This is a genomic window from Vreelandella janggokensis, assembly GCF_031451615.1.
Taxonomy (GTDB): domain Bacteria; phylum Pseudomonadota; class Gammaproteobacteria; order Pseudomonadales; family Halomonadaceae; genus Vreelandella; species Vreelandella janggokensis.
Genome location: NZ_JARWAJ010000004.1, coordinates 115,343 through 230,685, shown reverse-complemented (window position 1 = coordinate 230,685; position 115,343 = coordinate 115,343). Strand labels below are relative to the sequence as shown.

Annotated in this window: 103 protein-coding genes, 2 tRNA genes and 1 pseudogene (1 of these 106 cut by a window edge); 40 read left to right on the top strand and 66 right to left on the bottom strand. The window is 57.5% G+C overall.

The features are described 5' to 3' along the window. Window positions 1–2: a 2-nt sliver of a GlsB/YeaQ/YmgE family stress response membrane protein gene (locus tag QC816_RS12900; RefSeq protein WP_085917384.1), read on the bottom strand. The gene continues 241 nt to the left of window position 1, outside the view; a 2-nt sliver of its 243-nt coding sequence is all that appears in the window; its start codon straddles the left edge of the window (only 2 of its three bases are visible, at window positions 1–2); its stop codon lies beyond the left edge, outside the window. A 116-nt stretch (window positions 3–118) separates the two neighbouring features. Here QC816_RS12900 and QC816_RS12895 point away from each other — a divergent pair, with 116 nt between their 5' ends. The 4 genes from QC816_RS12895 (at window position 119) to QC816_RS12880 (ending at window position 5,200) form a co-directional block, all read left to right on the top strand. Next, complete coding sequence (locus QC816_RS12895) at window positions 119–988, top strand: D-hexose-6-phosphate mutarotase (protein WP_199285034.1); 870 nt, start codon at window positions 119–121, stop codon at window positions 986–988. Between the two features lie 32 nt (window positions 989–1,020). Next, window positions 1,021–2,409, top strand: a complete 1,389-nt coding sequence (locus QC816_RS12890; RefSeq protein ID WP_085917382.1) for a YcjX family GTP-binding protein — start codon at window positions 1,021–1,023, stop codon at window positions 2,407–2,409. Further along, on the top strand, window positions 2,406–3,455 hold the full coding sequence (locus QC816_RS12885) for a YcjF family protein (protein ID WP_199285033.1): 1,050 nt from the start codon (window positions 2,406–2,408) through the stop codon (window positions 3,453–3,455). The genes QC816_RS12890 and QC816_RS12885 overlap by 4 nt, the downstream gene beginning before the upstream one ends. A 104-nt stretch (window positions 3,456–3,559) precedes the next feature. Next, the gene (locus tag QC816_RS12880) at window positions 3,560–5,200 is read left to right on the top strand and encodes a BCCT family transporter (protein ID WP_268900831.1); all 1,641 of its coding nucleotides are present in this window, start codon (window positions 3,560–3,562) and stop codon (window positions 5,198–5,200) included. Between the two features lie 67 nt (window positions 5,201–5,267). Here the strand turns inward: QC816_RS12880 and QC816_RS12875 are convergent, their stop codons facing one another. From QC816_RS12875 to QC816_RS12845, 7 genes are all read right to left on the bottom strand, one after another. Next, on the bottom strand, window positions 5,268–6,389 hold the full coding sequence (locus QC816_RS12875) for an ABC transporter ATP-binding protein (protein WP_085917379.1): 1,122 nt from the start codon (window positions 6,387–6,389) through the stop codon (window positions 5,268–5,270). Between the two features lie 20 nt (window positions 6,390–6,409). Next, window positions 6,410–7,288 (bottom strand): carbohydrate ABC transporter permease, encoded by an 879-nt coding sequence (locus tag QC816_RS12870; RefSeq protein ID WP_066322350.1) that lies wholly within the window; start codon window positions 7,286–7,288, stop codon window positions 6,410–6,412. Further along, a complete protein-coding gene (locus tag QC816_RS12865) occupies window positions 7,281–8,207 on the bottom strand; it encodes a carbohydrate ABC transporter permease (RefSeq protein ID WP_199285030.1) in 927 nt (308 codons plus the stop codon). Before QC816_RS12865 ends, QC816_RS12870 begins: the two co-directional genes overlap by 8 nt. An 81-nt stretch (window positions 8,208–8,288) precedes the next feature. Next, window positions 8,289–9,569, bottom strand: a complete 1,281-nt coding sequence (locus QC816_RS12860) for an ABC transporter substrate-binding protein (protein WP_199285029.1) — start codon at window positions 9,567–9,569, stop codon at window positions 8,289–8,291. Window positions 9,570–9,675: 106 nt separating this feature from the next. After that, window positions 9,676–11,079, bottom strand: a complete 1,404-nt coding sequence (locus tag QC816_RS12855; protein WP_309782834.1) for an ATP-binding protein — start codon at window positions 11,077–11,079, stop codon at window positions 9,676–9,678. Window positions 11,080–11,159: 80 nt separating this feature from the next. Further along, window positions 11,160–11,897, bottom strand: coding sequence for a response regulator (locus QC816_RS12850; RefSeq protein WP_085917517.1), 738 nt, complete (start codon window positions 11,895–11,897; stop codon window positions 11,160–11,162). 112 nt (window positions 11,898–12,009) lie between these two features. Continuing rightward, entirely contained in the window at window positions 12,010–12,807 is a 798-nt protein-coding gene (locus QC816_RS12845; protein ID WP_309782689.1) for a Cof-type HAD-IIB family hydrolase, read from the bottom strand. Window positions 12,808–12,968: 161 nt separating this feature from the next. On the opposite strand from QC816_RS12845, the gene QC816_RS12840 reads away from it, so the two are divergent. Then, entirely contained in the window at window positions 12,969–14,909 is a 1,941-nt protein-coding gene (locus QC816_RS12840) for an exoribonuclease II (protein WP_264827649.1), read from the top strand. 75 nt (window positions 14,910–14,984) lie between these two features. On the opposite strand, the gene QC816_RS12835 is transcribed toward QC816_RS12840, so the two are convergent. Together QC816_RS12835 and QC816_RS12830 are read right to left on the bottom strand one after the other, a co-directional pair. Beyond that, complete coding sequence (locus QC816_RS12835; protein ID WP_309782687.1) at window positions 14,985–16,133, bottom strand: extracellular catalytic domain type 1 short-chain-length polyhydroxyalkanoate depolymerase; 1,149 nt, start codon at window positions 16,131–16,133, stop codon at window positions 14,985–14,987. 8 nt (window positions 16,134–16,141) lie between these two features. Beyond that, window positions 16,142–16,558, bottom strand: coding sequence for a CopG family transcriptional regulator (locus QC816_RS12830; protein WP_199285027.1), 417 nt, complete (start codon window positions 16,556–16,558; stop codon window positions 16,142–16,144). Between the two features lie 220 nt (window positions 16,559–16,778). On the opposite strand from QC816_RS12830, the gene QC816_RS12825 reads away from it, so the two are divergent. Both QC816_RS12825 and QC816_RS12820 read left to right on the top strand, forming a co-directional pair. Next, window positions 16,779–17,897 (top strand): N-acetylglucosaminyl phosphatidylglycerol synthase, encoded by a 1,119-nt coding sequence (locus QC816_RS12825; protein WP_309782683.1) that lies wholly within the window; start codon window positions 16,779–16,781, stop codon window positions 17,895–17,897. Next, on the top strand, window positions 17,845–18,936 hold the full coding sequence (locus tag QC816_RS12820; RefSeq protein WP_309782681.1) for a glucosaminyl phosphatidylglycerol flippase: 1,092 nt from the start codon (window positions 17,845–17,847) through the stop codon (window positions 18,934–18,936). The genes QC816_RS12825 and QC816_RS12820 overlap by 53 nt, the downstream gene beginning before the upstream one ends. 53 nt (window positions 18,937–18,989) lie before the next feature. Here QC816_RS12820 and sucD read toward each other — a convergent pair whose 3' ends face one another. The 9 genes from sucD to sdhC form a co-directional block, all read right to left on the bottom strand. Beyond that, window positions 18,990–19,862, bottom strand: coding sequence for a succinate--CoA ligase subunit alpha (gene sucD, locus QC816_RS12815; RefSeq protein WP_066317215.1), 873 nt, complete (start codon window positions 19,860–19,862; stop codon window positions 18,990–18,992). After that, window positions 19,862–21,028, bottom strand: coding sequence for an ADP-forming succinate--CoA ligase subunit beta (gene sucC, locus QC816_RS12810; RefSeq protein ID WP_066317210.1), 1,167 nt, complete (start codon window positions 21,026–21,028; stop codon window positions 19,862–19,864). The genes sucD and sucC overlap by 1 nt, the downstream gene beginning before the upstream one ends. A 161-nt stretch (window positions 21,029–21,189) precedes the next feature. After that, on the bottom strand, window positions 21,190–22,629 hold the full coding sequence (gene lpdA / locus QC816_RS12805) for a dihydrolipoyl dehydrogenase (RefSeq protein WP_309782677.1): 1,440 nt from the start codon (window positions 22,627–22,629) through the stop codon (window positions 21,190–21,192). Between the two features lie 90 nt (window positions 22,630–22,719). After that, window positions 22,720–24,315 carry a 2-oxoglutarate dehydrogenase complex dihydrolipoyllysine-residue succinyltransferase gene (gene odhB / locus QC816_RS12800; RefSeq protein ID WP_085917371.1) on the bottom strand — a complete coding sequence of 532 codons (1,596 nt, stop codon included), beginning with the start codon at window positions 24,313–24,315 and terminating at the stop codon, window positions 22,720–22,722. A 38-nt stretch (window positions 24,316–24,353) separates the two neighbouring features. Further along, on the bottom strand, window positions 24,354–27,185 hold the full coding sequence (locus QC816_RS12795; RefSeq protein WP_085917370.1) for a 2-oxoglutarate dehydrogenase E1 component: 2,832 nt from the start codon (window positions 27,183–27,185) through the stop codon (window positions 24,354–24,356). Window positions 27,186–27,509: 324 nt separating this feature from the next. Continuing rightward, on the bottom strand, window positions 27,510–28,220 hold the full coding sequence (locus QC816_RS12790; protein ID WP_066317198.1) for a succinate dehydrogenase iron-sulfur subunit: 711 nt from the start codon (window positions 28,218–28,220) through the stop codon (window positions 27,510–27,512). A gap of 24 nt (window positions 28,221–28,244) precedes the next feature. Beyond that, on the bottom strand, window positions 28,245–30,017 hold the full coding sequence (gene sdhA / locus QC816_RS12785) for a succinate dehydrogenase flavoprotein subunit (protein ID WP_085917369.1): 1,773 nt from the start codon (window positions 30,015–30,017) through the stop codon (window positions 28,245–28,247). Window positions 30,018–30,020: 3 nt separating this feature from the next. Next, window positions 30,021–30,368, bottom strand: coding sequence for a succinate dehydrogenase, hydrophobic membrane anchor protein (gene sdhD / locus QC816_RS12780; RefSeq protein ID WP_085917368.1), 348 nt, complete (start codon window positions 30,366–30,368; stop codon window positions 30,021–30,023). Further along, window positions 30,362–30,739 carry a succinate dehydrogenase, cytochrome b556 subunit gene (sdhC, locus tag QC816_RS12775; RefSeq protein WP_085917367.1) on the bottom strand — a complete coding sequence of 126 codons (378 nt, stop codon included), beginning with the start codon at window positions 30,737–30,739 and terminating at the stop codon, window positions 30,362–30,364. Before sdhC ends, sdhD begins: the two co-directional genes overlap by 7 nt. 487 nt (window positions 30,740–31,226) lie before the next feature. On the opposite strand from sdhC, the gene gltA reads away from it, so the two are divergent. Both gltA and QC816_RS12765 read left to right on the top strand, forming a co-directional pair. Then, window positions 31,227–32,513 (top strand): citrate synthase, encoded by a 1,287-nt coding sequence (gene gltA, locus QC816_RS12770; RefSeq protein WP_085917366.1) that lies wholly within the window; start codon window positions 31,227–31,229, stop codon window positions 32,511–32,513. Window positions 32,514–32,616: 103 nt separating this feature from the next. Next, entirely contained in the window at window positions 32,617–33,498 is an 882-nt protein-coding gene (locus tag QC816_RS12765) for an NAD(P)-dependent oxidoreductase (RefSeq protein WP_264827655.1), read from the top strand. 385 nt (window positions 33,499–33,883) lie between these two features. Here the strand turns inward: QC816_RS12765 and QC816_RS12760 are convergent. The 3 genes from QC816_RS12760 to gltX all read right to left on the bottom strand — a co-directional run bounded on the left by QC816_RS12760 (window position 33,884) and on the right by gltX (window position 35,644). After that, a tRNA-Glu gene (locus QC816_RS12760) sits at window positions 33,884–33,959 on the bottom strand. Window positions 33,960–33,995: 36 nt separating this feature from the next. Continuing rightward, a tRNA-Ala gene (locus QC816_RS12755) sits at window positions 33,996–34,071 on the bottom strand. A 94-nt stretch (window positions 34,072–34,165) separates the two neighbouring features. After that, window positions 34,166–35,644 carry a glutamate--tRNA ligase gene (gene gltX / locus QC816_RS12750; protein WP_309782670.1) on the bottom strand — a complete coding sequence of 493 codons (1,479 nt, stop codon included), beginning with the start codon at window positions 35,642–35,644 and terminating at the stop codon, window positions 34,166–34,168. Window positions 35,645–35,921: 277 nt separating this feature from the next. Between gltX and QC816_RS12745 the strand changes: the two genes are divergently transcribed. Next, complete coding sequence (locus QC816_RS12745; protein WP_085917363.1) at window positions 35,922–36,446, top strand: helix-turn-helix domain-containing protein; 525 nt, start codon at window positions 35,922–35,924, stop codon at window positions 36,444–36,446. An 8-nt stretch (window positions 36,447–36,454) separates the two neighbouring features. On the opposite strand, the gene QC816_RS12740 is transcribed toward QC816_RS12745, so the two are convergent. The 11 genes from QC816_RS12740 to ltnD form a co-directional block, all read right to left on the bottom strand. Continuing rightward, complete coding sequence (locus tag QC816_RS12740) at window positions 36,455–37,075, bottom strand: hypothetical protein (RefSeq protein WP_085917362.1); 621 nt, start codon at window positions 37,073–37,075, stop codon at window positions 36,455–36,457. 198 nt (window positions 37,076–37,273) lie between these two features. Continuing rightward, window positions 37,274–38,149: an NAD(P)-dependent oxidoreductase gene (locus tag QC816_RS12735; protein ID WP_309782665.1), complete on the bottom strand. Its 876-nt coding sequence runs from the start codon at window positions 38,147–38,149 to the stop codon at window positions 37,274–37,276. Between the two features lie 30 nt (window positions 38,150–38,179). Then, a complete protein-coding gene (locus tag QC816_RS12730; RefSeq protein WP_309782663.1) occupies window positions 38,180–39,640 on the bottom strand; it encodes an aldehyde dehydrogenase family protein in 1,461 nt (486 codons plus the stop codon). A gap of 49 nt (window positions 39,641–39,689) precedes the next feature. After that, on the bottom strand, window positions 39,690–40,967 hold the full coding sequence (locus QC816_RS12725) for a TRAP transporter large permease (RefSeq protein ID WP_085917359.1): 1,278 nt from the start codon (window positions 40,965–40,967) through the stop codon (window positions 39,690–39,692). Next, window positions 40,964–41,527, bottom strand: a complete 564-nt coding sequence (locus QC816_RS12720) for a TRAP transporter small permease (RefSeq protein WP_085917358.1) — start codon at window positions 41,525–41,527, stop codon at window positions 40,964–40,966. The genes QC816_RS12725 and QC816_RS12720 overlap by 4 nt, the downstream gene beginning before the upstream one ends. A gap of 59 nt (window positions 41,528–41,586) precedes the next feature. Then, complete coding sequence (locus tag QC816_RS12715; protein WP_085917357.1) at window positions 41,587–42,585, bottom strand: TRAP transporter substrate-binding protein; 999 nt, start codon at window positions 42,583–42,585, stop codon at window positions 41,587–41,589. 105 nt (window positions 42,586–42,690) lie between these two features. Next, entirely contained in the window at window positions 42,691–43,653 is a 963-nt protein-coding gene (gene denD / locus QC816_RS12710) for a D-erythronate dehydrogenase (RefSeq protein ID WP_199285021.1), read from the bottom strand. A gap of 50 nt (window positions 43,654–43,703) precedes the next feature. After that, window positions 43,704–44,501: a 2-oxo-tetronate isomerase gene (gene otnI, locus QC816_RS12705; protein WP_085917355.1), complete on the bottom strand. Its 798-nt coding sequence runs from the start codon at window positions 44,499–44,501 to the stop codon at window positions 43,704–43,706. Window positions 44,502–44,555: 54 nt separating this feature from the next. Next, complete coding sequence (gene otnC, locus QC816_RS12700) at window positions 44,556–45,203, bottom strand: 3-oxo-tetronate 4-phosphate decarboxylase (RefSeq protein ID WP_085917354.1); 648 nt, start codon at window positions 45,201–45,203, stop codon at window positions 44,556–44,558. Continuing rightward, the gene (gene otnK / locus QC816_RS12695) at window positions 45,200–46,495 is read right to left on the bottom strand and encodes a 3-oxo-tetronate kinase (RefSeq protein WP_309782657.1); all 1,296 of its coding nucleotides are present in this window, start codon (window positions 46,493–46,495) and stop codon (window positions 45,200–45,202) included. Before otnK ends, otnC begins: the two co-directional genes overlap by 4 nt. 3 nt (window positions 46,496–46,498) lie before the next feature. After that, on the bottom strand, window positions 46,499–47,446 hold the full coding sequence (ltnD, locus tag QC816_RS12690) for an L-threonate dehydrogenase (RefSeq protein ID WP_176243615.1): 948 nt from the start codon (window positions 47,444–47,446) through the stop codon (window positions 46,499–46,501). 151 nt (window positions 47,447–47,597) lie between these two features. Between ltnD and QC816_RS12685 the strand changes: the two genes are divergently transcribed. The 3 genes from QC816_RS12685 to QC816_RS12675 all read left to right on the top strand — a co-directional run bounded on the left by QC816_RS12685 (window position 47,598) and on the right by QC816_RS12675 (window position 51,604). After that, on the top strand, window positions 47,598–48,632 hold the full coding sequence (locus tag QC816_RS12685) for a LacI family DNA-binding transcriptional regulator (protein ID WP_233337381.1): 1,035 nt from the start codon (window positions 47,598–47,600) through the stop codon (window positions 48,630–48,632). 116 nt (window positions 48,633–48,748) lie between these two features. Continuing rightward, window positions 48,749–49,873, top strand: coding sequence for an RNA-guided endonuclease InsQ/TnpB family protein (locus QC816_RS12680; RefSeq protein ID WP_309782655.1), 1,125 nt, complete (start codon window positions 48,749–48,751; stop codon window positions 49,871–49,873). Between the two features lie 366 nt (window positions 49,874–50,239). Further along, window positions 50,240–51,604 (top strand): sensor domain-containing diguanylate cyclase, encoded by a 1,365-nt coding sequence (locus QC816_RS12675; protein WP_309782653.1) that lies wholly within the window; start codon window positions 50,240–50,242, stop codon window positions 51,602–51,604. A 20-nt stretch (window positions 51,605–51,624) separates the two neighbouring features. Here QC816_RS12675 and QC816_RS12670 read toward each other — a convergent pair whose 3' ends face one another. The 13 genes from QC816_RS12670 to QC816_RS12610 are packed head-to-tail and all read right to left on the bottom strand — an operon-like array spanning window position 51,625 to window position 64,296. Continuing rightward, window positions 51,625–52,113, bottom strand: a complete 489-nt coding sequence (locus QC816_RS12670) for a YgjV family protein (RefSeq protein WP_199285016.1) — start codon at window positions 52,111–52,113, stop codon at window positions 51,625–51,627. Beyond that, the gene (locus QC816_RS12665; RefSeq protein ID WP_309782649.1) at window positions 52,110–53,618 is read right to left on the bottom strand and encodes an amidohydrolase family protein; all 1,509 of its coding nucleotides are present in this window, start codon (window positions 53,616–53,618) and stop codon (window positions 52,110–52,112) included. The genes QC816_RS12670 and QC816_RS12665 overlap by 4 nt, the downstream gene beginning before the upstream one ends. 58 nt (window positions 53,619–53,676) lie before the next feature. Beyond that, on the bottom strand, window positions 53,677–54,645 hold the full coding sequence (locus tag QC816_RS12660; protein ID WP_085917346.1) for a tripartite tricarboxylate transporter substrate binding protein: 969 nt from the start codon (window positions 54,643–54,645) through the stop codon (window positions 53,677–53,679). Next, the gene (locus QC816_RS12655; RefSeq protein WP_199285014.1) at window positions 54,642–56,192 is read right to left on the bottom strand and encodes a tripartite tricarboxylate transporter permease; all 1,551 of its coding nucleotides are present in this window, start codon (window positions 56,190–56,192) and stop codon (window positions 54,642–54,644) included. Before QC816_RS12655 ends, QC816_RS12660 begins: the two co-directional genes overlap by 4 nt. After that, window positions 56,189–56,677 carry a tripartite tricarboxylate transporter TctB family protein gene (locus QC816_RS12650; RefSeq protein ID WP_264826584.1) on the bottom strand — a complete coding sequence of 163 codons (489 nt, stop codon included), beginning with the start codon at window positions 56,675–56,677 and terminating at the stop codon, window positions 56,189–56,191. The genes QC816_RS12655 and QC816_RS12650 overlap by 4 nt, the downstream gene beginning before the upstream one ends. Then, on the bottom strand, window positions 56,665–58,116 hold the full coding sequence (hydA, locus tag QC816_RS12645; RefSeq protein WP_264826582.1) for a dihydropyrimidinase: 1,452 nt from the start codon (window positions 58,114–58,116) through the stop codon (window positions 56,665–56,667). The genes QC816_RS12650 and hydA overlap by 13 nt, the downstream gene beginning before the upstream one ends. Next, window positions 58,113–58,844, bottom strand: coding sequence for a maleate cis-trans isomerase family protein (locus QC816_RS12640; RefSeq protein ID WP_268900856.1), 732 nt, complete (start codon window positions 58,842–58,844; stop codon window positions 58,113–58,115). The genes hydA and QC816_RS12640 overlap by 4 nt, the downstream gene beginning before the upstream one ends. After that, window positions 58,841–59,293 (bottom strand): DUF3830 family protein, encoded by a 453-nt coding sequence (locus QC816_RS12635; protein ID WP_199285011.1) that lies wholly within the window; start codon window positions 59,291–59,293, stop codon window positions 58,841–58,843. The genes QC816_RS12640 and QC816_RS12635 overlap by 4 nt, the downstream gene beginning before the upstream one ends. Beyond that, window positions 59,290–60,042: an aspartate/glutamate racemase family protein gene (locus tag QC816_RS12630; RefSeq protein WP_085917341.1), complete on the bottom strand. Its 753-nt coding sequence runs from the start codon at window positions 60,040–60,042 to the stop codon at window positions 59,290–59,292. The genes QC816_RS12635 and QC816_RS12630 overlap by 4 nt, the downstream gene beginning before the upstream one ends. Window positions 60,043–60,053: 11 nt before the next feature. Further along, a complete protein-coding gene (locus QC816_RS12625; RefSeq protein ID WP_199285009.1) occupies window positions 60,054–61,427 on the bottom strand; it encodes an amidohydrolase family protein in 1,374 nt (457 codons plus the stop codon). 18 nt (window positions 61,428–61,445) lie between these two features. Further along, window positions 61,446–62,726, bottom strand: coding sequence for a TRAP transporter large permease (locus QC816_RS12620; RefSeq protein WP_085917339.1), 1,281 nt, complete (start codon window positions 62,724–62,726; stop codon window positions 61,446–61,448). After that, window positions 62,723–63,289 (bottom strand): TRAP transporter small permease, encoded by a 567-nt coding sequence (locus QC816_RS12615; RefSeq protein ID WP_264826578.1) that lies wholly within the window; start codon window positions 63,287–63,289, stop codon window positions 62,723–62,725. The genes QC816_RS12620 and QC816_RS12615 overlap by 4 nt, the downstream gene beginning before the upstream one ends. Before the next feature lie 8 nt (window positions 63,290–63,297). Further along, window positions 63,298–64,296 carry a TRAP transporter substrate-binding protein gene (locus tag QC816_RS12610; RefSeq protein ID WP_085917337.1) on the bottom strand — a complete coding sequence of 333 codons (999 nt, stop codon included), beginning with the start codon at window positions 64,294–64,296 and terminating at the stop codon, window positions 63,298–63,300. Window positions 64,297–64,639: 343 nt separating this feature from the next. Here QC816_RS12610 and QC816_RS12605 point away from each other — a divergent pair, with 343 nt between their 5' ends. Beyond that, window positions 64,640–65,320, top strand: a complete 681-nt coding sequence (locus tag QC816_RS12605) for a GntR family transcriptional regulator (RefSeq protein WP_264826577.1) — start codon at window positions 64,640–64,642, stop codon at window positions 65,318–65,320. Window positions 65,321–65,468: 148 nt separating this feature from the next. Here QC816_RS12605 and QC816_RS12600 read toward each other — a convergent pair whose 3' ends face one another. Both QC816_RS12600 and QC816_RS12595 read right to left on the bottom strand, forming a co-directional pair. Then, window positions 65,469–66,800: a four-carbon acid sugar kinase family protein gene (locus QC816_RS12600; protein ID WP_309782642.1), complete on the bottom strand. Its 1,332-nt coding sequence runs from the start codon at window positions 66,798–66,800 to the stop codon at window positions 65,469–65,471. 24 nt (window positions 66,801–66,824) lie between these two features. Beyond that, the gene (locus tag QC816_RS12595; RefSeq protein WP_199285006.1) at window positions 66,825–67,871 is read right to left on the bottom strand and encodes a LacI family DNA-binding transcriptional regulator; all 1,047 of its coding nucleotides are present in this window, start codon (window positions 67,869–67,871) and stop codon (window positions 66,825–66,827) included. A gap of 131 nt (window positions 67,872–68,002) precedes the next feature. On the opposite strand from QC816_RS12595, the gene QC816_RS12590 reads away from it, so the two are divergent. From QC816_RS12590 to QC816_RS12560, 7 genes are all read left to right on the top strand, one after another. Then, on the top strand, window positions 68,003–69,292 hold the full coding sequence (locus tag QC816_RS12590; RefSeq protein WP_309782639.1) for a ribulose-bisphosphate carboxylase large subunit family protein: 1,290 nt from the start codon (window positions 68,003–68,005) through the stop codon (window positions 69,290–69,292). A gap of 62 nt (window positions 69,293–69,354) precedes the next feature. Continuing rightward, on the top strand, window positions 69,355–70,329 hold the full coding sequence (locus QC816_RS12585) for a TRAP transporter substrate-binding protein (RefSeq protein ID WP_085917333.1): 975 nt from the start codon (window positions 69,355–69,357) through the stop codon (window positions 70,327–70,329). A gap of 74 nt (window positions 70,330–70,403) precedes the next feature. Continuing rightward, window positions 70,404–70,919 carry a TRAP transporter small permease gene (locus QC816_RS12580; protein ID WP_066318125.1) on the top strand — a complete coding sequence of 172 codons (516 nt, stop codon included), beginning with the start codon at window positions 70,404–70,406 and terminating at the stop codon, window positions 70,917–70,919. 2 nt (window positions 70,920–70,921) lie between these two features. Further along, window positions 70,922–72,214 (top strand): TRAP transporter large permease, encoded by a 1,293-nt coding sequence (locus QC816_RS12575; RefSeq protein ID WP_085917332.1) that lies wholly within the window; start codon window positions 70,922–70,924, stop codon window positions 72,212–72,214. A 40-nt stretch (window positions 72,215–72,254) separates the two neighbouring features. Beyond that, window positions 72,255–73,208, top strand: coding sequence for an NAD-dependent epimerase/dehydratase family protein (locus QC816_RS12570; protein WP_085917331.1), 954 nt, complete (start codon window positions 72,255–72,257; stop codon window positions 73,206–73,208). A gap of 260 nt (window positions 73,209–73,468) precedes the next feature. Further along, window positions 73,469–74,365 (top strand): glycine betaine ABC transporter substrate-binding protein, encoded by an 897-nt coding sequence (locus QC816_RS12565; RefSeq protein ID WP_422823744.1) that lies wholly within the window; start codon window positions 73,469–73,471, stop codon window positions 74,363–74,365. A 36-nt stretch (window positions 74,366–74,401) separates the two neighbouring features. Beyond that, the gene (locus tag QC816_RS12560) at window positions 74,402–76,471 is read left to right on the top strand and encodes a CocE/NonD family hydrolase (RefSeq protein ID WP_309782635.1); all 2,070 of its coding nucleotides are present in this window, start codon (window positions 74,402–74,404) and stop codon (window positions 76,469–76,471) included. A 9-nt stretch (window positions 76,472–76,480) separates the two neighbouring features. Here the strand turns inward: QC816_RS12560 and QC816_RS12555 are convergent, their stop codons facing one another. Beyond that, the gene (locus QC816_RS12555; RefSeq protein ID WP_309782634.1) at window positions 76,481–77,341 is read right to left on the bottom strand and encodes a nitrilase-related carbon-nitrogen hydrolase; all 861 of its coding nucleotides are present in this window, start codon (window positions 77,339–77,341) and stop codon (window positions 76,481–76,483) included. Between the two features lie 424 nt (window positions 77,342–77,765). Between QC816_RS12555 and QC816_RS12550 the strand changes: the two genes are divergently transcribed. Then, window positions 77,766–79,070, top strand: coding sequence for an MmgE/PrpD family protein (locus QC816_RS12550; RefSeq protein WP_085917323.1), 1,305 nt, complete (start codon window positions 77,766–77,768; stop codon window positions 79,068–79,070). A gap of 168 nt (window positions 79,071–79,238) precedes the next feature. Here the strand turns inward: QC816_RS12550 and QC816_RS12545 are convergent, their stop codons facing one another. Beyond that, a complete protein-coding gene (locus QC816_RS12545; RefSeq protein ID WP_309782629.1) occupies window positions 79,239–80,780 on the bottom strand; it encodes a hypothetical protein in 1,542 nt (513 codons plus the stop codon). A 15-nt stretch (window positions 80,781–80,795) separates the two neighbouring features. Then, on the bottom strand, window positions 80,796–82,631 hold the full coding sequence (locus tag QC816_RS12540; protein ID WP_309782627.1) for a hypothetical protein: 1,836 nt from the start codon (window positions 82,629–82,631) through the stop codon (window positions 80,796–80,798). A gap of 237 nt (window positions 82,632–82,868) precedes the next feature. On the opposite strand from QC816_RS12540, the gene QC816_RS12535 reads away from it, so the two are divergent. From QC816_RS12535 to QC816_RS12500, 8 genes are all read left to right on the top strand, one after another. Beyond that, the gene (locus tag QC816_RS12535; protein WP_176243611.1) at window positions 82,869–83,564 is read left to right on the top strand and encodes a GntR family transcriptional regulator; all 696 of its coding nucleotides are present in this window, start codon (window positions 82,869–82,871) and stop codon (window positions 83,562–83,564) included. A gap of 42 nt (window positions 83,565–83,606) precedes the next feature. Further along, on the top strand, window positions 83,607–84,824 hold the full coding sequence (locus tag QC816_RS12530) for a CaiB/BaiF CoA transferase family protein (protein ID WP_085917320.1): 1,218 nt from the start codon (window positions 83,607–83,609) through the stop codon (window positions 84,822–84,824). 12 nt (window positions 84,825–84,836) lie between these two features. Beyond that, window positions 84,837–86,126: a TRAP transporter large permease gene (locus QC816_RS12525; protein ID WP_264826562.1), complete on the top strand. Its 1,290-nt coding sequence runs from the start codon at window positions 84,837–84,839 to the stop codon at window positions 86,124–86,126. Window positions 86,127–86,209: 83 nt separating this feature from the next. Continuing rightward, window positions 86,210–87,256, top strand: coding sequence for a TRAP transporter substrate-binding protein (locus QC816_RS12520; RefSeq protein ID WP_085917318.1), 1,047 nt, complete (start codon window positions 86,210–86,212; stop codon window positions 87,254–87,256). Window positions 87,257–87,267: 11 nt separating this feature from the next. Beyond that, complete coding sequence (locus QC816_RS12515) at window positions 87,268–87,789, top strand: TRAP transporter small permease (RefSeq protein ID WP_309782624.1); 522 nt, start codon at window positions 87,268–87,270, stop codon at window positions 87,787–87,789. Beyond that, window positions 87,782–87,988 (top strand): 3-isopropylmalate dehydratase small subunit, encoded by a 207-nt coding sequence (locus tag QC816_RS12510; protein WP_309782622.1) that lies wholly within the window; start codon window positions 87,782–87,784, stop codon window positions 87,986–87,988. Before QC816_RS12515 ends, QC816_RS12510 begins: the two co-directional genes overlap by 8 nt. Further along, on the top strand, window positions 87,985–88,917 hold the full coding sequence (locus QC816_RS12505; protein WP_268900875.1) for a hydroxymethylglutaryl-CoA lyase: 933 nt from the start codon (window positions 87,985–87,987) through the stop codon (window positions 88,915–88,917). Before QC816_RS12510 ends, QC816_RS12505 begins: the two co-directional genes overlap by 4 nt. Window positions 88,918–88,920: 3 nt before the next feature. Further along, window positions 88,921–90,135, top strand: a complete 1,215-nt coding sequence (locus QC816_RS12500) for an MFS transporter (RefSeq protein WP_309782620.1) — start codon at window positions 88,921–88,923, stop codon at window positions 90,133–90,135. Between the two features lie 171 nt (window positions 90,136–90,306). Here QC816_RS12500 and aldA read toward each other — a convergent pair whose 3' ends face one another. From aldA to rhmD, 6 genes are all read right to left on the bottom strand, one after another. After that, window positions 90,307–91,743 carry an aldehyde dehydrogenase gene (gene aldA, locus QC816_RS12495; RefSeq protein WP_309782619.1) on the bottom strand — a complete coding sequence of 479 codons (1,437 nt, stop codon included), beginning with the start codon at window positions 91,741–91,743 and terminating at the stop codon, window positions 90,307–90,309. A gap of 35 nt (window positions 91,744–91,778) precedes the next feature. Then, window positions 91,779–92,579 carry an HpcH/HpaI aldolase family protein gene (locus QC816_RS12490; protein WP_309782617.1) on the bottom strand — a complete coding sequence of 267 codons (801 nt, stop codon included), beginning with the start codon at window positions 92,577–92,579 and terminating at the stop codon, window positions 91,779–91,781. A 38-nt stretch (window positions 92,580–92,617) separates the two neighbouring features. Continuing rightward, the gene (locus QC816_RS12485; RefSeq protein WP_230447492.1) at window positions 92,618–93,901 is read right to left on the bottom strand and encodes a TRAP transporter large permease; all 1,284 of its coding nucleotides are present in this window, start codon (window positions 93,899–93,901) and stop codon (window positions 92,618–92,620) included. After that, window positions 93,898–94,377 (bottom strand): TRAP transporter small permease, encoded by a 480-nt coding sequence (locus QC816_RS12480; protein WP_268900884.1) that lies wholly within the window; start codon window positions 94,375–94,377, stop codon window positions 93,898–93,900. The genes QC816_RS12485 and QC816_RS12480 overlap by 4 nt, the downstream gene beginning before the upstream one ends. A 19-nt stretch (window positions 94,378–94,396) precedes the next feature. Continuing rightward, complete coding sequence (locus tag QC816_RS12475) at window positions 94,397–95,401, bottom strand: TRAP transporter substrate-binding protein (RefSeq protein ID WP_268900885.1); 1,005 nt, start codon at window positions 95,399–95,401, stop codon at window positions 94,397–94,399. 67 nt (window positions 95,402–95,468) lie between these two features. Then, window positions 95,469–96,653, bottom strand: a complete 1,185-nt coding sequence (gene rhmD, locus QC816_RS12470) for an L-rhamnonate dehydratase (protein ID WP_268900886.1) — start codon at window positions 96,651–96,653, stop codon at window positions 95,469–95,471. A 245-nt stretch (window positions 96,654–96,898) separates the two neighbouring features. On the opposite strand from rhmD, the gene QC816_RS12465 reads away from it, so the two are divergent. Beyond that, the gene (locus QC816_RS12465) at window positions 96,899–97,834 is read left to right on the top strand and encodes a LysR family transcriptional regulator (protein ID WP_309782612.1); all 936 of its coding nucleotides are present in this window, start codon (window positions 96,899–96,901) and stop codon (window positions 97,832–97,834) included. Window positions 97,835–97,918: 84 nt separating this feature from the next. On the opposite strand, the gene QC816_RS12460 is transcribed toward QC816_RS12465, so the two are convergent. The 7 genes from QC816_RS12460 to QC816_RS12430 are packed head-to-tail and all read right to left on the bottom strand — an operon-like array spanning window position 97,919 to window position 105,633. Next, window positions 97,919–99,493 (bottom strand): aldehyde dehydrogenase (NADP(+)), encoded by a 1,575-nt coding sequence (locus tag QC816_RS12460; RefSeq protein WP_309782610.1) that lies wholly within the window; start codon window positions 99,491–99,493, stop codon window positions 97,919–97,921. A 27-nt stretch (window positions 99,494–99,520) separates the two neighbouring features. After that, complete coding sequence (araD1, locus tag QC816_RS12455; protein ID WP_309782608.1) at window positions 99,521–100,507, bottom strand: AraD1 family protein; 987 nt, start codon at window positions 100,505–100,507, stop codon at window positions 99,521–99,523. An 8-nt stretch (window positions 100,508–100,515) separates the two neighbouring features. After that, the gene (locus tag QC816_RS12450) at window positions 100,516–101,688 is read right to left on the bottom strand and encodes an L-rhamnonate dehydratase (protein WP_085917303.1); all 1,173 of its coding nucleotides are present in this window, start codon (window positions 101,686–101,688) and stop codon (window positions 100,516–100,518) included. A gap of 27 nt (window positions 101,689–101,715) precedes the next feature. Next, window positions 101,716–102,744: a 4-hydroxythreonine-4-phosphate dehydrogenase PdxA gene (locus QC816_RS12445; RefSeq protein ID WP_085917302.1), complete on the bottom strand. Its 1,029-nt coding sequence runs from the start codon at window positions 102,742–102,744 to the stop codon at window positions 101,716–101,718. 13 nt (window positions 102,745–102,757) lie between these two features. Beyond that, window positions 102,758–104,038, bottom strand: a complete 1,281-nt coding sequence (locus QC816_RS12440; protein WP_085917301.1) for a TRAP transporter large permease — start codon at window positions 104,036–104,038, stop codon at window positions 102,758–102,760. After that, window positions 104,035–104,652, bottom strand: a complete 618-nt coding sequence (locus QC816_RS12435) for a TRAP transporter small permease (RefSeq protein ID WP_085917300.1) — start codon at window positions 104,650–104,652, stop codon at window positions 104,035–104,037. Before QC816_RS12435 ends, QC816_RS12440 begins: the two co-directional genes overlap by 4 nt. A 6-nt stretch (window positions 104,653–104,658) precedes the next feature. Further along, window positions 104,659–105,633 carry a TRAP transporter substrate-binding protein gene (locus tag QC816_RS12430; protein ID WP_268900890.1) on the bottom strand — a complete coding sequence of 325 codons (975 nt, stop codon included), beginning with the start codon at window positions 105,631–105,633 and terminating at the stop codon, window positions 104,659–104,661. A gap of 206 nt (window positions 105,634–105,839) precedes the next feature. Here QC816_RS12430 and QC816_RS12425 point away from each other — a divergent pair, with 206 nt between their 5' ends. After that, complete coding sequence (locus QC816_RS12425) at window positions 105,840–106,577, top strand: FadR/GntR family transcriptional regulator (protein ID WP_268900891.1); 738 nt, start codon at window positions 105,840–105,842, stop codon at window positions 106,575–106,577. Between the two features lie 291 nt (window positions 106,578–106,868). On the opposite strand, the gene QC816_RS12420 is transcribed toward QC816_RS12425, so the two are convergent. Next, on the bottom strand, window positions 106,869–107,003 hold the full coding sequence (locus QC816_RS12420; RefSeq protein WP_309782598.1) for a hypothetical protein: 135 nt from the start codon (window positions 107,001–107,003) through the stop codon (window positions 106,869–106,871). A gap of 20 nt (window positions 107,004–107,023) precedes the next feature. On the opposite strand from QC816_RS12420, the gene QC816_RS12415 reads away from it, so the two are divergent. Further along, window positions 107,024–107,605 (top strand): enolase C-terminal domain-like protein, encoded by a 582-nt coding sequence (locus QC816_RS12415; RefSeq protein ID WP_309782596.1) that lies wholly within the window; start codon window positions 107,024–107,026, stop codon window positions 107,603–107,605. A 69-nt stretch (window positions 107,606–107,674) separates the two neighbouring features. Beyond that, window positions 107,675–107,845 (top strand): annotated as a pseudogene (locus tag QC816_RS12410) (IS30 family transposase); the annotation flags it as partial. A 103-nt stretch (window positions 107,846–107,948) separates the two neighbouring features. Here the strand turns inward: QC816_RS12410 and nanR are convergent. Next, complete coding sequence (nanR, locus tag QC816_RS12405; protein ID WP_309782593.1) at window positions 107,949–108,659, bottom strand: transcriptional regulator NanR; 711 nt, start codon at window positions 108,657–108,659, stop codon at window positions 107,949–107,951. Window positions 108,660–108,900: 241 nt separating this feature from the next. On the opposite strand from nanR, the gene QC816_RS12400 reads away from it, so the two are divergent. The 6 genes from QC816_RS12400 to QC816_RS12375 all read left to right on the top strand — a co-directional run bounded on the left by QC816_RS12400 (window position 108,901) and on the right by QC816_RS12375 (window position 115,285). Continuing rightward, window positions 108,901–109,728 carry a phosphogluconate dehydrogenase C-terminal domain-containing protein gene (locus QC816_RS12400; RefSeq protein WP_309782592.1) on the top strand — a complete coding sequence of 276 codons (828 nt, stop codon included), beginning with the start codon at window positions 108,901–108,903 and terminating at the stop codon, window positions 109,726–109,728. An 83-nt stretch (window positions 109,729–109,811) separates the two neighbouring features. After that, a complete protein-coding gene (locus QC816_RS12395; protein WP_309782590.1) occupies window positions 109,812–110,798 on the top strand; it encodes a TRAP transporter substrate-binding protein in 987 nt (328 codons plus the stop codon). 64 nt (window positions 110,799–110,862) lie between these two features. After that, window positions 110,863–111,393 carry a TRAP transporter small permease gene (locus QC816_RS12390; protein WP_309782588.1) on the top strand — a complete coding sequence of 177 codons (531 nt, stop codon included), beginning with the start codon at window positions 110,863–110,865 and terminating at the stop codon, window positions 111,391–111,393. Continuing rightward, entirely contained in the window at window positions 111,390–112,664 is a 1,275-nt protein-coding gene (locus QC816_RS12385; protein ID WP_309782586.1) for a TRAP transporter large permease, read from the top strand. Before QC816_RS12390 ends, QC816_RS12385 begins: the two co-directional genes overlap by 4 nt. An 18-nt stretch (window positions 112,665–112,682) precedes the next feature. Then, complete coding sequence (locus QC816_RS12380) at window positions 112,683–113,951, top strand: ribulose-bisphosphate carboxylase large subunit family protein (RefSeq protein WP_309782584.1); 1,269 nt, start codon at window positions 112,683–112,685, stop codon at window positions 113,949–113,951. Next, window positions 113,948–115,285 carry a four-carbon acid sugar kinase family protein gene (locus QC816_RS12375; protein WP_309782583.1) on the top strand — a complete coding sequence of 446 codons (1,338 nt, stop codon included), beginning with the start codon at window positions 113,948–113,950 and terminating at the stop codon, window positions 115,283–115,285. Before QC816_RS12380 ends, QC816_RS12375 begins: the two co-directional genes overlap by 4 nt. Window positions 115,286–115,343 lie beyond the last annotated feature (58 nt).

The window sequence follows — 115,343 nt, the reverse complement described above, 5'->3', positions numbered from 1 at the left end:
ATATCGCCTCCTTTCCGTACCTGTGGTTAATGTTATCCTGTTTCCTTGCGTGTTTTAACATAGCACACGGCGTTAATAATATTCATTGACAGTGGCTACGCTGAAAAAAGGATTGCCTATGATTCCCGACTCCCTCCAGCAGTTGCTTGATGGTGTAGACGGCCAGCAAACGTCTCACTGGCAAGGCCGCGACCTTGTACTGTTCAACGCCCCCTGGGGGGAACTGATTGTCTCGCTGCAAGGTGCCCAGGTGCTGCACTTTCGACCACCCAATGACCTTGGCTGGTTATGGGTAACCCCCACCCCACAGCCCATGCCTGGAGCCATCCGTGGCGGCATTCCGCTTTGCTGGCCCTGGTTTGCCGATGAACGCTACGCTGACGAAACGCCCGACCGGAGCGGCACCTTCCACGGCTTGGCGCGGCATGCCGACTGGCGGTTGGAAGCGGCCGATGAACATGCCGAGGGAATCGAACTTCACCTCTCCCCGACGCAGCCGTTGCACTCCCAACTGACGGTGCGCGCGGTCGTCCAGGCCAATGCCCAGCGGCTCGCAGTGGAATTGATCACTGAAAACGTGGGCGAAAGCCCGGTAAAGGTCAGTGGCGCACTGCATTCCTATCTCGCGGTCGACGATGCTCATCAGTGCCGGCTGGAAGGGTTGACCGGTGCACGCTATCTCGACAAGCTGCGCGACTTTGCGGAAAGCGAGCAGCAAGGCATCCTGGCCATTCGCGGTGCGGTAGACCGTATCTATCACTCCAACGAAGCCGTGATGCTTCATGACGGCCCCCGCACGCTGCGCATCGGCAAACAGTCCAGCGATTCCACCGTGGTGTGGCACCCGGACCAACAGCCCCCTGCTGATACCTCTATCGAGGCCGCCAAACGCTTTGTGTGTGTCGAGGCCGCCAATACCCGTCTGGATCCCGTATGGCTGGTCCCCGGTGCCCAACATCTACTGGGTACCACGTTAAGCAGAAGCTGAGCTTTGCAAACCTTGATAGAGGACAACGCGCCATGCGCCAGCCGTTTCATCGCGAGCTGAGTAACCTGATAGAACGCGGCCGCGACCGCCAGCTTCGGCTGGCGGTCACCGGCCTCTCCCAGGCGGGCAAAACGGCCTTTTTGACCTCCCTGGTCAATCAACTCCGCCACGCTGGCGTTGAAGCACAGCTAGACCTGCTGCCGGCAGCCCGCGAGGGGCGCTTGCTCGGCGCCCAACGCCTTAACCAGCCTGACCTGGGCGTGCCGCGATTTCCCTACGACCCGGGAATGGCCGCGCTGCGCGATACCCCACCCCGTTGGCCTGAGCCCACCCGGGGGATCAGCGAACTGCGTCTGCAGTTACGCTACCGCCCCGCTCATCAGGGCTGGTTAGCGCCCGACATCGCCCACCTCACGCTGGATTTATTCGATTACCCCGGCGAGTGGCTGCTCGATTTACCGCTGCTGCAGCACGATTTTTACAGTTGGTGCCAGGCACAGCCGCTGCACTCAGGCGACCAGCGCCGCGCCATGTTCCAAGAATGGCTGACCGAGGTGGAAACCCTCGACCCCGCTGCCGACGCCGACGAAGCGCAACTGGCAAGCCTAGCTGAAGCTTATGCTCAGGGGCTTCGACGCGCCAAACAGGCCGGGTTCTCCAACCTCCAGCCGGGGCGGTTTTTATTGCCAGGCGAGCTGGACGGGGCGCCGGTATTGCAGTTTTTCCCGCTTCCCAAGCTCAATATGCCCAAAGAACAACTGGAGGCACTTCCTCCCGACAGCCTGTATGCCACCCTGGCGGCGCGCTTTCGCTACTACCAGCAGCAGGTCGTGCGCCCCTTTTACCGTGACCATTTCCGCCGCTTCGACCGCCAGATCGTCCTGGTGGATGTATTGGGTGCGCTCAATGCCGGGCCTGAGCGGTTCGAGGACCTGTCCCAGGCGCTCAGCCAGCTGATGCACAGCTTTGATTATGGCCAGCGAAGCCTTTTGACGCGGCTGTTTGCCCCCAAGATCGATAAGCTGGCTATCGCCGCCACCAAAGCGGACCATGTCACCCCCGACCAGCACCGCCATGTCGTACAACTGCTGGAAGCTCTGCTGGCCGAGCCGCTCAAGGATCTGCGCTTTGCCAACATTCCTGTCAAGGCACTTTCGCTGGCCGCGATTCGTGCCACCGAAGCCCGCGAAGTGGTGCATAACGGTCAGCGTTCGCCCGCCCTGCGGGGCACCACGCTTGAGGGCGAAGATGTCCTGGTGTATCCCGGCGATGTGCCGCCCCGCTTGCCGACGCACGACTTCTGGCAACAGCAAGGCTTCGACTTCCCCAGCTTTCGCCCAATGGATACGCGATCTGAAGCCCTTGGTCACATTCGCATGGACGCCGCTATCGATTGGCTGATTGGAGATAAACTCACATGACCACCCCTCAGCCACGTCGGCACTTCAGCCTTGATGACCCCCAGGAAACCCGCGACGGTCCTGATGCCGAGCTGCGCCAGCGTAAAACCTTTACGCCTACCGATCACCACCAGCCCCTGCCCCCTTCCGCCGAGGAAAAAGCCCTCCCCGAGGCTCGTCTAGGCGCGCCGCGCAAACGCCGCTGGGGGCTGATGCTGGCGCTGGGCGGGGGCGCCGTATTGGGCACCCTGGAACTGGCCACGGGTATTCCCGAGGCGATGGCCCAGTCCCAATGGTTGACGATGGCCTGGCAGGCATTCGGCATTGGTTTGATCGGACTGGGCGGATTATCGTTGCTCAAGGAACTGGGCCGCTTAAGACGCTTAAAACGCCACGACCGGCTGCGCAGCGACCTGGCCGAGTTGCCTGAACGCTCTGCCAAGCAAGCCCAGCAGATGGCCGAACAGCTCAAACGCCAGCTCAAGCTGGCCGACGATGATCCGCACTGGCAAGCGTTCAGAGGCGCCTGTCAGCCACACCATAGCGGCGAAGAGATCCAGACATTATTGCGCTACCACCTCCTCGCCCCCCGGGACCGGGAAGCACAGCGCTTGATTACACGCATGTCCGGCGAAACCGCCATCATGGTGGCAGTCAGCCCCCTGACACTGGTCGACATGGCGCTGGTGGCCTGGCGCAGCCTGGCGATGGTGGATCGGCTATGCCGTCTTTATGGCCTTGAACTGGGCTACGCCAGCCGTCTGCGGCTGTTTCGCCACGTGTTGCATAACATGGCGTTTGCCGGGGCAAGCGAGCTCGCCACCGATGCCAGCATGGATATGCTATCGCTGGATCTGGCCAGTCGCCTGTCCGCAAGGGCCGGCCAGGGCCTCGCCACCGGACTGCTCAGCGCCCGCCTTGGGCTACGCGCGCAACAACTGTGCCGCCCGGTGGCTTTTACCGCCGAAGAGCAACCCAAACTCAGCGACTTGCGCCAGGATCTGTGGCGACAAATCAAGCGCCTCGACAAGGAAACCACGCCCCAAGACCGCTCATCCCGGCAGTAAACATCCTGATAGGCGGCTTCCGTTGAAAGCCCGTTAGGTTTCAACGCTGATTGTCGCCATGATAGTCGCTTGTCTCACCATTCTCGAATGAGGAGAAATCTTGCATGAATGATTCAAGCGATTCTGAATCCCCACCCATGGCAGACGACATGCAGACTGACTATGTCGTTGGCCAAGACAATATCTCAGGAAATCTCGGCCCCTTTGGTTTTGATATTCACAACCGGGTCTTTGCTGTATCAGCAGTTGCGTCAATTATTTTCATTCTCCTCACCCTGTTGTTCCCCGATCGGGCAAGCAACACCTTCCAGGCCATCGTCGCCTTCTCCACGGGGACACTGGACTGGTACTTCATGATCATCGTGGACTTCTTTATTCTGTTTTCCCTGGCGCTGGTCGTCCTGCCCCACGGATCGGTCAGGCTGGGCGGCCCTGATGCCCGTCCAGAGCACAGCTACCTCTCCTGGTTTGCGATGCTGTTCACCGCCGGGATCGGCATCGGCCTGCTGTTCTTCGGGGTGCTGGAGCCGGTTTATCATGCCAACGTCTCCCTGCCTTTGGGGGTTACCTCGCCGTTCGGGAGCGACGGGGAGTTGAACCCTGACGCAATTGCCGACGCCAGCGCCCTGGGCCTTGCTGGCACCTACCTGCATTGGGGCATCCACGGCTGGGCAGTGTATGTGGTGATGGCACTGGCACTGGGCATCTTTACCTACAACAAGGGCCTACCCTTCTCTATCCGCTCGGCGTTCTTTCCGATTCTCGGCGAGCGCGTCTGGGGCTGGTGGGGGCATGTCATCGATATTCTGGCAGTGTTTTCCACCCTCTTTGGGCTGGCGACCTCGCTCGGGCTTGGGGCTCAGCAGGCCAATGCGGGGATGAACTTCGTCTTCGGCCTGGAGGTGAGTACCTTCACCCAGGTCATCGTCATCATTCTGGTCACCGCAGTGGCGCTGGTATCGGTCTGGCGCGGGCTAGAGGGCGGCTTGAAGAAGCTCTCCGAGATCAACATGATCCTGGCCGTCCTGTTCTTCTTTTTCGTGCTGTTCGCCGGTCCCACCCTGGTCGCGCTCAGCGGGTTCTGGTCAGGACTTGCCACCTATGTCACTGACTTTCTGCCATTATCAGCGCCTTTCGGCCGTGACGACGATGCCTATCGCCAGTCCTGGACCATCTTCTACTGGGCGTGGTGGATCAGTTGGGCACCGTTCGTCGGTATGTTCATCGCGCGGGTATCGCGGGGCCGTACGGTGCGTGAGTTCGTGCTTTGTGTGCTGCTGGTACCCAGCCTGTTCATCTTTATCTGGATGGGTGTCTTCGGCTCGACCGCGCTCGATCAGCTCTACGCCAACCCTGCCGCCAGCCTGGTCAAGGAGTATGTGATCGACAGCTACAGACCCGAGCTCTCACTGTTCGGCATGCTCAACGAACTGCCGTTGACGGGCCTGATGTCGACCCTGGGCATCGTTCTGGCGCTGATCTTCTTTGTCACCTCCTCGGACTCCGGTTCTCTGGTGATCGATACCATCACCGCTGGCGGCAAGATCGATGCGCCACGGCCGCAGCGAATGTTCTGGGCAATCGTGGAAGGGCTCATCGCGATCGTGCTGCTCATCGGCGGTGGGCTGTCAGCGCTTCAGGCGGGCGTCACCGCCACCGCGATTCCGTTCTCCATTGTACTCCTGTTGATGTGCTACTCGATCATCAAGGCGCTCAATGGCGAATTGCGGCACTTACGCAGTTGAAAGGAAAACGGTGACAAAAAAGCCCTGCTGATCTGGCAGGGCTTTTTTTGTCCGCAGGTTTGAGCGCTTACGCGAGTCGCTTCTCGGTCTCGGCGTTGAACAGGATCGCCCGGGCCATATCAACCCGCAGCGCCAGGCGTTCGCCGGGGGCAACGGCACATTTGGGCCCTACCCGCGCGGTGACCTCCTGCTCACCCAGTGGCAGGCGCAGCAGCATATCGGCGCCGGTCGGCTCAACGACGGTGACGCTGGCATGCATCAGCGTCCCTTCCGCCTGGGCGCTCAAGCGCTCATCCTCCTCGCTGAAATGCTCGGGGCGCAGGCCCAGAGTCACCGGCTTGCCCAGCTGCTCGGTCATGGCGTCGGTAACCCGTGCCGCTGGCCAGGGCAGGCACAGGTCCTCCTCATCCGGCGTGGCGATACGTACCGCATAGCCGTCACCATCACGCTCAAGCATCGCGCTGATAAAGTTCATCGATGGCGACCCCATAAAACCGGCCACGAACATATCCACCGGATTGTTATACACCTCGTCTGGGCTGCCTAGCTGCAAAATATGTCCGTCACGCATGACCGCAATGCAGTCTGCGAGCGTCATTGCCTCAACCTGATCGTGGGTCACGTAAACAATCGTTGTGCCCAGACGCTGGTGGAGCTTTTTGATCTCGGTGCGCATATCCACCCGCAGCTTGGCGTCCAGATTGGATAGCGGCTCATCAAACAGATAGACCTTGGGCTCCCGCGCCAGCGCACGCCCCATGGCCACCCGCTGGCGTTGCCCGCCTGACAGTTGCGAAGGCTTGCGCTCAAGCAACGGAGTGATCTGCAGCAGGTCGGCGACGCGCTCGACCGCAGCCTCACGCTCTGGCTTTGGCACCTTGCGCATTTCAAGCCCGAAGCTGATGTTCTGACGCACCGTCATGCTCGGGTAGAGGGCATAGGACTGGAACACCATGGCAATATCCCGATCAGACGGGGGACGCCAGGTGACGTCTTCGCCATCGATATAAATATTGCCGCTGGTGACCGGTTCGAGCCCGGCAATGGTGTTCATTAACGTCGACTTGCCGCAGCCAGACGGGCCCACCAATATCAGAAACTCGCCGGAATCAATCGAGATGCTGACATCTTTAAGGACCCGCTCGGCGCCAAACTCTTTGCGCACATTGTGGATTTCTAACGCTGCCATAATGAAAATCCTATTTGTTATTAGCCTTTAACCGAGCCCGCCGTCAGCCCACGCACGAAGTATTTTCCTGCCAGCACGTAGACCACCAAGGTGGGCAGCGCAGCGATCATCGCGGCTGCCATATCCACGTTGTATTCGCGCACGCCGGTGGAGGTATTGACCAGGTTATTGAGCGCCACGGTGACGGGCTGGGTGTTGTGGGCCGAGAACGCCACCCCGAACAGAAAGTCGTTCCATATCTGGGTAAACTGCCAGATCACCGATACCACGATGATCGGTGTCGAGACGGGCAGAAGGATACGCCAGAAAATACGGAAGAACCCCGCGCCATCCAGTTTTGCCGCTGATACCAGTTCATTGGGAATGCCGACATAAAAGTTGCGGAAAAACAGCGTCGTAAAGGCAATCCCGAACACCACGTGCACCAGAACCAACCCCGCACGGGAGCTTGAAATACCCAGCCACCCCAGGGTTTGCGCCATGGGCAGCAACACCACCTGAAACGGAATGAAACAGCCAAACAGCATCAGCGCAAAAACCAGCTCCGAGCCTTTGAAGCGCCATTTGGTCAGCGCGTAGCCGTTCAGCGCACCAATCGTTGTGGAGATCAGCACGGCGGGAATCACAATCGCGAAGGAATTCCAGAAGTAGCCGCCAACCCCATCACAGCGCATGCCGGTACAGGCCTCGCCCCAGGCTTTGGTCCATGGCGCCAGCGTCGGGTTTTGCGGCAGTGTCAGCAGCGTGCCGGCGCTGATTTCACTGAGCGGTTTCACCGAGGTCATCAACATCACCGCCAGCGGCAGGAGATAGAACAGGGCCGCGAGGATCAGCACGCTGTATACCGCCAGTCGACTGACGCGCGCGGCTAGCGTTTGACGACGAATCACATTAGCCATGCCGACGGCTCCTCAATTCGGAATACAGATACGGAATCAGAATGGCCAGCACACCGCCCAGCATTAGCATGGCGCTCGCCGAGCCCAGGCCAATCTGCGCGCGGTTAAACGCATGGGCGTACATGAAGGTGGCGGGCAGGTCGGATGCATAACCGGGTCCACCGCCTGTCAAGGCAACCACCAGGTCGAAACTCTTGATGGCAATGTGCGCCAGGATCATCACCGCGCTGAACACCACGGGGCGCAGGCAGGGCATTACCACCCGCCAATAAACACGCGGCAGGCTGGCACCATCCAACTGGGCGGCCTTGATGATGCTGTCGTCAATGCCCCTCAATCCGGCCAGAAACAGCGCCATGACAAACCCTGACGCCTGCCATACAGCGGCAATCACCAGGGTGTAAATCACCATGTCCGAATCGACCAGCCAGTCAAAGCGAAACGACTCGAAGCCCCAACTGCGGACCATGGCCTGAATCCCCAGACTGGGGTTCAGCAACCACTTCCAGACGACCCCGGTGACGATAAAAGATAGCGCCATGGGGTAGAGGTAAATCGTGCGCAATGCGCCTTCCTGGCGGATTTTCTGGTCGAGCAGCATCGCCAGCAGTACGCCAATCACCAGGCAAATCACCACGAACAGCGAGCCGAAAATCATCAGGTTGGTGGATGCCACCCACCAGCGATCGTTTTGCATCAAGCGCGCATACTGACCAAAGCCGACAAAGTCGTAGCTGGGCAGCATGCGTGAGCTGGTCAGCGACAGAATAAAGGTCCACAGCATGAAGCCGTAAACAAAGAACAGCGAAATGGCCACCGAGGGAGCAAGCACCAGGCGTGGTAACCACGCCTGCAACCCACTCGAGGTCGAGGCACGCGGAGCAGGATGCCCGACACGCGCCGTAGAAGTGTTTTTCATGGGGAAACGTCCTCGCCAGGAAGCGATGGCGCCGCCAGCACGGCGGTGCCGGTCAGCGCCTATACAGGTTGCGAATGAACGTTAGAACGAGGCTGCTTCAGCCGCGTTGACCAGCCGCTCCGCGGCTTCTTCGGCTTGCATGTCGTCGTCGTTGAAGTAGTTGGTCACCACGTCGAAGATAGCCCCCTGGATATCAGCACGTACGGCCATACCGTGCGCCATGCTCGGCACCAGCCCGCCCTCTTCAGCGGTGCGCTGGAAATCGCTGAGCGACTGCTGTGCACAGCTGTCAAACTCGCTCATGTCCAGATCGGGCCGTGCGGGAATCGAGCCCTTGGCCAGATTGAAGGCTTCCTGGAAGGTGGGCTCGAGTACCAGACGGGCCAGCGCCTGCTGGGCTTCCCGCTCGTCGTCATCGCTGACCCGGAACATGGCCAGGCTGTCGATATTGAAAGCAAAGACATCCTCGGTTCCCGGTGCCGGGGCGCACAGGTAGTCCTCCCCTGCTGTCAGACCTCGGGCAGTAAACTCGCCTTTGGCCCAGTCGCCCATCATCTGCATGGCGGCCTCACCGTCGATCACCATCCCGGTGGCGATATTCCAGTCGCGCCCGGACATGCCGTCATCCATCAGTGTGCGCAACCGCTTGAAGTCCTCCAGTGCATCAACCATCTGATCGCCGCCCAGGGCCTCGGGGTCAAGATCGACTAACGCGCGCTGATAAAATTCGCCCCCCTGACTGCCGATCACAACGCTTTCAAAGATGGTGGCGTCCTGCCACGCCTGACCACCATGCGCTAGCGGAATATAGCCCGCATCGCGAATGGCCTCGCCTGCGTCAAACAGCTCATCAAGGGTAGTGGGCATTTCAACGCCAGCGTCATCCAGTACCTCCGGGTTGGCCCATAGCCAGTTGACCCGGTGAACGTTGGCCGGCACTGCCACGTACTCGCCGTCGTACTGCATAATGTCGGCAACAACATCGGGCAATAACGCATCCCAATCTTCCGCCTCAGCGACATCATTCAGGCTGCCGAGCAAGCCAAGCTCGCCCCACTCTTGAATCTCGGGTCCCTTGATCTGTGCCGCCGAGGGCGGGTTGCCCGACATGGCACGCGACTTGAGCACCGTCATGGCCGTTTCACCCCCACCACCGGCAACGGCAAAATCTTTCCATCCGTAACCTTCAGCCTCCATCAGATCTTTGAGCACGTTAGCCGCCCGCGCTTCACCACCGGAGGTCCACCAGTGCAGTACTTCTACCTCATTGGCCTGAGCCTGGCCGGTCATGGAGAGGCCAGCGAGCGTCGTGGCAAGGACAAGGGAAGTTTTGTTCAACGCGGTTTTCTTCAACATGGGCATGGGTAACTCCTGCTGTTGTTGTTGTGTATCGTCAATGACATCCAACAGCGTACTGTATATACGCTCCCATGGGCGTTACCGAGTCCTGCATAGTGTTTAAGGTTTATTACAAATCCGTAATAGTTTCATGGTGCGGCACGGTCAGGATGACGCACAGACCGCCCTCTGGATGATTCGCCAGTTGGATATCGCTGCCGTGGGCACGGGCGATGTGGCGGGCAATACCCAGGCCGAGCCCACTGCCCCCGGTATGGCGGCTGCGCGACGGCTCCAGGCGAACAAACGGCGAAAACACGCGGGGAAACTGGTCGTCCGGAATGCCAGGGCCGTGGTCGCGAATCTGGATCGTCACGACGCCCGCCTGGTCCGCCAGCGATACATCCGCGTGGTGACCATAGAAGACGGCATTTTCCAGCAGATTCGCCAGACAGCGCTTGAAGGCCATCGGCTTGACCATGAGTGGTGCGGCCTTGCCCTGGACCGTCACGTAGCCGCCCTGAAGTCGAAGTTCCCCGGCGATGTCGTCTATGAGTGACGCAAGGTCCACCGGCTCTGGCGTTTCATGCAGATCCAGCCCTTTTACCGACGCCAGTGCGCCCTTGACCAGGCTATCGAGTTCGTCCAGGGCCGCACAGAAACGCTCCCGCTGAACCTCATCCTCCAGCATTTCGGCGCGCAGACGCAGGCGCGTCAGCGGCGTTTTCAGATCATGAGAGATCGCCGAAAACAACCGTTCGCGTTCCTCGATCTGCTCCCGAATACGCTGTTGCATCCGGTTGAATGCCACCGCGGTGGCGGCGACCTCTTTGGGCCCACTCTCCTTGAGCGGCGGCATATCCAGGTCGTCGCCAAGCTGCAGTGCCGCTCTGGAGAGCCGAGCCAGGGGGCGGGTCGCACTACGAATCCCCAGCAATGACAGGGCTATCACGCTGAGCAGCACCAGTAGCCCGACCAGTACGCGCTCTTCGGAAAGCCAGCGATAGCCGGTGAAAATATCCGGCACCCCAAGCAGCGTGGCCACGTAAAGCCAGGTGTCCGGAGCCAGCTCCAGTTGGACAACCAGAATCGGGGGCGAAAGTGGCTCCATCAGCAGGCTGTGCTGGCCCCATCGCGGCGGCAAGTCCTTGAGTAACACTTCGTTATTCAAGACGCGAAGCGTCTCGGGCCGGGAGAACTCCACCACCACATCGTCGATATTGAGCTGCTCGGTGAGAATATTGCGCACGTTATCCACCACCACCCGCTTCTCCGGGCCCGAGCCAATATCCTCGATGGTCAAGCGCCGCTCGTTGATGCTGACAAAAAATCGCGTGCCGCCCATGTTGCGCAACTGGTCGAGCACGATGTGTCGATACTCATAGGGCAATGAACGAAAATACTGCATCGTGGATGCGATACTGAACGCCATATTGGTCGACAGCTCATCCAGCTGTCGCAACTGACTGGAACGCACTTGAGACGTCCAGATCGCATAGCTTGCCACCTGAGCGACCAGCACCCCGGCCAGCATGATAATCACGAAGCGACCGCGTAACGTGGTCGGCAACCAGCGCGCGACACGCCGCTTGAGGGCTAGCCAGCGCAAAGGGGTCACGTCAGCGCGTCAACACGGGCGGTTAATATGTAACCCGCTCCCCGGACGGTGCGGATCAGTTGCGAATGCTGGGCGTCTTCGCCCAGTCGCTGGCGAAGTCGGCAGACGTGTACATCGATCGAGCGGTCCAGCGGCGGGGCGTCGCGGCCACGGGTGAGCGCATAGAGATCGTCGCGGGACAGTACCGTGGCGGGGCGCTCCAGGAAGACCTGAAGCAGTTGAAAATCGGCCCCGGACAACGCTGTACGTTCGCCCTGCTGGTCGATCAGTTCCCGGGTCATCCGATCCAGCTGCCAGCCGCCGAAGCTCACGCAGCGCGCCTGATCAGCGCTGGATGCGAGTTGAGCGGGTCGGGTTCTACGCATGACCGCCTTGATGCGCGCCAGCAGTTCGCGCGGGTTGAACGGCTTGCCAAGATAGTCATCGGCGCCCAACTCCAGGCCCAGAATGCGGTCGGTTTCATCGGCACTGGCGGTGAGCATGATAATCGGCACGTCGCTTTGGCGTCGCACTTCACGGCAGATCGAAAAGCCATCGTCCCCCGGCAGCATCAGATCGACGATCAGTAGATCTGCCGACGTCTGTTGCATAAGGGTTCTCAACGCATCGGCATCCTGGGCGGTAAGCACATGATAGCCATGACGGCCCAGATAATCTGCCAGCAGTTCACATATTTCCGGGTCGTCGTCGACCACGAACAGCGTGGCGGGCTTGGTCGGGGTGGACGATGTCATGGTAGCGGTTGTCATCGAGGCAGGCTGATCCCACGCTATTATTATAAGGGAAGATGATCATGGGCGAGCCAAGCGCAGGTGACAAGGCTGCCTCGACTAAGGTGGTAGCCTGTTACAGCGCAAAGCGCTCGCGTAACCACTGGGCAACCGCCGCCTCACCATGATGACCAATACGTTTAGCGCCGGTGACGCGATCAAACAACGCCGGATGGGCGTTGGCCATCACCTGGGCTTCACCCGCCAGATCCAGCATTTCGGTATCGTTGAGGTTATCGCCAAAGGCGAGGCAGTCGGCGACCGTTAACCCCAACCGTTCCAGCAGTGATGATAGCGCGACCCCTTTGTTGACGCCGCGGGCCATGATTTCCAGCGAATCGACTGTCGAGTAGGTAATATGCAGCGCGTCACCATGAGCTTCCTGGGCCTGGGCCTCCAGCCGTTTCAACGCGGCTGGGTCGCCCAGATAAAGCACTTTGCCGACACCGTTAGTGTCCATCTGCGCGGGCGGTACGACGTCATAGCGAAAGCCGGTAGACGCATGAAGTGACAGTAAGTGCGGGGCCTCAGCATCGATATGCCAGCCGCTTTCACGGTAAAGATTAAGCCGTACCTGGGGCGGGCGCGGAAGATCGATCAGTGTCTGTGCGTGTTCCGGGGCAACATGGTTGGCGGCGAGCAAGGTATCCTGCGGGTCGTGCACATAAGCGCCGTTGGTACTGATCAAGTGCGCCGGAATCGCCAGTTGATCACGGAACACCCGCATATCGTGATAATGACGGCCCGACGCCAGCGCGACGTGATGCCCCTGACCATGCAACTGGCGAAGTACGTCAACCGTCTCATCGTGCAGCCGATGATCACTCCCCAGCAGGGTTCCATCCAGATCCGAAACAATTAGCCGTGGTGTCATAGCGCGCTCCCGAGTGATGAACCAATAGCTTACCCGATTCGGCAAACTGCATGTAAGTAGTTGACTTGTCGTCTTCCAAATCGACCAACGGCAACGACAATTGGCGCGGCCCGCGGTAATCCGTATAGTGGCACCCTATCCTTCGCCAACTGATTGACCTCATGCTGCAAAACAATTCCGTGCTTGCCTCGCTCAAGCAACAGATTCGCGATACCACCCCACGTGCCGAAGGGGTGATCAAAGCTACCGAGAAAGGCTTCGGGTTTCTTGAAACCGACGACGGTGAATCCTATTTCGTGCCGCCCCCCGCCATGAAACAGGTGCTGCACGGCGACCGTGTCGAGGGCGTCATCCATGAAAACGGCGATAAAAAATCCCTTGAGCCCGAGAAGCTGATTGAAGCGGGGCTCGACCGTTTTGTTGCTCGTGTGCAAAAGCGCGAAGACCGCCTTGCCGTCGTGCCGGATCATCCCTCGATCCGTAACGTGCTTAAAGCGCGCATCAAGAACAGCCTGGATGAGTCGACCATTGCGGATGGTGATTGGGTCGTCGCCCGCCTGGTGCGTCACCCGCTGAAAGAAAATGATCGCGGTTTTTTCAGCCAGATTGACGAGCTGGTAGCCAAATCCGACGACCCCGCCGTGCCATGGCGTGTCACGCTTGCCCGTCATGCCCTTGAACAGGCATCTCCCAATGCGGGCGACGACTGGCCACTGCACGATGAAGGCCTCGTCCGTGAAGACCTGACGGCACAGCCCTTCTTTACCATCGACGGTGAAAAAACCCGCGATATGGATGACGCGCTGCACGTCACGCCGCGCGCCGAAGGCGGCTGGCAGATGAGCGTCGCCATCGCCGACCCTACCGCCTATGTGGAAGAAGGCCACGCCGCCGATCTCGAAGCGCGCACCCGCGCCTTTACGGTGTATTTGCCCGGCCAGAACGTCACCATGCTGCCAGAGAAGTTGTCGGATGAGCTGTGCTCGCTGTGGGAGGACCAAGAACGCCCGGCACTGGCCTGCACGCTGGATATCAATGCCGACGGTAGCCTGGGCAATTACCGCTTTTTTGCCGCCACTGTTAAATCCCACGCCAAACTGGCTTACGACCACGTGTCTGACTGGATCGACGGCCAGGGTGACTGGGCACCAGCGGATAACATTGCCGAACAGCTGACCGCGCTGCGCGATTTAACCGAAGCGCGTACCGCCTGGCGTAACGAGCATGCCCTGGTCTTCAAGGATCGTCCCGACTATGTCTTTGACCTGGACGATGCGGGGAATGTTCTGGGGATTCGCACCGAGGATCGGCGGATTGCCAACCGCATGATCGAAGAGTCGATGATTGCCGCCAACGCCTGTTGCGCCGATTTCCTCGCCCAGCACATCGGCCACGGCATCTTCAACGTGCACCGCGCCTTTGAGCCCGAGAAAGCCGAAGCCGCGCAGGAGTTCCTGGCGGGTCAGGAAATTGAGGTGGATCAGCAGGCGTTAACCGAGCTTGCCCACTACAAAGACCTCAAGCGCGCGCTGGAAAGCCGCGACGACGCCTGGCTGGATGCCCGCCTGCGCCGCTTCCAGGGCTTTACCAGCATGTCGGCCCAACCCGGCCCACACTTTGGCTTGGGCCTTGCCGCCTACGCCACCTGGACCTCGCCGATTCGTAAGTACGGCGATATGGTCAACCATCGCTTGATCAAGCGCGTGCTGAAGGGTGAACAGGCTCCGGCCGAAGCCAGTCAGCAGCTCACCGAGCAGTTGACCGAGCGCCGCCGTCTGAATCGCATGGCCGAGCGCGACGTCAAAGACTGGCTCTATGTGCGCTACCTGACACCGGCCGCGCAAAACCAGGACACCTTTGACGCCGAGATCATGGCAATCAACCGTGGCGGCATGCGCGTTCGCCTGGTCGAAAACGGCGCCACCGCCTTTATCCCCGCCCCCTTGATGCACAGCGACCGCAGCAAGGTGGTCATCGACGATAAAGAGGGCCGCATCCAGATCGAAGGTGAAGAGCGCTACAAGCTCGGCGACAGCCTTCGCGTCGTGCTCACCGAAGCCCGTGAAGAAACCCGCTCGCTGGTGGCAAAACCCGCCGCTTAAGCCAGCCAGTCAACCTACGCGATACACAACAACGGCGCCCTAGGGCGCCGTTGTTGTGTCTGTCGTAACGATTGTCTATTGACCTTCTATCAAGTGGCTAAGTCTGGGCCAACTGGTGCTGAAAGAAAAAACGCAGCATTTCGCTTGTCGCATTAGGGCCTTTGGGGTCTGTGTAGCTGCCCTTAACGCTGCCGCCTGACCAGGCGTGGCCCGCTCCGTGTACCTGCCACTGCTCCATGCTCGGCTTGCCGCTGGCATCGCGATGAACCGTACGCGTGTAGGCATGCCCGTTGGCCACGCGGCCCTGTTCGACGGTAGTTTGGCCGCCAGCTCCGTGAGGCCCGCCCTTCCCCCCCCAGGATGGGAGGCGTACTGGGCGGCAACGCGGTCGGCATTGCTCGGGTGAACGGTGGTGTCGCGGTCACCATGGAAGATGATCGCCGGCACCTTTGATGCCCACGTGGCGCTTTGCGCAGCACCGCCCAGAGGCCCGGTGCCGCCCTGCATTGCACCCAACGCATCGGGTAGGCTCTTCGCCACGCCGTGGGGCAGGCCGGAGTGCACGCCCACCGCCGCAAATAGGTCCGGGTAGGTCATCGCCAGAGTCGTGGCCATGGCAGCACCGGCGGAAAGCCCGGCGACGTAGACGCGCCCGGCATCGAGCCCGTGCTGGTGGATAACCTGGCGGGTCATGCCTGCGAGGATGGCGGGCTCGCCGCCCTCGCGCTGCTGGTCTTCGGCCTTGAACCAGTTCCAGCACTTTGACGTATTAGCGGTCGTCGGCTGGGCTGGATAAAGCACGCAACATAGCTGCGCTTCGGCCAGCCGGTTCATGTCGGTTCCCGCCGCAAAGTCATCGGGATTCTGGGTGCAGCCGTGCAGCATCACCACCAGCGGAAGCGCCTGCCCGTGATAGCCGCTGGGGATAAAAAGCTTGTAATCACGCGCGCCCGCTCGGCAGCTAAAGCTGCCGGTGGTGAACGCGCCAGCATGCGCTCGCCGTGCATTGCCAGACGGTGACGTCGGCGCTGCCGGGTCATCGACGACCTCCCAGGTGCCCTCGAAGGTGTGTCCTCCCCGGGATGTTGGTGTCGGCGTTTGCTCGGCTGGTGTTTCTGGCATGATGCCCTTCAGGAGGGCCATGGCGTCGTGGAGCTTGCCCGCGCGCGTGAGTCGGGTTGCTTCTTCCATTCGCTGGGTGATGCTGGCGCTGATCATGGTCATGTCCCTCATTAGTGGATTCGATCCGCCAGAGCGGCCTTGACGGCCGGACTGGCATGCAAGGCACCAAGCACCACCACCGACTGGATAGTGGCGAGGGCAAGCTCCGGGGTGACGTCATCGGCGATGCTGGCCATTCCCAGCACCTGAATCTGCAACATCTCCCCCGCAGCCTGCCTCGCTTCAAGGTCCCCGCGACTGTAATGTTCCAGCCCCAGCACGAATGCCTTGCGGGTAACGGTCTCTTTCACGACCTCGGCGTGGGTCGCCAGCTGATTGCGAATGGCCGTACGAATCAGATCGGTTCGGTTGGAATAGAAACCTTCCTGGACCAGCAGGTCGATCTGCCCCAGGTCGACAACGCCCAGGTTGATGGTGATTTTCTCGCTGGAGTCGCCGGATCGACGGCGTAGTTCATGCACGCTCATAGGGTATGCCTCGCTGCCCTGGAAGAGATTACCCAACCGACCTAACATCCAATTGGGCTCCATATACCATCCATATAGATGGTATCTTGGACCTATCCCGGCATTAGTCAAGTGTTAGCTACGCAATAAGGCCCATAAACAGGGAGCCGGCCGCTGTCGTCGAACTGACTTATTTGTTGGTTAAGATAATTGACATCATCCAAGCGGCACGGAGGTTCCCTTGCACATCGCCGATGTCACCATGTTTCACGCCCCCGCCAGCGGCGGCGTTCGTACCTACCTTCAGGCCAAACATCGCGTCTTTTCCCGTTACCCTGAACTGCGCACCAGCCTGCTGGTCCCGGGCGCGGAACGGGACAGTCTCGGCGACCAGCACACCCTGCCGGCGTTTCGCCTGCCCCTTGGCCAGGGCTATCGCTTTCCCCTGCGGTCTGCTCCCTGGCGCAATGCATTGGTAGACCTGCGCCCCGACATCATCGAGGCAGGCGACCCCTACGTGACCGCCTGGGCAGCGCTCGAGGCAGGCCAGCAGTTGGGCGTGCCCGTAGTCGGGTTTTATCACTCGGACCTGCCACGCTTGATGGGTGACCGCTTTGGACGGCACGTACGCCAGCGCTTGATTCGCTACGTGAGCCGCCTCTATGGCCAGTTTGACAGTGTGCTGGCGCCCTGCCAGGCCATGGCGGACCGTCTGCGGGATTGGGGCGTCGAGCAGGTGCGTGTTCAGCCGCTGGGCGTCGACCTCAACCACTTTCATCCCACTCATTACGATGCTGAGTTTCGCGCCAACATGGGCATCCCCCCGCATAAAAAGCTGCTGGTTTTCGTCGGCCGTTATTCCCGGGAAAAGAATATCGATGTACTGCTGGCCACCATGCGCAAGCTGGGCGGCGGCTATCACCTGCTGCTGATGGGCCCGGGGATGCCCCACCAGGTCCCCAGCAACGTCACCGTGGTGGACCGCTGTTGCGGCGCGCACGAGGTCGCCAAGGCACTGGCCAGCAGCGACGCCCTGGTGCATGCCGGTACGCGGGAAACCTTTGGCCTGATCGCCCAGGAAGCCATGGCCAGCGGCATTCCGGTAGTGGCCGCCAGGGCCGGGGCACTGGCCGAGAACGTTCCCCTCGGCGCGGGCATTCTTTGCCGCCCGCTGGACCCGGCCGCCATGGCCGATGCCTGCGAAGCGCTGTTCAGTAACGACATTGCCGCCAGCGGCCGTTATGCGCGCCGCCATGTGGAACGTCATTTCAACTGGGATAGCGTGATGGATGCCCTGCTGGCGCACTATGAAAGCCTTACCGACATCGCCCTGCCCCATGCGCTCCCCCAACCTCGCTAAACCCGGCAGCGGACGTCGCTGGCGGTCGCTGCCTATCGCAATGATCGTTCTGGCCCTGGGGTTACCGCTGTTGCTGACCACCTGGATCGGCGGCAGCGACGCCTGGCAGCGAGTCGGACAGTTCCCGCTCGGCATCCTGCTGCTGATGCTGACGCTCGCCGCGCTATGCTGGAACCTGAACGCCGCGCGGCTGCGTTTGATGTTGGGCGGCCGGGCAGGCGCGCTCGGCCAGCGTGGTGCCCTGGGTATTGAGCTGGCCTCCAAATTCGCCCTGTGCGCCACGCCAGGCGGCAGCGGCGGTGCCGCCACGCTGCTGGTGCTATTGGCCCAGCGCGGGCTGCCGCCTTCCAAAGGCAGTGCCGTGTTTCTGATCGACCAGGGCTGCGACATGCTGTTTTTTCTCAGCATGCTCGGCGGGCTGGTGCTGTGGTCGTTGATTGGTGATGTGCACTGGCCGCACCAGGTGCTGGTCCAATCAGCTTTGGCGGGGCTGGTGATCGTCGCCACGCTGGTCTGCCTGCTGATCTACCATCTGCCACGCTTATTGCGCGCGCAGCGCTTCAGGCTCACCTGGCTCAGCCGTTACCGGCGGCGACGGCTTGCGCGAGGCTTTTTGGGGTTTCGTCAGGCACTGAAGGTAACCCTGGCGTTGCCGCGGACTACCCTGCTTGCGATGATGGCGCTGACCACCGCGCACTGGCTGATGCGCTACAGCCTGCTTTACCTGGCTGTGCTGGGCGTCGGCGGCAACATCGATTGGGTATGGACCTTTCTGACCCAAATGCTGGCCATGGCGGCCAGCCAGCTGAGCTTTTTGCCCGGCGGTGCCGGCGCCGCGGAAGTCGGCGTGGGCTCGCTGCTGCTGCCATTGATGGCCGCTGAACAGGCCGCCGCTGCGGTACTGATCTGGCGACTGGTCAGCTACCATCTTTATCTAGCCGCTGGCGCGCCGTTTTTTCTCAGCTACGGATTTCGCTTGTTCAGGCGTAACGCCTCAATCGATGGCTACCTCCCAGAGACAAAAAAAGAGCACCCGTAGGTGCTCTTTTTTCATATCAGGCGCGTATTGTACACACCAGACGACGTAACCGTTTACCAGCCAGTCACTGCTTTCAGCGCGTCACCGATTTCCGCCAGGGAGCGGACGGTTTTAACACCGGCGTCTTCAAGGGCAGAGAACTTCTCGTCAGCGGTGCCTTTACCGCCAGAGATAATCGCGCCCGCATGGCCCATACGCTTGCCGGGAGGTGCTGTCACACCGGCAATGTAGGCCACGACAGGCTTGGAAACGTTGGCTTTGATGTAAGCCGCTGCTTCTTCTTCCGCCGTGCCGCCGATTTCGCCGATCATGACGATGGCTTCGGTTTTCGGGTCTTTCTCAAACATCTCAAGGATGTCGATGAAGTTGGAGCCCGGGATCGGGTCACCACCGATGCCGACACAGCTGGACTGACCAAAGCCATGATCAGTGGTCTGCTTGACCGCTTCGTAGGTCAAGGTACCCGAGCGCGATACGATGCCAACACGGCCAGGCTGGTGAATGTGACCCGGCATGATACCGATCTTGCACTCGCCCGGCGTAATAACGCCCGGGCAGTTCGGTCCGATCAGGCGAACGCCCAGCTCGTCACACTTCACCTTGGCTTCGAGCATGTCAAGCGTGGCAATGCCTTCCGTGATGCACACAATCAGCTTGATACCGGCATTGGCCGCTTCAAGGATTGAATCTTTGCAGAACGGTGCCGGTACATAGATCACGCTGGCTTCGGCGCCGGTTTTCGCTACCGCTTCTTTCACGGTGTTGAAAACAGGCAGACCCAGGTGCTCCTGGCCGCCTTTACCCGGCGTTACGCCGCCGACCATCTGGGTACCGTAGGCAATCGCCTGCTCGGAGTGGAACGTACCCTGGCCACCGGTAAAGCCCTGGCAGATGACCTTGGTGTTCTTGTCGATCAGGATGCTCATTACTTGCCCTCCGCCGCTTTAACGACCTGCTGAGCCGCGTCGGTCAGACTGGTAGCCGCGATAATGTTGAGACCGCTAGACGCGAGTTTCTCGGTGCCTAGCTCGGCGTTGTTACCTTCCAGACGCACCACGACCGGGACGTTGACACCCACCTGCTCAACGGCACCGATGATGCCTTCAGCGATCATGTCGCAACGGACGATGCCGCCGAAGATGTTCACCAGTACGGCCTTGACGGAGTCATCAGACAGAATCAGTTTGAAGGCTTCTGCAACGCGCTCTTTGGTGGCACCGCCGCCAACATCGAGGAAGTTGGCCGGCTTGCCGCCGTTCAGGTTGACGATATCCATGGTGCCCATGGCCAGACCAGCGCCGTTGACCATGCAGCCGATGTTGCCATCCAGCGCCACATAGTTGAGCTCCCATGCAGCCGCTTCAGCCTCACGCTCGTCTTCCTGAGACGGATCGCGCATTGCCTGCAGATCCGGGTGACGGTAAAGCGCGTTGCTGTCGAGGCCAAGCTTGGCGTCGAGGCAGTGCAAGTTGCCCTGGTCGGTGATGACCAACGGGTTAATTTCAAGCAGCGCCAGGTCTTTCTCATGGAACAGCTTGGACAGCCCCAGGAAAATCTTGGTGAACTGCTTGATCTGGTCGCCGGAAAGGCCCAGTGCAAAGGCCAGTTCACGCGCCTGGTAAGGCTGTGCGCCGACCAGCGGGTCGATCTCGGCTCTGAGAATCTTTTCGGGCGTTTCTTCGGCGACTTTCTCGATCTCTACGCCGCCTTCGGTAGAGGCCATGAAGACCACGCGGCGGGTCGTACGATCGACAACGGCACCCAGATACAGCTCGTCGGCGATATCAGTGCAGGTTTCGATCAGAATCTTGGAAACTGGCTGGCCGTGCTCGTCGGTCTGGAAGGTCACCAGGTTTTTGCCCAGCCACTGCTCGGCAAACGCCTTGGCATCAGCCGGGTCTTTAATCAGCTTTACGCCGCCCGCTTTACCACGACCACCTGCGTGCACCTGGGCTTTGACCACCCACATGTCGCCGCCGATCTTTTTACATGCGTCTTCAGCTTCTTCGGGAGTGTCCACAGCAAAGCTCTTGGACACGGGTAGACCATAATCGGCAAACAGCTGTTTGCCTTGATACTCGTGAAGGTTCATCGATTCATGCCATTGGTTGCATGTGACTCGAACGATGATCAGTTTCCTTGAAAGAACTGTCATCCCCGTGCTTTCGATCTCTGTTTTTCAAACCGCGTCGAAAAGACATGGCCGAAAGCTTTGCGCCACCCTGGGGTGGCGCTTTTTTGTTACGGCGTAATTTACTTACGCTTTTTGCGGTTGGCCATATGGATCGCGTGGCCTTCAACCGCGAGCGCCGCTTCATGCACCGCTTCCGACATGGTCGGGTGAGCGTAGCACGTCAGCGCCAGGTCTTCGGCACTGGAACCGAATTCCATGGCAATCACGCCTTGAGCAATCATCTCACCGGCGTGCTGGCCAACGATGTGCATGCCCAGAATACGGTCGGTTTCCGCATCCGCGATGATCTTGGCATTGCCTTCGGTGGCGTTGTTGGCCATCGCACGGCCACTGGCCGCGAAGGGGAAGCTACCGGTTTTGACCTCGATACCTTTCGCCTTGGCTTCTTCCTCGGTAATCCCGACCCAGGCGACTTCCGGGAAGGTGTAGATCACGTTGGGGATGGCGTCATAGTTCATCTCGGCCTTATGACCGGCGATGATATCCGCCACCATGATGCCTTCTTCAGAAGCCTTGTGCGCCAGCATCGGGCCGCGAACGCAGTCACCGATGGCGTAAACGCCCGGAACATTGGTGCGGCACTGATCGTCAACGAAGATGAAACCACGCTCGTCAAGCTCGATGCTCACCCCATCGGCAATCACGCCTTTGGTGTAAGGACGACGACCCACGCTGACAATCAGCTTGTCGAAGGTCATTTCCTGTTCGCCGTCGGCGTCGGTGTACTTGACGGTAACTTCGTCGCCATTGGTTTCCGACCCGGTCACGCGAGCACCCAGCTTGATGTCCAGGCCCTGCTTCTTGAGCAGCTTCTGGGTCTCTTTGCTGATGGCACCGTCGACCATGGGCAGGAAGGAATCCATGGCTTCCAGTACGGTGACTTCGGAGCCCAGGCGATTCCACACGCTGCCCAGCTCCAGGCCGATAATGCCGGCACCAATCACGCCCAGACGCTTCGGCGTTTCAGTGAACTCAAGCGCGCCGGTGGAATCGACAATCAGCCCTTCAGTCAGCGGCGTCGGGGGAATTTCCACCGGCACCGAGCCCGCCGCCACGACGATATTATCGGCGTCGTAGGTGGTGGCCTTGCCGTCCTTATCGGTCACTTCCACTTGTTTGCCGGAAATGACTTTACCAGTGCCGTCGATAGCGGTGACGCCGTTGGCCTTGAACAGACCCGAGATGCCGCCGGTCAAGTTCTTAACAATCTTGTCCTTGCGGGCCATCATCTTTTTGACGTCCATGCTGACGTCACCGGCCTGGATACCCAGGTCGTCGAAATCGTCTTTCGCTTCAACGAACTTGTGCGATGCTTCGAGCAGCGCCTTGGACGGGATACAGCCGACGTTCAGGCAGGTACCGCCATGTACGACGTTACCTTCCTTGCCGATCCATTTTTCGACACAGGCGGTTTTCAGCCCGAGTTGCGCCGCACGGATGGCCGCTACATAACCACCGGGGCCGGCACCAATAACGATCACATCAAACTTGTCAGCCATGTTGGCTCCTTTAGCTTGGGTGCCTCCTCCCTTTTGGGGCAGAAGGCAGGGTGCAATTGAACGTGAGTATGTGACAGGTCGTTATGACCCTTACACGTCCAGCAACAGGCGTGCGGGATCTTCCAGCAGCTCTTTCATGGTCACCAGGAATTGCACGGCATCTTTGCCGTCAATCATGCGGTGATCATAGGAAACCGCCAGGTACATCATCGGGCGAATCTCGACCTTGCCATTGACCGCCATGGGGCGTTCCTGAATCTTGTGCATCCCCAGGATGGCGGTTTGCGGCGGATTGATAATCGGGGTCGACATCAGCGAGCCGAAGATACCGCCGTTGGTGATCGTAAAGGTACCGCCCTGCATTTCATCGATGCCGAGCTTACCGTCACGGGCACGCTTACCGAAGTCGACGATTGTCTTCTCGACATCAGCGATTTTCATGCTGTCGGTATCGCGCAACACCGGAACGACCAGGCCGCGAGGAGTCGAAACGGCAACGCCGATATCCTGGTAGCCATGATAGACGATGTCGGTGCCATCGATGGAGGCGTTGACGTCCGGGAAGCGCTTGAGCGCTTCGGAAGCCGCCTTGACGAAGAAGCCCATGAAGCCAAGCTTGGTATCGTGTGCTTTGAGGAAGGTGTCCTTGTACTGAGCACGTAATTCCATCACGGCTGTCATGTCCACTTCGTTGTAAGTGGTCAGCATGGCAGCCGTTTGCTGAGCCTCAACCAGGCGCTTGGCGATGGTTTGACGCAGACGGCTCATCGGCACACGTTTTTCTGGGCGCTCACCTTCTACCGCGGGGGCAGTGGCGGCTGCCGCAGCACCTTTAGGCGCTGCAGCGCCGCCGGACGTTTTCTTGGCCGAGCCTGATTTAACGGCTTTCTGCACATCCTCTTTCAGAATGCGGCCGCCCTTCCCGGTGCCTTCGATCTTGGCAACGTCCAGGTCGTGCTCCGCGACCATCTTGCGTGCGGCAGGTGCGAGGATCTTGTCGCCGACTTTTTCATCGGCGCCATCGTCACCGCTACTTTCGGCCTTCGCTGGCTTGGCATCATCGCCGCCGCTGCCTTCGCCACCGGCCCCTTCGGTGAAGGTTGCCAGTACCGCTTCTGATTCAACCTGGCTGCCTTCTTCGGCCTTGATCTCGGACAGGGCACCATCGGCCGGGGCAACAACTTCAAGCACGACCTTGTCGGTTTCGATATCCGCCAGCACTTCATCGCGCTTGACCGCTTCGCCGACTTTCTTGTGCCAGGTCGCAACCGTACCTTCCTGTACCGACTCCGGGAAGCTAGGCGCTTTCACCTCATGCTGCTTGCCACCACCGCTATTGCCGTCGGCTTTCTTGGCTTCTTGCTCGTCGTCAGATTTTTCTGCCGACTTTTCAGCGCTTTCATCGCCAGACGATTTCGCTTCTTTCTGGCCACTGTCGCCAGAGGCTTCGCCTTCACCGATTTTGCCCAGCACCTGCTCGGACTCGACGGTATCGCCTTCGTCAGCCATCACGTCGGTCAGGGTACCCGCTTCCGGTGCGACGACTTCAAGCACCACTTTGTCGGTTTCAATCTCAACAATCAGCTCGTCACGCTCAACGCTGTCACCCGGCTTCTTATGCCAAGCGGCAACAGTGCCTTCGGCAACAGATTCCGGAAAGGTTGGCGCTTTGATCTCGGTAGCCATGTCGTTTCCCTTATGTGTTCTCTAAATCCGGTGGGCGCTTAAAGATTAAACGCGTCTTCCACCAGCTGGCGCTGCTGTTCAGTATGGACGGACATATAACCCGCTGCCGGAGCAGCAGAGGCCGGGCGTCCTGCGAATTTCAGATCACGTCCCAGGCCATCTTTCAGCATGTCGGCCACGGAACGCATATGGTGCTGACTGGAATACCAGGCACCCTGGTTCAACGGCTCTTCCTGGCACCAGACAATATCTTCCAACTGGGTATATGCCTGAAGGGCTTCAAGAAGCTCTTCTTTAGGGAAGGGGTAGAGCTGCTCAAGGCGCAGGATCGCCGTATCGTGACGCTCGTTCTCTGCACGCCAATTCACAAGATCATAGTAAACCTTGCCCGCACACAGGATCACACGCTTCACCTTCTCAGCCGTCAGCTCGGCCTGGTCGGCCAGTACCATATGGAACTTGCCATGGGCCAGGTCTTCGAGGCTGGAAACCGCCTGCTTGTGACGCAGAAGTGATTTGGGTGACATCACCACCAGCGGCTTGCGCAACGGGCGAATCACCTGGCGACGCAGCAAGTGATAAATCTGCGCGGGAGTGGTCGGCACACACACCTGCATATTGTGCTCGGCACACATCTGCAGGAAACGCTCCAGACGTGCGGAGGAGTGCTCGGGCCCCTGACCTTCATAACCATGGGGCAGGAGCATGGTTAAACCGCATAAGCGGCCCCACTTGGTCTCACCCGAGGAAATGAACTGATCTACCACGACTTGCGCGCCGTTGAAGAAGTCACCGAACTGGGCTTCCCAAATCACCAGATCATTGGGGGCCGTGGTCGAATAACCGTACTCAAAGGCCAACACGGCTTCTTCCGATAGGATGGAGTCGTGGATGGTAAAGCGCGGCTGACCGTCTGACAGATTCTGCAACGGCACAAAGGTGGTGCCATCTTTCTGGTTGTGCACGACCGCATGACGGTGGGAGAAAGTGCCGCGACCAACATCCTGGCCGGTAATACGCACCGGGTGACCCTGGTCGATCAAGGTGGCATAGGCCAACGTTTCGCCAAACCCCCAGTTAATCCCCATGCCGCCGGCCTGCATCTTGCGGCGATCTTCGTAAATCTTGGCGACCTGACGCTGCACATCAACCCCATCCGGGATCTCGCACATTTTCGCCGCCAGTTGCTGCAGCCGCTTCATATCGAAGGTGGTATCGGCATTGCCGGTCCACTCATGGCCCAGGTAAGGCGTCCAGTCGACGAACAACGATTTGTTAGGCTCCTGAACCAGCGCATTGGCCACGTGGTTACCGGCCACCAGGTCATCGCGGTAGGTCTCGATCATCGCCTTGGCATCTTCTTCAGACAATACGCCCTGCTCGACCAGACGTTTGGCATACAAGGTGCGCGAAGAAGGATGATCCTTGATCTTCGAGTACATCATCGGCTGGGTACCCGACGGCTCGTCGGCTTCGTTGTGGCCGCGCCGACGGTAGCAGACAAGATCGATGACCACGTCTTTCTTGAACTCCTGCCGGTAGTCCAAAGCGACCTGGGTAGCGTGGAGTACCGCGTCCGCATCGTCGCCGTTAACGTGAAAAATCGGCGCCTGAACCATCTTGGCGATATCAGTACAGTATTCCGTGGAACGCGAATCCAGCGGGTGCGACGTGGTAAAGCCCACCTGGTTGTTGATCACGATGTGAACCGTGCCGCCGGTCTTGTAGGCACGGGTCTGGGACATCTGGAACGTCTCCATGACCACGCCCTGACCCGCAAAGGCCGCATCACCATGGACATTGATGGGCAGTACTTTGCTGCCCTCTTCATCATTACGACGATCCTGGCGGGCACGTACCGAGCCTTCGACAACGGGTGCGACGATTTCCAGATGCGAGGGGTTGAACGACATGGCCAGATGGACTTCGCCGCCTGGTGACATGACGTTCGAGCTAAAGCCCTGGTGATATTTCACGTCGCCTGAACCGCGCTCGATGACTTTTTTGCCGTCGAACTCGTCGATCAAGTCAGCCGGGTTTTTACCCAGAATGTTGACCAGCAGGTTGAGGCGACCGCGGTGAGCCATCCCAATGACGACTTCTTTAGTGCCGTAACCGCCTGCCCGCTGGATAAGTTCGTCCATCATCGGTACAAAGGCTTCGCCGCCTTCCAGACCGAAGCGCTTGGTACCCGGATACTTGGACGCCAGGTAGTTTTCCAGGCCTTCGGCCGCCGTCAGGCGCTCCAGCACGTGCTTGCGCACGTCATCACTGAATTTGGGCGCACTGCGAACCGATTCGAAACGCCGCTGCAGCCAGCGTTTTTCTTCGGTATCGACAATGTGCATGATCTCGCAGCCAATCGAGCGACAGTAGGTACGATCAAGGGCATCGACAATGTCGCGCAACGGCGCCTTGTCGATACCTAGAAAGAAAGAACCAGTCTGAAACTCGGTGTCCAGATCAGCTTTTGAAAGCTGGTGGAAAGAGAGGTCGAGATCGGGAACGGGGGTGGGATTGCGCAGCCCAAGCGGGTCGATATTGGCCTTTTGATGACCTCGAAAGCGATAAGCGTTGATCAGCTGCAGGACTTTCACCTGCTTCTTGTTTTCGCCACTTTCAGCGGCAGCTACCCGGGCAGGACGATTTTCACGCCCCAACTGATAGAACTGATCACGAATAGGGCTTAGCGGGACATCGTGGGTGGCACTGCCCTCCGGGCGAGGCAACTGGTCAAAATAGTTGCGCCACTCGTCAGGGACAGATTCAGAATCGGCGAGGTACTGCTCGTAAAGCGCTTCCACGTAGTGAGCGTTGCCACCACTAACGTGAGAGGAACGCCACATCAACTCCATTATGCCTTGTTGCATTTCTCGGTCACCCTGCACTGATGGGGTGGTATCGGTATCGTCGCGTCACCGCGGCGACATCGGTATTGCCCTGCCGGCGGGGCGGGACATTTGCCGGCGGTACCGACCAGCGGCCGGAAACCCTTTTCAACTCAATTTCTTATCAGTTCATGCTCAAAAGCCGGTACTCACGGCACCGGCTTTTAAACTTGACTGGTCATATGGTGCGGCGCGTCGCCGCACCATATGACAGGCACTATGATAACAAGCGAAGCGCCACGATTTAAGTGCCATTTGTGCGCAACTTAAGTGGCATCCGCTTTTTATGCATAAAAGCCCCTTATTTTACGTGGCATCTGCCAGCAACATCTCACGAATCTTGCCAATCGCCCGTGTGGGGTTCAGCCCTTTCGGGCACACCGCCACACAGTTCATGATGCCGCGGCAGCGGAACACGGAAAACGGATCTTCCAGATCGGTCAAGCGCTCGCTGGTCGCCGTATCGCGCGAATCCGCAAGGAAGCGATACGACTGCAGCAGGCCTGCCGGGCCGACAAATTTATCCGGGTTCCACCAGAAAGATGGGCACGAGGTTGAACAGCAAGCGCACAGAATGCACTCATAAAGGCCGTCCAGCTTGTCGCGCTCTTCCGGGGACTGCAGGCGCTCAATCGCCGGTGCGGGGGTATCGTTCTGCAGGTACGGCTGAATACGCTCGTACTGCTTATAGAACAGCCCCATATCAACGACCATATCGCGGATGACCGGCAAGCCAGGCAGTGGACGCAAGGTCAGCTTGTTGCCTTTCACGACCTCGGACAACGGCGTAATGCAGGCCAGACCATTCTTGCCGTTCATGTTCATGCCGTCTGAGCCGCACACCCCTTCGCGGCAGCTACGGCGAAATGCCAGACCGCTGTCCTGTTCTTTCATCATGTGAAGAACATCCAGCACCATTACATCGCGACCCTTGGTATCGACCTGAAACTCCTGCATATAGGGTGCGGAGTCGGTTTCCGGATTATAGCGGTATATGGATACCTGAAGATTGGACATAGTGACTCCCTCTCGTTGCAGAGATTAGTAGGTACGAACCTTGGGTTCGAACGTATCAACGGTTTTCGGCTTGAAGTTGACGTCGCGCTTCTTGAGTTCTTTGGACATCGGGAAGTAGAGCGAGTGCTTCAGCCAGTTGACATCATCACGGTCAGGGTAGTCGTAGCGCGAGTGCGCACCACGGCTTTCTTTACGCTCAAGGGCCGCGATCGCCGTCGCTTCGGCCACTTCCATCAGGTTATCGAGTTCCAGGGCTTCAACACGCGCAGTGTTAAACGCATTGGATTTGTCAGGCAGATGGGCGTTCGCAATCCGACTGCGTAGCTCCTCGAGTTTCTTGACACCTTCCTGCATGTTTTTCTCTTCGCGGAAAACACCGAAAGAGGTCTGCATGATGTCTTGAAGCTCCGCCTTCAGCGCGGGGATGCTCTCGCCACCTTCTGATTCGTTCCAGCGGGTAATACGCTTCATGGCCGAGGCAATATCAGACTCAGAGGCATCCAGGTAATCAATACCTTCGTTCAGCGCACCCTCGATGAACATGCCTGCAGCACGGCCGAAGACCACCAGGTCGAGCAGTGAGTTGCCGCCCAGACGGTTGGCCCCGTGGACCGATACACACGCCGCTTCGCCGCAGGCGTATAAGCCGTTAACGATGTGGTCTTTGCCGCTTTCGTCTTGAGTGATCGCCTGGCCATGAATGTTGGTCGGGATACCGCCCATCATGTAGTGGCAGGTCGGCACGACCGGAATCGGATCTTTCGCCGGATCGACGTGGGCAAACGTTTTGGACAGCTCAACGATACCCGGCAGGCGCTTACCAAGGACCTCTTCACCCAGGTGATCAAGCTTCAGGAAGACGTGATCGCCGTTCTCGCCACAGCCACGACCTTCGAGGATTTCCATGACCATGGAACGCGCGACGACGTCGCGGCCCGCCAGGTCTTTGGCGTTTGGCGCGTAACGCTCCATGAAGCGCTCGCCGTCCTTGTTGATCAGGTAACCACCTTCACCACGACAGCCTTCGGTAACCAGCGTGCCCGCACCGTAAATACCGGTCGGGTGGAATTGCCACATTTCCATGTCCTGCATCGGGAAGCCGGCGCGCAGCGCCATACCGATACCGTCGCCGGTGTTGATCAGGGCGTTGGTGGTCGAAGCGTAGATACGCCCTGCACCGCCGGTGGCCAGTACGGTGGCTTTCGACTTCACGTGGACCACTTCGCCGGTTTCGATGCACATGGCAATACAACCGACTACGTCGCCCTCGGAATTTTTCACCAGATCCACCGCGTACCATTCGTTCAAGAACGTTGTGTTGTTCTTGAGGTTGTTCTGGTACAGCGTATGCAACAGCGCATGGCCGGTACGGTCGGCCGCGGCGCAGGTACGTGCCGCCTGGCCACCTTCGCCGAAATTTTTCGACTGACCACCGAACGGGCGCTGATAGATGCGGCCATTATCGAAGCGCGAGAACGGCAGGCCCATGTGCTCAAGCTCAAAGACCGCTTTCGGACCCTCAGAACACATGTACTCCGACGCATCCTGGTCAGCGATATAGTCGCCGCCCTTGACGGTGTCATACATGTGCCAACGCCAGTCGTCATCGGGGTCGGAAGATGCGATAGCACAGGTAATTCCACCCTGGGCAGAAACAGTGTGGGAACGCGTCGGGAATACTTTCGACAATACGGCTGTCTTCTTACCGGATTTCGCAAGCTCTAGAGCAGCGCGCAGGCCAGAGCCACCGCCACCGATGATAATGGCGTCAAAGGTCAGGCTACGTAGGTTAGACATGTATCAAGCTCCCCACAGAATTTGAATGCCCCACACCAGGTACACAAAGATGGCCAGAATGATGAGAGACTGGGCACCTACGCGAACGAAGGTGGATTTAAGATAGTCGGTCGTCACGGTCCACAGACCTATCCAGGCGTGCGCGGCTACTGAGATAAAGGCCAGCAGGGAAAAAATCCGCATCCAGGTCTGATCGAACAGCGCCGTCCAGGCGTAGTAATCCAGGTCAGGGTTGAACAGCAGATAGGCCACCATGAAAACGGTGTAAATGGCCAGCACCACCGCTGAAAAACGCTGCATCAGCCAGTCGGACAGGCCGCTACGGCCAAAGCTTGTGATGTTGGTTACCATACCCAGACTCCTGCCAGAATAATCAGAATCGCGCTTACCACCACCGTGATTTGCGCTTTTTTCACACCGCCCTCGAGCGTTACGCCTATGTTTACATCCATCAGCAGGTGTTTAATGCCCGCGACGAAATGAAACGCCAGCGCCGATAACAGGCCCCAAGCCACGAACTTGGCGAAAAAGTTATTGGCCAGGGCACTACTAACGGCATCAAAGCCTGCCGGTGAAGACAGCGATTTACCGAGTGCCCAGAAAGCGAAAATGAGGCCAACAAAGAGGATGACACCGGTGATGCGGTGTGCAATCGACGTCAATGCCGGGAGTGGAAAGTGTATCGTCGTCAGGTCTAAATTTACGGGTCGTTTGCTATTCACGGCTTATACACACTCTTATTGGCCCGCTCTGCGACAGGTCGGGCATAGCCCGAGCGGGCAGTGATTACTGGAAGGGGCTCGGCCGTTGCCAAGTCTGGCACGACCACCAACCTACCGGTCGTGCGCCAGAGATTATAAGAAGCTTAGCCCCCGCTGACAAACCGAACTAAGGCTTTACTCGACCATTGTGCAAGAAAAAACTCCGTATTGTGAGTCGATTTTGCATCGCAGCATCGCTATAGTGTCGGTAAGCAAGCTCGTTAGTAAGCAGGTTAACGTATTATCCCTGAGATAACATTTTCCGCTCAAAGCGACACGTCAACCATGGACAATTATTAACCAAGACAATACACACTGTACAAGCATACCTAGCGATAGGGCTAATTGACAAAATGACGCACGCTTCTATAGTGGGCAGGCCTTTTCGCCGGCGCGGTATGCGCAGCACCGACTTTACGTCCCAACCCGAACTCGAAAGGAGGCCAGCATGGCTGACAGGAAAGCAACATTAACGGTAGACGGTCTAGATAAAACGATCGAACTACCGATGTACTCCGGCTCACTTGGCCCAGACGTTATCGACGTTCGCGCCCTGGGTGCCGAGGGCCTGTTTACCTACGACCCAGGCTTCATGGCCACCTCTTCCTGCCAGTCTGCCATTACCTACATCGATGGTGGCAAGGGCGTGTTGCTACACCGCGGCTATCCCATTGACCAACTGGCGAAAGAGTCCAATTTCGTTGAAATGTGCTACACCCTGCTGTTCGGTGACCTACCTGACGACAAGCAGTATGCAGATTTCGAGTCGCGCATCCGTAATCACACCATGGTCCACGACCAGATCAACAACTTCTTTAAAGGGTTTCGTCGCGACGCGCACCCGATGTCGATCCTGTGTGGTGTTGTCGGCGGTCTAGCGGCTTTCTACCACGACCACATGGACATCACCAAAGAAGAAGACCGCGAGATTAGCGCTATTCGCTTGATCGCCAAGATGCCGACGATCGCCGCGATGTCGTACAAGTACAACATCGGTCAGCCGTTCAACTATCCACGCAATGAGCTGAGCTATGCAGAGAACTTCCTCTACATGATGTTCAGCAACCCCTGCGAAGAGTACAAAATCAACCCGGTGTACGCTAAAGCCATGGACCGCATCTTCATGCTGCATGCGGATCACGAGCAAAACGCGTCTACCTCCACTGTTCGCCTGGCAGGCTCAACCGGCGCCAACCCCTTTGCTTGCATCAGTGCCGGCATTGCGGCTCTATGGGGACCAGCGCACGGCGGCGCCAACGAAGCGGTACTGGCGATGCTCGACGAAATCGGCGACGAGTCCGAAGAAAATATCCAGCGCTTTGTTGATAAAGCCAAGGATAAAGACGACCCGTTCAAGCTGATGGGCTTTGGTCACCGCGTTTATCGCAACTTCGACCCGCGTGCGAAGGTCATGAAAGAGACCTGCGACGAAGTACTGGCCGAGCTGGGCATGGCAGATGACCCGCAGCTCAAGATCGCCAAGCGCCTGGAGCAGATCGCCCTTGAAGATGACTACTTCATCGAGCGCAAGCTGTACCCGAACGTCGATTTCTATTCAGGCATCATCCTGAAGGCCATGGGTGTGCCGAGAAACATGTTCACGGTGATCTTTGCGGTATCACGCACCATCGGCTGGATCTCGCACTGGAACGAGATGCTCAGCGAAAGCTACAAGATCGGTCGTCCTCGCCAGCTTTACGTTGGCCACGAGCAACGCGACTACCCTAAAAAGTAAGCCGCGTTACGCAGAGTGAAATGAGCATACAAAGGCCGCCCCAGGGTGGCCTTTTGTATTTCTGCCATCATTAATTCATAACACATCAACAATCAGGTGATTTATGGCTACGATCAAGACAGTCGCATTTATCGGTCTAGGCGTTATGGGCTATCCCATGGCGGGGCACCTTGCCAAACAAGGGCTCACCACACGTGTTTACAACCGCACCAGCAGCAAAGCTGACGCCTGGGTAAGCGAATACGGAGGCAGCGCCCACGCCACGCCTCGCGAAGCCGCCGAAGGCGCAGATCTCGTCCTGGTCTGCGTCGGCAACGATGACGATGTGAGACAGGTGACAACCGGGGAAAACGGCGTGCTCCACGGCATGGCGGACGGCAGCTTTCTGGTTGATCACACCACCGCATCGGCGGACCTGGCCCTGGAGCTTGATACCGCCTGCCGCCAACAGGGTATCGCCTTTCTCGACGCCCCCGTATCAGGCGGCCAGCAGGGTGCAGAAAAGGGGGCGCTGACCATCATGTGCGGCGGCCAACAAGCCCACTTCGATATCGTAGAGCCCGTTCTTGATCACTACGCCCGCGCCGTGACACTGGTAGGCGATGCCAGCAGCGGGCAGTTGACCAAAATGGTCAACCAGATCTGCATCGCGGGGCTGGTCCAGGGCCTGGCCGAGGGCTTGCATTTTGCAGAGCAGGCCGGCCTTGATCAGCAACAGGTCATCGATGTGGTATCCAAAGGTGCCGCGGGCTCATGGCAAATGGAGAATCGCCACAAAACGATGATTGCCGACGAATACGAACATGGCTTCGCAGTGGACTGGATGCGCAAGGACCTTGCTATCTGTTTATCCCAAGCGCGCCACTTTGACGCCACCTTGCCAGTGACTGCCCTGGTGGATCAATTTTATGCCGATGTGCAACGACTCGGCGGCGGCCGCTGGGATACCTCATCGCTGCTAAAACGGCTGCGCAAAGTGCAATAGATGCTTGACTTTTCACCCCTCTGCTAACCTCGCCAGGGTTTTCCACACTATCTGTGGATAACCCTGTTCACAACCACTAGAAAACGTCCCACAATCGCCATGATTAGCGGGGACGTCTTAAATTGGTCATTTTTTAACCTTGCGCAAGTTACTGTTTTTAAACAAATAATAATAAAACAATGATTTAGCGCACTCGCATCGCGGGGTTGTGCACAACCTGTTTCACAAAAACGCAAAAGTGGACAAGTCAAGTACAAAATACCCTGAATCAGCGTATTTTCAGCACATAATGAGGGTTATAAAACAGCGAGGCATAGACATGGGTAAGCACATCAAATGGGCTTTATAGCGCTACCAGTAAGGAAGGGATAATGCAGAAACATGGTGGCGTCCCATAGGGGGTTCGAACCCCTGTTACCGCCGTGAAAGGGCGGTGTCCTGGACCACTAGACGAATGGGACGTATCAAGCGCACTTCGCGTATGACGAAGTCAATATTGGTGGAGCCTAGCGGGATCGAACCGCTGACCTCAACACTGCCAGTGTTGCGCTCTCCCAGCTGAGCTAAGGCCCCACGTGTCGCGAAGACGGGCGTATATTACTGATTACGCTCGCCTTCGTCAACCAAGAAAATACCAAAATGTTTGGGCTATTATAATGGGCGGTTCTTATAGATCGCGAAACTCTTTCTCAAGACGCTTGGCCTGCTTCTTGGAAACGCCGCCAAGCACCTCGATCGCATGGCGGAGCCTTGCCCGCGTCACGTCTGAACCTAGAATCGCCATCGCATCCATCACCGATGTACTTGTACTACTACCGGTAATGGCGATGAACACAGGTGCCAGGAAAGCCTTCATTTTCAGATCAAAGTGCCCGGCCAATGTCTTGACTTCTTCAAGCAGGGCCTCTTTATGCCACGCTGGCACCACTTCAAAACGCCAGACCAGGAATTGCAGCAGCTTGACCAAATCGTCTTTTTCCAGCTTGACGCTGTCGAAGTCCTGCTCTTTCAGATCGGGCAAGCCGGAGAAGAAGTGCCCTGCCAATGGCGTCGCCTGGGCAAGGGTTTCGATACGCGGGCGAATCTGCGGCAGGATCTGCTTTACGTAGTCTTCATTAAAGGCCCACTCACGCAGTGCCATCAGTAACCCGTCGTCATCAAGGTCTTCGCGGATGTAAACCCCGTTCAGCCAGGTCAGCTTTTCCAGATCGAACACCGGCCCGCCCAAGGAGACACGCTGAACATCGAAGGCTTCCATCATTTCCACAAGGCTGAACTTTTCGCGCTCGTCGGGCATCGACCAACCCATTCGACCCAGGTAGTTGGTCACAGCCTGGGGTAGAAACCCCATGCGGCGGTAGTAATTAATCGAGGTCGGATTCTTGCGCTTTGAAAGCTTCGACTTATCCGGGTTACGCAACAGCGGCATGTGGCAAAGCTGCGGCATCTCCCAACCGAAGTACTCGTAAAGCAGCTGGTGTTTGGGGGCAGAATTGATCCACTCCTCACCCCGCAGCACATGGGTAATGCCCATCAAATGGTCGTCCACCACATTGGCCAGATGGTAAGTGGGCATGCCATCCGATTTGAGCAGAATCTGCGCGTCTACCTGTGCCCAGTCCACTTCAATGTTGCCACGCAGCATGTCACCCACCACGCACACGCCGTCGTTTGGCACCTGCATACGCACCACAAAGGGCCAGCCTTCTGCCGCCCGACGCGCCGCTTCAGCTTCATCCAAAGCCAGATCGGCAGGCTTTAATGCTAACTGCATGCCGGCAGCCTTACGTGCCTCGCGCAGCTCATCCAGTTCTTCGCTGGTGCGATAGCACTTGAACGCGTGCCCGTCATCCAGCAGTTGCTGGGCATATTGTGCGTAAATATCGCCACGCTCGCTTTGCCGATACGGACCATGCGGCCCTCCCACATCCGGACCTTCATCCCACTCAAGACCCAACCAGCGCAGCGAATCCAGAATCATCTGTTCCGATTCTGGTGTGGAGCGCACCCGGTCGGTGTCTTCGATGCGCAGGATAAACTGGCCGCCGTGCTGACGTGCGAAACATAGGTTAAACAGCGCAATATACGCCGTACCAACATGGGGATCTCCCGTCGGCGATGGCGCAATTCGGGTACGTACGGTCATTGGAGCGTCCTTTTGGCAATAAAGCGTGGCGATATTATACGCACCCAGTGCTTAACCAACACCATCGCGTAGGGAACGACTCCCGTCAGAAAGCGTCACATGTGGGTTAAATAAACGTTGTCTGGAAAAAAATGCGCGTTATTGCACAATCGCTTAGTATGTCGTGGTGCGGACCACCTGAATTCAGGCCCTGTTTTCAGCAGAGAATCTATTTTAACGCCATCGGTTTGATGGACATTTTTAAACGAGCGACGCTGCTCATCGACGGGAAAACGAAATGGAATCGCTAGGCTCACGTATCAAGCAACTGCGGCTTAGGGCCAAGCTCAACAAAGCTGCCCTTGCACGTAAAGTTGGCGTATCGGATGTCACCATTTCTTATTGGGAGTCCGGAGCCATCAAGCAAATCGGCCATGAGCGCCTGGTGGCACTCGCCGAATCTCTGGATTGCTCGCTCGCCACATTGCTTGAGGGTGACAGCGCTCCACTCTTGTTGACGTTAAGTCACGAAGGACCGCTACCGTGGGAGCAGGTGCAGTCAACGGCCATGACCGTGCCCGATCACTTACCGCTCAAGGCCAACTGGAAAGCCCCTTGCATCATGGTGACACCAGAGCCGGGTAGCGACTTTACACCTGCCAAACCGGGCGATTTACTCCTGCTGGGCCCAACCCATGTCTTCCACAAGACCGGCCTATACCTGGTGGAGCAGGACGGCAAGCTTCACTTTAAACAGTTAAGCAAAGCGACCAGCGACGCCTCTATTCAAGCTGTACTGTTAGCGCACTGGCGCTCCGCCTGACGAGTATTTCAAGGCGTCTGGAGTAACTCTGCGTCACCCCGTGACTGTCTGGGCTGGTTGCCGACCATAAAGCGTGTGGTGTAAGTGGCAATCTGGCCTAGGCCATGGCGGGATTGAGTAATCAATTCACCCGTCAGGTACTCGCCTTTTTCACCGATGCGTTGCTGCACAGATTCGGGTTGAACGGTGGCTTCGGACAGCTCCACGCTGACGCTATAGCCACCGTCCGGCAGACCACTACCAGGGCCGAACGGCCCAGCGACAAACTGCCCTTGCTCAACATCGACTCGCTCGCGCCACCGCACGCGGCTCAGTTCGCGCTCGACAATCACTTGCAACTGAGCGCCATCGGGCAGGTTGGTTTCACCTTCTACCTGCAAGCGACGATCTGAGCCGATCGACGCCGAGACGAGGATTCGAACGTCCAACGGCTCAACTTCCTCAGTCTTCTCGCTCTGCGCCTGGGCTTCACGACTCGCGGCTTCTTCTTGGGCAATCGTTTCTGCCGTCTCGCGCGCCTGTTCGTCCGCAGCCTGCTCATCCCCGCCACCACAGCCAACAAGCAGTGTCATGGTGGATAACATGATGCCAACCAACGTTAGCCTGAAACCTGTTTTCATCTGATGCATATCCGCTCCTCGACCACCATAACCGCCAGCTTATCACTCCCCTGCCACATACACAGAGAAATAAGCCACTGATTGAGGAAAGGATTGCTCTAACCCTGCAGGCCACCCTTTTCAACGCATGCATTCAAACCATATGGACAGCATCTGCTATTTTTGGATGCCTCCGCCCGACGGGGCGGAGCTTTCCGCATAATCAGGCTAAGTTCGCTTCTCCAGAACACCGATCACCTCCGGCACAGCCGCTGTCGTGTCGTCGATAGACGTATAAAGGGCATGAACTGCCTCGGCAACGCCACGCTCCACCCCCAGTTCGTTGGTCATGGTGTGATAGTAACCCAGGTCTTTAGTGGCATTGGCAACGGTGAACTTGAAACCCGAGGGGTCATTGCCAACGATATAAGGGCGCAGTCGCTCCAGTACAACGCCTCCTCCGCCACCCGTTCCCAGCACTTCCAACAGCGCGCTGTCGCTAATACCCGCCTTGCGAGAAGCAGCCGTGGCCTCGGCCAGCACCGCCGAAAAGCCCAACGACACAAAGTTATGCAGTAGCTTTAGCGTATGCCCGGCGCCTACGTCCCCAGCATGGGCAATGTTTTCGGCAAACCCCTGCAGTAGTGGCAGGGTTTCATCGAATAACGCCGTCGGGGCGCCGACAATCAGATTAAGCCGCCCCTCTTCCGCTTCTTTAGGGGTGCGCGTCATCGCCGCATCCATAAACCGGCCACCTGCCGCCACCACCCTGGCTGCCACTGTTTCTGTCGAACTGGGTAGTGCGGTAGAACAGTCGACGACGACACTACCGGGCTTTAAGCCTTCCAGAACGCCGTTGGGTTCAAAGAGCACCGCTTCTACTTGCGGCGATCCGGTGACGCATAAAATCACCACCTCTGCATTTTGTGCTACTTCCCGGCCCGAACTCAGTGGGGTGGCGCCGGCTGCCATGAGATCATCCACAGGCTGATTGCCTGGATGTTCAAGAAAGCTGACCTCATGGCCTGCACGCAGCAGGCTATTGGCAATACCATGGCCCATCAGGCCCACACCGACAATGCCTACCTGTCGAGATGTTGTCATTGTTATCGCTCCATTTATATTGCTGACATCCTAGTTGTGCTTGATCGCGACGATCTTGATCCGTGTATAGCTGCGCAAGCCCTCAAAGCCTTTCTCCCTGCCATGGCCAGAGCGGCCAACGCCACCGAAAGGAAGCTCCACGCCCCCGGCAGCTCCGTAGTTATTGACGAATACCTGGCCGCTGCGAATGCCTTTGGCCAGGCGTAGCTGGCGACCACCATCGCGGGTCCATATACCGGCGCACAGGCCAAAATCCGTGGCGTTGGCCAATGCGAGAGCTTCTGCTTCATCTTCAAACACCTGCACCACCAGCACAGGGCCAAACAACTCCTCGTGAAGCACTTCATGCCCTTTGGGGATATCCGTAAGCAGTTGAGGAAGTACGAAATGACCGCCAGTGGGTGCATTGGGTGCCAACTGCCCCATTGCCGCCACGCGGATGCCATCCGCTTTGGCGGCGGCCAGACGTTCTTCCAGCTTGGCTTTCTGACGCGCATTGATCAGCGGGCCACAGTCAGCATCCGCTTCACCTGCATCACAGCGCAGGACAGCGAAGCGCTCACAAAGATTCGCGACGACGCTATCGGCGATCTCGCGCTGAACCAGGAGGCGGCTGCCCGCTGAACACGTCTGCCCAGCGTTTTGAATAATCCCTTTGATGACGGCGGGAAGCGCCGCATCGAGATCCGCATCCGCAAACACCAATTGAGGCGATTTGCCCCCCAACTCCAATGTCACAGGAACATGATGCTGCGCGGCCGCTTGGGCGACGTGCGTACCCGTTTCAGGCGACCCCGTAAAAGAGAGATGATCAATATCAGGGTGTGACGCCAACGCAGCCCCCGCCTCAGAGCCAAGCCCTGGCACCACGTTAAGCGCACCGGCGGGTAAACCATGATCCACGGCCAGTTCCGCCAAGCGTAGAACGCTTAAACAGGCGTCTTCCGCCGGTTTGAGCACAATCGTATTTCCAGCCGCCAACGCTGCCGCCACACAGCGTCCAAAAATCTGTGACGGGTAGTTCCAGGGGATAATCTGGGCGCAAACACCGTAAGGCTCGCGCAGCGTCATCACGGCGAAATCGGTTTCAAAAGGAATGGTTTCACCATGCAGCTTGTCAGCCGCACCACCGTAGAAGCGAAAATAGCGGGCGCAGGCAGCAATATCGCCCTTGGCCTGTGCCATGGGCTTACCGGTGTCGGCACACTCAAGCTGCGCCAGCTGTTCCTGATGCCCTTCGATAGTATCGGCGAAACGAAGTAACCATTCACTGCGTTGGCGGGCGGACCAACTGGCCCATTCACCTGACTGGCCGGAAAAAGACTGCTGCGCTGCCTTTACCGCGGCATCTACATGGTCTGGCTGACAGCGCGCAATGCGTGTCAATGGCTCCCCCGTGGCAGGTGCCTCTACCTCCAGCGTGGTGGCTGAATTCACCCAATCACCACCAATGAGGGCCTGTTGTGGCGGAAAGTCCGTCGTCTTCAACATGAAATACTCCTGTTATTGTCCTTGTTTGATTCACTTCAAAGCCACTCACCTAACCATAAAGAAAATCCACCAACCCAAGCGAAATCCACGGCATATAGGTAATCGCCATCAAACACGCCAAGATCACCAGTACAAAACGAACCAACCAGGGCAGCATCTGATCGATCGATATCTTGGCCACCGCACAAGCTGCAAAGAGATTCACGCCCAACGGCGGTGTAATCATGCCAAGGGCCAGATTAACCACCATCACAAGGCCAAAATGAACGGGATGAATGCCGAACTGCATCGCGATCGGGGTCAAGATGGGGGCCAGCACCAGAATGGCAGCGGACGTTTCAATAAACATACCGACGACTAACAGCAACCCATTGACCACCAGCAGGAACATCATGGGGTCATTGATCGTGTTGGTCACCAGGGTGGCGATTTGCGCGGGGAGTCCCGTGCGGCTGAGAAGAAAACTAAATAGCGAGGCCGCCGCAATGATCAGCATGACGGCGGCGGTAGAGATCACGCTTTGGCGAAAAATCGGCAAAATATCGTCTATTTTTAATTCACGGTAGTAGAAGCCACCGACGATGAGGGCAAAAAATACCGCCACAGCTGATGCTTCGGTAGGCGTGAACACACCACCGTAAATCCCCCCGATGACGACCACTGGCATGAGCATTGCCACCCACGCACGCTTGACCGAGACCATAAAGCCGGTGCTGTCTTTATAATCTTCTTTACCAAAGCCCCGCACCTTACAGAAAAGATAAAGAAAGATGATCAGCGCGCTGCCAATCAATATGCCTGGCCCCACGCCTGCAAGAAATAGCTGCCCAATGGACGTATCGGTACTCACACCATACAAAATCAACGGAATCGACGGCGGAATAAGCACCCCTAGCTCCGCAGACGTGGCCTGAATGGAGGCCGCCAACGGCCTGGGATAGCCATGTTTCACCATGGCGGGAATCAAAATGGCACCGATCGCAAAGGTCGTGGCCACACTTGACCCTGAGACCGCTGCAAACATCATGCATGTCAGTACACAGGACATCGCCAGACCGCCCTGCACCCTCCCTACGATGGACTTGGCCAGATCCACCAGGCGTTGAGATATCCCGCCTGCCGCCATCAGGTTACCGGCGAGAATAAAGAAAGGAATGGCCATTAATGGGAACTTATCAATGCCGATAAACATCTGCTGAGGCACCAGCAGTAATGGCAACCGAGTGAAGAACTCAATGCCGATAATCGATGCCAGAATGATGGAAATAGCAATCGGCACACCGACCGTAAATAGAATGATCAAGGACAGACCAATCACCATGTTCATGGCTGAGATCCTCCTTTTGGCAAGTCGCCCTCTTGAGGCAGCTCTGCCTCTGGTAACGTCTCGCTATTTTCCGGACCCACCTGCTCTCGATCATTTAACTGCGCCAACAACCTTGCAACGGCGGCAACGATCGCAAAACATGACCCCATGGGAATCGCCGCATACGCCCATGACATCGATATATTCATGCCCGACATGGTCTGGCTACTTACCCGCATGGTCATCTGTATCCCGTAATGAATCAGCACGCCAAGCACCAATAGGCAACACACCACAATGACGATTTCCAGTAGCTTCATAAAACGCGTTGGAACGAGTTTATAAATGACCTCTACCGCCATCATGTAACCACCCCGAAAGGTAGCCGCCGCGGCCATGAACACACACCAGATCATCGCCGTGCGCGAGGCGACTTCAGACCAGGTAGAAGGCGCATTAAAAACAAAGCGAGTGAGGACTTGGTAAAAACTTAGCGTCACTGATATGGCTAGCATCACTACTGCAATGAGCAGGGCTAAGCGTGTTAAGTGGCTTTCCAGACGAAGAAATACCGCTAGCATAAAGGGTCACCGTGCAGAAACGGCCTCCAGAAGACTGGAGGCCGAAGTGGAGGAAGTGCTCAGCAATCGCTGGCTTTTTCCTGAACGCGCTCAAGCATTTCGTTGCCGTACTCAGAGGTAAATATCTCGTAAGCTGGCTTCACCGCTTCCTGGAAAGGCGCAACATCAATATCCGTTTTGACCGTCATGCCTTTCTCTTCGAGCAGTGCTACGCCTTCACGCTCCAGGCGTGAAACTTCTTCACGGGTTGCTTCAGCAGAGGCTTGTGCTGCCTGCTCAAACCAGCCACGCTCCTCCTCGCTCAAACCATCCATGAAAATCGGCGACCCCAGCACAACAGCCGGTGAATAGACATGTCCGGTTAACGAAAGGTAGTCCTGCACTTCCCAGAAGTTAGTGGCGACAATCACAGTGATCGGGTTTTCCTGACCATCCACGGTCCCTTGTTGTAGCGCCGTGAAAAGTTCAGGGAATGCCATGGGGGTCGGACGTGCGCCCATTTGCCGAAACGCTTCCTGGTGCACCGAATTTTCCATTGTGCGAACGCGTAAACCTTCTGCATCTTCAGGCGTGGCGATCTCACGCTGGCTGTTGGTCATGTGTCGGAAGCCATTTTCCGACCAGGCCAGGCCCACTAGATTGTGATCACTCATTTTGGCGAGAAGCTCATCACCAAGATCACTGTCCAGTACGCAGCGCGCTTCTTCGTAGTCTTCAAATAGGAATGGCAAGTCGAGCACGTAGGTTTCCGGCACGAAGTTACCCAACGGACCCGTTGAAGTAATCACAAAGTCGACCGTGCCGATCTGCAAGCCTTCAATCATTTCCCGCTCACCGCCCAGGGAACCCGACGGATGTTCGTTCACGGTATAGGCCCCATCGGATAGCTCTTCCAGCGTCTCCTTGAAGGCATCTGCGCCCACCGAGTAATGCGACGAGGAAGACAGGGTATGGCCCAGGTTGACTTCCGTCGCCGCGTGGGCCTGAAGTGCAACGCCAGTAGTAGTGATGGCAGCGATAGCGGCCACGAGCGAGTGACGAGCAAAGTTCTTAGTCATCTTGATTCCCTCTTTTGTTATTTTGAGGGTGGGTTTTTTGGGCCCATCGCCACATGTGCGAACTTGGCCCAGGCAATTACCTACGGCGGTTAGCCGCGTAGGAACTCAAGCGCGTTCAGTCACGAACGCATCAATAATCTGTTTGAAATTTTCATCACCTACAAAGCCAAGCTGTTTGGCTTTTGCCGTGTCAAAGCGCGCCGGCCAGCTTGCCACAATGGCTTCAATGCGCGGGTCGGGCTCATGGCGTACTAATGAAAAGGCTTTCTCTCCTGCTGCGTCGCGCAGCGCTTCCAGCATTTCTGCCACCGTGATGGTAATGCCCGGCAACATGAACGCCCGAAAAGTGCCCAGCGCCTCACCCGGAACCTCTGCACCGTGGACAAGCGCATCGACGACCTTACCCGGCGACATCACGAACATGGGCAGTTCCACCGGCACCGGGCAGATCGCCTCTTCGCCATTCAGTGGTTCGCGTAAGATACTGGAAGCAAAGCTGGACGCAGCCGCATTCGGCCGCCCAGGCCGAATGACAATCGTCGGCAGGCGCAGCACAAGACCGTCGACCAATCCTCGGCGGCTATAATCATTGACCAACAACTCCGACATGGCTTTCTGAGCGCCGTAAGAGTTTTGCGGGTGAAGCGCCGTCATATCATCCAGCACCTCGGGCAAGTCTCCGCCGTAAGCCGCTACCGAGCTGGCCATGATCAAGCGGGTATCACTCAGTTCCCGCTGGCGGCAAGCTTCCAACAGCGCACGGGTCGCATCGAAATTGACCCTTAGCCCCAGGTCAAAATCCGCTTCGGCCGCCGAACTCACAACGGCTGCCAGGTGGTAGATAACATCCGGGCGTTGCTCAAAAACGCGATCCAGTGCGCCCGGCTCGGTAATATCCAGCGCCATGGGCGTCACCGCGACATTGCCGGCTTCGGGCTGCGGCGCTTCCACCTGGTCAATCAGCGTTAACCGTGTGATGGGCTGCTGGCGAAGCTCACCACGCGCGAGCAGTTGATGTACCAAACGCTGGCCGAGAAAACCTGCCGCACCCGTAATGGCTATATGCATCTTTTTGCTCCTGATAGACGGCGATTGTTGTTCATTTACGTTAAACCCTGTCAGTGACCCGTCAGCCCCCACGGTTCGCCCCAGCCTAGACCCGCGCGGGTATCGGCGCGTGGTCGATACTCACAACCAATCCAGCCGCGATAGCCCAATGCACTCAAACGGTCAAAAATAGCGGGATAGTGGACTTCACCCACATCCGGCTCGTGGCGCTCCGGCACCCCTGCGACTTGAATATGGCCGATGGCGCTGAACTGACGTTCAAGGTGGCGGATCAAGTCGCCGTCCATGATTTGGCAGTGATAAAGATCAAACTGGAGCTTTACATTTTCCGCGCCTACCTCTTTTATGACGGCCATGGCCTGGGCCTGGCGAGATAGAAAAAAGCCCGGCATATCACGCGTATTGATCGGCTCGATGAGCACTTCTCGCCCCACTTTGGCGGCCTCACCCGCTGCAAAGCGAAGGTTGCGTACGTAGGTGGCATGATGCTCAGCCTGAGTAGCGGCATCAGCGCCTTCCGGGAGTAAACCGGCCATGGCATGGACGCGCGGGCAGTTGAGGGTTTCGGCGTAACGCAGCGCTTCAACCACCGAGTCACGAAACTCGGCTTCGCGCCCCGGCAAGCTTGCCAGACCTCTTTCACCCGCCTCCCAATCGCCAGGCGGCAGGTTGAACAGCACCTGCTCCAACTGGCATTCGTGCAATGCCTGGCGCAATTCTTCACGAGAAAACGCATAAGGAAACAGATACTCGACGCCTTTAAAGCCCGCCTTTCCAGCCGCGGAAAAGCGGTCCATAAAGCTGTATTCGTTAAACAGCATGCTGAGGTTGGCAGCCAATCGAATCATAGCGGTGCTCTTGTTCTTGATGCGTGTTAATTGATAGCGATACGTCAACAGCTTCTAATCCCGCGGGAATTTAGCTTCCAGATCCGCCACCTGCTCCGGCGTCAGCCCCCGGGGATTCTGGCCGCGTAACAGCAGGTAGAGCTTGGCCGTCTCTTCCAGCTCTTCGGTGGCATACACAGCGGCATCAAGGTTTTTCCCCGCCACCACCGGCCCATGGTTGGCCAGAAGCACCGCGCTGTGTTTACCCGCCAGGCCACGAACCGCGTCGCCAAGCTTTGGGTCCCCCGGCATGTGGTAGGGCACGAGCGGCAGCTTCCCGACCCGCATCACGTAATAAGCAGTGAGCGGCGGAATACAATCGCATTGGTCTATTTCAGGCAGACACGAAACGGCGACCGAGTGGGTGGAGTGCAGATGCACAATCGCCCCTGACTGAGGCCGCTCAGCATACATCGCCATATGGAGGAACTGTTCTTTGGTGGGCTTATCGCCACCCAGCAACTGGCCCTTGTCATCCAGGTGCGAAATGCGCGCTGGATCCAGTCGACCCAAGCAGGCGTTAGTGGGGGTCATGAGCCAGCCACCATCATCCAGGCGGACGCTGATGTTGCCGCTGGATCCCATCGTCAGGCCGCGATCAAACAATGACTTGCCCAGGAGGCTGATCTGATCCCGCAGGATGTTCTGGTCGTGAAGGCTCATGCCAGCACCTCGAACGCTCTTGTGAAGAAGTCGACGCCGCCAAAGTTGCCTGACTTCAGCGCCATTGAGAGCGGTGCCTCACGCCCGTATAGCGGGGCCTGGGTCCAGGGCACGCCGGGGTCGATCTGCTCGCCAATGTGCAAGGCCGTAATGCCCAACGCCGATACCACGGCACCTGACGTTTCGCCCCCGGCGACCAGCAACCGGCCAACCCCCTCCTTGACCAGAGTGACCGCCAACTGGCTGAGCGCCTCTTCTACCAGCGCACCGGCGCGCGCAACGCCCAGCGCTTGCTGCGCTGCATTGACCTTTTCAGGCACAGCCGAGGCATAGATCAGTATGGGGGCTTCTTGAGACAACCGTTGCCGAGCAAAGGCCAATGCCTTTTCCTGCTGCCCTCCTTCAGCCAACGCCAACGGGTCAAGCGCAAAGCCACCATCGGGGTGTTTGGTCAGAAAATCCTCCACCTGGGCGAGCGTGGCACGGGAACAACTGCCGGAAAGCACCAGTGCACTTCCCGCGGCGGGGGATAAACGCCCTGGTTCATTGATAGTATCCAGCCAGCCATGGGCCCGATACTGGGCAGGCAACGCCTGACCCAGACCAGAGCCGCCAGTGACCAAGGGCATCAGAACGGTCGCTTCAGCGAGGACATCCAGGTCCTTTTCGTCCAGGGAATCGCAAATCACATGACGCACATCCTCGTCGGCAAGCGCAGATAAATGCTTACGCGTTGCGTCAGCGCCCCGGGCGAGCACCGCGCGGTTGGCTAGCCCCACGGGGTGCGATGTTTGCCGCGAGAGCACCCGCACCAGATCCGCATCCTGCATGGGGTTCAATGGGTGGTTCTGCATGCCGCTGTCGTTGAGCAATCGATCACCCACAAACAGATGCCCCTGATAGACCGTACGGCCGTTAACCGGGAAGGCGGGCACCATGACGGTTTGAGACGCGCCCAACGCATCAAGCAGCGCATCAGCGACCGGGCCGATGTTGCCCTGGTCGGTGGAATCGAACGTGGAGCAGTACTTGAAGAACACCTGGCGGGCCCCCTGCCCGCGGAGCCAGTCCAGCGCCGCGAGGGAGTCGGCCACGGCCTCATCCACCGGGCAGGAACGGGACTTCAGCGCTACCACCACCGCATCAATATGCGTCAGGTCAATGTCCTCCTGCGGCACACCGATCACCTGCAGGCAGCGCATGCCGCCACGCACCAGGTTATTGGCAAGGTCGGTAGCCCCAGTGAAGTCATCGGCAATGGCGCCCAATACGATGCTAGATCCCATCCCCATTGTTCAGGCTCCCTGGTTGTCGTTGGCGGCTTCTGGCAATGTGATACCCGATAACCGCTGATAAACTTTAATTACCGACGAATCATCTTCGCGACCGAAACCGGCACCGCTGGCAGCAGTAAACTGCTGCAGCGCACTGGCGGCGACCGGCGTTGATAGCGATAGTTCGCGTCCGGTTTGATGCACGATATTGAGATCTTTAACGAAGATGTCCACGGCCGAAAGCGGCGTGTAGTCGCCACTCAGAATATGCGGCACCCGGTTTTCGAACATCCAGGAATTGCCTGCCGAGTGGGTAATCACCTCGTAAATAACGTCGGGGTCGAGCCCCATGCGAATCCCCAGCGCCATCGCTTCAGCCGCGGTGGCAATATGCACGCCTGCCAAGAGTTGATTGACCAGCTTCATGCTGGAACCCACTCCTGGGGCATCGCCAAGGCGGTACACCTTGGCGGCCATGGCGTCGAGCACTGACTGGCCATAGGTAAAAGCCTCCTCAGCCCCGGACGCCATCACTGATAGTTCGCCGCTTTTGGCTTTAGCGGCACCGCCGCTAATTGGCGCATCGAGGAGCATCAAGCCCGCGGCCGACAAACGTTCACCAAGCTGTTTTGCCTGGCTGGGCGCCACCGTTGCACACTGGATGATCAGGCTACCCGGCGCCAGGTGGCTTACCACACCCTGTTCACCGAACAGCACTTGTTCCGCCTGCGCCCCGTTAACGACAACCACCAACACAATATGGCAATGAGCAAGTTCAGCAGGGGTTGCCACGCTTTGCCCGCCTGCTGCCGCAAAGGCATCGCGCGCCTGAGCGGAAATATCACACCCGGTCACGTTAAAGCCCTGCTGGTGCAAGGTGGAGGCGGTTCCCATCCCCATGGCGCCCAGGCCAATAACGCCTACTTGAAGTGATTGTTTATTGTCTTGACTCACTGGCTGCCACCTCAATTTTTGTTGCGTTGGTTGCCATCAACACGGTGCTATTTATTAAATCGCCCGTCATTTCAAGGCGTATGATAGCGCTGTCATGATAGCGCTATCATTCTTTTTAGATTATTATTTTTACATTGACAAGCTAAACATCAGGTCCATACAACCAATGTCTAAAGATCCCTTACATACCGCTAAAAATCGACGCCACTCCGACCAGATCACGCTCACCCAAGTCGCCAAATCGGCAGGCGTATCGCCGATTACGGCATCGAGAGCACTCAACAACCCGGCCAAGGTTAGCGACACAACCCGACGCAACGTTTTAGAGGCCGTGGAACGCCTGGGCTACGTGCCTAATCTGGTCGCCGGGAGCCTGGCCTCTTCTCGTTCACGGTTGATTGCCGTCATCGTGCCGTCACTGATCAATAGCGTGTTTGTTGAAGTCATCAAGGGGTTACAGGAAACGCTGGAAGCCGAGGGCTATCAGATACTGCTGGGTAATACCGACTACGACCTGGATCGCGAGTATCAGTTAGTGCGCACCTTCCTGGGCTGGTCCTGCTCGGCATTGGTCACTGCCGGACTTCGCCATAACAAGGCCTGTCATAAACTGCTGGCGAACTGGGATCACCCCATCATGGAAGTGATGGAATTGGGCAAAGGCATGGACCTTAATGTCGGTCTCGATCACGTCGCTGCAGGCCGCTGTATGGCCAGCCACCTGGTGGATAAAGGCTATCGGGATATTGTTTATGTGGGCGCACAACTCGCGCAGGATTACCGGGCCAGCATGCGTTATGAAGGGCATAAAGCGGTGTTGCAAGCCAATGGCATTGACGCGCCACTGGTCGAACTCGACACCCTGGGAAGTCTAAAGGCTGGCTCCGAGAGCCTTGACCAGGTGTTTGCTCGACATCCCAAGACTAAAGCCATTCATTTCGCCAACGATGACCTTGCGGCCGGCGCACTGCTTGCTGCCCAACGCCGGGGGCTTAACATCCCCAAGGATATCGCTATTGCCGGATTCAATGGCCTGCCGCTTGGACAGCACGTCACTCCCCAACTGACCACGATCCTGTCCCCCCGGGAAGAAATGGGCCGTTTAGCCGCCAAAGAGCTGATCCGTCGGCTAAGCGGTAAAAATGTTGTCCGCCGTCAGCATGATGTCGGTTTCAAGCTTCAACTGGGTGAGAGCACTTAATCCAGCTTTTTTACCAAACAGCGCATAAAGCATCGCCCAATCGGGCGGTGATATAAGCGCGCACCGCAACGCGGTGCCAGGTTGATTTAGGTCCAAACCCCTGATATTTTTCCAGTATGACAAAGCGTGCCTACAAAGAGCGATTTTATCCCACCCCCGAGCAAGCGGCATTGCTGGCGCAGTCGTTCGGTTGTGCTCGTTTTGTCTGGAACAACACCTTGGCTTATCGCACTGAGGCGTATCAGCTGCTTGGCGAGTCGGTATCGCACTCAGCGGCTGAAAGGCGCCTGGTGGGCTTGAAGGCTGAGTTTTCGTGGCTCAAGGAAGTATCGAGCGTGATTTTGCAGCAGACGCTGCGCGATCAAAAAGCCGCCTTCGATAACTTCAACAACCCCAAGCTCAAAGCGCGGTATCCGCGCTTCAAGCGCAAGAACGGTCGGCAGTCGATCCGATTGACCAAGGCCGCCTTTCGTTATCGGGATGGCGAGATCACCATCGCTAAGACCACGGCACCATTGCCGATCCGCTGGAGTCGCCCGCTGTCCAGCGCACCCTCCAGTATCACGATTTCGAAAGACCGCGCCGGACGCTATTTCATCAGCTGCTTGTGCGCGTTCGATCCCGAGACGCTGCCAGTCACGTCAAAGACGGTAGGTATTGACCTTGGCCTGGCTGACCTGTTCATCACCAGCGACGGCGTAAAATTGGGCAATCCGCGCCATCTGAAACGTTATGAAGCCAAGCTGGCCTACTTGCAGCGCCGATTGGCGAAAAAGCAGAAAGGCTCGAACAACCGAAACAAACAGCGTCAGAAAGTGGCGAAGCTGCATGCCAAGATCGTGGACTGCCGCCGCGATGCTCTCCACAAAGCGACACGCGCACTCGTTAACGAAAACCAAGTGCTGTGCATCGAGTCGTTGAGCATCATCGGTATGATCAAGAACCGCTCCTTGGCCAAGGCCATCAGCGATGCAGGCTGGGGAGAGTTTGTCCGCCAGCTTGAGTACAAGGCCGCCTGGGCAGGTCGGCAGTTGGTCAGGGTCAGCCAGTGGTTCCCCAGCAGCAAACTATGCCATGGCTGCGGCCACAAGGTGGAAAAATTGCCGCTCTCGCAGCGCCATTGGCGCTGTGGCAGTTGCGGTAACCCCATCGACCGCGACATCAACGCAGCTAACAATATTCGAACCGCCGGACTGGCGGGGTTAGCCTGTGGAGCGACTGGAGCGGGGACAGCGGTCTAGCCGCTGTCTAGTGAAGGCGTGTAGAAGCAGGAAGGTTCTGTGGGTGACCTCAGAACCCTCGCCCAAAGCGCGAAGCGCGGCGGGCGGGGAGTGTCAGCAAAGCTCAACGATGAAATTATATTTGGGCTTAGTGAATTCATTGAACTTAACACTGACTGGGCGTTTTAACGTTGCTCTCTTACAGGCAGCAGGGGCCGATCAGGGCAATAACTGTCCAAGAATGAACAAGAACCTGAGGCAACGCAGTGGCTTAGCCAAACGCAGACCGGAAAAACACATGATTTCAAAGGGCGATGATGGACCGGAACGTTTTTCTCCAGGCAAAAGCATCAGACGCTTATGGCGTCAAAAGGAGGAGAGTTCACCGTGAATCTTTCAGCCGAATTACGTTTGAAGGCCATTATAGACGGCACACGAGCTGGCACCTGGGAATGGAATATCAGAACCGGGGACGTGGTTTTAAATGAGCGGTGGGCGACCATGCTGGGCTTCACCCTGGATGAGATTCAACCGCTTTCCATTGAAACCTGGAACCAGCTTTGCCACCCCGACGACCTGAAGCGCTCTTATGAATTGATCGGTCAGCATCTGGACAACAAAATCCCTTTTTATGAATGCCTGTGCCGAGTTCGACGCAAGGACGGTAGTTGGTGCTGGATTAAGGACCGTGGCATGCTGGTAAAACAGGCAGACGGCACCCCCACCGAATGGATGATGGGGACGCATATCGACGTTTCCAGCGAGCAGGAATCCCAACAGCACTTCACCCATCTCGCGGCCTCCGTGCCTGGAATACTCTTCTCGTTTGAAATGGACTCACCGGACGCCCTGCGTTTCACTTATGTCAGTGAACGTTCGTACGCCTATTTTGGCATCACTTGTACAGCCATTGAGGAAGATGCCTCGGCTTTCTTCGATAGCGTTCATCCACTCGACTCGTCAGAAGTCCATGCTACCGTGCAAAACTGTTACAGGTCTTTATCGGAGGCGTCCTGTCAATTTCGAATGGTAATAGATGGCGCCGAACAATGGTTCCGGGCGGTTGCGCGGCCCATCCAAGACCCCTTTGGCAAGCTCGTCTGGCATGGCATGTTGGTAAACATTGATGACCAGAAACAATTGGAAAATACACTGGCTCGCCTGTCCATTACGGATGAATTGACAGGGTTGTTTAATCGGCGCTACCTGACGCAGGCCCTCAACGACGCCATGGAGCTTTACCAGCGGTATCAGTCGCCTTTCTCACTGATCAGCCTTGATGTCGATCATTTTAAGAAAATCAATGATCATCACGGCCATTTGGTGGGTGACAACGTATTGTCCAAAATCGCCGGATTGATGGCAGATCGATTAAGAACCACAGATATTGTAGCTCGCACCGGCGGCGAGGAATTTCTTGTCATTTTGCCTAACACCACCGAGAAGGAAGCCACCCAGATTGCGGAAACCCTTCGACAGATGGTCAATCAGGCCGAGTTTCTTGGCCATGACCATACACCTTTTATTGTCGCCATCAGTGGTGGCGTGTTGGAAATGTCCGAGGATATTGCGTCTGTCGAAGAGCTGCTAAAACGATCTGACCAACTGCTCTATGAGGCCAAGGATCGTGGCCGGAATATGGTGCTTGATGAGCAGACGGCCTCGATGAGTGGGCCTTTGCATTCCGGATCAAATGCGCGTCCCCATAACGACGTTGGAATCTACAGACCAAAGCGGAATATAGATCAATAACCACATGATCCTATTATGATTCACTTCTTCCAGCGAGCCATACGATACATGTTAGATACTGCGTCAGCCCCCATCACCATAACACCAGGCACTGACCCAGCCTGCAGATTAAAAACCAACCAGAGAACACTCCCTAATAACAAAGCGCTACGCCTGGGTAAGCCGTGAAGAAAGAAAATCCCCATACTCCCTATGATGACGGCAAAGACTGGCAAAAAATCCCAACTGCTCTGCCAGCTTAGCCCACCTGAAATAAGATATAGCCCGATGAAAAGGGCAGCCAACCAAGCGCCTCGATATCGAATACCCACCAGGTTACGTACCGCGGTGATCAGATTGAGCAGAGCGGCCGTGGGCTGAGCCAGCAGCATGAAATGCAGACTCCATACCAGGCAGGAGCCAGACAGAAGCAAGAGCATTCTCACATCTTGTCTACACTGGAACGCCAGAATACCCGCTAAAGCAGCCAAGCCGCCGACACCCTGAGCCCAAAACCATGCCTCGCTCACACATCGTCCAGTCGAGCCGACAAGGTGCCAGGTGCTAAAGGAAGGGACTGGCAGCGTGACCAGATACGCTCGTAGGCGGGACGAAGCCTTTCTGTCTGTTTTTCTGCCTCGCCAATGGCAGGTCTCAGTCGTGTCATTGCCTGCTCGATCCGCCGAGAAATGGCGCGCTGATCAAGCCGCGTCAGTTGGCCATCCGCCACAACGCGTTCACCTTCCACAAAGACCGAATCGATACTCGCACCACTCTCACCAAACACCAGCTGACGTAGAGGATCATTAAGCGGCGTAAAAGCGGGACCATCCAGACGATAGAGCACCAGATCGGCGCGCTGACCTGGTGCAATCCGTCCTAGCCGGCCTTCCATGCCAAGGGCTTTGGCGCCGCCCTGCGTGGCGGCATAAAGTGCCTCTTCGGCGCCAATCCAACGTTTGTAGTCGTTGCCGCGTAACTTATGTATCAAGGCCGTGTTGGATACAACTCGCAACATGTCGGTGGACTCTAGGGAGCCACAGCCATCTGTTCCCAGGCTCACATTGACGCCTGCATCCAGCAAGGCACGCATCGGCATGAGCCCAGAGCCCAGCTTCAAGTTGCTATTAGGGTTGTGCTGAACACTGGCACCGCTTCTGGCAATACGTGCAATGTCGTCAGGCGTCAGCCAAACGGCGTGAATCAAGGACGTACCGGGTGCCAGAAACCCCAGATCGTCAAGGTGCTGAAACAGGGTTTTCCCGCGTTCATGCCAGGCGGAAGCGGCCTGTAGGCGCGTCTCTTGAACGTGGATGATTACCGGTAATTGGGTAGCGTCGGCAAGTTCGCGCACCTGGCGCAGAAAACCATCGCTACAGCGCTGCGGTGCTGAAGGCGCCAGCAGGACGCCAACCCGGTTTACATCTGGATGGCGAGTCGCCGCGAGCTCTTCAACAAAACGCAGGTACTCGGAGGGAGGCGTGGCCTTGACGGTTGCCAAACTGGCCAACGTGTCGTCGCTACACTCCTCGTGGATGAAGGGCACACTCTGATGGAAAGGAACATCAAAAAGCGTCGGTCCCAGCAATGCGCGGATGCCAATGTCCTCATAGGCTGACATCGCCGCCTCGATATGTTCTGGATGCAGCACCGGCGAGGCGTTGAAGTCATCGACGATGCAGGTGGTGCCCGAGAGCAGCGCCTGACTGGCGCCCACCAAGGTCCGCAGGTAGACATCTTCAGCGGTGAGCGGCAACGGCTTAGCTGGACGCACATAATTCATCCAAAGCTCAAGCGGCAAACGATCGTAACGCCCCTTATGAAAGTTTTCATGGGAATGATGATGGCCATTGAGAAACCCCGGTACTGCGAACGTATGCCGGGCATCTACGGGCTCACCTTCAGGTGGGGCGCTGCCCGTTGGGCGAACGTCGCGTATCTCGCCGTTTTCAATAACGATATCGACAGGCGCTGGAAGCACATGAAGTCCATCTTCGGCCAGCGCCCTAAGCCCCAGCAATGTCAGTTTGGTCATAGCACCTACAGCCGATGCCCCCGTTAGGGGGCATCGGCTGTCTCCCTAGTATGATAGATCACTCGCCCAGATAGGCCTCGCGCAGGGCAGCCTGCTCGGCAGCCAGCGACTCGGCGAACGCTTCGTGTCCTTGAAACTGGATATCAGAGCCAATCTGGCTGATCAGCCGCAGGAACCCTTCGTTCTGGGTCATGCGCTCGAAGCCATCGCTAAGCTCGGCCACTACCTCGTCGGGCGTACCCGCCGGCGCCATCACGCCACGCCAGAACTGAAAGACAACATCATAGCCCTCTTCCTGGCACGTCGGGATATCCGGATAAGCCTCCTGGCGCTCGATATCGGTCACACACAGACCCGTTAGCGTGCCCGCTTCCAAATGTTCACCGACGACACTGGGCGCGCCAGCATAGGCCATGGTATTGCCCCCCAACAATTGGGTCACAGCTGGGCCGCCACCGCCCAATTCCACACCGCGCATCTCAACATCGGCGGCGCCTTTCAGCATCTCGAACACCGTATAGGTAAAGCCGTTGCGGTTGTCGGAGCTATAAATCACTTCATCAGGATGATCACCCGCATGCTCAACCAGTTCACCAATGGTCTGGAAGGGCTGCTCCGGCGTGGTCACAAAGATAGCGGGGCTATAGTTGATGCGCGCGACAGGCACGAAGTCATCCATTTCATAGGGCAGATCTTCTACCTGAGGCCGTAGCGAGTTGATGGTAGGATCGCCGAACAGCAGCATGGTGCCATCGGGCGTGCTACCGGCCACTTCTGCGGCGGCCACTGCCCCGCCGCCGCCACCGCGAATCACCGAGATGAGCGAGCGCCCAAGAAACTCCTCGCCTACGGCCGTGATGATGCCGGCATGAAGTGAGTGGGACCCTCCGGCAGGATACGGGGTGACAAAACGAATCGGTTCATCGGGAAGGTGGCTCTCTTGTGCCAGCACCGTACTGGCAGCAGTGAGACTGGCAGCAGCCAGGGATGCCGATAAAAGTGTGAGAGGAAGAGTTTTATGGTTCATGAGTCGCCTCCGTTGGCGTTATGTGGCTTCTTGCGACGGGACCATGGGAGCCTGAGAGTGGCGCCCTTGGGCTTCAGCCCTCGCCATGCCAGAAAGGCAATGACCAAGACCAGAAGACAGAGAAGAACAAGACTGATCGGGCGTGACCAAAAGATCGCCAGACTACCGTTGGAGAACACCAGGGATTGACGTAATGCACTCTCGAAACCCGGGCCCAGCAACAAACCGATGATCAATGGCGCGATGGGAAAGCCGGTACGGCGCATCAGGTACCCCGCCCCACCCCCAAACACCAGAATCAGAAGATCAAAAGTGCTCGAATTGACGGCATAAGCACCACAAACGCAGAGCAGCAAAACACAGGGATAGAGCACAGCGTGCGGGATACGCGTCACCTGCTTTAGCCAGCGAATGGCGAACAGGCCGAACACCAACAACAGGAGGTTGGTCACCAAAAGCACCATAAAAAGACCAAACAGAAAACCGGGGTTTTGCTGTATCAGCAGTGGGCCTGGCATCATTCCCTGAGCCATGAGGGCACCGATAAGCACGGCGGTAATGGTGTCGCCTGGAATACCGAAAACGGTCATGGGGATGAGCGCTGAAGGGACCACGGCATTATTACCCGCTTCGGCAGCGGCAAGGCCTTCAAGCGATCCTTCACCAAAGCGCTCGGGCTCACGGGAGCGGCCCCGCGCCAGACCATAGGCGATCCAGCAGGCAATTTCAGCGCCTAGGCCCGGCAGCGAACCGAGAAAGGTGCCTAGTGAGGTCGAACGCAGAATCGTCGGCCGCAATACCCAGAATTCAGCCCAACGTAGCCGCTCTCCACCATGCTCAACGTCGCCAGCCGTTTGTTGACCTTCTGGTGGATGCGTCAGCTGCATCAATATCTCACTGAGCGCGAACATGCCGATCATCAAGGGAATCAGTGAGACTCCCGCCAGCAGATCGGTATTGCCAAAGGTAAACCGCTGATAGCCAGACATTGGATCCAGCCCGATACACGCCACCAGCAGACCCAAGCCGGCCGCCGCTAACCCCTTGGCTGCGTTCCCGCCGCTCACGGTTGCAATCATGGTGAGGGCAATGAGATAGAGCAGTGCGAATTCAGGTGAACCAAAGCGAATGGCGATCGATGCCAGCGGAATCGCCACCACAATCAAAACCAGTGTCGCCATAAGATCGGCCACGACAGAGCTGAACAGACTCAACTCCAACGCCTTGCGGGACTTACCCTGCAGCGTCAGTGCATAGCCGTCTCGCGCCGAGGCCGCCGCAGCTGCCGTCCCCGGGGTATTAACCAAAATGGCGGGGATCGACCCACCGTAGATGGCCCCTTTATAGATCCCGAGCAAGAACGGTATGCCAATGGTGGCATCCATGAAAAACGTAAAAGGCGCCAGGACGGCGACCGCCATGGTCGCCGTAAGCCCTGGTAATGCGCCGATCAGGATGCCTCCCGCCAACCCTCCCGATAGAGCCAGGAAAGTCCATGGCGATGCCAGCATGGCCAAGCCCTGCTGGAGAATCGAAAAATCGATCACAGCCAGCCTCCTCGGGGGAAGTAGATTCCCATCACGCCCTCGAAGAGGTGGATAACAAGCACTGGCGGCACAATCGCAAGTATCAACAGGATGTACCAGCGCCGCTCGCCAAACAGCAACGCCAGCAGCGGAACTGCCAGCATGCTGGTCAGCCAGATTCCAAACCACGGCAGTCCGATGGCCACAACGACCATCAAAACGTAAGCCGACAGCGCGCGGGACGTTCTCCCGGTTTTGATGGGTGTTGGCGGTTGAGGTCGCCAAGCCATCAGCATCAGCACAACGCCAAGGGCCGCGACCAGAAGCGCCATCAGTCCAGGAAAGAAGGCAGCCGAGCCAATATAACCAGGATCACCGTAGGGAGCCGTCGGGGCATGCACAATGCGAAGGAAGACCAGCCCGGCGGCAAGTGTTCCTAACCCCATCAGCGTTTCAAGAAGCCGAGTGGAGCGACGCGAAAGTACCGTGTTCATCAGGTCGACCATGGGCTGCCACCTGCGGGTCTGGGTTTGGGGCGTGCCGGTTCCGGCAAATCACAGCGCAGGAATTGCCCACGGCCTGCCACCCCCGCATAGGCACCATCGCGCCACACCACCTCACCGCGGCACAGCGTGGTAGCTGGCCAGGCACTCACCGGAATACCTTCATAGGGGGTGTAATCCACCGCGTGATGCAGGTCATTATTACGGATCTTGCGGTCAAGCCCGGTATCCCAAATCACAAGATCCGCATCCGCGCCCACCGCAATCGAGCCTTTACGCGGATAAAGGCCGTACATGCGTGCCACGTTCGTGGCCGTCAGGGCCACGAACTGCTGAATAGACAGACGACCGGTCTCGACGCCATGGCTGAAAAGGAGCGCCATGCGGGTTTCCAACCCCGGAATGCCGTTGGGAATACGATCAAAGCTGGCATCGTTGCCTGCGGCAAACTTGCCCTCGGGGCCGGCAAAGGTGAAGGGGGCATGATCAGAGGAAAACACCTGAAAGACCCCACTCTCGAGACCGTCCCAGACCACTTGCTGGTTGGCGCGATCCCGGGGTGGGGGGCTGCAGATACACTTGGCGCCATGCGTCTCGTCATCCGTGATCCCCAGGTCATCCGCCGTCAGAAACAGGTATTGCGGACAGGTCTCGGCATAGATCCGCAGGCCATGACTATGCGCCCAGCGCACCTGCTCAACGGCCTCACGGCCGGACACATGGACGATCAAAATCGGCACATCGACCAACTCGGCATAGGCAATGGCCCGGTGCGCGGCTTCACGCTCGACCAGCATGGGACGTGCCTCGGCATGATAGCGTGGTGCCGTATGCCCCTGAGCCAGAAGCCGCTCGGTCAACCAGGCAATGCAGTCCGCATTCTCGGCATGCACCATGACCATGGCGCCGTTTTCTCGAGCGACAGCCAGCACATCAATGATCTCCCGGTCAGCCAGTTTCAGATCGTCGTAGGTCATGTAGATCTTGAAAGAGGTGTAACCCTCACGAATCAGCGCAGGCAGTTCGACCCCTAACACCTCAGGAGACGGGTCAGTCACGATCAGGTGAAAGGCATAGTCGATGCAGGCCTTTCCCTCAGCGCGTCGATGGTAGTCGTCTACCGCTGACCTCAGGCTCTGCCCCTTCTTCTGCAGCGCAAAAGGAAACACCGTCGTGGTACCACCACAGGCGGCCGAGCGAGTGCCCGTCAGAAAATCATCGGCCATGCGAGAGCCGTCTGATGTCGGCTGATCCAAATGACAATGGCCATCGATGCCACCGGGCAAGACCCACCGGCCGGCGGCATCGATCTCCTCCCGACCGGCCGCCAACCCCTTGCCCAACGCCACGATAATGCCGTCACGAATACCGATGTCGGCTTCAAAGACATCCGCCGCCGTGGCGCAGCGAGCATGACGAATCACCTTATCAAAATCATTCATTGGTCCAGTTCTCCTTGCATCAGTCGGCCCCAGCCAGACACGGGAACGCTGCCCTGCCCCGTCATTTGCAGCATTTTCCACACCACGGTGGCGGTGGTATCGAGCACCGGCACCCCAAATTCAGCCTCCCACTGAGGGACCAGATGCGCGGAATACAAATTGGTACACGCGACCACAATGGCTGGCGCGCCAGCCTCGGCCACTCGCCTGACCTGTGCCGTGAGGGTCTCCGGCGAGACCTCGGCATAAGCAAAGTTCTCACTGATGCCGAGATGGTCCTCGGCGACCACCTCGAAACCAGCATCGCGGTAATTGGAGCGAATTCGGGTCTGCACGTCGCCGGTATAGGGCGTCACCAGCCCGAAGCGCTGCAGTTCATAGGTCTCGAGAATCTCGTTGAGGGCCAGCATCGACGTGGTTGCCGGAATGCCGGTTTCTTCCTTGATGCGTCGACAGAGCGTGACGTCATGGTCAAACCCCAGCCAGCCAGCAGAGGTTCCACTCCAGCCGACCACGTTGACGCGGGCGTCGGCGAGCATGCCCGCCGCCACGAGCACGTTTTGGTTATCAAACTGACCAAGCGCCTGCTGACTCAGGGCGATTTGGGTGACGGTAAACCGGGAAAAGTGGGCACTTACGTCGGGCAGCTGACTCAACATGGCAGAAGTAAGCGGCTCCAACGCAGTATTCGACGAAGGCGTCAGCACCCCGAAGCGGATACGGGTCATGGTGTGGTTTCCTGATGGACAGAGGATTCGAGAAGCGTCACCGTCAACGGCTGCGCCCCTTCCCAGAGGCAGCGACGACCGAGTTCCGGCAACTGTTCGATGCCCTTGATGATCGTCATGACATGGTTGCCAGCAATCGGTCCAAGCTTGCTGGCAAACGCACAGGGACCGTACGCCATTAGAATCTCGGTCTCGCTGTAGCCACCGGGGTAAAACAGCACATCGCCGACGGCCGGATAGCGGGTGGGCGTTTCCCAGGGGAGTTGAAAGTCATTATCGCCAAGCGGCACCCAAACCCCTTCCCCACTCCACCGCACATGCACCATCTGCGTTTGCCAGGGCAACAGGCGTAACAGGGCATCGACACTGCATGGCGCGTCAGGGTGCGTCTCGGCGATAAAGCTCAGTTCTCGGCTGCTCATGCGAAGTTGATAAATGGAATGGCTCATGACATCGACTCGCGCCCCACCAGCGCCGCCAAAGCGCTCGAGAGGCCCTGACAAGGCTTGGTCGGCGGTGCCGCATAGCTGCCTGCCTCTGCGGGGCGCGGATTCAGCCGCGTGAGCAGTTCGGCCTGGCGAACCGCGCAGCTCACCCCATCAACGATCGGCACAGGAATATGGCTTTCTACCTGGCGCGCCAGACCGGCCAACGGCGCGCCGGCAATGATCAGCACATCTGCGCCATCTTCATGCACGGCTGCCTGGCATAGCGCCACCAGCTGCTCACTTTTCTCCTGTTGCACGGCGCCAATGTCATGCAGGGGCTCGTCCAGGCAACGGATACCCGCCAGCCGTGACGCCATGCCGTAACGATCGACGGTTTCGCTGTACCAGGTGCGAATACGGCGGGAGATGGCCACAATCCCGATGCGGCCACCGAGCATCGCGGCACTCATGAGAGCACTCTCCGTCAGCCCGACGACCGGGATCGGCAGCATTTCCCGGGCAGCCTCCAGGCCGGGATCCCCAAAGGCCGCGACCAGGGCAGCATCGTGACCCTGATAATGCTCGGCCAGCTCGTTCATGACGGCGTAGGCACCGATCGCCGATTCCGCCCGCGTCTCGATATAAGCCACGCCGAACGTCGCGGTGCGCAATGTCAGCTCGGTGTCAGGCGATGCGCTGCGCCTGGCTTCATTACCAATCAGTTCGGTAACACTGTGAGACGTATTGGGATTGACAATCAAAAGCTTCATCAGGCTCTCCTTTACACCTGCGCCCGGGCGCGTTGCCAAAGCGCTTCAGCGGCGCCCTGGGCATCAGAAAGCAAGACTGATGTATTGGCACGGCTCAGCTCACCGCCTTCAACGACAACCTCGCCATTGCAAACCACATACTCCACATCTCGCCCCTGGGCCGTGTGAACCAGGTTGCCCATCGCATTGATTAGCGGCACAAGGTGTGGCCGACGGAAGTCAAACACCACCAGGTCGGCGCGCTTGCCAGGCGTGAGTGACCCGAGCTCAGCGTCGAGCCCGAGTGCCTTGGCACCTCCCAGGGTTGCCATCTCGACGACATGATGGGGCTGCCACGTCTCATTGACTTCGCCCTCCTGGACGCGCCCCATGATCAGCGCCCAGCGCATCACCTCCACCATATCGGCGTGCATGTTGTCAGTGGCCAGCGCCAGGTTCGCACCGGCCTGACGCAGACGCGTCGTCGGGGCAATACGACCACCGGTCGCATTGCCTCGCGGTACATGGGCAATATTGGTCGCCGTGGCGCCAATTCTTGCGATATCGCTATCGCTGACATACATGCAGTGCGCCGCGGTGAACCGAGAGCCCAGCAAACCGACGTCATCGAGCAGCTCGGTCGGGCTCATGCCGTCGCGCTCCTGAACACGACGATTCTCTTTGAGGCTTTGGGAGAGGTGGCCATTGACCTGGACGCCCAATGCCTCGCTTGTCTTTGCCACTTTCGTCAGCAGTTCTTTGGAGCAGGTATCCGGCGCATGCGCAGCCAGCTCAACCCCCAGCCGACCGTCCATACCGCCCTGCCAGCGATCATGCAACGCGACGGCGTCGGCCAATGTCGTCTCGCCGATCTCGGCTCGGTGCTCCCAGATACCTTCATGCACCCGGCTGAAGTCCACATCGTGTATCCGACCGCATGTAATCACACGCATACCGAGCTCGCCCATTGCAGGCAGGGTCTGGTTGGCGTGGACATAGCTATCGTTGATCAGCGTGGAGCCGAACAACAGGGCTTCTGCCGCGCCCAATCGGGCCAGAGCCACCGCTTCTTCTTCACTGACCTCATGGCCATGGGGTACCCCCGGGGTATACGCCGGGGCAAATCCCATATCCTCGGCGACGCCGCGCACCATGCTGAGAATGGTATGGGTGTGCACATTGACGAACCCCGGGGTGACAACCCGACCTTGCATGTCAAGCGTTCGACGGGCGGGAGGTAGCGGCTTGGCAGGATCGTCGGGGCCGATTTCGACCAACCGACCCGCATGGATGACGATACGACCACGCTCGATTTCCCCGAGGACCGGATCGACCGTGATGACGCGGGCACCATGGATCACCAGGTCGGCGGGATAGGTCGCATTAAATAAAGGCGGTGTTTCCATTTATTACTCCTGGAGCCATCAGTAGCCAAGTAAACGAGGAAGACCGGTAACGATCGGGGGAAAGGCGATGCACAGACCAAGGATCGCAAACTGAAACGCAACGAAAGGCAGCGACTCCTTGACGAGTGTCATCATCGGCACTTTGGTAATGCCGCTCATCACGAAATACAGCACCCCAACAGGGGGCGTCATCATGCCGACCACCAGGTTGTACATGAACAAAAAGCCGAAATAGAGAGGATCGATACCGTAGACAAGCGCCACGGGCGCAAACAGGGGCACCAGCATGATGTAGGCCGCGTTGGATTCGACCAGCATGCCGATCCCCACCAGCAACACCATGGTCAGCAGAATGAACGTCAAGGGATCGCTAGTTAATGACTGGATGAATGACGACAGCATCACCGGCACCATCTCGATGGTGAAAACGAAGGTGAGTACGGAGGCGAACGCTATCAACGCCCCCACCATGGCTGACGTCACCGCGGCCCGGTAAAGACACCCGGGAAGATCGGCAAAATGAAGACGGCGAGTCACGACAAAGCCGATGAATGCCGAATAAACAACCGCAATGGCCGCCCCTTCAGTCGCCGTGAAGACACCGCCGACAATGCCACCTACCACGATGACCGGCATCATGATAATGACTAGGGCACGCCGGGCTTGATGGGCCACATTACACAGATTGAAAGACTCACCCGTGAGTTCGTAGCCACGTCTCCAGGAAATCCAGCTCGCGATGGCCATGAAGCCCACGGCCAGCATGAGGCCAGGGACGATGCCGGCCATGAAGAGACCACCCACTGACACGGATGAGCCGGCCATCAGGGCATAAACAATCATGGCATTACTGGGTGGGATGACAGGCCCCAGGTTAGCCGCCGACGCAATAACCGCACCCGAATACGCATCAGGATAATATTTGCGCAGTGACGGGACCAATGTGCTGCCCATCGCACTGGCGCTGGCAACGGCTGCCCCGCTTACCGAAGCAAAAATGGTGCCTGATGTGATGGTCACGTGGGCGAGCCCACCATGCATGCGACCCACCAGGCTATTAGCAAAGGCAATAAGGCGATCCATGATCCCCGCTTTTACCATCAGCTCACCGGCCAGCATGAACAGGGGTATCGCCATCAAGGGAAAACTGTTGACGGCATGCATCATGCGCTGTGGCATCACGACCAATTCAAAATCAAGCAGGAAAAGTGATGCCAAAGCCCCCACCCCAATGGCAAAGGCCAGCGGCATACCCAATACCGCCAATCCGAGAAACAGGCTGATAGCTAACCAAGTCATGGTCTATTGACCTCCCAGGTGGCCGAACCGCCCCAAGCGAGCAATGTCAGATGGAGGAAAGCGTGGGCGCCGCAAACCATAACGGCGATAAAGTAAACAGAAGAAGTGACGGGCAATGTCGGCATCAACTGATTCCAGCCATCAACAGTTGCCGTGTAACTGCCTACCATCACCATCAACATCAGCAATGCTGACAGGCCTGCGGTAAGTCGAAACAACTGCTCTCGCCGCCTTTCCGGCATCATCATGACAAACAGATCAATGCCGACATGAACGCCGTGTTTCACCCCGTGGGGAATGGCCAAAAAAATTGCCCAAACAAAGAACAGCCTTGATAGTTCATTGGCTGAATCTATTGATGAACCCAAGACATAGCGCCAAAAAACTTGCAAAGAGATGAAGACAGTCATCAACGCCATTACCACCACAACAGCCCAGTAAGTGGCGATATCCAATTGCTCGATCAGCTTTTTAAAGTAACTAAAGCGTTTAGATACCGGCGGGGGCATTGGCCCCCACCCGCGTTTTTCATCATGGCGATTTTCAGAGGAAGAAGGCGTCATAGCTCGTCTCACTTAGCGCTTTCAGCTTCTTGCATCACCAGCTCGAGGAACTCAGGATCGACCCGCTCGGCAAGCGTATCCGCCACTCCTGAGGTCGCCTCGCGAAGTTCGGCGCGCAACTCATCAGGGATCGATGTAAACTCCATGCCCTCGTCGATAAGCATCTGACGCCACTCTTCTTCTTCCGCCGCAGCCGCTTCACGCTGCCACTCCATTGCCGCTTGCATACCCTCGTCCACTAGCATGCGATGTTCATCGGAGAGGGCGTCATAGCTATTCTTGTTCGCCACCGCGTTGATAAAGTCATAAAAGTGACCACTGTCCGAGAGATAATCCTGGACCTCGTGGAAGCGACGACTTGCAATAATGTTGTAGGGGTTCTCCTGTGCATCAAGCACATCCTGCTGAAGGGCCGAGTAGAGTTCTGACACATCCATCGATTGCGGATTAGCCCCCAGAGCTCGGAACGTCTGAAGGTGGACCTCATTGGGCTGCAGACGAATACGCATGCCCTCGAAGTCTTCAACCGACGTAATCGGGCGCAGATTATTCGTCACGTGGCGGAACCCGAGCTCGCCGTAACCCAGGTTGACAAAGCCGAGCTCTGCCATCTCCTGGTCGAGATGCTCACCGACGGGACCGTCCATAACTTCAAAGGCCTGCTCACGACTGTCGAACAGGAAAGGCAAACTGACGGCTTCGTAGTCCGGCACGGTCCTACTGAAGTAAGCAATCGACGTAAAGACCGCAAAAATACTACCGGAGCGCACCTGATCAACGTTTTCGGTTGCACCGCCCAACTGCATAGCGGGAAAAAGATCGACCTCGATCTCGCCCTCGGACTCCGTTTCGACATACTCTTTAAATATTTCCATGGCGCGAGAGACCGAATGATCCGTCGGAAAGTTACCTGCCACTCGCAGTTGTTCCGCCGCCAGGAGCGAGGGTGACAGCAGCATACCCGCCGCCAAAAAAGGAACCGCCTTCAAAAATTTGCTATGGGACATGATGAAATCTCCAGCCGTTTTAGTAAGGACAGCCTGGGCACTCAGAGCTCGGCCACCTGAGATTAAGTCAGCAACTAGCATGCCAAGCCCATTTTCATCACACCGACATCAGCCATTTATTGTCGTAAATAAATGAATATAAAGGATAATAATATTGTTCTTTATATTATTTAAAATAGTTAATACAATATTGCATACAATATTTTTGAAAATATATCGCACTCATTTTGTGCGATAAAAATGCAAACGCCCATTAACAGTGCAGTCGTACCAGACGCACTTTTGATTGAAAGCCGACCCCATTCATACGTATCTTACGGCTAGTGAAAATACAGGAACCTTTATGGACACATCCCTTGCAAAACTTGCCATTGATGAGATAGCCGAGCGGATAACGGATGCGGTAATGGAGCACCGGCTACCCCCAGGCATCAAATTAGTGGAAGAAAAACTAGCCAGTGCTTTCGGTGTGAGCAGAACGAAGATTCGTCAGGCACTGACATTGCTGGCACAAGACGGGCTTGTGACCCTGCACCCCAACAAGGGGGCCTACGTGACGCGCCCCACGGCCGACGAGGCGAGAGACCTTTTTGTCACCCGTCGATTGGTAGAGCCGGAGATCGTACGTAATGTCATCAAGCGCGCCTGCGCCGACGACCTGGCACAGTTGCGGGCTCATTTAGAAGAGGAAACCGAGGCACGCCGGCTTGGAGATCGGCGGCGCATCATTCGGCTGTCAGGCCAGTTTCATATGTTGATGGCTCGCCTTAGCGGTAACAGCTTCATTGAAAAACTGATGGCGGAACTCTGTCCTCTGACCTGCTTGATTATTGCTCTTTTCGACGAGCCTCAGACGCCCGCTTGTCCAGAAGATGAGCATGCCATGATTGTGGACGCGATAGCTGAACGTGATGAAGAACGAGCCATCGACTTGATGCTGCATCACTTACATCACATTGAGCAGGCACTTCATTTGGATCAGCAAGTTGAAAGTGGCATTCACTGGGAAGCACTTTATGGATAGAGAAGCAGCGCTGTATGCCCTCATAGATCATAAACCCTTCCATCTATCCCAAAAGGCACCGTACGGAAGCAATTAAGGCGTCCGTCATGACACTTCGCCAAGCTGTTTTCGAGACAGATTGGTCGGACCGGATACATCATCGTCTCCCTCATGCATCGGGATAGGCCGTGCCGCGCTTGACGCGCACCAGTAGCTCCTCCCCGCCGATCTGGCCGCCCTTGAGTACTACCTCCAGCCCGTCGACCGGCGAGTCGGTGGCTACCAGCCGGCACAGATGGCCGCCCTGAGCCTCATCGAAGGCCACCAGTTCCAGGGCATCTGCCCCGAGTTGCCGCATGGCATGGCTCGAGGTATCACCACCCGCAAAAACAACACGATGAAGATCGCCTGCCTCTCTCAGCTCGCGGGTCAGTCGAGCGAAAACCTCGCCAACGACCGTCGCCAGTCGCTCGGTTGAAAGGTCAGCAATGACATCCGTGTCGCTGCGCGTGGTCGCCACAGCGACATCACGACCCTCTCGGAACATAGCCATCACCTGGCGGGACAGCCGTCGGGCCACGCCAGGCGCATCGCGCATCGCCTCTTCGGGCTGCAGTGGCAGAACGCAACCGCCCTGCGACTCGAAATGCGCCAACTGCATGCAGGTCTGGGGGGAACAACTGCCGGATAGCACCAGCAACCGCGCCACGCCTTGATAGGTGGTCGGCAACGGGTGGCGCTCCACCGTATCGCGGGTCAAGGAACGGCCCACGGCATCTGCCAGCCCCTGGGCAGCAACCGCGAGCGTAGGACGGTGCTCGGCCAGGCGCAGGATCAACTCGGCAGCGTGTTGCAGCTCGGACTGATTGGTGGCATCAAGGACCACGAAACGCTCTGACTCAACGGCCGACCACAATGTCTCCCAGCCGCCGCCCGCCTGACGATAGTCGAGCAGTGTGACCGCCGCCGACGCAATTGTCGTCTGCGAAGCCAGATGACGACGCAAGTCCGCCTCGTTCATCGGGGTCGAGGGGTGATGCGCCATGCCTGGATGCTGATCCAACCGACAGATCTCGCCCTGGTAGCGGGTGAACAGGTGGGAAAATGCGGTGTATCGCCCGAAGTCCGGGGTAGCGGGCATCACCGGCAGAGCACAGCCCGGCCAGCGCCGACGGGCCAGCTCCATTACATGCCCGATGCTGCCCACCGTCGGTGATGAATCGAATGTCGAACAGATCTTGAACTGCATTAGCCTGGGGGCGATCAACTCGATGACTGCAAGGGCCGGCTCGACCTCGGCGGTGATTGCCGACGGCGTCAACCCACGAGCCGTCCCCGCCAGCCCTACCACATCCAGTTCCGTTGCCATGTCAAAGATCGTCTCGGGCGCTGCAGTGGAGAAAAACAGTCGCCCACGAAATCCATGGCGGCAGAACTGCGCCAAATTTTCCGTCGAACCGGTGAAATCGTCGCCATAAAAGGCAACCAGTGGTCTTGTCATTGTTAGCCCCTCTTTTCTGGTTGCTCAGGTGCTCTCTCGCACCTTGAGCTCGTAGCCTATATCAACTCTCGATGAAGCGGGCGATCCGCCCTCCAGCTTCGCCAATAGCATTTTCGCGGCCTCTACGCCCATCTCGTAGCGGGGCACGGTCACGGTTGTCAGGCGTGGCGTCAGGTGCTCACCCAACGACAACCCCAGATATCCACCGATGGCGATATCCTGGGGCACCCGTACGCCAATCCGATTGGCTTCCAGAATGGCCCCGGCCGCCAGGTTATCGTTGGCGAAATGTAACGCCTGCAGTTCAGGACGTGCGTCCAACGCCTCCAGAAACAGTTTCCGCCCTACCTCATACGACGAAGGTTGGTCATCCTGAAATAGCACGTCACTTTCTATCCCAGCTGCCTTCAATGCCTGACGATGCCCTTCATACCGCAGGCGGGCACGATAATCGTGCGCCATGCCAGTTCCCAGAAAGGCAATACGTTGATAGCCCCGCTCGACCAGATGCCTGGCCATGCAGGCCCCCGCTTCGGTGTTTTCAACCCCAATGTTCATATCGATGCAGGTCTCGCCCAACTCCATGATCTCGACCACAGGTCGTCCCCAGGCCTTCAGCCGACGTTCAGCGCTCTCGCGATGCCGGAGACCGGTCATGATCATCCCTGAAGGCGAATAGCCGAGCACCGTATCGACCAGGGAGGCCTCGCGTTCCAGGTCAAAATCGGTGGAGCCCAACAGCACCTGATAACCAGCGGGTTCAAGGGTCTGCTGGATGCCATGGATTACCTCGATATAGGTCAATATCGACAGTGACGGCACCACCACCGGAATCACTCGGGTACCTGCCGAGGCCAGACCGCCGGCGATCAGATTGGGAACATAGCCCAGTGCGGACACGGCATTGTCGATACGCTCACGCAAACCGGCAGAGACATTCTCGGGCGTATTCAGGGCGCGCGACACAGTGATCGGCGCGACCCCTGCCTCCCTCGCTACGTCCTTGAGCGTGACACGGTTATCACCTTGATGACGTCGACGTTCTCGCACGCCCGTCTTGTTGGTTGACATACCCTTCTCCTATCTATCCCAGTTTGCGTTCCTGGAAGTTTATCCTATGATGAAAAAAATGGTAGCGCTACCAAATCACCAGTGCTAGCTTTCTGAATAGCCATTCGAACCAGTTGGTGAGGAGTACGCAAATGGCGAGCCAGCCATCTTCAGTTGAAATGCCGCGCATCAGCGCCAGCTACCGCATCGAAACGCCGCTTGATCCAGAGCGGGCGGCCCTGGCGATGGCTGGCGAGCAGTCCTCCGGCACTTTCCTCAAGCTGGCCGGAGAAACCGATGCCCTGCGCGAACGCCATGCCGCCAGGGTAGACGCGGTCACCGCGCTGACGGCATGTGATACGCCCTCACTGCCTGGCTGTTTATCCGGTGACACTTACCAGCAGGCGGATGTCACCTTGTCATGGCCGCTCGAGAATATCGGGGCCAGCCTTTCCAACCTGATGGCGACGATTCTTGGCAACCTCACTGAGCTACGGGAACTTTCCGGTTTCCGGTTGACGGATATCGCACTGCCCGATGTGTTCATCAAGGCAATGCCCGGCCCCCAGTTTTCGGTTTCCGGCACGCGGCATTTGGCAGGCGTCGACCGGGGCCCGCTGGTGGGTACCATCATCAAGCCCAGTGTAGGCCTATCCCCCGAGGAAACCGCCGCACTGGTCAAGCAACTGGTGGAAGCCGGCATCGACTTTATCAAGGATGACGAGCTGATTGCAGATCCCCCCTATTCGCCGTTAGCCGAGCGGGTCCCTGCGGTGATGCGAGTGATCGAGGAACACGCTCAACGTACCGGGCGCAAGCCCATGTATGCCTTCAACATCACTGGCGACCTCGATGAAATGCGCCAGCGCCATGACCTGGTCCGCGACCATGGGGGTACCTGTGTCATGGCCAGCGTCAACTGGATCGGCATGGGGTCGCTGACGGCACTGAGGCGTCATGCCCAGCTACCGATTCATGGTCACCGCAATGGGTGGGGCCTTTTCTACCGCCATCCGCAGTTGGGCATCGATTACCGCGCCTACCAGACATTACTGCGCCTGGCCGGTGCCGATCACTTGCACGTCAACGGTCTCGGCAGCAAGTTTGCCGAGGCCGATGCCTCGGTGATCGACTCCGCCCGCGCCTGCCTGACCCCATTGCTCGAAGCGCCGGACCGCGACGATTGTGCAATGCCGGTTTTTTCGTCGGCCCAAACGATCCACCAGGTACCCGCTACGTTCGCGGCACTCAAGTCGACGGATCTCATTTACACCTGCGGCGGCGGCATCATGGGCCACCCCGATGGAGTCGCCTCTGGCTGCCGCGGAATTCGTGCCGCCTGGGACGCCACCTCCCGCGGAATATCGCTGGAGGAATACGCTAAACAGGAACCCGACCTTGCGGTCGCGTTGCGGGCCTTTAGCCGCCCGTTTTCAGGATGAAGCAACACCGATACGCCATAACAACATCAATACGCCACTACGACATCAAAGAGGTAAGTACCATGAAGACAATAACAGCAAGCAGCATCTTCCTCGTTGGCCTCGCGGCCTTTGGCACGACAACAACGGCCTCAGCCGAGGAGTTGGCCATTGCCATCCACGTCGAACCGTCGCATCCCATGTTCAAGGTGGGCGAACGGCTCAAGGAGAGCATCGAAGAAAAGACCGACGGCGAATTCTCGATCACCCTGCTGGGGACCGAAGTGGGCGGCGAACGTGACCACCTCGAGGGCGCCAGTTACGGCGAGTACGCTATCGCCCTGGGTGGCTCAATGCCCATGACCCTATATGCCGAGGAATTTGCCGCCGCCGACCTGCCCTTCGTCTACGGCTCCAGCGAAGAGGCCCGTGAGGTCTACAACGGCGAGACCGGCGAACTGCTCAACGAACAGCTTATCGCCAACGGCAACATGCGTCTGGTCGGACTTTCCGCACGCAATCCGCGCAACCTGACGTCCAACTTCCCAGTCGAAACGCCAGAAGACGTTCAAGGGGTGCGCATGCGGGTACCCGAGATCGCGCCCTGGATCCAGATTTGGGAAGAAATCGGCGCCCTGCCCAGCCCTATCGCCTGGCCCGAAGTTTACACGTCCCTGCAGACCGGGGTGATCGATATGCAGGAAAACCCGGTTGATCTGATCCATGCCGGCAAACTCTACGAGGTACAGAGCCATATCAACCGCACCGAGCATGTCTATTCGTTCTTTCACTGGCTGATGAACGAGGACTTCTACCAAGGGCTTTCCGATGAAAATCGCGACATCATCCTCGGTGCGATCGATGAAGCGACCAGCTGGGGTAACGACATGGTCGCGAATGGCCAGGCCGACCTCTACGCGGAGCTTGAGGAACTCGGCATGACCATCGTCGAGCCGGATGTCGCCGCCTTCCGCAGCGCAGCCGAACCCGCGATTCGCGACATTGCCGAGAGCTATCATCCTGCGGTGCGTGACTACGTCCTGTCACTCGTCGAGTAACCGCAAAGGGCGAACCGTCACTTTCGGCGGTTCGCTCGCTCGTCCATTCCGATGCACATCACCCGGAGGCGCCCGTGAAAATCTCGGAACGCGTTACCCGTGCACTTGATCTGTTCTGGAAGTTGCTGACCGGGGTTGTGATGACAGCTTTCGCGCTGATGCTGATCATCATGGCTGTTCAAGTCATCTCACGCTATGCCTTGGGCATTGCCGTGTCCTGGACCGATGAAGCCTCGCGCTATCTCTTCCTGGCCGAAATTTTCCTGGGGTCAGTGCTCGCGCTGCGCTACCAGGAACATATTCGCATCACCATCGTGACCGACATCTTGAGCCCTTCCGTGCGCAACATCATTGCCAGCGTAGCGGATGTGATCTGCGTGCTGGTGCTGCTGATGCTCGTCGCTGGAGCCTGGAACATGATGGACAGAACGGCCGGCATCATGGCCAGCACCTTTCAGATGAGCTTTTCCTACATCTACCTCATACAGATGATTTCCGCGTTGCTCATGATCGCGCTCCTGCTCGGTGAACTTTACCAGCGTCTCATGGGCACCCCCCAACCCACCATCGAAGATGGCAGGAGTGACTGACCATGGAAGTTTTCGTCATCATGTTCGTTGGCTTGATCGTTCTGCTGATGCTCGGGGTTCCCGTGGCATTCGCCATGATCGCCTCTTCGGCCCTTGTACTGGGCTATACCCGTGGCTTTGACGCCATCCCCATGGAAATGATCTCACAGCGGACACTATACGGGGTCAACAGCTTTACCCTTCTGGCTATCCCCGCCTTTCTGCTCATTGGCCGCCTGATGAACAGTGCCGGCATCTCGGACCGTGTCTTCGATGTCGCCCGCACCATGGTCGGCCACTTCAAGGGTGGGCTGGGTCATGTCAATGTCGTCGCCAGCATGCTGTTCGCAGGCATGTCCGGCTCGGCGGTTGCCGATGCCGGCGGACTCGGGGCGCTGGAAATCAAGGCGATGGAGGACGACGGCTACCCGACTGGCTTCAGTGCCGCCGTTACCGCCAGTTCGGCCACTATTGGACCGATCATCCCACCCAGCATCCCCGCTGTCATCTACGGCGCCCTGGCCAATGCCTCGATTGCCGCCATCTTTCTGGCTTCCATCATTCCCGGGCTATTCATGGGCATAGGATTGATGGTGATGGTCGCCATTATCTCTCATCGGCGCGGTTTCCCGACGCGGGCAAGGGCTCGTTTCAGCGAGTTTACTCTCGCCCTCACGCGGGGCGCACTGCCAATGTTAACCCCCCTGATTATCATCGTGGGGATTCTCTCGGGCGTGTTTACCCCTACCGAGGCGTCGGTGGTAGCGCTGATCTACTGCCTGATCATCTCGTTTCTGGTCTATCGTTCGATCAACATACGCGAGTTCCTGAATATTCTGCGCGCCACCGCCATTGATACCGCCGCGCTGCTCTTTATCATCGCCGGCAGTGCGCTTTATAGCTGGGTGTTGGCACGTTATCAGGTGACCGCGCTGGTGGCGGATTTTCTGCTGGCAACGGTGACCGACCCACTCGGACTGCTGCTCTTGCTGGCCCTGTTCATCCTCCTGATCGGGCTCTTTATTGATTCAGTTCCGGCGCTGTTCCTGCTGACCCCGCTACTGGTGCCGGTGGTGATGCAATACGGTATCGATCCCGTGCATTTTGGCGTGGTCATGATTTTCACCCTGATGATCGGCTTGATCACACCGCCTGTCGGCACTGTGCTGTTCACGATACAGAAGATCACCGGCATGCCGTTCTCGGGTCTGGTGAGGGAAATACTCCCGTTCTACATACCGCTTTTCGCGGTATTGCTGATCATCATCCTGTTCCCAGCAGTCGTCATGTTTCTACCCAACCTGGTACTCAATTAGGGCAGCAACGCCTGTCCACGACAACGAGGAGATTCACATCATGTCTGTTCTCATTACGGGGGGGCTCGGCCACGTCGGCTCCTGGGTGGCCTACCAACTGGCCAAGCAAGGCAAGCAAGTCATCATCTGCGACATGGCGGCCGGCCATTTCGATCGGCTGGGTCTCGACTATCTGGAGGAGGTGCGCGACAAGTTAGTGCTGGAAGCCGTCGATGTCCTCGACTATCACAGCATGTTCGAGCTTTTCCTTCGTCATCAGGACGAACTGGAAGGTGTCATCCATGGGGTCTCGGTCATCGCCGGCCCCACGTTCCAGCAACGCCCCTTCAAGAATATCTCGATCAACGCGATGGGTACCCTGAATGTACTCGAAATCTGTCGAATTCTGGGGATTAACAAGGTCGTGAACATGAGTTCCGGTGCCGTTTACGGCGATGCCCCGGGACCCCAAAGCGAAGCGACGCCTTACAAAGCGACCGATCTTTATGGGGCCACCAAGATTGCCGGTGAGCTCTATGGCTTGCAATACAGTGACACCTACGGAATGGACGTACGCAACGCACGGCTGTTCTTCGTCTACGGTCCTGGCAAGCGCCCATCGCACATGCATATGGTCTACCAGGGATTGTTTGGCCCGCTGGAAGGGCTTGACGATATCCAGGCACCCAACGGCGCCGAGCAGGCCCTGGACTGGACTCATGTACACGACACAGCGGCCGGCATCGTCAAATTGTTCCAGAAGGACAGTGTTGTCCAGCGCAATTTCAACATCTCCAGCGGGGTCAGCGTCGACCACCTGCAGATCGTCGAACACGTCGCCGAGATCACGGGCAAGCGGGCCAACGTCAAACTGGGTCCCGGCCCCTTCGTGGTCAGAGGCGCACCGCTGGATATCTCGCTGGCCCAGCAGGAGCTTGGCTTCACGCCCAGATTCACGGACATTCGCGAAGGCATCCGCGACTACTGGCAGTGGCTGAAATCCAACGCCAATTGAAGGGAGCAATGGGAGGCAACTGAACGCATTCGCCGCACGACCTGCGAAGTATGCGTCTTATACGTGAAAAATGGCTGGCTACCTCGCAGGGGTGATGCTGGCCATCGCTTGCGACGCTTTGCAACGCCGAGTCCCCAGCTATCGTTTAGAACTCGATATTGTGGGTATAACGTATATTCATCAATCGACAGCGCTAAGCGTGCTACTTTGAATTACCACGAAAGTTGTATTTCATAAAAAAATAGAGGTATGTCGCTGCTATGAAACATCTCATCATGACACTCCTGACTACCCTGGGACTGGGCCTTTCTGCCACCACCATGACGGCACACGCACAAGATGACCCTATCGTGGTCGGCGGTCTCAACTACACGGAGCATTTGATTCTCACCTCCGCCACCTTCCAGTTGCTGCAAGCCAAAGGCTATGACGTCGACAAGCGCGAGGGGTTGGGCACCTCCGTTTTGCGTCAGGCGCAGGAAAATGGCCAAGTCGACCTCTATTGGGAATACACCGGCAACTCAGTCATCCTCTTCAATGACCAGCCACAACCCGATAATGCCGCCGAGACCTACGCCACTGCCAAGCGTCTGGACGCCGAGAAAGGCCTGGTCTGGCTGAATCCTTCGGACACCAACAACACCTATGCGCTCGCCATGCGCGAGGCCGAGGCCGAAAAACTCGACATCCATACCCTTTCTGATCTAGCCGCGGCGATGAACGATGGTGCCGATCTGACGCTAGCCTCTAATGCCGAGTTCTATGCCCGCGAAGATGGGCTGCGGCCACTCCAAGAAGCTTATGGATTCGAGTTTCCCCGCTCGAGCGTCAAGCGCATGGACTCAGGGCTTACTTACAATGCGCTGCGTGAAGGCGAAGTCGACGTGGCGCTGGTATTCGCTACCGATGGCCGCAATGGCGCCTTCAACTTCGAGGTGCTCGACGACGACCAGCAGTTCTTCCCGGTCTACCAGCTGGCACCGGTGGTTCGCCAAGAAACCCTCGACGCCCACCCTGAACTTCGCCCCCTGCTAAACGATATGTCCGCTGCGTTGAACGATCCGACGCTAATCGACCTGAACCGCCGAGTCGACGTCGATGATCAGAGCATTGAAAAGGTCGCGAAGGACTTCCTGACCGAAAACGACCTGCTCTAACCCCTTGCTCCGATCCCATCTTCTTTTCCGGGGGCGATGCTTGCATCGCCCCAAGTGACAGGACACCCCATGTTTCCAAGTGGAAGCCAACCCGATTCCCGGGAAGTGCGTGACTTCCCGCATCCGGTCGTAGAGGAACCAGCACTTTTCATCCCGCTGCCCGATGGTAGCCACCTCGCAGCAAGGATGTGGAGGCCGACAGACGCCGAGTCCCATCCCGTGCCCGCGATCATCGAGTGCATCCCCTACCGAAAACGAGACGCCACCAGTGCCGACGACGAACGCATGCATCCCTACTTCGCTGGACACGGCTATGCAGCGCTGCGTATCGACTTGCGCGGCAGCGGCGACTCCGACGGCGTGCTGGAAGATGAATACCTAGTGAGCGAGCAGGACGATATCGTCGCCGCAATCGCCTGGATAGCCGAACAGCCATGGTGCAGTGGCCGCGTCGGCATGATGGGCATTTCCTGGGGCGGCTTCAACTCATTGCAGGTGGCATCGCGCCAGCCGCCAGCGCTCGGCGCCATCATCGCCGTTGGTGCCACCGTCGACCGCTATCACGATGACGTGCACTACAAGGGCGGCTGCGTGCTCAACGAGAACTTCGGCTGGGCGGCCTCGTCGCTATCCTTCATGTCGCGTCCGCCAGACCCCGCCTTACGCGACGACTGGCGTGAACTCTGGCAGCACCGGCTCGCCCATCAACCCTTCGTGGCCGAGAACTGGTTCGATCACCAGACGCGCGATGCCTACTGGCGCCACGGCTCGGTGTGCGAGGATTATGCACAATTGACGACACCGACCTTGGCCGTCACCGGCTGGGCCGACGCCTATGTCAACTTCGTCGCCGAAATTCTCGAGCATGCGCCCTGCCCAAGGCGTGGGATCGTCGGCCCCTGGCCCCATGCTTATCCGCACCTGGCGATGCCTGGGCCGACCATCGGCTTTCTCCAGGAAGCGCTGCGCTGGTGGGATCACTGGCTGAAGGGGCGTGACACCGGCATCATGGAAGAACCGCTATATCGCGTATTCTGTCCGTCCTTTTCCGAGGCCGATCCGCAACGGCTCGACGTGCCCGGCGAATGGCTCGCCGAAACACAATGGCCAAGCCCGCACGTCACTTCGCAAGCCCTGGCGCTCGGCAATGGCGCGCTACACACGAACAGCGGGGCTATCCGCCCCAAGATGGCCAAACTGCGTGCGCCCGCCGACAACGGCCTGCAATGCGGTGAGTACATTCCCCACAGCAGCGGCCCCGAGATCGCTGGCGATCAACGTGTCGACGACGCCCATTCGCTGACCTACGACACCGCTCCGCTGGATACCGACATGGTAATTCTGGGGCGCCCCACGCTATCGCTGCGGGTCAGCGTCGACCAGCCGCGCGCCAATTTGATCGTGCGCGTTTGCGACGTCTCGCCCGAAGGCGTGTCACAACGCGTCTCCTACGGTGTACTCAACCTCTGCCACCGCGATAGCCACGTCACACCCTCCGACGTACCATGCGATACGCCGTTCGACGTGTCGGTTCCACTGAATCAAACCTGCTACCGCTTCACCGCCGGGCACCGGCTTCGCGTCTCGGTGACCACTGCCTACTGGCCGTTGGTCTGGCCAAGCCCTTACCCGGTGACGCTGACCCTGCATGAGGCCGACTCTCAACTCACGCTACCTCAGCGCGCCTCGCACGACACGCCACCGGTACACTTCGAACCGGCAGTCTTTTCCGGCCCCATGCAACATCAGGTTGTACGCGCGGGCGAACAGTCCCGAGACGTCACCCACTCCTTGACCGACGGCTGGACCCGGCACGCCATCATCGACGACTTCGGAGAGATCGCCTACGACCATGGCCTGACCAACATTGCCTCGGCGGACGAGCGCTACACGATCCACCCCGATGCACCCGCCACCGCGACCATGAGCAAGAGCTGGCGACAGGACTTCAGACGCGACGGCTGGCACGTCCACACCGAAACCTGGGCGGAACTGAGCTGTGATGCCGACTGGTTCTACCTGGAAGCACGTCTGCAGGCCTTTGATGAGACCGAACGCTTCATCGACCGACGCTGGAAAACGCGCCGCCGACGACGCTGGGTGTAAGTCGCGCCCTCAGCCGTGACGCTCCCGTTCCAGCCGCTGTGCCATCAGCGAAGCCACCAATGGCGTGTCAGCGTCCCGGTGGGTTGGCATCGCGAAACGGGCGGCGTCGATCGCGTCGGTGTCGATGTCGGCGCTGACGAGGGTCTCTCCGTCTTCGGCCCGCACCAGCACCTTGCCATCAACGTCGACGATGCAACTACCGCCCCAGAACCAGGCATCGCCCTCTGCCCCGTAGCGATGGGCCATGACCATGGGCGTAGAGTACATCATGGCGTAGAACTTCAGGCAGATCAGCCAATTGCCTTCGTCATCGAAATCGCCATCGACCATTCCCGTGGCCGCGTTGACCGGTGCCAGCATGACGTCGGGACGCTCCATCATGGCCGCGTGGGCCAAGCCGGGATTCCAGAGATCGGCACAGATCATCACACCGCAGGCGAGACCGTCGGCATCGGCGACGGTAAGCGACTGTCCCTTGCTGAAATGCTTGCCTTCCTCGTGTCCTCCGTAGGTACAGAGATTGACCTTGCGATGCACGGCAACGACCTGCCCAGAACACAAGCAGGCCATGGAATTGGCATATTCACCGCGACCGCAGCGCTCGACGAAACCCACTACTGTCAGCATGTTGCCGACGGATTCCGCCAACTGGACAAGACGCGGATCATCGCGATGCATGGCAACCTCGGGAACACGGGTGCCCAGGTCATACCCCGTCAGGGAAAGCTCCGGGAACACCAATACATCGATCTCCCGCTGACGGGCTTCCTCGATGACACGACGGTGGGTCTCGATATTGTGCGCGACATCAGCCAGCGAGCATTGAATCTGGGCGGCGGCGAGCCGGTAATTCGTCCTGCAAATGCTCAAAATGTTGCCTCCCGCAAGAAACAAGAAAACACTGGATAAGCTTCGACGAGGATACGGTGAAACCCATGCATTTCCTATCCAATGCCTATTGGCATCGCAAATAAATGGCATGACATATCCGAATATCATAATCAGAGATATCTCTGAAGAGCGTGTTAAGCTCTTTACCTACACACTTATAAAAAGTGTCTTATACAGAACTTTTTAAGCGCGTTAGTAAAACACTTGTTCACGAATGCGACGTCCATGCCAATGAATTTACTTAAAACTTTTTATAAGTGTTCACGAGTTTTTAGGGTCCTTATCTTCGAACACATTATGTTAAGTAATCTTCATCCTATGTGTATTGGCACATTGATAGGGAATGGGCTTTTTCATCTATCAAGCGATTCTGGGTCAAAAACCAGCACTAAAGGACACTAACATGCACGACCACCCTTCCCTTTCCTGGATGCACGGAGTCGATCTAACGGCTCTGGACGCCGCCCACCTTCATCAGGTCAAGCGGTGCCTGCTTGACCTGCTGGGGGTGGCCGCCGGGGCCACCCGCACGTCCCTCGCCGAAAAAGCCAGACGCTTTGTGACTACCCAGCACGGCGGCGACCGTCCGCTATTATTTGCCAACGGCCAAGCCTCGCCAACCGGCGTCGCCCTACACGGGGCCTGGCTCATCGACGCGCTCGACGCACACGACGGCCAAGTACTCACCAAAGGACACGCCGGCGTCGCCTTGTTACCCGGACTACTGGCGCTGCCCGAGGTCAACAGACTTTCCGGACACGATTTCCTCGCCTTGCTTGCCTACGGCTACGAGATTGCTACCCGCGCGGGGATCGCCCTGCACGCCACCAGTCCGGATTACCACACCTCCGGCGCCTGGAACGCCCTGGGTGTCGCTGCCGTTGCCGCTCGCCTGCGCGGGGTTGATGTCGAGACCATGCATCATGCCCTGGGTATCGCAGAGTTCTATGGCCCGCGCAGCCAGATGATGCGCTGCATCGACCACCCCACGATGCTCAAGGACGGCTCTGGTTGGGGGGCAATGACCGGGATCTCAGCGGCGCTGCTGGCCGAAGACGGCTTCACCGGAGCCCCGGCGCTGACAGTGACCGCGCCGGACGTGACCATGGTCTGGCAAGACCTGGGCGAGCGCTGGTATCTCCACGAGCAGTACTTCAAAGCCTACCCGGTCTGCCGCTGGGCCCAGCCCGCCGTGGAAGCCGTGTTGTCACTTCCTGCAGCGAAACGCGATCCCGCCGCCATCACGCGTATCGAGATTATTACCTTTCACGAAGGCAAACGCCTGCACGTGATGCACCCGACGACCACCGAGCAAGCCCAGTACAGTCTGCCCTGGTCTGTCGCCTGCGCACTGGGGCGGGGTACCGTGGATGTTGCGGGTGTCTGCGACGAGCTCGACGCCCCCGACCTCAAGGCGCTTGCCAGCCAAGTAGAGATTCATGAGGATGACAACTTCAACGCCCGCTTTCCTGCCGAGCGCTGGGCATGTGCCCGATTGCATCTAAGCAACGGTGAGGTCATCGAAAGCGCGAACTTCGAGGCGCGTGGCAATCCCGATCAGCCGCTGTCGGACGCGGAGTTGATTGAGAAATATCAAACGTTGGCCAAGCCTGTCCTGGGCGACCGAGCCACACGAATTCACGAGGTGGTGATGAGTCTCGATACGCGACCCGCGGGCGACCTTCTAGCCCTGCTTGGCGAGCCTTGAAACGAGGACGGGCAAGCGCTGAATGGCCTCATATCGTTTTCTGGTCATCTGACATCTCGCTTATGGTGTTGATACTACCACCTGGGTTGGTGTCCAGAAGCAGTGAACCTCTACCCCTTACCAAAAAGGGGTCAGCCCCGGGGATGTCGCAAGCTATTCACCACGACGTTACTCACCTGACGCTAAGTGGCTGAAGGTGAGCGCTTCTTCACTGTCATAGATCTTCGTGGCACATAACGGCACGCCCGAAAAATCGTGGTCGATCAGGGCATCAGCACTGATGAAATGGTCCTGCTTCGGCTGCTGGGTGCGCAACTCACCCTCAATGTTCTCCTGGAAAACCATGGGCACCGTCGTGATACCGTCGGTTCGAGATACACGATTCACATGCCTTGCGACATCGAGATAGGCAGTGGGGTCCGTCAATACCAGCGTGCGCCCCAGCCTTTTGACCGGGATATCGATGGGCCGTCCATCCCAGAGCGCTTCGTCCAGGGACGCATCATGCAAACCGATGGGCTGCACTCGCACGATGCCTTGATCCGGAATGCCGACCTGCTCCTCCGTCGCCAGCAGCGCCACTCTCAGGTTCTTGCCCACCCCACCCTGCTTCGGCAGATACATGACAAGGGGATGATCCTGCCGCCTGAACACCAGCTCGGTGTCGGTATACCCTGTATAAAGGCTTCGCCAGTCTTCGCCGCATACCCTCGAAAGGTAGGCACGCGTTTCCGCTGTTCGCCAGAGCAGCGCACGCTCGGCGCTCTCGGTGTAGTCGCCAACAGGCGTTGTGTGGGCCAGCGACACCGCATAGCCCATCCCCGTGAGGTAGTCGTCAAGAAGCGCAAAAGCCGTCACTTCCTGATGAGGCGTGAGCGGCTTGGGCAGGCCCTCAATGAAAGCGTCGACGGGTGTGTCTTTCCAATCAAGCGACAGCACCCATCCAAGCAGTGTTTCGTAAAGGTTGGAATCCTCCAGCGCGATCATCGCGTCGCTTTCCTTCAGCACCGGGGTGGTATCGGGATCGGCGCTTTCTCGCACATCAACCGTGATGCCCAAACGCATCATGTTCGTTGTGGCCGCTTGCAGGGCGTGGCGTTGTTGAAGGGTTAAAAACGGCGCCGCTATAGCGATATCAAGCTCGACCGGCACTCCATCTTCCGTGAGCAGCCGCGCACCGTTCCCCAGCGTGTAACCGGCCTCGGTGAGTCGCTGAAAACTTTGCCGCAACACCGCTCGCCCGTTTCCGACACCGACCATGGCCTCAGGGTCAAGGCTGTTCAGAACCGGCATGCCGTTTCCGGGGGTCATGCCAGAGGCATCCGCCAAGGCTGCAATCGAGGCGTCAGGACCGTCGAAATCGGCAAGCGCCTTACGGTACTCCGTGATCGGCCCAGTGAAGGCCGGTGCAGAGAGTTCGAGGTTCGATGACCCAGCGGTGCGCGGAAAAATCGCCTCGTCCGCGATACCCAACAACATGACGGCTGCGACGACATCCCGAATCGCCGGGTCGGCAACCGCCTCAGACCCCGGATTGAAGCGCAGGACAAGTTCGGCTTCACTCTCCTCGAAGAAAGGGATGTCCAGGTTGGCCTGAATGGCGGGGGGCGGCAGGCTAAAACCGATGCCGAAAAAGAAGGCGGCAGCGGGGATTGGGGCCATGACCAGACCGATGGCCAGGATAAGTGGCAGCGACCGAGTAGCGAGCATGGCAGACCTCCCCGTCTAGCGTCGGCTTGTGCAACGCAAGATATTGTCGTCGATCCGGCAATTTTCCCATGTTTCCACCAGTTGCCAGGTCTGCCCGTCTTGACGAAACGAGGCCCAGGTCCACTGATTGAAAGCGCTTGCCGCATTCACGAGCGACGCGACCTGCCCCATCATGCCTGACCCTGTCATCGACATATCGGCGCGATACCGACAATAGGCCGATACGTCAGGGTCCTTCATACGCAGGCAGTGATCCAGGCTGACAGATGTGATGCGCATATTACCGGTGCTTGAGTTCATCGCACCGCCTCCGGAGAACAGGCACATCATTGCTGCCACAGGATTGTTGTCCCGGCGATAGGTGTTGCATTGGTCGCCCATCGCATCCAGCCGCTGGAAAGCGACATCGACCCTTGTCTGAATCGCGTTCTGGATGTCCTGTGCATTCGGTGTGAAACGACTTGCCAGCGACGGCACGCCAGGATCGACCACCGATGCAGGCCGTTCAGGCGTCAGCGCGGGCTCGGGCGTAGGCGCACCATCGGGGTTTCGAGCCAGCGCGATATCGATCGGTTGCGACAGCTGCAGGTCGAACTGCCGCCCTCCGAAATCGACCACGACATCACGGCGCCCATCGGTGTAATCGTACCAAGGAAGGTCTTCGCGAATATTCTGCCGGAGCCTATCGAACACCTCTCCCGAGCAGCCGTGATGGGTGAACACATCGATAAAGCCTTCCTGCTGCCTCTGACGCAGTTCATCGAACCGCTGAGATAAAACGCTGAACGAGAAATCGTTTCGCAGCTCGCTGTCATATATTTCTCTGCTGACGTCCTCATAGGTAGAGGCCGTGAGGACAAACGGCGCAAAATCGTCATCAAGGAGGCTCACCGTCTGAACCTCGGCAAGAGGCGTCGTCGTATAGGAAGACATCGGCTCGTCAGTGGCCGTGGCACAGCCCTCCCAGTAAGCAAGGTGGAACGCCATATAGTTGAGCATCCGAGCCCGCAGCGACGACTCCGAAGAGGCCCGCCGACCCTCATAAATCCGCTGGAAGGTTCGCGCCTGGCTCTGGTCCAGGAATGACAAATCAAGCTCGGCGGGCGCCTCCGCCGATCCTGGGTCATTTTCAGCAATCACGGTCTCGTCGAGATCGATGCGTTTTAGTGGATTCGGCTTACCAGCGCGGCAATACGCCAATAGTGGCTCCACATCCGCTCGAAACGTGCTGAAATCAAGGCCGCCGGTCATGGGCAAGAACGCGCCATTTCTTTTCAACTGATAGGAAAAATTGGTGGTGCCCTTCAAGTGAGTAAAGAAGGGGGCGTCAGCGCGTGCCGACCCCGTCACGCGAACCACATGGCGATGACTGGGAAAGCGCTCCCCCAGCGCTACCGGCATCGTCAATTCGTGGTCTTGACCGTAAGGACGAATGTGGAGTGAATACTCGTCGTCAGCGCTCAGTTCCAGAGGGTCGTCCATCAACTGTGAGACGATGCTGGTCATATCGATGATGCCATCGCCGCGGCAACGCATCACAAATTCCGGCTCTCCCTCAGGCACATCGTAGTTAGCGCCACGCGTGTAGACAAAAGCGGGGTCACCTTGGATGGATACGAGAACTGGCGGAGTGGCGTTCGTGCGATTCTCGTCACGGCCACTTTTATCGACACTACTCGCCGTTATTCGCGGGTCGCTTCCCGCTCGCGCCATGTCGGCAATGCGTTCGATTTCCTGGATATCCATTACGTCAGCTGCGCTAACCGCATCCTGAGCAAACACCGTGGTGGCAGTGCAGAGCCAAAGAGGTAAGGAGATAAGCCGACAGGTAGCATTGAGTGTCCGATACATGGTTTTCCTACCCTCGAAAGCTCGGATCGCTAGAGCCGTGGTCACCCGTTAGATGTAAAAAAACTAGGTGCCTTTAGTGAGGGGGTCAACGCTCAATTGTCTAATACTTGTGATGACGACAATCTCCTTGATTTCATTCAAAACCCCAAGATTGCATACAACAATAGACAAAAGTTTAATTTCTGAGCGCTAATTACTCACCTAGATTCAAAACTGCATACAATTTTAGGAATCCAGATGGCAAACACCGCTCGCATAGCACCTGCTTCCGTGGTCCAGACAGCGACGACCAAGGTGCATGAGGTCATCAAACAGCGGATTTTAGATGGGCACTACCAGGCTCATGAGTACATTCGGGAAGCGAATATTGCCCGGGAACTCGACGTGAGCAGAACGCCTGTCCGTGAGGCCCTCCGCGAACTGGTGTCGGAAGGTTGGCTCGAGATGATTCCCCATCACGGGTCTCGTGTGACGGCCTGGACCGAAAAGGATGCCCGTGAGGTCTTTGAACTACGCCTTGTACTGGAACCCATGGCGGTTCGCATGGCAAGCGAGCGCATGACCAGGGAATGCCTTACCAAACTCGAAGCGATGGCTTCCCACATGGAACAGCTCACCGAGATGGCCGATACGACGCCATCCATACGTAATGAAATCGCCTCCATCAATCATGAGTTTCACCGCGAACTGATCCACGCGAGCGGAAACCAGCGCCTGGGTGCCGTGTTGGAAAGTGTGGTTCGCACCTCGGTCATAAGACGTAATTTTAGTCACTACGACCTGGCCAGCCTGCGCCGGAGTATGCGCCATCACCGAGAGATTCTGGAGGCCATTAAGGTGGGTAGCCCTCTATGGGCCGAACAAATCATGAGCGCTCACCTACTCGCTGCCAAGTCGTTAAATGGCCGCTTTTCCGATTCTGCCGAGTCTTAGCGAGCATCCATCCAATCATTCAATAGAGGCATCACAACAACAATGATTAAAAACGAAGCCCAACCCTCAACGCCCCTGAACGATATCAAGGTACTGGAACTCGGTCAGCTGATTGCCGGGCCCTACTGCGGCCAGGTACTGGCTGACTTCGGCGCCCAGGTCATTAAGGTCGAACCGCCTGGCAAAGGTGACGCCATGCGCCAGTGGGGGGCAGCGGATAATGAGACGGGCGAGCCTCTCTGGTGGAATGTCATTGGCCGCAACAAACAGTCACTTACCCTGGATCTTCGCCAAGCGCGTGGACAAGAAGTATTGCGCGAATTGGCCAAAAACGCCGACGTCATTATTGAAAATTTCCGCCCCGGCACGATGGAACGATGGGGGCTCTCTTACGACGTGCTCTCCCAGGACAACCCAGGCTTGGTGATGGTCCGGGTTACCGGCTTCGGCCAGGATGGGCCCTATTCCACAAGAGCCGGTTTCGCCTCAGTCTGCGAGGCCATGGGCGGGTTACGCTATTTGAGCGGCTATCCGGATCGACCTCCGGTCCGCGTCGGCATTTCAATCGGTGACACACTGGCAGGTTTGCATGCCGCCCTCGGCACCATGATGGCCCTCCACCAGCGTGAGCGCACTGGGCACGGCCAAGTGGTCGACAGCAGCATTTTCGAATCCGTATTGGCGATGATGGAAAGCCTCATTCCTGAATTCGCACGTGCCGGCAAGGTTCGCGAGCGCAGCGGCAGCTTTCTGGCGGGAATCGCGCCCTCCAATGCCTACCCCGCGCGGGACGGGCGGGACGTCATCATTGGCGCCAACCAAGACACCGTCTTCGCTCGCCTTTGCCAAGCGATGGGCCAGCCAAGCTTGGCAGATCATCCTGATTACGCCACGCACCGGGCGCGCGGCGAGCATCAGCAGGCCATCGATGACCTTGTGGCAGCCTGGACACGCCAGCACGACGCTCAGCACGTCGTTGATATTCTCGCTGACGCGGGCGTCCCCGCTGGCTTGGTCTACAACGCGCCCGACATGCTCGATGACCCGCATTTCAAGGCGCGTGAAGCCATTGTCGAAGTCTCCGATCACCACGGTAAACCTCTGCCAATGCAGAACGTTTTTCCGCGACTATCCAGAACCCCGGGAAGTGTACGTCACGTTGGCCCCGTCTTAGGCGAGCACACCGAGACCATCCTGTCCGACTGGCTTGATCTCGATACCAATGCACTCGCCGCCCTACGCGACGACCAGGTGATCTGACGGAGGCCTACCATGGATCCAGTTCTTGTTCTAATTGCCTTGATCGGGCTTATCGCTTTTGGCGTACCGATCTTCCTGGCCCTTGGCCTCTCTGGATTACTCGGCCTTTACATGGCCCGCGGTCCACTGGCGTTCTTTTTCGCACCCTCCTCGCTGTTTGGCCAGCTAAACGCCTTCGAGTTGATCGCCTTGCCACTATTCATCCTGATGGGCAACTTCCTTGGCGCAACCCCTGTCGGCTCCAGCCTGTTTACCGCCGCTGTGCGCTGGCTCAACTGGCTTCGTGGCAGCCTGGCAATTTCGTCGGTGGGCGCCTCCGCCATGTTTGGCGCGGTATCCGGGGTCAGCCTTGCCGGTGTCGCCGCAGTGGGCTCCATTGCGGTACCTCAGATGCTGGCCCGGGGCTATAGCCGCTCTCTCGCCGCGGGCTCGGTCGTCAGCGCCGGCGCCCTGGCCATGCTGATTCCGCCCAGTGTGCCCTTCATCATCTACGGGGCAGTTTCCAGCGTTTCGGTGGCCGACCTGTTCATCGGCGGCATCGTCCCCGGCATCGTATTGGCGCTTGCCCTGTCGCTGTTCATCTACATCCGCGTGCGCCTGAACCCGGCTGAAGCACCGGCCAGCGAGGAGCGCTTCACTTGGCGCGAGCGTTGGGCGAGTTTGGCCAATATCTGGCATGCCGCCCTACTGGTGGTGGCCGTACTGGGCTCCATCTACTCGGGCCTGGCCACTCCCAGCGAAGCGGCCGGCATCGGCGCCGCCGGCGCCTTCCTGATCGCGACCCTGGTATTTCGTAGCCTCAGTTGGCGGAAGTTTCTGGAGATACTGGCAACCACCGCGCGGATCAGCGGCGCAATCCTGCTGATCATCGGTTGCGCCAAGATCTTTGGCGACTACCTCAATATGGTGCGGGTCCCGCAGCTACTCACCGAAGCGCTGACCTCCACCGGCCTGCCCGCCTGGGCCATTCTATTGGCGGTCATGCTGCTGCTGATCCTGCTCGGCATGATCGTCGACGCCGTGTCCCTGATCGTCGTGACCACCCCGGTACTGCTGCCATTGGTCACCGCACTGGGCTATGACCCGCTTTGGTTCGGCATTGTCATGGTACTCAACCTTGAAATTGCCGTCGTGACACCGCCGGTGGGACTTAACCTATATGCACTGCGCGGGGTCTGCCCAGAGCTTTCGGTAGAGGAAATCATCAAAAGCTCTCTACCCTTCGTCGCCGTCCAGTTCCTCGTGCTGATGCTGTTCGTGTTCTTCCCCAGCCTCAGCCTGTGGTTGCCGGGGCTCATGTAGTCCCGGTGTTTCAACGTCAGTGAAGTGAGCTATCACCTCCGACCTTTCGAGGGTCTATCACAACAACAAGCAGGAGATTCACCATGACCTTATCCCGCCGCCAAGTCCTGAAATACGGCACATTCGCCACTGCCGGGGCCACGATGTTCGGCTCTCATACCCTGCTGGCACCACGTAGTCACGCCGCCACCACGCTGACCGGTGTCACCTACCTGCCCGACTCCTACAAAGCGTTAACCTACGGCTCCAATCGCTTCGTGGAGATGCTAAAAGAGCAGGGTGGCGACGCGTTGACGGTGGACTTCTACGACTCAGGCCAACTCCTGAAGGTAGACGAGCAGCTGCCAGCCTTACGCTCGCGGAGCATCGACTTCATGTTCCATACCTTCTCCTACGTTACCCGATCGATTCCTATCCTCGGCGTCACAGGCCTGCCGGGCGTGGTCGGCGAGCTCTACCGCCACCCCGAACGTCTGCGCCAAGGCAGCCCGTTGATGACGTTGATCAACGACGTGTTGGCCGAAGATAACCTCTACATGCTGACTTCCGGGGGCGGTATTCTCGAGCCGGAATACCTTTGGAGTACCGAGGAAAGCCCGATCCGCCGTCTTGAAGAGGTACGCGGCAAGAAGGTACGTATTGTCGGCTTTGAGGCTACCCAGGCCTTCGAGCCCTACAACGTGGGCGCGACACGGATTCCCTCCTCCGAGACCTACATGGCCCTTCAGCGGGGCACCGTGGATGCGGGTATCTTCAACATCTCGACGGTTATCGGCCGCAGTCTCCAGGAGCAGTTGAAGGTCTGCTACAAACTCCCGATCACTGGCTTCTCGGTGGCTCCCTTCATGCTGCGCGACACCTGGGACAGTCTGGACGATGACGTCCGCGCCGTGCTGCAGAATGCCGCCGACTGGTATGACGCCAACTTCATCGAGCACTGCAACAACGATATCTATCCCAACGAATATTGGCCCCAGGTCGAGCAGGCTGGCGTCGAGATCGTCGAGCCCAGCGAAGAGGATCTCGAGACATTCAACAACGGCGTTCAGGACGTCTGGGATCAATGGAAAGAAGAGGTCGGCGAAGAAGTCGGCAGTCGCGCCATTGCCCTGGCCCTGGGCGAGGAATGAGGGAGAGCACCATGACGATGACTGCCATGCGCAGCTGGGATGCGGTACTCGCCGTCCCACGCTGGACGTCGATGGCGGTGCTGATGTTCATGATGGCGTCAATCTGCTATGACGCCATCATGCGCTACGCCTTCGCGGCGCCGACCAGTTGGAGTCTGGAGATCAACTCCTTTCTGCTGGTCTATCTTGCCGTGATCGGCGCCGCGGAAGCCCAGCGCCACGACGCTCATATCCGCATCACTTATTTTAAAGACAAACTGCCGTTGCGTCTGCGCGCCACCATCGACTTGGCCACCGGGCTTTTGGGGGTCGTGTTCTGCACGATCCTGGTGTGGCGCGGTGGCATTATGGCGCTACAGGCACTCGAACACGGCGAACGGGTTTCCAGTTCGTTGGGCACTCCCATGGTATATCCCTATGCCCTGATGCCGATCGGATTCGCCGCTCTAGGCCTGCAGTTTCTTATTGATGCGTTGACCACCCTTCCTCGTATGATGGGCTCCGCCAACGATGAGGCCCCCTCTCATGACTAACACCCTTGGCCACAAGCTAGTTGCCACCCACCTGGAAGACGAACTGCCCGAACGCCTTGACGCGCCCGTTCTGCTCAAAACCGGCGCCAACCAGGGACATGGGTCGAGCCGAGAGAACGCAGCCTTGATACCTAAACGACGGGGCCTTCAGGTGGTCGTCGCCAACAACTTTGCTCGCATACAGGAGGCTTCGTCATGACGTTGCTTGCGCCACCCGCACAGGTGGACATTGTCGAGGTTGCTCCCCGCGATGGCTTTCAGTCGATCAGCGACCCACTACCTACCATCGATAAACAGCGCTGCATTTCAGCACTTATCGATGCCGGCATCACCCGCCTCGAAATCGGCTCTTTCGTGAGCCCCAAGGCCATCCCACAGATGGCCGACATTGACAAACTCATCGAGGCTTTCGTCGACCGGCCCGCGCTGCGCCTTTCTGCGCTCGTGCCCAATCTAAAGGGAGCCGAGCTGGCCCTGGCGCACGGCATCCGCGAAGTCGTCTACGTGGTTTCGGTGTCAGAGTCCCATAACCGCAGCAATGTAAGACGAAGCGTCGATGAGTCCCTGGAGGATCTCGGACGAGTGGCAGAGCGCCTGCGTCAGACCGAGGGGACCTGGTTACGCCTCGACCTCGGCACCTGCTTTGACTGCCCCTTTGAAGGCACAATCGACTGGCGGCAGGTTGACCGCGTCCTCGACCAGGCGACCCGCTTGACCGACGGCTTGCCGCTAGAAGTAGCCGTATGCGATACCACCGGCCGAGCCAGCCCCTATCAGGTTGCCGAGCATTTCACCCGGTTGCGCGAGCGTCATGGCGGTAAAGGGCTGGCCTGGGCCTTCCACGGCCACGATACCTACGGCATGGGCGTAGCCAATGCGCTTTTTGCGATACATCACGGTGCCACGGCGGTGGACAGCGCCTGCGCTGGCCTGGGAGGCTGCCCCTTCGCCCCCGGCGCTACCGGCAACACCGCCACCGAAGATCTGCTCTATGCCCTTCAGGGTGGCAGCGTCGCAACGGGGGTCGATCTGTCAAAACTGCTCGTGGCGGCCGACCTGATCGCTGCCCTGCCCGGTGGCCAGACCGCCAGCCACTTGCGCCAGGTGCCACGAGAACGGATGCGCTAAACCGTGCCGGTCATCGTGCTCCTGTCGACCACCCTGGTGCTGGCTTTCTCAGCGCTGGTGGCGCTGTTTCCTGCCGCCATCGCGCCAGAATTATCCGGTGTACTGGGCGTCTCCTCGGCCACCATCGGCTTGCAGGTGAGTCTCATCTTCCTCGGCGCCATGCTGACGTCGCTGGTGGGTGGCCCGCTTACCCGACGGCTGGGACCCTGCCGCACCAGCCAACTTTCCCTGGCGATGCTCGGCGGTGGCGCCGCCATGATGGCGATCCCGGCCTTGCCAACCTTTGCCTTAGCCTCTCTCATCGCGGGCTTGGGTTACGGAATGACCAACCCCTCCGCGTCAGTCCTGCTGGTGCGCTTTACCCCGCCCGAGCGACGCGGCCTGATCTTCTCATTGAAACAGTCGGGCGTGCCCCTGGGCGGTGTGATCGCCGGGGCCAGCGCCCCCTTTTTAGCCCTGGCGGTGGGCTGGCAGGCCGGGCTGCTCCTGCTCAGCGCCATTGCCCTGCTCGGCATCGTCGCCCTGCAATGGCAACGAGCGGGTTGGGATGACCAGCGCGACCCAAACACAGCGTGGCTGTCGACGCCCTTCTCAGGGCTCGACGTGGTATGGCGGCAGCGGTCGCTGCGCTACGTCGCGCTGCTGAGCCTGTGCTTCTCGGCGATTCAGCTATCGGTTTCGGCCTTTACGGTGGCGCTGCTGGTGGAAGATCTGGATTTCGGTCTGGTCGAGGCAGGATTGGTCATGTCCGGGGTGCAGGTAACCGGTGTCGCGGGACGCATCGGCTGGGGCGTGATCGGCGACCGGCTGGGCGACCGCCTGACGACGCTGACCATCATCGCATTCACCACCGCGGTGGGCGCTCTGTTGGTAGCCACTATGACACCGGCCTGGCCCCAGTGGCTGGTCATTGTATTACTTGTCCTGCTGAGCTTTTCCTCGTTGGGCTGGAACGGCGTCTTCCTGGCCGAAATTACTCACCTGGCCCCGCCACGTCGTATCGCAGATGCCGCTGGCGGTTGCCTGGTTTTCACCTATGGCGGTGTGTTGCTCGGCTTGCCTATGGTGACTTTGCTCCACAGCTTGCTGGGTGACTATACAACTGTCTTCGCTATCCTCGCGGGTATCGCTGTACTGGGACTCTGGCTCATCCATCAAGCGAGACGGTCCAGAGAAGATAAACATCCAGACGAAGGCATGTGCAACTGGGGTTCGTAAGCGCGAAGCTTAATGAACGATCGGCAACCATTCCAGCCTAAAAATTGTCTACCACTTTCTGGATCGAAATACCCTGCCGCAATGAAAAACCGCCCATCAGAAGCGTCTGATAAGCGGTTCTTTATTATTGGACGTCAGCCTGTCATAAGTCCTTTTAACTCACATTTGAGTCTACGCCTCCAGGTACACCACGTGGCTGTGAGTGTACTCGTAAAGACCATGCTTACCGTCAGCGCCACCGACACCGGATTTGCGAACCCCAGCGTGAAAGCCCTGCATGGCTTCGAAGTTTTCACGGTTGACATAGGTTTCACCAAAATCAAGGCCGCGGCATGCTTGCATTGTATGCTTCAGGCTGCGCGTATAGACAGATGACGTGAGGCCATAGTCGGAGTCATTGGCAAGAGCGATCGCCTCATCCAGGTCATCAACGACCTGGATGGGCAATACCGGGCCGAAAATCTCCTGGCGCATGATGGCCATCTCCTGGTGACAACCGGCCAACACTGTCGGCTGATAGTGGTAACCGGCACCAAGGTCGGCGACATTGCCACCAGTGATCAGCTCAGCGCCTTCTCGCTGGGCGGTTTCAACCATCTTGGCTACCTTATCGAGGCCCGCTTGGTTGATCAGTGGCCCCATGTCCAGATCGTTGTGGGCAAGCGGATCTCCGTAGCGAGTGGCATCCATCGCCTTGGCCATCTTCTCGATAAAGGCATCGGCAACACCGCGCTGGACATAGACACGCTCGGCGCAATTGCAAACCTGGCCGCTATTGATGACGCGTGAGCCATGAATGGCCTTCACTGCCAAGTCGATGTCAGCGTCGTCAAGAACGATCGCCGGGGCCTTGCCGCCCAGCTCCAGATTAAGCTTGGTGATATTGTCTGCGGCATTGGCCATGATGCGCGACCCGGTGGCGACACTTCCCGTGAAGCTGATCATGTCGACTTCGGAGCTGGACGTCAGAGCGCTGCCTGTTGTGGCGCCGCTACCACTGACCACATTGAAGACGCCTGGCGGTAAATCCAGCGTATCGACCAGCTTGGCAAACTCGAAGCAGTTATTGGGGGTTTCTTCACTGGGTTTGATGACAATGGTGTTCCCTGTCACCAGCGCTGGTGCCATCTTGCGGGCAATCAGAAAGAACGGGAAATTCCAGGGCAGAATGCCTGCGACGACCCCCAGTGGCTTGCGGAATAAAAAAATATTCTCGCCAGGCCGATCACTCTCGATGATCTCCCCTTCAATCCGACGCCCCCACTCGGCCATATAATCTAAATAGTCAGCGGTAAAGTTGACCTCGGTTTCGGCCAATGCAATGACCTTGCCCTGCTCTTCGGTGGTGACACGTGCCAGAGAAGCGACGTTTTCACGTAGCTTGCTTGCCAGGCGATGCAAAAAGGCCGCCCGTTCCACAGCAGGTCGTGCGCCCCAGCCCTTCTGAGCCGCCCGGGCGGCAGCCAGGGCACGCTCAACATCAGCGCTTCCGGACTCCGGCACTCGAGATAATAACGCCTGGTTCGCCGGATTATAGACCTCAAGATGATCGTCTACCGACTCAAAGGCGCCATTGATATAGTTCTGATAGATGGTGGGCTGGCTCATGGTGTGACTCCTGTATTGTTATAAATGGAAGTGCATTAATAGGTGGACGAGACCGTCGCAGCGGAGGTCCCATCCTTGTAACGCGCGATGGTTTCCAGCGCTGCCTGACGTAGTAAGCTGATATCAATGCCCACGGCAATGAACTGGCAGCCCATCGATTGATAACGACGTGCATCAGCTTCTAGAGGGGCCAGGATGCCTACAGGTTTGCCAGCTTCCTGGACAGCCTTGATGGCATGGGCGATGGCAGCCTGAACATCGGGGTGTCCAGGGTTGCCTGGCTGCCCCATTCCCACCGAGAGATCAGCTGGGCCAACAAACACGGCATCCACGCCCTCGGTGGCAGCAATTTCTTCCACATTCTCGATTCCTCGAGGAGACTCCACCTGCACAACCAGGCAGAGTTCTTCATGCGCATGTGCCAAGTAGTCGTCGACGCCGTCCCAACGGGTAGCACGCACCAGACCTCCCCCCACACCTCGCATGCCGTGGGGTGGATAGCGCATGGCACGCACCAGCGCTTTTGCTTGCTCGGCGTTTTCAACCATCGGCACCATCAGCGTTTGGGCACCAACATCCAGCAGTTGCTTGATCAATGACGGATCGTGATTAACGGTTCGCACCACAGGCGCGGAATCATAGGGCGCCACGGCCTGCAACTGAGCCAGAATCGCTGGCACCGTATTGGGTGCATGCTCACCATCGATCAACAGCCAGTCGAAACCGGTAGACGCTGCTATCTCAGCAGCATAGCCAGTGGCAAAGCCGGCCCACAGTCCGTATTGGACATTTCCGCTCAGAAGCCCTGCCATGAATTCATTCTTGGGTATTTTCATTGTTTAATCCCTGTTCAAGAAAACCTAGTCAATACAACCTAATCAAAGGCCCCAAGTAATTCAGGCAGCCCCAGGGTAATCATTGGTACATACATGATGCACAACAGCCCTATCACCAGGACCGTAAAGAAAGGTATGAGGGGGCGCATCGTTTTCATGTAATCGACTTGAGCGATCTTGCACCCCATCAAGACAATCAATGCAACAGGCGGGGTCAACGAACCCAGCAGTAGCGCCACGATCACTACAATAGAAAAATGAATCATATCGAAGCCAAACATCTGGGCGATGGGCGTCAGAATAGGCACTACAAGGATTAAGGCGGATATGGTTTCCACAAACATACCTACCAATATCAGTGCCAGGACGATAAGCAACAAGATAATCGCCGGTTCATTCGTGACACTCGATAGCCAGGCCGCCATCGCAGCAGGTACGCCCTGACGAGCAATAATCCAGCTAAATAAGGCGGCGCTGCCCAATATGATTAAAATGCTGGCAGAGGTAACCACAGACTGGTAAGCAAAGCGATAAGTCTTCTTGAAGTCGAGGCGATGAGTCAATAATCCAAAGCAAAGGCCGTATACCACCGCCACAATTCCTGCTTCAGTCGGTGTAAATAAACCACTCTGGATGCCACCGACAATAATGACTGGCATAACTAATGCAGGCGCAGCCTTAAGAAAAACCCTGACGGTTGCACCGAAACTAGCTCGGGTGTGACGCGGGGCACCTATTTCATTAGCTTTCCAGTAAACGACGATCATCATTATAAAGGCCAGGAACAAGCCAGGTATAATGCCTGCCAGGAATAGAGTGCCAATCGATAGCCCCGTCATGGCACCATAAATCACCATCAGCAAGCTGGGGGGAATAATGGGGCCCAGGATCGCCGACGCCGCTGTAATCACCACCGCCCATTCGGGACGATACCCCTCCTTTTTCATGGCCGGTATCATCATCCCGCCAACGGCAGCAACATCAGCCGATGCAGAACCTGATATGCCCGAAAAAAGAACACTTGTCATGATATTTACTTGGCCAAGTCCACCTCGTATATGACCAACTAAAGACCGGGAAAAACCGACAATGGCTGAGGTAATCCCACCATAATTCATCAAGTTTCCGGCAAATATGTACAACGGAATGGCAAGCAGAGGAAAACTATCCAGCGAACTGAAAAAACGCTGAGGGAGTACTAATAACGGCACCCCACCATCGATAACGAGTACAGTCACAGCACTAAGCCCCATCGCGAAGGCAATCGGTATGCCCAGCGCAAGGAGTGCTGTAAACAAGCAGAACATCAAAGCAACAATCATATTCTTTTACCTGGATCTGACGGCTCTTTAATTTCTTTTCCACGAACGAGAAAAGCAATTATCGTAAGAATGCTCCCCAAGGGGATCGGCGCATATAACCATGCCCTTGATATACCCAGAGATGGCTGCATGGTGCCCAAAGACCGTTCCATGAATAAGTATCCCCAATATGCCAACATTCCGCAGAATACGACGGATAAAATGGAAACGATGACTTGCCTAAATGCTTCAAGATGGGAGCTTTTAAAATTAAAGAGCTCCACTTTGATTTCTTGATACTGGTAGACCACCACAGGAGTTCCCATCAGCACCAACCAGACCAGGAGCATTCTCACCACTTCTTCTGTCCAAAAAAGCGGTAAACCCAGTAGAAAACGGTTGATCACCTGAATGAAAATCAGAACCATGATCGCCGCAAAGATAGCGACGACCATGGCTCCCAAGGTGGCAAATGCATGATCCAGGTAACGACGCATTTGCACGCTCCTCACTCAATCATTGTTGCTCGATGGAATTGAGCAGTTCAGTGGCATTGATCTCTGCTGCAAACTCTTCGCGAAAGCTTGCCGAGGCTTCCTGGAAAGGCGCCTGGTCAACCTCATTAATGGCAATGCCTTCTTCTTCCAGCTTCTCGAACCAGGATGCCTCGCGCTCAGACCACTCGCTGCGCTGCATTTCAGCGGCCTCAATGGCGGCACGGGTCACTGCCTCGCGGTCGCTTTCGGAAAGGTTGTTATAGAAGCTTTCATTAATGGCAAAGCTGCCATCGAAGAGAATATGTCGCGTTTTGGAGAGTGATTCAGCCACTTCAAATATCCGGAAGGTATAACCGACTTCGGGCGTCCCCTCCATCGCGTCAACAAGGCCCGTCTGCATGGCCGTATAAACTTCAGGCATCGGGACAGGTGTTGGCTGAGCGCCAAGTGTAGAGAACGTACCCACAAAAACAGGGGATTCAGGCACACGTATCTTCAAATTCTCGAAGTCCTCGGGCGTCTCGATGACGTCGTCAGCCAGATAGGTGTCGCGATAACCTGCCAAAATCCAGTTAAGCGGCCTGACCCCTGACGTATCGACCAACTGTTCAATCAGACTATCGCCGATCTCACCCTGGACCACACTATTCCAATGCTCGACGTCACGATAAAGGAAGGGAAGCGTCAACAGACCAAACTCAGGTACATAGTTCGCGTATAGTCCTGACTCTCCATAGCCCATTTCTAACGTGCCTAGCTCCACAGATTCGATGATTTCCCGCTGTCCGCCCATTTGCCCGGCCGGGAGTATTTCAACCTTGACGTTCCCGTCGCTGTATTCACTGGCTAAGTCTCGAAATCGCTCGGCAGCGAGGTGCTGCTCTGATTCGGTAGGCAGATGGTGCGCAAAACTAATGGTTGTCTCAGCCATGGCACCACCGAAAGGCACCGCGAACAGTAGGCTTGCCAAACCTAAGTGCAATGGAAAGCGTGCTTTTTTAATGGCGTGGTCGTTTATTTTCATTGTGTGCTCCTTGGTTTTAGTTACTACATCCCACTTACGATGGGTTTTATAAGTTTGAAAACGTCATTCAGTGCTCATAGGGCCTGGAAAGTGGGCATTCTGGATTCAATCGAACACCAAACCCAGGCTTATCAAGCGCAGAAGCCGACATCCGCCCATTGACCGGCACCGGTTCGTCCAGTAGTAGCGGATTAAACATGGGCGCCACCTCATCCGCGTTTGGCGCCATCATCAAGAACTCGGCGAAAGGGCTGTTGTGCCGTGTGATGACAAAGTGATAGCTGTAAACGGATGAGCCATGCGGCACGACCAACTTGTTGTGAGCATCGGCTAATGCGGAGATTTTGATCAATTCAGTAATCCCGCCGCACCAACCCACATCCGGCTGAATAATGTCACAGCAATCCATTTCAAGAAGCAGACGGAAGCCCCAACGTGTTGCCTCATGTTCGCCGGTGTTGACCAGCATGCCCTTGGGGACATCGCGCTTGAGCTGGGCATAGCCCCAGTAGTCATCGGGTGGGAGGGCTTCTTCAATCCACTTGAGGCCGAATTCATGTGCTCCTTGGGCAAGCCGTGTCGCGTAATTGACATCAAGGCTCATCCAGCAGTCGTACATCAGCCAGAAGTCTTCGCCTACGGCACTGCGCATATCCGCCAGTTTCGACAGATTACGGGCCATACCTTCTTCACCCTCGGCCGGTCCGTGAACAAGCGGCATCTTGCCGCCAATGAAGCCAAGCTTCTTGGCCAGGTCGGGGCGGGGCCCGGTAGCGTAGAAGGTGAGTTCGTCGCGTACAGGGCCACCGAGCAACTGATGAACCGGCTCGCCGCGGACCTTGCCAAGCAAGTCCCACATGGCAAGATCAACACAGGAAATCGTGTTGATCACCACGCCCTTGCGGCCATAGTAAAGCGTGGCGTTAAACATCTGGTCCCAGACCTTTTCGATCTCGGTGACCTGCTTCCCTTCGATAAAGCGGGCCAGATGCTTTTCGACGATCCAGGCGCCAATCTCACCACCCGTTGTCACCGCAAAGCCAACCGAACCATCACTGGCCTCAAGCTCGACCACCAAGGTGCCTAGAACATTCAAGCCAAAGCTGCGACGGGTCATACGGTAGTCGGGATATTTGCTCATCGGCGTCGCGATCTGAGAATCGATCCAGTGGCCTTCGGCCTGATCGTGATAGTCAGCACCGCCCCCGCGAACGGTATAGGCTCGCACCTGTTTGATAGTCACTTCGCTCATGGACTTACCTTGTGAATGGGAGTTGATTGATACCTGCAAACCTACCCATGGAGGAAACAATCAACCAATGCCATTCATATGGTTTGTGATACCTTTTTGTTATCGGTAGCCGGAAAGCCACAGACCAGCGCTCCTTTTTAACATTAGCCGTTATTCATATTGCGCTTTTATTAGACTAATGTATGCCTCTTATTCACATTTATGCATGCATAATTTTGACGTATCGAATCAAAAGGATGATGAAGATGGAGGGGTTTAAAGCACTGCTCAATCGACTGCGCTACAAACATTTGCTGATGATCTCAATGCTTGGTAAGCACCGTAATCTCCATCAGGCGGCCGATGCTATGTATATGTCCCAACCCGCCGCCACTCGTATGCTAAGCGAGATAGAAAAAGGATTTGGTTGCCAATTATTCGAACGTACCGCGCGAGGCATGAACCCGACGCCAGTCGGGGAAATGCTGATCGACTTTGCCGATAATGCCTTGACCCGCCTCGATCGTTGCGCCGAAGAGGTTTATCGCTATCAACTTGGGGAACGGGGGCAATTGACGGTCGGGTCTATCGTGGGTGCCGCGCCGGACCTTGTCGCCAGCGCCATCATAGAAATGAAACGCCAGCGCCCACGACTTCAGGTTCGCTTAATGGGAGAAACCAGCGATCAGCTGATGGAACTGCTTGAGCAAGGCAAGGTGGACTTGGCCATTGCCCGTTACGCCAATGCCATACAGCACAACCAGTTCGACTTCGAGCCGCTTGGCAACGAAACGCTGGTGACGGTTGTGCGCGCTGGCCATCCACTATGTTCGGGTTCGCTTCCCACACTGGAAACGCTGCTCGATGAATGGCCATGGATCCTGCAGCCAATGCAAACGCCGGCTCGACAGGCGTTAGAAAAGCAATTCGAAACTGAAGGTTTAGTATCCCCAAGGGATATCATCGAATGCAGCTCGATTTTTGCCGCCCTACAATTGGTGCAGAAAAGCGATGCCCTGATGGTCATGGCAGAAACCGTACTACGCGACCATCTGGGGGCCGGATTGATTGAAAGGCTCCCTATATCCCTGGGCCGTGCCCTTTCTCCTTTTGGCATCCTGGTACGCAAGGATACGCTCTATGCTGAACCCGTTAATCAATTCCGAGAACTACTGCGGAATGCCTCTCGGCAATTAAGCTGACGTTCTGATAACTGAGACATAAAAAAACCGGCATCAATCACCTCTGAATTGATACCGGCCTATAGCTCTGTCAGCAGCCGTCAGCTATTCACGCTTACCATCCACCAAGCGTGAAACCCGCCACGGGTTGCCGTCCTTGAGGGGCTCGGGCAGAAGCGCTTCTGGCAATGCCTGGTAGCACACCGGACGCAGGAAGCGGAAGATCGCCGCGCTGCCCACCGAGGTGGTGCGGCTGTCGGACGTTGCCGGGTAAGGCCCGCCGTGCACCATGGCATGGCATACCTCGACCCCGGTCGGCCAGCCGTTGGCGAGCACCCGCCCTGCCTTGCGTTCCACGATCGGCATCAGCGCCCTGGCCGCTGGCAGGTCGCCGTCATCCAGTTGTAGGGTAATCGTCAATTGGCCCTCGAGCTGGGACGCCACACGCCTCAAATCGTTATGGTCAGCACACTCGATGACCAGCGAGGTCGCGCCGAAGACTTCCTCCTGCAGTTCAGGCTCATTGAGGAAGTCCTCCGCCGTCGTCACGAACAGCCCCGCCCGGCACTTGTTGGGCGACTCCCCCACCTGGCCGCGCGCCGCTTCGCGGACCTTGTGACTGCTGGACAGCCTGGCGACGCCCTGTTCGTAGGCGTCGTGGATGCCAGGGGTCAGCATCGTCTGGGACGCACTGCCCTTGACGCCTTCCGCCGCCGCCGCGATGAAGTCATCGAGCTCGGGACTCTTGATAGCGATCACCAGGCCGGGGTTGGTACAGAACTGGCCCGCGCCCATATTGAGCGACCCGACGAAGCCGTCGGCGATCTGCTCACCACGCGCCTTGAGCGCCTCGGGCATCAGGAACACCGGATTGATCGAACTCATCTCCGCATAGACCGGGATCGGCTGCGGGCGCGCCTGCGCCGTCTTCATCAGCGCGTTGCCGCCGCCCCGCGACCCGGTGAAGCCCACCGCCTGGATACGCGGATCGGCGACCAGGGCCTGACCGATCTCAATGCCTGAGCCGAACAGCAGCGAGAAGGTGCCCTCAGGCAGTCCGCAGGCTGTCACCGCCCGCTGCACCGCACGCCCCACCAGCTCAGAGGTGCCGGGGTGGGCGGAGTGGCCCTTGACGATCACCGGACACCCGGCAGCTAACGCCGAGGCGGTATCCCCCCCGGCGACCGAGAAAGCCAGCGGGAAGTTGCTGGCACCGAACACCGCCACCGGCCCCAGGCCGATATGGCGCTGTCGCAGGTCGGCGCGCGGCATCGGTTGACGGTCCGGCATGGCCGGGTCGATGCGCACGTCGAGCCACTCGCCAGCGCGTACCACATTCGCGAACAGGCGCAGCTGGCCACAGGTTCGGCCACGCTCGCCTTCCAGGCGCGCCCTCGGCAGGCCGGTTTCGGCCATGGCACGTTCGATCAGCACATCGCCGATGCCCTCGATCTCGCTGGCGACCGTGTCAAGAAAAGCCGCGCGCGTTTCGGGAGACGTCTCGCGAAAGGTGGCGAAGGCCGTCTCGGCAAGCTCACAGGCACGCTCCACCTCGGTTCGGGTGCCGCCCATATAGGTGGGCGCGAGACGCTCGTTGGTGGCCGGATTGATGGCGTCGATAGGTCTGGAACTGCCACTGACGGCCGCCTGGCCGATAAGTAACTTGCCTTCCAGGGTCATGGATAAACTCCTTGTGTCATGCAGTCCTTAGAGTGATTTCACGTAGACAGGCGTACCGTCCGCTTCAAAGCGAAGCGGGTTGCGCAACGGTCGACCGAACTCGGCGAGACTGATCTCGAAGCGATCACCCTCGCGGGTGCGAATATTGTCGGCAAAGCTCAGGGTGGCGGTGCCGAAGAAATGCACGTGCACATCACCCGGCCGTCGAAAGCCTGCGTACTTGAAATGATGGTGTTCGAGGTTGGCCAAGCTGTGGGCCATATTGGCCTCGCCGGTCAGGAAGGGTTTCTCCCAAAGCGTCTCGTTACCGCGCACGATACGGCTGACCCCCTCCAGGTGGTCCGGGAGCGCCCCCACCCACAGTTCCGGGCCGAAGCTGCAGGCACGCAGCTTGGAATGCGCCAGCCACAGGTAATTGAAGCGCTCGGTGACATGGTCGGAGAACTCATTACCAATGGCGTACCCCACCCGCCAAGGGCTGCCGTCATCGCCGATCACATAGAGCCCGGCCAGCTCGGGTTCCTCCCCTGCATCCTGTGCAAAGTGCGGCACGGGCATGTCGGCCTCCGGGGCGACCACGCAATCACCGTCGCCCTTGTAGAACCACTCGGGTTGAGCCCCCTCTTCACCGGGCGCTGGCTTACCACCCTCGACCCCCAACTTGAACATGCGCATCGAGTCCGTGAGCTCTTCCTCGCTCACTTGCGTCTTGGCATGCATGGCCGAGCGCGTATCGGCGCTCCCCAGATGGGTCAAGCCGGTGCCGGTCACCAGACAATGGGCCGGGTCCGGATGTGTCAGCGGGGGCAACAGCCGCTTGTCGTCGATCAGCTGTGCATAATCGAGCCGCGTCGGCGTCAGCGCGTTTTCAACCGCTTCCGCCAACGACTGCCCCGCCGCCATCGCGCGGCGGGCCAGAGTGTAGGTATCGGCATCGAGCAGGCGCACCTCTTCTGCACTCTCGACCAGCGCAGCGCACGGCGCGCCCTCATGGAGACACTGGATCAATCGCATGATGGGCCTCACTCGATGATATGAAATTGATCAAAATGATCATGGTTAAGCGACAGACCAAGGCCCGGCACGTCATCATCCAGATCGATGAAGCCATTCACCGGTTCAGGGTCTCCCTTGAACAGGTAGTAGAAGAGCTCATTGCCGATCTCGACGTCATGAACGGGGAAGAACTCCGACATGGGCGAGGCCAGCGTCGACATGGTCAGGTGGTAGTTATGCATCTGGCCAGCGTGGGGAATGACCGGAACGCTGAACGATTCCGCCAGTGCATTGATCTTGCGGGCCGCGGTGATACCACCGACACGGTTGGTATCGTACTGGATGACCGAAATTGCACGCTTCTCCAGCAACTGGCGGAAGCCATAATGGGTGAATTCGTGCTCACCGCCGGAAATCGGAATGCTGGTGAGCTGGTTCAGCTCGGCATAGCCATCAATATCGTCCGCCAGCACGGGTTCCTCGAGCCAGCGGGGCTCGAACCGCTCCAGCTTGGGCAGCATGCGCTTGGCGTATTCCAGGTTCCAGCCCATATAGCACTCGAGCATCAGGTCGACATCGTCGCCAATCACTTCGCGCACCGCGGCCACACTGTTCAGATTTTCACGCATGCCGGACGGACCGTCTTTGGGACCATAGCCAAAGCGCATCTTCATGGCGGTGAAGCCCTGGTCGAGGTACGACTGGGCCTCGTCCTGCATGCTTTTAAGATCAGTGCGGTAGAGCTTTGACGCATAGCAGGGAATTTTTTCCTTGGTACGGCCACCCAGCAGCTTGAAGACCGGCTTATTGACCGCCTTGCCCATGATGTCCCAGATGGCGATATCGACACCCGAGATCGCCGCCATGCCGATCCCCTTGCGCCCCCAGGCATGGGTCGCGCGATACATGCGCTGCCAGAGATACTCATAATCAAACGGGTCCTGACCGATTACCAACGGCGCCAGGTACTGGTCGATAATGGCCTTGGCAATGGGCGGCGCCAGCGCCACGTTACCCAGCCCTACCAGGCCGGTATCGGTTTCGATCTCGACCGTGGTCCAGCCGTGGAAGCGGAAGGTCCCCATGGAATCGCTCTTGTCCCAGAGTTCATCCATGGCGTTCGAGCAGAAATGCGCCTGAGCGGGGACGGTGTGGCCTTTCCACTCAAAAACACGTGCTTTGACCTGTGTAATTTTCATGTGCGGTGTTTCCTTGTAAACGAACGATTATCCAGCGACGGCTTCCAGGCGCTGACGTCTCAGATTCCCACCCATCTGGCAGGCAATGGTGAAGGCATTGCGGGTCGGGTTGACGTCGGCGTTGCCGGTGCCCGCGATATCAAAAGCCGTACCGTGAGCAGGCGTGGTGATGGGAATGGGCAGGCCACCCTGCACCGTGACGCCCTGCTTGAAGCCCATCAGCTTGATCGCGATCTGACCCTGGTCGTGGTACATGGTGACGATGGCGTCATACTCGCCATCCCGGGCCTTGATGAAGATGGTGTCCGCGGGAAACGGCCCGGCGACGGGGTAACCCTGCGCCTTGCACGCCTCCACAGCAGGCGCGATGACCTCGATTTCCTCACGCCCGCAGGTACCACCCTCGCCCGCATGGGGGTTGAAGGCCGCCACAGCAATTCGGGGTGCGTCGTTGCCCGCCAGCTTCAGGGAGTCATAAATCAGGCGACTGGCCGCGACGATACGGTCCTGGGTCACGTAGCTGGCGGCGTCCTTGAGCGGAATGTGTGACGAAATGCGGGACGTCCAGAGATCACCCAGGGTATTGAACTCGCAGAAGTAACCGGTGACTCCCAGCTTCTCGGCAAAGAAGTGCAGTTCATCCTCATGCGCCAAGCCCCCTTTCTTCATCGAGAACTTGTTGAGCGGAGCGAAGCAGATGGCATCCACCTCGCCTGCCTGCGCAGCCTCCAGGCAGCGTGACAATACCGCCAGCACCGAGGCACCGCCTTCTGCCGTTTCTTCCGCGTAACCGACAGCACCCTGGGCAACGCTATCCACAGGCATGAAAACCGGCCCATCATGCTGGCGCGCCTCGGCAAAGCGCTCGACTTCCGGCAAGTCATGGGCCTGGCCACCAACGCGCTGGCCCTCCTGCCACAGCCAGCGGTCGCCCACCAGCACGGTATGCACATTGTTGAAAAGCGCTGCCTCGGCGAACAGTTTTGCAATCAGCTCAGGGCCAATGCCGGCGGGGTCGCCGAGCGTCACGGCGATGACAGGGCGTATATCGGACATAGTGAGCTCCATATCAATAGAAGAAGTTAACGAGCGTCATGGGAATCGCTGGTACATAAGTGACGAGCATCAGCACCACGAACAGCACCAGAATCATTGGGAAATTGACCTTCGTGGTTTCCCACATGTCGGTCTTGGCAATCGAGCAGGACGTCGCCAACACGGACGCCACCGGCGGGGTCTGCTGGCCGATGGCCAGGTTGAGCGTCAGAATCAAACCGAAATGGATGGGATCGATGCCGATCTGATGCACCAGCGGCATGACGATGGGCACCACCAGAATGATCGCCGCCGCCCCGTGCAGGAACATGCCCAGCAGCAGGAGCAATACGTTGAGCAGCGCCAGCACCAGCACCGGATCTTCAGTAATGGCGGTAATTTCGCTGGCCAGCTGTTGAGGGAGCTGCATTTCGGTCAAGAACAGACCGAGCACGGCCGAGGTCGCCACCAGCAGCATCACCACCGCAGTCTGGGTGACCCCTTCAATCACGGCGCGATAAAGGATCTTGAAGTTCAGCTCCCGGTAGACGAGCCCACCGATCAGCAGGGCCGCCAGCACGGCGATACCGGCGCCTTCCGTCGCGGTAACAAACCCACCGAAGATGCCACCCAGGATGATCACCGGCAGCAGGAGTGCCCAGAAAGCCTCCTTGAACGCCTTGCCCAGAGTGCTGAGCGAAAACGACTCTTCGCGGGGCAAGTCATACTTGACCGCATAGTAATAGCAGGCACCCGCCAGGCCCGCAGCGCCGATCAGCCCGGGTACGATACCGGCGACGAACAGTTTGACGATGGACGTATCGGCGATCGCGCCATACAAAATCATCGACAGCGACGGCGGAATGATGATGGCCAGAGACGCCGACGAGGACGTGATTGCGGCAGAAAAGTTGGGGTTGTATTTGCGCCGTTTCATTTCCGGAATCAATACCGACCCGGTAGCGGCGACATCGGCAACGGCGGACCCGGATATCTCGGCAAAAAACAGCGAGACCCCGACATTGACCATCGCCAGGCCACCCCGAACGAAGCCGACAATCGCGGTGACCAGGTTGATGAGCCGCAACGAAATGCCGGATGTGTTCATCAACGCCCCGGCGAAAATGAACAGCGGGATAGCAATCAGAGGAAACTTGGTCGCCCCGTTGAACAGCGTGAGCGGAACGTTCACCAGGGCGTCAGCCCCCATGTTCAGATAGACGCCCACGACGCCCACCACCCCGATGGCCACGGCGATCGGCACGTTGACCAGAACCAGGGCAAAGAGCGCGGCGATAATGATCAACAGTGTCATGCGCGATACTCCTTCAGGTCTTCCTCGGCTTGGCGGATGGCCGCTTCGATCTCTTCCGCGTCACCGTCCACGCCGCTGCGCATCTTGCGCCATGCCATGGGCATACTGAGCAGCTCACAGACAATGAACAGTACGGCGCTGATCGGAATGACCGACTGGGTCACATCCAGACCGATCCAGGGCAGGGACACCAGGTTATCCCAGGCGAGGATGTCGAGAACGACATAACCGTAGTAAGCGATCACCAGGAAGAAGCCGATGACGACGACTTCCGAGAAAATGAACAGGCTGGCACGAATGGCTGCTGGCGCGCGGCTGACCAGCCCGGGAAAGCCCATATGGGTTCGCTTGAGGGCTGCCAGATTGGCACCGTAAAAGCTCAGCCATGCCAGGCCGATAGAGGCCACCTCGTCGTACCAGGAGAACGAGTTGCCGACCATACGAAACCCCACAGCGGCAATGACGATCGAGGTTAGCGCCAGCAACAGAAACACGGTCAGCGCTTCAAGCAACCGTTCCAGCAGTCGATTGACACGACCCAGTAAACTCATGGCGTAGCCCTCCTGCGCTTGAGTGAGAGAGGGCGCCGTGACGGCGCCCGTTGGGGATGACATCCGGCGTTACTCCTCGGCCAACGCCATGGCCCGGTCCACCAGTTCCTGACCGCCGTCTACTTTCTCGGCAAATTCCGCGTAGACCGGGTTGCTGGCCTCGACAAAGGCATCGCGATCCACCCGGTTGACCTCCATACCGTCGTTACGCATGGCCTCCAGCAGTGAGTTATCGAGTTCGGCCCCTTTTGCAAGTGCCCAGTCCTGCGTCTCGATAGCAACCGCCGTAATGGCAGCACGAACGTCCTCAGAGAGCTGCTCCCAGCCGCCCTTGCCCGCGGTCAACCAGATCGGCGAATAAACGTGATTGGAAAGCGAGAGATAATCCTGCACTTCCTGGAACTTGGCCCCGTTGATGTTGCTGAGCGGGTTCTCCTGCCCATCGACCACGCCGGTCTGCAGGCCGACAAAGACTTCGGAAAACGCCATCGGGGTGGGGTTGGCACCCCAGGTATCGAACATCAGCGTGCGCCACTCACTCTGAGGCGTGCGGATCTTCAACCCCTCCAGGTCGCCGGGTTCGTTGATGGGGCGTTCATTGTTGGTGATGTGACGGAAGCCATTTTCCCAGGTAGAGATGATATTGAGACCCTGTTCTCCAGCGCTCTCGGCCAGATCCTGCATCACGATCTCGCGATCGATACGCTTTAGGTGGTCCCGGTCCTTGACCAAAAAGGGCATATCGAACAGGGCGAATTCGGGGGAGACCGATGACATGATGGAAGAGATCCCCGCGAGGTCGACCGTACCGAGCCGCAGCTTCTGGACGAGCTGCCTCTCGTCGCCCAACTGGCCGCTGTGGTAATACTCCACCTGATGATTGTCGCCAAGGCGGTCCTGCAGGCGGTCGGCGAATTCCTGCGCCGTTTGGCCCTGCAGGCTGTTGGGGGTACCACCGATCGCGAAGACGATTTTGTCAGCCTGGGCATGCGTACTGGCGATGGCCAGAGTGAGAGCGGAAACGCCGAGTAGCTTCTTGAGCATGATGCACTCCTGGATTGTAATTGGTTTTGCTTCACTGGACTGCTGGTTGGTTAACCAGACCAGTAGTCCAGAAACTTAAACCGCCCATCAGGTACCGTCAAGCACTGAATTAAGACGTTATACCTTTGTCGAAAGGACCAGAAAGGGTATGTAGTATTTGATCAGCTTATGGTCTATTATCCAGACCAGCTGAGACAGGAGGGATCATGAGCAACCCGGCATTCGCTTTCGAAAAAACACTCAAGAATCGGACCAAGAAAGAAATTCTGGCCGACAAGCTGACCGACATGATCCTGACCGGGCTGCTAAGAGACGGCGATGAATTGCCCAGCGAGCGTGAGCTGGCACAGTTATTTGGCGTGAGCCGCGAAACCGTCCGCGGGGCACTCGCCCAGCTAACGGCTCACGGCCTGATCAGCGTCTCCCATGGCAGCAAGACACGCATTCGCGCGGATGAAGAAACGTTGGCACGTTGCCGCCCCGCCACTGCTGACGCCACATCCCGCGAAATGAATCGCTTTGACGTGGACAGCGTGTTCGAAAGCCGCATTGTGGTGGAAGCTGCCATAGCCCGGCGTGCCGCCATCAATATCGACGACAAGGGCATCGAAGGCCTGGAACAGCTACTCGACGCCCAAAGCCGACTGTTCGACGCCCCCGTGCATTTCCAGCTTTCCGACCAGAACTTCCACAAGCTGATATCGGAATACGCCAACAACGAGATCCTGCTGCGCTACGCCGAAGAGCTTTATGCCTTTGGCCTGCATATCCGCCGCCAGGTAATGCGCGAGCCCGGTGCCATCGAACGCAGCTACCACGAGCACCGGCATATCGTGGATGGCCTGAAACGCGGCGACCCGGATGCCGCCGAACGCGCCATGCTCGCCCACCTGGATAGCGTCTATCGCACCACCAAGACCAAGTTGACAACCAGCCAAACATAGCCTTAATGATCGAGCCACCGTAGGCTATCGCCCGACGAAGTCTGGCTCCTAAAGGGGCTGAATACCAACCACCAACGCATGTGCATGGGGGTTTGTAGGAGCTCAATTCATTGAGCGATCAGCAATCATCCCGCCACAAAACGTCACTCATACACCGAAGGCAAACGACGTTAACCTGCCGCCCTGCTTTATCGGCCATTGCCTCGATGGCACCTTTCAATGCACGGTTTGCATGGTCATCATCTGTTTCGGTGATAGTCACTTAAATATAGTCATTTAAATTATGTGTCACTACCCCGCATCGCCAGCAGCCAACCACTCATCAATCAAGTCTCGATTTTCATCGATCCACGTTTGGGCACCTTCAATAGGGACGCCGGTTTGCTCGATTTCTGCCATTAGGCCGCGCAATGTATCGTCGTCCATGTGCCAGTCGGGGTTGGCGGATGCCCTGGGATACCCAAGCCCCCTGGGACCTGGCCAAGGCAAGCGAGGTGTCTGAGGAACTGATTCGCCATCATGTGCTCTGGATGGAGGAGCCGCTCTATCGCGGCGATTATCCTGGGATGCGCGCCCTCAACGACCTGACCAGCGAGCGGCTTAAAATCGCCGGTGGCGAGATGACCCGTGAACCCTACGAATTCCGCGAAATGCTGCGACAGCAGTGTCTTGAGGTCTACCAACCGGACGCCGTCTGCTCAATCGGGCTTCTAGGCTTATCCAGACTGGCAAAAGAGGTCACCACCGCGGGCAAGTGGTTCACGCCGCACACCTGGGGCAATGGCATCGGCCTTGCCGCCAACCTGCATCTCACCGCCGGGGCGGTTGGCCCAGCAGGCTGCCCTTATCTGGAGTACCCCTTCGACCCACCAGAATGGACACCCGAAGTGCGCGACTTTCCGCTGACGACCGCCATCAAGCCCGATGCCGAAGGCTGGCTGACGCTCTCTGATGAGCCTGGCCTCGGCATCACACTGGATGAAGCACACCTCGCGGCCACCCGTGCTAACCAGGCAACTTGGCAATAGCGACTGTCAATAAAGGCTTTTTGCGGCAATACGCGCCAAGCTTTGTTTCTGGTATCGCAAAGTGGGTGACGTCGATACTTCCTGAAAGGCACCGATTTATCGGTGCACAGCCAAGAAGAGTTCGACGCCATTGCTGACTCGTTGAATACCCGACCAAACGAATCGCTGAATGTTCTTACGCCTTTAGACGTTTATGCTGACATGCTGAAGAAAGCAATACCTGGCACTCAGACCTTATAATAGTGTTGCGCTTGGAACTTGAGACCGCCGTCCAGAACGTCATCGCAAGATTGCTATTTGCTTTCTTCTCACTACTGCTTCTGCGCTTGCTTTCGCTGTCGTATTAGTTGCTCAAGCAATAGAGTAGGCGTGCGCGCGCTAAGTGCTTACGCATTTCCTCCACGGCCGATTCTTTATCTCCCTGTTCGATACAGTCAATAATTTTGGCGTGTTCCATGAGGGTAATATCTTCATTTCCTTCCCAGTGAAGCAGGCTTGAGTGAAAACGTGCTAACCAGCCGAGCATGGCTTGGCTGGTTGCTATAAAAATAGGATTACGGGTAATGCCTACAATAGCTGTATGAAACGCCATATCAATCTCGATAAAGGCTTGAGCATCTTCATTTAGATGAGTGCGCTGTTGCTCCAACAACTCACGCAAGTGCTCAATGTCTGCGGCAGAAGCTTGGCCTGCTGCCTTTTCCACCATACCAAGTTCAAAGAATATACGTGCCTCCTTGAGTTGCTCAAGCGACTGTGAAGAACTAGCGAGCATATGGCGTGCAGTTAAATCGATCTGTGAAAACAGCCCAGTCGCCGTCGGCTGCAATACTTTAGGGCGCTGCCCATGGTTTATCCCGACTAGTCCGATACGCTCAAGTGCCTGCATTGCCTCACGAATCGCCGGCCGTCCCACACCATAGCTATCCATCAGCTCTCGCTCCGAAGGGAGCGTATCTCCAGGTCTAAAATGGCCTGTCTCAATCATCTCATAAAGTCGATCAAATACTTCGTCTGACAGCTTGCGCCGAGTAATTTTAGGGGCTTGTTGCATGACTATCCCTCCTCGCAAGCCAATAAAAGCGGCTTGGTTATTCAATAGGCGCCAGCAGGCTAGCGCTTCAGCAGCATAGATTCAGAAAAATTGACTTAAATACGACTAAAGCAGCATTTGACAGACTGCTATAGATATTATGTCATCATACCAGTTGCCGAGCAAATTGCGCTCTATCTTCAATCTTAACCCTCGGCAAATATATGGCTACCGCCATTCAACATATTCACTGGAGTCAGCTATGACCAACATTGCCCTTATCGGCGCGGGCGGAAAAATGGGCTACCGACTGTCGAGCAACTTGCAACAGTCAGATTATACCGTCAGCCACGTAGAACTGAGCGACGCAGGCCGCCAGCGCCTGTCAGAAGGGCTCGGTATCAGCTGCGTAGATGCCAAACAAGCAGTGCCCGATGCGCAGGTGGTGATACTCGCGGTCCCCGACACACTCGTTGGGCGAGTGGCCGATGAACTATCCCCTCTGATGGCAAGCGGCACCATGGTCATCACCCTGGACGCTGCCGCACCCTTTGCCGGTCATCTGCCAAACCGTGATGATCTGGTCTACTTCGTCACTCATCCCTGCCACCCACCCATCTTCAACGATGAAACAGAGTTAGATGCTAAGCGCGACTACTTTGGCGGCGCCAAGGCTAAGCAGCACATCGTAAATGCACTGATGCAAGGGCCTGAAGAGCTTTATGCATTAGGCGAAGCAATCGCGAAAACAATTTACGCGCCGGTCGTTCGCTCACACCGCGTTTCAGTTGATCAGATGGCACTCCTCGAGCCCGGCCTTTCAGAGACTGTATGCGCCACACTATTGGTCGTCATGCGCGAAGCGATGGACGAGGTTGTCGCCCGCGGCGTTGACCAAGAGTGCGCCCGAGATTTTTTACTTGGCCATATGAACATCCTGGCAGCGGTCATCTTCGATGAGCAGCCCGGCGTATTTTCTGATGCCTGCAATAAAGCTATTGAAAATGGCAAGCCGCAGTTGATGCGCGATGATTGGAAACGTGTATTCGAGCCCGAAGAAATTGCCGAAAGCATTCGGCGTATTACCTAAAGCAAAGGCGATTGCAACGCTTAGTTCTACCGTCATTAAACACGCAACACGACGTTTCTAAATATAATAATCTGGAGTAGAAAATGATCACTTATAACCTCAACAAAATCTCAGCCGCTATTGCCGCCACCCTAGCATTGACTGCCAGCACTTCAGTGTTGGCCGTTCAAGAGATGAACTTGGCATTCACGCCTCCACTTAACTCTCACTATGGCGAAGCCGGTCGCGCCTTTGCCGAAGAGATCGATAGACTTAGCGATGGTGAATTCAAAATTAACCTGCGTCCTGCCAGTGCCTTAGGTGGCGAGCGGGATGTACTTGAAGGGTTACAAATCGGCTCCGTCGAGCTGACATTAACGTCAACCGGCCCTATTGGTAATTTTGTGCCTGAGGTATATGCACTTGATTTCCCTTTCCTATTTCGTGATTACGACCACGCCCACAAAGTGCTTGACGGCGAGATTGGTCAATCACTGCTAGCGGACTTTGAAGATGAAGGGTTAATCGGTTTGGCCTGGGCGGAGAACGGTTTTCGACACCTGACTAATAGCGTGCGCCCAGTCGAAACCCCCGAAGACATGGAAGGTATGAAGATCCGCACGATGGAAAACCAAGTGCACTTGGAAACATTCAAGGCCTTGGGCGCTGCACCAACGCCTATCTCCTGGACGGAAGTTATCACCGCGCTTCAGCAGGGCACCATCGATGGGCAGGAAAATCCAATCCCCATTTTGACAGTTAACAATATGTGGGAAATCCAGGATTATCTAACGCTTACCGGTCACGTTTACTCCCCAACTGCCCTGGTGATGTCGAAAATCTATTGGGATGGCCTAAACGATGAGCAGCAAGGCTGGTTCCGAGAAGCCGCCCAGGTAGCGGCTCAAACCTCGCGTGAAGCCGTTCAGCGGATTGAAGAAGAAGGCGTAGAACTCCTGCGTAGTAACGGTATGGAAGTCGTCACCGAGATTGACTACGAGCAGTTCCGTAGCGCCGTTGAACCCGCCTACGAACGCTACGCAGATGAGTATGGCAGTGAGCTATTGGAGCGTATCCGCGCTACTAAGTGAAAACTCTCACGCTATGTGCCTCCCAGCCGGGAGGCACTTCCCCCCCGACAATGAGGTTTAGCTTATGTTGTCGTTATTGAATACCGTGTCCATGGGGCTCATTAAGCTCACTCATAATCTCGCTGCTGTACTTCTCGCCATTGCAGTGGCATTAGTCTCATTTCAAGTATTTACACGCTTTGTTCTCGGCGATCCGGCCGCTTGGTCAGAAATCCTGGCGCGTGGATTAATTATTTGGAGCGTGTTTTTAGTCAGCGCAGCGGCGTTTTGGTACGGCGCCATGATCTCTATCGACCTTTTCATTGATCGCTTACCACAGCGCCTACGTATTTATGGCCAGCGTTTGGTATGTACCGCGGTACTAACATTACTCAGTATTCTTGTCTGGCAAGGCTACTTGATTACGCTTCGCGTCTCTGGCCAGCAAATTGCCATGCTGCAAATTTCCATGTCGTGGTTTTACGCTGCTATACCCACTGGCTGTGCCGTGGCTATCGTCGCCGTCATGGCCCGACAGGTCTGCATGGAGTATCAGCATCACTGCAAGCAACACCACACCGGCCCTGACAGCGCTGAAGTGGGAGAGACGCTATGAACTTGGCAATTAGTTCAGCGTTGATAGCGCTGTTTGCTCTCTCGATTCCTATTGCCGTGGCCATTGGCTTAACCGCGGTGATTGGTCTTTATTTTTTCAGCAGCGTCCCTTTGCTGGTTGTTCCCCAGCGTATGTTTGTTGGCCTGGATAGCTTTCCATTGATGGCAGTGCCGTTTTTTATTCTGGCAGGCCAGATTATGAGCAATGGAGGTATTGCTACCCGCATGGTCGAGTTTGCTCGCTCGTTGGTAGGCGGTATTCAGGGCGGCTTAGCCTGTACCTGCGTGGTTACCTGCATGATGTTTGCAGCCATTTCAGGCTCAAGTGTGGCGACCACTTTCGCCATCGGCGCCATCTTGATTCCTGCCATGGTAGCCCGTGGCTACCCGCCGCCGATGGCCGCCTCCATTCAGGCCTCTTCCGCTGAGCTGGGCATTATTATCCCACCTTCCGTACCGTTGATTCTTTACGGTGTAAGCACGCAAACATCAATCACACAGCTGTTTCTAGCTGGTTTCGGTCCCGGTCTCATGATCGGTCTTGCCCTGATTGTCATGGTTATCGTTTGGTGCCGTATAAAAGGTTACGGCACGCAGGATGGAGATTTACGCTCACCCATCTGGCCAGCCTTTCGCAGCGCTTTTCTCGCGCTATTAATGCCGGTGATTATTATCGGCGGTATTTATGGCGGTATTTTCACCCCCACCGAAGCCTCAGCGGTCGCCGTTCTGTATGGACTGTTTTTAGGTATAGTGGTTTATCGCACCATAAAAGTTAGCGACCTGCCGCGCATTTTTCGCGAGAGCGCGCTATCAGCAGGCACAATCATGCTGATTATCGCTGCCGCTTCCATTCTTAGCTTTGTGATTGGACGTTCAGGATTAGCCAGCGACATTGGTGCTTGGGCACAAAGCACCTTTGATAATCACTACACCTTTCTTCTCGCCATCAACATGTTGTTATTGGTGGTCGGCATGTTTATCGAGACCTCTGCGGCAATTTTGATTCTTGCGCCCATTTTGACACCCATTGCCATGAGCTTCGGCATTGACCCGGTTCACTTCGGCATTGTGATTGTGGTGAATTTGGCACTTGGCATGTTTACTCCGCCTTTGGGGGTGAATCTATTTGCCGCTGCACAAGTAGCCAAACTGCCCGTCGAGCAGTTATTCCGTTTCCTACTTCCTCCGGTACTCACCATCATTGCTTGCTTAATGCTGATTACCTATGTGCCGATGATCTCGCTTTTTCTACGCGACCTGTTCTATTAAATTACCGGAGTCATATCAATGAGTACTCGAATTTACGCCCGCTACCTAATTGAGACTCCCTACCCGGTTGAGCGCGCGGCTCAGGTCATGGCCGGTGAGCAGTCATCCGGCACTTTTACCCGCCTAGCTAATGAAACCGATGCCTTACGGGAAGCCCATGGTGCAGTGGTCGAAAACATTGAGACCCTGGATGCGGGAAATACACCTTCCTTACCCATGCGCGCCGATCTCGCTCCTCAAGGCCACACCCGTTTCCAACGCGCGTTAGTGGAGCTCTCGTGGCCGCTAGAAAACCTAGGGCCTTCATTGCCCAACCTGGTCTCTACCGTTGCAGGGAATCTTTTTGAGCTAAAAGAATTTTCTGCGGTGAAACTCCTGGATATCGACTTACCGAATGCTTTCACGGACGTCTATCCAGGCCCTCAATTTGGCACCGATGGTACACGCAAGCTCACCGGTATTCACAATGGCCCGCTGATTGGCACCATTATCAAGCCCAGCGTGGGTTTATCCCCGGCTGAAACTGCTGACATAGTAAAGCAACTTGTCGCGGGAGGTATTGATTTCATTAAAGACGATGAGCTGCAGGCCAACGGCCCCCATAACCCGCTGCGCGCTCGAGTTGATGCCATCATGCCCATCATTAACGCCCATGCAGAGCGTACCGGCAAAAAGGTGATGTACGCCTTTAATATCAGTGGTGATATCGATGAGATGCGTGCCCAGCATGACTATGTCGTAGCTGCTGGCGGCACCTGCGTCATGGTCGCCGTCAACAGCGTTGGTTTAGCGGGCGTAGCGCACTTGCGCCGTCACTGCCAGGTAGCGTTGCATGGACATCGCGCGGGCTGGGGTATGTTGAGCCGCTCACCTCATTTAGGAATGGCGTTTACCGCATACCATAAGCTGTGGCGGCTGGCCGGCGTGGATCATATCCACGTGAATGGCCTGCGCAATAAATTCAGCGAAGAGGACGACAGCGTCATTACGAGTGCACGCGCCTGCCAAACGCCCATGTTTAAGCCGCCTGCTGCGGGTTACCAGATCATGCCGGTTTTCTCTTCTGGGCAAAGCGCCGCCCAGGTCGTGGACACCTATCAAGCACTTGGCAATAGCGACCTGATTTACTGCTGTGGCGGCGGCATCATGGCTCACCCCGGTGGCATTGCAGGCGGGGTAGCCAGTCTGCGCCAGGCGTGGCAAGCAGCCATGACCGATATCCCGCTAGCAACCTATGCCCGCGATCATCATGAACTCGCCCAGGCCATGGAGACATTTAACATATGAGCACGCCTTTTCTCCTCTCCTATTACGGCGATGACCTCACTGGCTCCACCGATGCCATGGAATCGCTAAGCCTTCATGGCGTGAAAACGGTGCTTTTCCTGGCGCCACCCCGTAAGGATCAGTTAGCTCCGTTTGCCGATTACTCAGCGATTGGCTTAGCAGGCACCAGTCGCAGCGAATCCCCAGAGTGGATGGAAACACACCTCAAAAAAGCACTGGCATGGTTGAAGTCCCTTAATGCCTCGCTGTGTCACTATAAGGTATGTTCTACCTTCGATAGCGCGCCGGATATTGGCAATATCGGTAAAGCGGTGGAAGTAGGCAAAGCCCTATTTGAGCAAAGCTGCGTACCGCTGGTGGTCGGCGCCCCTCAGTTGAAGCGCTACACTGTTTTTGGCCAACATTTCGCCGTCTTTGATGGCGAGGTTCATCGAATTGATCGCCACCCCGTGATGAGCCGCCACCCGGTAACGCCCATGGCAGAAGCTGACTTAAGGCGCCATTTGGCTAAACAAACCCCGCTGTCTACAGGCTTAGCCGATGTGCTGTGTCTCGAATCAGTCGAGATTGATGCGCAAGTCGACCAACTCAGCCACTCAAACGACATACTGCTTTTCGACACGCTGAACAGGGACCATCAGGCAAAAGTAGGCGAACAGCTATGGCGTACCCGCTTACCCGGTGGCAGCTACGTTGTCGGATCGTCCGCTGTCGAGTATGCGCTAGTCAATACTTGGCGAGAGCATGCGTTGATCCCTTCTAACCCGCCTTTATTCTCCTCCCCTGGCAGCGTTGAGAAAATCGCAGTGGTATCAGGCAGCTGTTCTGAAGTGACGGCCCGACAAATCCGTTTTGCCGAAGCCCATGGTTTTCGCGCTATTGCCATCGATGTCGTCAATCTTATCGACGAGCATACTCATGCTGAGACGCTACATCAGGCATTGGAAGATGCTATCGAGGCACTCAATCAGGGTGAAAGCGTCATTGTTTATACGGCCATGGGGCCAAACAGCGATGCGGATGCGGTGCACCAGGGTGGCGAAACAGCTCGCCACCTTATTGGTCGTTCGCTAGGTCAGTTATTACGCAAGATGGTAGAAATCCATGGACTTAAACGCACCGTGATCGCGGGGGGCGACACTTCTAGCCATGCCCTTAGCCAACTTGGCGTACACGCCCTAACCACGCGCCTACCCCTGCCGGAAACGCCAGGCTCTCCGCTCTGCACGACCCATAGCGACCAGCCGGCGTTCAATGGCTTAGAGGTAGCCTTAAAAGGCGGACAGATAGGAGGCGAAAACTATTTCACGTCTATTCGTGACGGAGTCGCCTAGATGTAGTGACTCACTGATTCTGGACAGCACGTAGGCGGTATTATCACCACCAAAAGCG

Bases quoted from the DNA above. Each gene is read 5' to 3' on its own strand.
- QC816_RS12895 (WP_199285034.1), top strand. From the start codon at position 119: ATGATTCCCGACTCCCTCCAGCAGTTGCTTGATGGTGTAGACGGCCAG.
- QC816_RS12890 (WP_085917382.1), top strand. From the start codon at position 1,021: ATGCGCCAGCCGTTTCATCGCGAGCTGAGTAACCTGATAGAACGCGGC.
- QC816_RS12885 (WP_199285033.1), top strand. From the start codon at position 2,406: ATGACCACCCCTCAGCCACGTCGGCACTTCAGCCTTGATGACCCCCAG.
- QC816_RS12880 (WP_268900831.1), top strand. From the start codon at position 3,560: ATGAATGATTCAAGCGATTCTGAATCCCCACCCATGGCAGACGACATG.
- QC816_RS12875 (WP_085917379.1), bottom strand. From the start codon at position 6,389: ATGGCAGCGTTAGAAATCCACAATGTGCGCAAAGAGTTTGGCGCCGAG.
- QC816_RS12870 (WP_066322350.1), bottom strand. From the start codon at position 7,288: ATGGCTAATGTGATTCGTCGTCAAACGCTAGCCGCGCGCGTCAGTCGA.
- QC816_RS12865 (WP_199285030.1), bottom strand. From the start codon at position 8,207: ATGAAAAACACTTCTACGGCGCGTGTCGGGCATCCTGCTCCGCGTGCC.
- QC816_RS12860 (WP_199285029.1), bottom strand. From the start codon at position 9,569: ATGCCCATGTTGAAGAAAACCGCGTTGAACAAAACTTCCCTTGTCCTT.
- QC816_RS12855 (WP_309782834.1), bottom strand. From the start codon at position 11,079: ATGCTGGCCGGGGTGCTGGTCGCTCAGGTGGCAAGCTATGCGATCTGG.
- QC816_RS12850 (WP_085917517.1), bottom strand. From the start codon at position 11,897: ATGACATCGTCCACCCCGACCAAGCCCGCCACGCTGTTCGTGGTCGAC.
- QC816_RS12845 (WP_309782689.1), bottom strand. From the start codon at position 12,807: ATGACACCACGGCTAATTGTTTCGGATCTGGATGGAACCCTGCTGGGG.
- QC816_RS12840 (WP_264827649.1), top strand. From the start codon at position 12,969: ATGCTGCAAAACAATTCCGTGCTTGCCTCGCTCAAGCAACAGATTCGC.
- QC816_RS12835 (WP_309782687.1), bottom strand. From the start codon at position 16,133: ATGACCATGATCAGCGCCAGCATCACCCAGCGAATGGAAGAAGCAACC.
- QC816_RS12830 (WP_199285027.1), bottom strand. From the start codon at position 16,558: ATGAGCGTGCATGAACTACGCCGTCGATCCGGCGACTCCAGCGAGAAA.
- QC816_RS12820 (WP_309782681.1), top strand. From the start codon at position 17,845: ATGAAAGCCTTACCGACATCGCCCTGCCCCATGCGCTCCCCCAACCTC.
- sucD (WP_066317215.1), bottom strand. From the start codon at position 19,862: ATGAGCATCCTGATCGACAAGAACACCAAGGTCATCTGCCAGGGCTTT.
- sucC (WP_066317210.1), bottom strand. From the start codon at position 21,028: ATGAACCTTCACGAGTATCAAGGCAAACAGCTGTTTGCCGATTATGGT.
- lpdA (WP_309782677.1), bottom strand. From the start codon at position 22,629: ATGGCTGACAAGTTTGATGTGATCGTTATTGGTGCCGGCCCCGGTGGT.
- odhB (WP_085917371.1), bottom strand. From the start codon at position 24,315: ATGGCTACCGAGATCAAAGCGCCAACCTTTCCGGAATCTGTTGCCGAA.
- QC816_RS12795 (WP_085917370.1), bottom strand. From the start codon at position 27,185: ATGCAACAAGGCATAATGGAGTTGATGTGGCGTTCCTCTCACGTTAGT.
- QC816_RS12790 (WP_066317198.1), bottom strand. From the start codon at position 28,220: ATGTCCAATCTTCAGGTATCCATATACCGCTATAATCCGGAAACCGAC.
- sdhA (WP_085917369.1), bottom strand. From the start codon at position 30,017: ATGTCTAACCTACGTAGCCTGACCTTTGACGCCATTATCATCGGTGGC.
- sdhD (WP_085917368.1), bottom strand. From the start codon at position 30,368: ATGGTAACCAACATCACAAGCTTTGGCCGTAGCGGCCTGTCCGACTGG.
- gltA (WP_085917366.1), top strand. From the start codon at position 31,227: ATGGCTGACAGGAAAGCAACATTAACGGTAGACGGTCTAGATAAAACG.
- QC816_RS12765 (WP_264827655.1), top strand. From the start codon at position 32,617: ATGGCTACGATCAAGACAGTCGCATTTATCGGTCTAGGCGTTATGGGC.
- gltX (WP_309782670.1), bottom strand. From the start codon at position 35,644: ATGACCGTACGTACCCGAATTGCGCCATCGCCGACGGGAGATCCCCAT.
- QC816_RS12745 (WP_085917363.1), top strand. From the start codon at position 35,922: ATGGAATCGCTAGGCTCACGTATCAAGCAACTGCGGCTTAGGGCCAAG.
- QC816_RS12740 (WP_085917362.1), bottom strand. From the start codon at position 37,075: ATGCATCAGATGAAAACAGGTTTCAGGCTAACGTTGGTTGGCATCATG.
- QC816_RS12735 (WP_309782665.1), bottom strand. From the start codon at position 38,149: ATGACAACATCTCGACAGGTAGGCATTGTCGGTGTGGGCCTGATGGGC.
- QC816_RS12730 (WP_309782663.1), bottom strand. From the start codon at position 39,640: ATGTTGAAGACGACGGACTTTCCGCCACAACAGGCCCTCATTGGTGGT.
- QC816_RS12725 (WP_085917359.1), bottom strand. From the start codon at position 40,967: ATGAACATGGTGATTGGTCTGTCCTTGATCATTCTATTTACGGTCGGT.
- QC816_RS12720 (WP_085917358.1), bottom strand. From the start codon at position 41,527: ATGCTAGCGGTATTTCTTCGTCTGGAAAGCCACTTAACACGCTTAGCC.
- QC816_RS12715 (WP_085917357.1), bottom strand. From the start codon at position 42,585: ATGACTAAGAACTTTGCTCGTCACTCGCTCGTGGCCGCTATCGCTGCC.
- denD (WP_199285021.1), bottom strand. From the start codon at position 43,653: ATGCATATAGCCATTACGGGTGCGGCAGGTTTTCTCGGCCAGCGTTTG.
- otnI (WP_085917355.1), bottom strand. From the start codon at position 44,501: ATGATTCGATTGGCTGCCAACCTCAGCATGCTGTTTAACGAATACAGC.
- otnC (WP_085917354.1), bottom strand. From the start codon at position 45,203: ATGAGCCTTCACGACCAGAACATCCTGCGGGATCAGATCAGCCTCCTG.
- otnK (WP_309782657.1), bottom strand. From the start codon at position 46,495: ATGGGGATGGGATCTAGCATCGTATTGGGCGCCATTGCCGATGACTTC.
- QC816_RS12685 (WP_233337381.1), top strand. From the start codon at position 47,598: ATGTCTAAAGATCCCTTACATACCGCTAAAAATCGACGCCACTCCGAC.
- QC816_RS12680 (WP_309782655.1), top strand. From the start codon at position 48,749: ATGACAAAGCGTGCCTACAAAGAGCGATTTTATCCCACCCCCGAGCAA.
- QC816_RS12665 (WP_309782649.1), bottom strand. From the start codon at position 53,618: ATGACCAAACTGACATTGCTGGGGCTTAGGGCGCTGGCCGAAGATGGA.
- QC816_RS12660 (WP_085917346.1), bottom strand. From the start codon at position 54,645: ATGAACCATAAAACTCTTCCTCTCACACTTTTATCGGCATCCCTGGCT.
- QC816_RS12650 (WP_264826584.1), bottom strand. From the start codon at position 56,677: ATGGTCGACCTGATGAACACGGTACTTTCGCGTCGCTCCACTCGGCTT.
- hydA (WP_264826582.1), bottom strand. From the start codon at position 58,116: ATGAATGATTTTGATAAGGTGATTCGTCATGCTCGCTGCGCCACGGCG.
- QC816_RS12640 (WP_268900856.1), bottom strand. From the start codon at position 58,844: ATGACCCGTATCCGCTTCGGGGTGCTGACGCCTTCGTCGAATACTGCG.
- QC816_RS12635 (WP_199285011.1), bottom strand. From the start codon at position 59,293: ATGAGCCATTCCATTTATCAACTTCGCATGAGCAGCCGAGAACTGAGC.
- QC816_RS12630 (WP_085917341.1), bottom strand. From the start codon at position 60,042: ATGAAGCTTTTGATTGTCAATCCCAATACGTCTCACAGTGTTACCGAA.
- QC816_RS12625 (WP_199285009.1), bottom strand. From the start codon at position 61,427: ATGGAAACACCGCCTTTATTTAATGCGACCTATCCCGCCGACCTGGTG.
- QC816_RS12620 (WP_085917339.1), bottom strand. From the start codon at position 62,726: ATGACTTGGTTAGCTATCAGCCTGTTTCTCGGATTGGCGGTATTGGGT.
- QC816_RS12615 (WP_264826578.1), bottom strand. From the start codon at position 63,289: ATGACGCCTTCTTCCTCTGAAAATCGCCATGATGAAAAACGCGGGTGG.
- QC816_RS12610 (WP_085917337.1), bottom strand. From the start codon at position 64,296: ATGTCCCATAGCAAATTTTTGAAGGCGGTTCCTTTTTTGGCGGCGGGT.
- QC816_RS12605 (WP_264826577.1), top strand. From the start codon at position 64,640: ATGGACACATCCCTTGCAAAACTTGCCATTGATGAGATAGCCGAGCGG.
- QC816_RS12600 (WP_309782642.1), bottom strand. From the start codon at position 66,800: ATGACAAGACCACTGGTTGCCTTTTATGGCGACGATTTCACCGGTTCG.
- QC816_RS12595 (WP_199285006.1), bottom strand. From the start codon at position 67,871: ATGTCAACCAACAAGACGGGCGTGCGAGAACGTCGACGTCATCAAGGT.
- QC816_RS12590 (WP_309782639.1), top strand. From the start codon at position 68,003: ATGGCGAGCCAGCCATCTTCAGTTGAAATGCCGCGCATCAGCGCCAGC.
- QC816_RS12585 (WP_085917333.1), top strand. From the start codon at position 69,355: ATGAAGACAATAACAGCAAGCAGCATCTTCCTCGTTGGCCTCGCGGCC.
- QC816_RS12575 (WP_085917332.1), top strand. From the start codon at position 70,922: ATGGAAGTTTTCGTCATCATGTTCGTTGGCTTGATCGTTCTGCTGATG.
- QC816_RS12570 (WP_085917331.1), top strand. From the start codon at position 72,255: ATGTCTGTTCTCATTACGGGGGGGCTCGGCCACGTCGGCTCCTGGGTG.
- QC816_RS12565 (WP_422823744.1), top strand. From the start codon at position 73,469: ATGAAACATCTCATCATGACACTCCTGACTACCCTGGGACTGGGCCTT.
- QC816_RS12560 (WP_309782635.1), top strand. From the start codon at position 74,402: ATGCTTGCATCGCCCCAAGTGACAGGACACCCCATGTTTCCAAGTGGA.
- QC816_RS12550 (WP_085917323.1), top strand. From the start codon at position 77,766: ATGCACGACCACCCTTCCCTTTCCTGGATGCACGGAGTCGATCTAACG.
- QC816_RS12545 (WP_309782629.1), bottom strand. From the start codon at position 80,780: ATGCTCGCTACTCGGTCGCTGCCACTTATCCTGGCCATCGGTCTGGTC.
- QC816_RS12540 (WP_309782627.1), bottom strand. From the start codon at position 82,631: ATGTATCGGACACTCAATGCTACCTGTCGGCTTATCTCCTTACCTCTT.
- QC816_RS12535 (WP_176243611.1), top strand. From the start codon at position 82,869: ATGGCAAACACCGCTCGCATAGCACCTGCTTCCGTGGTCCAGACAGCG.
- QC816_RS12530 (WP_085917320.1), top strand. From the start codon at position 83,607: ATGATTAAAAACGAAGCCCAACCCTCAACGCCCCTGAACGATATCAAG.
- QC816_RS12525 (WP_264826562.1), top strand. From the start codon at position 84,837: ATGGATCCAGTTCTTGTTCTAATTGCCTTGATCGGGCTTATCGCTTTT.
- QC816_RS12520 (WP_085917318.1), top strand. From the start codon at position 86,210: ATGACCTTATCCCGCCGCCAAGTCCTGAAATACGGCACATTCGCCACT.
- QC816_RS12515 (WP_309782624.1), top strand. From the start codon at position 87,268: ATGACGATGACTGCCATGCGCAGCTGGGATGCGGTACTCGCCGTCCCA.
- QC816_RS12510 (WP_309782622.1), top strand. From the start codon at position 87,782: ATGACTAACACCCTTGGCCACAAGCTAGTTGCCACCCACCTGGAAGAC.
- QC816_RS12505 (WP_268900875.1), top strand. From the start codon at position 87,985: ATGACGTTGCTTGCGCCACCCGCACAGGTGGACATTGTCGAGGTTGCT.
- aldA (WP_309782619.1), bottom strand. From the start codon at position 91,743: ATGAGCCAGCCCACCATCTATCAGAACTATATCAATGGCGCCTTTGAG.
- QC816_RS12490 (WP_309782617.1), bottom strand. From the start codon at position 92,579: ATGAAAATACCCAAGAATGAATTCATGGCAGGGCTTCTGAGCGGAAAT.
- QC816_RS12485 (WP_230447492.1), bottom strand. From the start codon at position 93,901: ATGATTGTTGCTTTGATGTTCTGCTTGTTTACAGCACTCCTTGCGCTG.
- QC816_RS12480 (WP_268900884.1), bottom strand. From the start codon at position 94,377: ATGCGTCGTTACCTGGATCATGCATTTGCCACCTTGGGAGCCATGGTC.
- QC816_RS12475 (WP_268900885.1), bottom strand. From the start codon at position 95,401: ATGAAAATAAACGACCACGCCATTAAAAAAGCACGCTTTCCATTGCAC.
- rhmD (WP_268900886.1), bottom strand. From the start codon at position 96,653: ATGAGCGAAGTGACTATCAAACAGGTGCGAGCCTATACCGTTCGCGGG.
- QC816_RS12465 (WP_309782612.1), top strand. From the start codon at position 96,899: ATGGAGGGGTTTAAAGCACTGCTCAATCGACTGCGCTACAAACATTTG.
- QC816_RS12460 (WP_309782610.1), bottom strand. From the start codon at position 99,493: ATGACCCTGGAAGGCAAGTTACTTATCGGCCAGGCGGCCGTCAGTGGC.
- araD1 (WP_309782608.1), bottom strand. From the start codon at position 100,507: ATGCGATTGATCCAGTGTCTCCATGAGGGCGCGCCGTGCGCTGCGCTG.
- QC816_RS12450 (WP_085917303.1), bottom strand. From the start codon at position 101,688: ATGAAAATTACACAGGTCAAAGCACGTGTTTTTGAGTGGAAAGGCCAC.
- QC816_RS12445 (WP_085917302.1), bottom strand. From the start codon at position 102,744: ATGTCCGATATACGCCCTGTCATCGCCGTGACGCTCGGCGACCCCGCC.
- QC816_RS12440 (WP_085917301.1), bottom strand. From the start codon at position 104,038: ATGACACTGTTGATCATTATCGCCGCGCTCTTTGCCCTGGTTCTGGTC.
- QC816_RS12435 (WP_085917300.1), bottom strand. From the start codon at position 104,652: ATGTCATCCCCAACGGGCGCCGTCACGGCGCCCTCTCTCACTCAAGCG.
- QC816_RS12430 (WP_268900890.1), bottom strand. From the start codon at position 105,633: ATGCTCAAGAAGCTACTCGGCGTTTCCGCTCTCACTCTGGCCATCGCC.
- QC816_RS12425 (WP_268900891.1), top strand. From the start codon at position 105,840: ATGAGCAACCCGGCATTCGCTTTCGAAAAAACACTCAAGAATCGGACC.
- QC816_RS12420 (WP_309782598.1), bottom strand. From the start codon at position 107,003: ATGGACGACGATACATTGCGCGGCCTAATGGCAGAAATCGAGCAAACC.
- QC816_RS12415 (WP_309782596.1), top strand. From the start codon at position 107,024: ATGCCCTGGGATACCCAAGCCCCCTGGGACCTGGCCAAGGCAAGCGAG.
- nanR (WP_309782593.1), bottom strand. From the start codon at position 108,659: ATGCAACAAGCCCCTAAAATTACTCGGCGCAAGCTGTCAGACGAAGTA.
- QC816_RS12400 (WP_309782592.1), top strand. From the start codon at position 108,901: ATGACCAACATTGCCCTTATCGGCGCGGGCGGAAAAATGGGCTACCGA.
- QC816_RS12395 (WP_309782590.1), top strand. From the start codon at position 109,812: ATGATCACTTATAACCTCAACAAAATCTCAGCCGCTATTGCCGCCACC.
- QC816_RS12390 (WP_309782588.1), top strand. From the start codon at position 110,863: ATGTTGTCGTTATTGAATACCGTGTCCATGGGGCTCATTAAGCTCACT.
- QC816_RS12385 (WP_309782586.1), top strand. From the start codon at position 111,390: ATGAACTTGGCAATTAGTTCAGCGTTGATAGCGCTGTTTGCTCTCTCG.
- QC816_RS12380 (WP_309782584.1), top strand. From the start codon at position 112,683: ATGAGTACTCGAATTTACGCCCGCTACCTAATTGAGACTCCCTACCCG.
- QC816_RS12375 (WP_309782583.1), top strand. From the start codon at position 113,948: ATGAGCACGCCTTTTCTCCTCTCCTATTACGGCGATGACCTCACTGGC.